The organism is Microbacterium hydrocarbonoxydans (assembly GCF_023715885.1).
In the GTDB taxonomy this organism is placed as follows: domain Bacteria; phylum Actinomycetota; class Actinomycetes; order Actinomycetales; family Microbacteriaceae; genus Microbacterium; species Microbacterium hydrocarbonoxydans_C.
On the sequence record NZ_JAMBOY010000005.1, the window covers coordinates 1 to 114,247 of the forward strand.

Sequence of the window (114,247 nt, forward strand, 5' to 3'; positions counted from 1 at the left end):
GCCCCCGCCTCCGCCGCCTCGGTCACGACTGGTGCGGCGAGACCGCCGCCGCGATCTCCTCGGCGGTGCGCCGCACGACGCGGTCGGGTGCATCGGCCCACACGTCGGCGTGGAAGATCTCGACCTCGATGTCGCGGTCGTACCCGGTGTCGACGACGGCGCGGGTGAGCGACCCGAAGTCGATGACTCCGTCGCCCGGATAGTGCCGTGACAGCAGGACGTCCGCCGGCAGCGGAGTCTTCCAGTCGCATACCTGATAGGTCGCGATGCGCCCCTCGCGGCCGGCGCGGGCGATCTGATCGAGCACCTGCGGGTCCCACCAGATGTGGAACGTGTCGACCGCCGCGCCGACCACGCGAGGGTCGAAGTCGGCGGCGAGGTCGAGCGCCTGGCCGAGGGTCGACACGACCGCGCGGTCGGACGCGTACATCGGATGCAGCGGCTCGATCGCCAACGTGACGCCCGCCGCCTCGGCATCCGGCGCCAGCGCACCCAGGGCGTCGCGCACGCGCTCGCGGGCCCCGCTGAGGTCTCGGGAATCGGCCGGGAGCCCTCCCGCGACGAGCACGAGCACGGCGGTCGACCCGTCGGCGCCCGCCGCGGCGAGCGTCGCCGTCTCCTCGATCGCGCGACGGTTGTCGTCGAGGGCCGCGATCCGCTCCGGCCCGTCGGGGAGCGTGAAGAACCCGCCGCGGCAGTGCGTCGTGAAGCGCAGCCCGGAATCGGCGAGCATGCGCGCCGCGACGTCGAGGCCGACGGCGTTCACCGGCTCGCGCCAGAGGCCGATGGCCTGGATGCCAGCATCCGCCGTCACGCGCAGCGCCGTCGTGAGATCGGCGTGCTTGATGGTCGCCTGGTTGATGCTGAGGCGCGGGTCGACGATCATGCGTCGGCCTTCCCGAGGTCGAGGCCGTTCAGGCGCAGCATCCCGTGCCAGCGCTCCCGGGCGAGCTCCGGATCCTCCAGCGCGAAGGACGCGTTGGCGAGCTCGACGATGCGGCTGAGGTGCGGGAGGCTGCGGGCGGAGTGCAGGCCGCCGACCATCTGGAACGCGGGCTGGTGCCCGTTCAGCCAGGCGAGGAACGCAACGCCCGTCTTGTAGTAGAACGTGGGAGCGGCGAACACCTGCCTGCTGAGCTCCTCGGTGGGGCCGAGGATGTCGAGATAGCGCTGCGGGTCGCCGGCGTCCAGTCCCTGGATCGCCGCCGACGCGACCGGCGTGATCGCGGCGAACGCGCCGAGCAGGGCGTCGGAGTATCCGCGGTCGTCACCCCCGATGAGGCCGACGTAGTTGAAGTCGTCGCCCGTGAACATGCGCACGCCCTCCGGGAGGCGCTCGCGCACCGAGACCTCGGATTCGGCGTTCAGCAGGCTCATCTTGACGCCCGCGACCTTGTCGGGATGCTCGCCGATGATGTCGAGCAGCACGGAGGATGCCGTCTGCCAGTCGCTCGCCCCGAAATAGCCCTCCAGCTCCGGGTCGAAGGCCTGACCGAGCCAGTGCAGCACGACCGGCACGCTCGCACTCGCCAGCACCTCGCGGTACACACGGCGGTAGTCATCGGCATCCGTCGCCGCTCTCGCCACATGCCGAGAGGCCATGAGCACCGGGCCGGCCCCCTGCTCCTCCGTGAAATGCAGCTGCTCCTTGTAGGCGTCGATCACGCGGTCGAGGGGGATTCGGTCCTCGTCGACGTGGTCGGTGTTGACGCCGACGACGACGGCGCCGCCCTCCTCGCGGGCGACCTCGGCGCTGCGGGCGATGAGCTCACGCACGGCGGCCGAATCGAGACCCATGTTGCGCTGCGCGGTGTCCATGGCGTCGGCGACGCCGAGTCCCCACGAGTACACGTTGCGGCGGAACGCGAGCGTGGCGTCCCAGTCGATGTCGGCCGGCCGACCCGGCGTGTTGTCGGCGTGCGCCTTCGGCACGACGTGCGCGGCGGCGTAGGCGACGCGGCTCCGCAGCGGAGCGGTGGGGCGGGTCCAGCCGGCGCCGTCCTGCAGCGGGGTCTCGGACAGCGACCCGTCGGGCGCGAGCAGTCGGAGCGCGCTCATCGCAGCGTCAGCGGCTCGAGCGCGATCTTGCGTCCCTCGGCCGAGGAGGTGAGGCCGGCCTCGGCGAACTGCACCCCGCGCGCGCCGGAGAGCAGGTCGAACGGGTACTCCGTGCCCTCGACGTAGGAGATCAGGTACTCCTGCCACTGCTGGCGGAATCCGTTGAGGAACACGTCGTTGGTCGGCACCTGCTGCCAGTCGGCGTCGTAGTCGTGGCCGTCTTCGAGGTCGGGGTTCCACACCGGCTTGGGCGTGGCGTTGCGCGGCTGGATCTTCGCACCGAACAGCCCGACGACGGCGGATCCGTGCGTGCCGTCGACCTGGAACTCGACGAGCTCGTCGCGGTTCACCCGCACCGTCCAGCTCGAGTTGATCTCGGCGATGATGCCGCCCTCGATCTCGAAGATGCCGTAGGCCGCGTCCTCGGCGGTCGCCGTGTAGTGCTCGCCCTTCTCGTCCCAGCGGTCGGAGATGTGCACCGCCGCCTGCGCGTACACGCTCGTGACCTCGCCGAACAGGTTCTCGAGCACGTAGTTCCAGTGCGGGAACATGTCGACGATGATGCCGCCGCCGTCTTCGGTGCGGTAGTTCCAGCTCGGACGCTGGGCGGGCTGCCAGTCACCCTCGAACACCCAGTACCCGAACTCGCCACGCACCGAGAGGATGCGACCGAAGAAGCCCGAGTCGATGAGGCGCTTGAGCTTCTGCAGACCGGGCAGGTACAGCTTGTCGTGCACGACGCCGGTCTTCACTCCGGCCTCATCGGCGAGACGAGCGAGCTCGATCGCCTCCTCGAGCGATTCGGCGGTGGGCTTCTCGGTGTAGATCGCCTTGCCGGCGGCGATCGCTTTGCGCAGCGCCGACGCCCTGGCCTTGGTCACGAGGAAGTCGGCGTAGATCTCCCACTGCGGATCGGCGAGCGCGGCATCGAGATCGGTGGTGTAGTCGTCGATGCCGTGCTTCGCCGCGAGCTCGGCAAGCTTCGCCTCGCTGCGGCCGACGAGGAGGGGCCTGACCGTGACGCGGGATCCGTCGGGCAGCTCGATACCGCCCTCGTCGCGGATCGCGAGGATCGACCGCACGAGGTGCTGCCGGTAGCCCATGCGCCCCGAGACGCCGTTCATGATGATCCCGATCTCGCGGGTCGTCGCCTGTGCCATCAGTGGTTCCGTTCCTGTCGATGCCGTCGCGACCTCGGCCGCGCTGGGTAAACGCTTTCCGAGATCATGACATGGCGTATGCGACGAACGCAAGCGCTTTCGTTCGCAGGGGGACCGAGCTCAAGGCACGGTCACCCGCACTGCCGCCGAAGTCAGCGCGCGCTCGACCGCTCGACGAGAGTCGTCGGCACGACGGATGCCCTCGCCACCGCCTCACCCTCGATGTCGCCGACGAGCAGGGCGACGGCGCGATGCGCGAGCGCCGGGAAGTCCTGCCGGATCGTCGAGAGCGGCGGGCGGTAGTTCGCGGCATCCGGCACGTCGTCGAAGCCGACCACCGCCACGTCGTCGGGAACGCGGCGTCCGGAGTCGGCCAGCGCACGCAGCAGCCCGAGCGCCATCTGGTCGTTGGCGCAGAAGACAGCGGATGCCGCGGCGAGCGCGTCGGCGGCCGCATGGCCGCTCTCGGGCGACCAGTCCCCGCGCACCACCTCGGGCAGCCCGACGCCGGCCGCCCGCAGCGTCTCCCTCCACCCGCGCTCGCGTTCGGACGCCGCGAAGGAGTCGGCGGGGCCCGCGAGGTGATGCACGGTGGTGTGTCCGAGCCCCAGCAGGTGCGCGGTCGCCGCGGCCGCTCCCCCGGCGTGATCGCTGTGCACGACGACCAGCGCGGACTCCTCGGGCGCGTCGACCGCGACGAGATGGAGTCCGCTCGGCCGCTGGGCGGGCAGGAGGGCGGAGGCTTCGTTGAGCACGATCGCGCCGTCGACTCCCTGGTCGGCGAGCCGCTCGAACGCGTCGCCCACTTCTCCCGCGGCAGCGGTCACGAGGGTCAGGGCGTAGCCGCGCTCGGCAGCGGCCTCCGCGGTGGCCTGCAGCATGCGTGAGTTGCCGACCGTGGCCAGCGTGGTGACCACGAGTCCGATGGTCTGCGAGCGACCCGTGCGCAGAGCCCGAGCCGCGCGGTGCGGGCGGTAGCCGAGCTCGGCCATGGCCCGCTCCACGCGCTCGCGCGTGGCCGGGTCGACGCGGGGGCTCTCGTTCACCACGCGCGAGACGGTCTGTCCGGAGACGCCTGCGCGCGCGGCCACGGCCGCCATCGATACGCGTCCCATCCCGTCCCTCTTCCGCCGCCCAACCGATCATGTTGACGTTACCACGGCGGTCCATCTACCATGTTCACGTGAACATGCCCTCTGTCGCCGACCTGCGAACCGAGCCCCTGACCGCCGGTGTCGTGAAGCGCTCCACGACCCTCTCCGACGGCCGGGAGCTCATCTACTTCGACGATCCCGATACCGAGCTCGGACCGGATCGCGCGGTCGACGCGCGCGCGCTCGATGCCCGCGGCGACACCGCGACGATGCGCCTCGATGTGCTCACGGGCGACTGGATCACCGTCGCCGCCAACCGACAGAACCGCGTGATGATGCCGGGTGCCGACGCCGACCCTCTGGCACCCCAGACGCCGACCAATCCCTCCGAGGTGCCTTCGCGCTACGACGTCGCGGTCTTCGAGAATCGCTCCCCGGCATTCGGCCCCGCCCTCGCCGAGGCCGTCGGCACCGCGCCCGCCGCGAGCAACCCGCCGCGCGGACTCGACGACCTCGACGCACTCGGCCTCGGCCGCACCCGCACGTCGGTCGGGCGATGCGAGGTCGTGTGCTTCAGCCCCGAGCACACCGGCTCGTTCGGAACGCAGACCGTCACCCGCGCCCGCACGGTCATCGAGGCCTGGGCCGACCGCACCGCCGCGCTGTCGGCGCTGCCCGGCGTCGAGCAGGTGTTCCCGTTCGAGAACCGGGGCGAGGCGATCGGCGTGACGCTGCCGCACCCGCACGGCCAGATCTACGCGTACCCGTACGTGACCCCGCGCACGACCCGTCTGCTCGAGACCATCGACCGCACCGCTCCCGACCTCTTCGACCGCATCCTCGCCTTCGAGCGCGAGTCCGAGCGGGTCGTACTGCGCGGCGAGCACTGGACCGCCTTCGTCCCGTTCGCGGCGCGGTGGCCGCTCGAGGTGCATCTCGTGCCGCACCAGCACGTGCCCGACTTCGCCGCCACGACGCCCGAGCAGCGCGATGAGCTCGCGCCGATGTACCTGCGGCTCCTCCGCGGCGTCGACGCGCTCTACGACTCGCCCACCCCGTACATCGCGGCCTGGCATCAGGCACCGGTGCACACCGGCCGTGAGTCCGTGCGTCTGCACCTGCAGCTCACAAGTCCGCGTCGGGCGGCCGACAAGCTCAAGTTCCTCGCCGGCTCCGAGGCGGCGATGTGGGCGTGGGCCGCCGAGGTGACGCCCGAGCAGGGTGCCGCACGGCTGCGTGCGGCGATCGAGGGCATCGAGGAGGCGTCCGCGTGAGCCCTGCAGCGAACACCTCCTCCGAGACCATCCGCCGCTCGACCGCGCTGCTGGCAGAGCTGACCGGGTCCGCACCGGAGGGGATCTGGTCGGCACCCGGCCGCGTCAACCTCATCGGCGAGCACACCGACTACAACGACGGCTTCGTGCTGCCCTTCGCGATCCCTCACCGCACGGCGGCAGCCGTCGCGCGGCGTGAAGACGACCGCATCCGCGTCGCCTCGACGTTCGCCGATGGTCCGGTCGAGGTCGCACTCGACGAACTCGGCACCCTCTTCCCCACCCCGACCGGGTCTGCTCCGCGGGTCCCGGAGTGGGCCGCCTACCCGCTCGGCGTCGCCTGGGCGCTCCGCCAAGCGGGCGCCACGGGATCCGGCGTCGACATCGCCCTCGCCTCCGACGTGCCCGTCGGCGCGGGCCTGTCGTCCTCCGCCGCGATCGAGGGCGCGACGGCCTCGGCGCTGAACGAGCTGTGGGACGCCGGACTCGACCGCACGGCCCTCGCCCGTATCGGCCGCCGCGCCGAGAACGAAGCCGTCGGCGCACCCACCGGGATCATGGACCAGATGGCCTCGATGCTCGGCGAGCCGGATGCCGCGATCTTCCTCGACTGCCGTTCGCTCGACGCGGTCCCCGTTCCCGTCGGCGTCGTCGACGCCGGGCTCGCCATTCTCGTGATGGACACGCGCGTCTCGCACTCGCACGCCACCGGCGGCTACCGCGAGCGCCGGGCGTCGTGCGAGCGGGGCGCCGAGCTGATGGGGGTCCCCAGCCTGCGTGACGTCTCGATGGCCGACCTGCCGCGAGCGGCCGAGATCATGGACGACGTCACACTCCGCCGCGTGCGACACATCGTGACCGAGAATCAGCGGGTGCTCGACACCGTCCGCATACTCCGCGAGCAGGGCGCCAGAGCGATCGGCGATCTCCTCATCGCGTCGCACACGTCGATGCGCGACGACTTCGAGATCTCCGTGCCCGAGCTCGACCTCGCGGTGGAGTCCGCCGTCGCGGCAGGGGCCATCGGCGCACGGATGACGGGCGGCGGATTCGGCGGCGCGGCGATCGCGCTGATCGAGGCCGATGCCGAACAGACGGTGTCGGACGCCGTGCGCGCCGCGTTCGCGGCATCCGGTTTCGCCGAGCCGACGGTGTTCACAGTCGTGCCGTCCGCCGGGGCGGGTCGCGACGCCTGACCGTTTCGAGTAGCGCGAATGGCAGTCCGCGACCCCTCAGAACTGCAGTTCACGCGATTCGAAAGCGCCTGAGAAGATAGGTCGGGCCGCCTCGACCGCGGCAGGAGAGGAAGACATGTCCTGGATCGTCACCGGCGGAGCCGGCTACATCGGAGCCCACGTCGTTCGCGCACTCGCGGATGCCGGACTCTCCCCCGTCGTCATCGATGACCTCTCCAGCGGCGTGGCCTCGTTCGTGCCCGAGGGAGTGCCGTTCGTACGGGGCTCGATCCTGGACCGCGATCTCGTCGAGCGCGCTCTCCGCGAGCACGACGCCGAGGGGGTCATCCACGTCGCGGGCTTCAAGTACGCCGGCGTCTCGGTGCAGCGGCCCCTGCACACCTACGCGCAGAACGTCGAGGGCACCCGGGTGATCGTCGAGGCGATGGAGGCTGCGGGCGTGCGGAACATCGTGTTCTCGTCGTCGGCCGCCGTGTTCGGCACCCCCGATGTGCCGCTCGTCGTCGAGAGCACCGAGAAGAAGCCGGCGAGCCCCTACGGCGAGTCCAAGCTCATCGGCGAGTGGCTGCTGCGCGATCAGGCGGTCGCGACCGCCGACTCCGATGCACCGCTGCGGCACACCTCGCTGCGCTACTTCAACGTCGTCGGATCGGCCGACCCGACGGTGTACGACGTGAGCCCGCACAACCTCTTCCCCATCGTGTTCGAGAAGCTGATCGCCGGTGAGACGCCGCGCATCAACGGCGACGACTACGACACCCCCGACGGCACGAACGTGCGCGACTACGTGCACGTGGGCGACATCGCCGCCGCGCACGTCGCCGCTGCGAAGCGACTCGCCGCGGGCCAGCCGGTCGAGCCCGCGTACAACCTCGGTTCGGGCGACGGACTCAGCGTGAAGCAGATCATGGATGCCGTCGCGCGCGTGACCGGCATCGACTTCACCCCGGAGATCGGCCCGCGCCGCGCGGGAGACCCCGACCGCATCGTCGCGACCGGCGAGCTCGCGGCCCGGGATCTCGACTGGACCATGCGCTACTCGGTCGACGACATGGTGCGCACGGGCTGGGAGGCGCGCCGACGCGCGATGTGACCCACTTTCGAGCCGCGCGCCTGGCAGGAGATCAAGCGGTCGCGAAGGCCGCCTTCGCCGAGGTCGTGCGGCGCAGCGCCACGGCTAGCGTCGTCGCCACCAGGGCGAGCACGCCCCACACGACGAGCGCGGCTGCGGCCGCTCCGTTCGCCGAGACCAGACCGGAGAAGGCGGATGCCGTCGGCAGCGCCGCCCCGATCGCCGCGAGCCACTCGGGCGCGGTCGACACGATCCCGGTAGCGATCGCGAGCACGCCCACGAGCGCGGCGACCCATCGGCCGACGCCGCCGAACACCGCCACGAGCGCCTGATTCACCGCGGCGAAGACGACCGCGGTGAGCACGGCCATGCCGGCGAACGCCCACCAGGTCGCGTCGTCGTACCCGGCGACGATCTGCACGATGAGAGCCACGAGCACGCCCTGACCCACCCCGATCGCCGCCGCCGGGCCGAACGCCCGCAGCGCGAGACCCGCCGAGGAACGACGCGACGTGAGGGTGCGCGCGGTATGCGGGCGCAGCACGAGGAACGACGCCAGCGCTCCGAACCACAGCACGACGGCGGTCAGCAGCGGGATCGCCGTCGGTCCGAAGATCGTCTCACCGGCACCCTCAGCGGCCACCGGGTCGGCGATCACGGAGGCGAGCGATGTCGACTCGGTGTCGCTGAACGACGGCAGGGAGTCGGATGCCGTGCGCAGCCCTCCGGCGAGGTCGCCGGTGCCGGTGGCGAGGCTGTCGAGGCCCGTCGCGAGCTCCGTGGCGCCGGTGGCGAGATCGGTCGCGCCGCTCGACAGCTGGTCCGCTCCCGTGGCGAGGGTGCGCGCACCTGTGGCCGACTGCACGAGGCCCTCGTTGGCGAGCTGGGTGAGGCCGCTCGCGAGCTGAGAGGCGCCTGCTCCGGCCTGGCCGAGCTGGGTGACGAGGGTCGATGTCCCCTGCGTGTTCACCTGGGTCAGACCGGCGGAGGTGCCTTCCGCCTGCAGGGCGAGACGGGTCAGGGTGTTGCAGTAGTCGGTGCCGGAGATCAGCGGTTGGCACTGGTTCGCGAGCTGCCGCACGCCCGTGGCCACACTCGAGGCGTTGCCGCTGAGGTCGGACGGGATCAGGCCGTTGGCCTGCAGCTGCTGCGCGCCGACGGTCAGCCCCTGCCCGATGGTCGAGGCACCGGCCGCGGCCTCGCGGGTCTTCGCCGTGAGCGTGTCGAGTCCCGACGCGAGCGTCGTCGCTCCCGAACCGAGCTGCGCGGCACCGGAGGCGAGCTGCGTCGCGCCGTCGGGGATCGCGGCCGCGCCTGTCGCGGCATCCCGAGCTCCTGTGGCGAGCTGGGCGGCGCCGTCGGCGGCCTCCCCGATCTGGTCGCCGATGGTGGCGAAGCCGACGAGGATGTTGTCGGTCGTCGCCTCCGACAGCATGGTGCCCATGCTCGACGCGGCGACGTTCGCGATCTGACTCGTGATGAGGTCGTCCGCCACGAGACCGTCGTCGGGCGTGGTGACCCGGATGGTCGCCTGCTCGGCCGAGCCGCCGCCGTCGGAGATCGCCCGGCCGGCCGAGGTTGCGGCGGACGAGAAGTCCTCGGGGATCGTGATGACCGCCTGATAGGTGCCGTCGGCCAGGCCGTCTGCGGCATCCTCCTCATTCGAGATGACCCAGGTGAGGTTCGAGTCGAGGTCGTCGGATCCGTCGACGAGTCCGGACGCGAGCTGCCGGCCGAGCGGGGTGACCTGTCCGTCGATCTCGACGGGCTCGTCGAGGTTCACGATCGCGGCGGCCATCGAGTCGAGGCGCTCTGTCGGGTTCTGCAGCGCTGCCACGAGGATGCCGCCGATCGCGGCGGGCAGCAGCAGGATGCCGAGGATCGTCAACCAGGTGAGGGAGCGGCGGCCTGTGAGCGAGCGGCGGCCTGTGAGCGAGCGGGTCATGCGTGCACCTCGGTCGTGGTGGAGGAATGGACGGCGGCGTCGAGGTCGATCAGGTCGGGGGCGGCGCGGCCCGCCGATTCGAGCACGGCGAAGGCTGTGTCAGGGGAGAGAGTCGTGAGCACCACCGCGAGCGCCGGGTCGGCGTCGCGCAGGCGCGCGGCGAGCTGATCGCGCGCGGCACGGCCGAGTCGGTCGACGCCGTCGATCACGAGCAGTGAGGGGCGACCACGCAGGGCCTCCGCGAGTTCGGATGCCGTGTCGCCGGTGTCCGCGACGATCACCGCCCCGACGTGTGCCCGTACCCACGCCGCACGGCCGGGCAGCAGGTGGCCGGCCACGCGGAGGCGACCACCGTCGGGTGTGATGCGTCCCGCGAGGGCGAGCGCGAGCACGCGCAGCGCGCCCGCTGACGATCCAATCACCACGACCGATCCGCGGGGCGGAACCCGCAGGTGCAGGCCGCCGATGCCGGCATCCGTGATCGCGAGGTCGTCGGCGGCCACCACCGAGTCGTCGCCGGGCCAGTCGGCCAGGTGTCGCTCGCGCTCGACCGCCTCGCCCTCGATGTCGACGCTCGGCAGGATGCGCTCGAGCCAGGCCGGGATCTGCCAGGCGCGCTCGCCGAGGATCGCCATGAGTGCGGGGATCAGCGTCATGCGCACGAGGAAGGCGTCGATCGCGATGCCGGCGGCGAGGCCGAGCGCGATCGGCTTGAGGGAGGAGTCCCCCTCCGGCACGAACGCCACGAAGACCGCGAACATGATGAGACCGGCGGCCGTGACGACCTTGGCCGAGCCGGTGAACCCGCTGCGCACCGCGCGGAGGGCCGCTGCGCGCCGGGTTGCGCGGTCGGGGCTCTTGGAGTCGGGGTCGTGCACGAAGTCCTCGCGCATGCGCGAAACCAGGAAGACCTGGTAGTCCATCGCGAGGCCGAACAGCACGCCCATGAGGATGATCGGCATGAAGCTGATGATCGGGCCGACCTTGGCGACGTGCAGGGCGTCGGCGAACCATCCCCACTCGAACACCGCTCCGACCACGCCGAATCCGGCGACGATCGACAGCAGGTATCCGGCGGCGGCCGTCACCGGCACCCACAGCGACCGGAACACGATGGTGAGGAGGATCAGCGAGAGGCCGATCACGAAGATCCCGAACGGCAGCAGGGCGTGGCCGAGCTGGTCGGAGATGTCGATGCCGACGGCCGTGAAGCCGGTGACCTTGAGATCGATGCCGTACTCGTCGACCCATTCGTCGTGGTGCGCGCGGAGCTCCCGCACGAGGTCGGCGGTTGCCGGGTCGTCCGGAGCCGTCTCGGGCACGATCTGCACGATGCCGGTGTCGGCGGTCTCGTTCGGGGTGGCGAGAGCGACCTCCTTCACGCCGTCGATCGTCGCCACCTCGTCGCCGAGGTCCTGCATGAGGGTGAGCGGATCGGTGCTCGTGACGATGGTGCCGGTGAGGATCAGGGGTCCGTTGAATCCGGCGCCGAACTCCTCGGCGACCAGGTCGTAGCTCTGCCGCGCCTCGGAGTCCTTTGGCAGAACCCCCGCGTTGGGGAGAGCGAGATTCAGGCTGAGGGCGGGAACGGCGACGACGCCCAGCCCGATCGCGACGGCGAGCGACACGAGGATGGGCCGCTTCGTGACACCGGAAACCCACCGGTCGCTGAATCCGCGGCGGGGAGTGGGAGTCGACTGACCCTTCTTCGCCTTCGGCGCCCGGCGCGGTCGCCCGACGACGCGTCCCTTCATGAAGCCGAGCAGCGCGGGCGTGAGCGTCACGGCGATGGCCACGGCGATCGCGACGGCGACCGATGCGGCGATCCCCATCGTGGTGAGGAACGGGATGCCGGCGAACCCGAGCCCGATCAGTGCGATGAGCACAGTGACCCCCGCGAACACCACGGCGGAGCCGGCGGTACCCACGGCGCGCGAGGCGGATTCCTCGGGGTCGGTCCCCGCTCTCACCTGGTCCTGATGCCTGGCCATGATGAACAGCGCGTAGTCGATGCCGACGGCGAGCCCGAGCATGAGCGCCAGCAGGGGCGTCGTCGACGAGACGGTGGCGAAGGCGGTGGCGGCGAAGATGCCCGCCATCGAGATGCCCACGCCGAGCACGGCGGTGAGGAGCGGCAGGCCGGCGACGACGAACGAGCGGAACGTGACGATCAGCACGAGCAGCGCGATCAGCAGCCCGACGGCCTCGGTCAGCGTCACTCCCGGGATCGATGTCGCGAAGAGGTCGCCGCCGAGCGCCGTCTGCGAACCGGAGGGGAGCTCGTCGGAGAGCTCGGCGACGACGGCGCGGAGGTCGTCCTTCGTCTCATCGCCGATGTCGCTGGACTGCCCGTCGAACTGCAGGCGGATGATGCCCGCGGTCTCGTCGCCGTTGACCATGCCGCTGACGTTCTCATCGAAGGGCGAGGTCGCCGAGAGCACGGAGTCGTCGAGGTCGGCGAGCTTCTCGACGGCATCCTCGATGTCTGTTCGGTAGGGGTCATCGACGATCGAGTCGCCCTCGGCGGCGACCACGATGATCTGCGCGCTCGTGCCGCTCACCTGCGGGAACGATCGGTTCAGCTGCTCGAGGCCCGCCTGCGACTCGGTTCCGGGAATGGAGAACGTGTTGTCGGTCCCGGCGCCGAGTACGAGGGCTCCGGCGACGGCGAGCCCCAGTGCGAGCAGCCACGACACGAGGACACGCCAGGGGTGCCGGTACGACCAGCGGCCGAGCGAGGACAGGAGTGTGGACACGGGGCTCCTCCGAGGATCCGGGCTGGATACAGATCTGTATCCAATACATAGTTGTATCGTAAGGTGATCTCGTCGCCGAAGTCTGTGGACGGGGTGTGAGAATGAGGGGTCAGGAGGATTCGATGACGACGACCGCCACTCGGAGCAGAGAGAACACCCGCGCCCGTCTGCTCGACGCCGCCGCGCAGGTGTTCGCAGAGGTCGGACTCGAAGGCGCATCGGTCGAGACCGTATGCGACCGTGCGGGCTTCACTCGCGGCGCCTTCTACTCCAACTTCGAATCGAAGGACGAGCTGTTCCTCATGCTGGCCGGCCGTGTCGCCGAGCAGCGGGTCGAGGCGGTCCGCACCCGCGTCGATGAGATCGCCGCCGACGGGGGGCTGGTCGAGGACTGCGACCCCGTCGACCTCGTGCAGCAGATCATGGATGCCGGGAGCGACGACCGCCTGAACGTCATGCTCATGAGCGAGATCCGCATCCGCGCCCTGCGCGACGCGCAGTTCGGCGCGGCCTATCTCGCTCAGGAGCGCGAGATGGTGTCGAGCATCGCGACGATCGTGTCGGACATCGTCGATGCGAGCTCGCTCGAGCTGCGGATCCCCGCCGACGCCGCCGCACGCATGCTCATGATCATCTGGGAGGGCATGACGGTGCGCGGCGCGATGGCGGGCCACGACGCCGAGCAGCTGCGTCGCTCCGGCAGCGAGGAGCTCGGTCGGCTCGTGCAGCTCCTGCTCGCGGAGTGACCGCGCGGTGATGCGGGGCGCGCCGCGCGGGTCGAGGTGACGACACGCGCCGCGTGCGCGGTCAGAGGTCGCGCGCCCGGATCGGGTAGAGCCAGAAGCACAGCCACGCGAGCGCGGTGAACACCAGCGGCACGACGGCGACCATGATGCGGATGCCGCCGTCGACCGTGTCCGGCTGCCCGTCGCCGAGCGAGGCGTCGAAGCCGGACGACGTGAGCACGGCCGCCGCGACCACCGCCTGCAGCACGACCGACCCGCGCACGACGAAGCCGTTCACCCCGAAGTACGCTCCCTCGCGGCGGTGGCCGGTGCGCACGGCATCCTCGTCGATGATCTGCGAGAGGACGACCTCGAGCAGCTGCAGCAGGCCGCCCACGCCGACACCCACGGCGACGCCGATCAGCGCGGCGGCGAGCACGCTCGTCGGCAGCAGGTAGCCGAGCACGGCGACGCCGAACACCGCGACGCTCCACAGCAGAGCGGTGCGCGGCGAGGTGCGGCGCACGACCGAGCTCCACAGCACGATCGACGGGATGGCCGTGACGAAGATCGCACCGAGCAGCAGACTGCCGTCGCCCTCGGCCGCGCCCAGCGAGTACCGGACGTAGAAGGGGATGGCGGCGAGGATGACGGCGATCGACGTCTGCACGAACAGCGAGCCGAGCACGTAGGGCACGAAGGCGCGATTGGCGAACGTGTAGCGCAGCTGCGCTCCCCAGCGCATCGCCTCCGAGGCGGCCTCGGGCACGCGCCGCTCGACCATGCCGCCGGCGAACGACCACACCAGCAGCGCCAGGCACACGGTCGACAGGACGATGGCCATGCCCGGCCACCCGATCCAGCCGTAGAGCGCGGGCGCGCCGGCGGTGCCGAGCACCATGCCGAGGATCGCGAAGATCTGCCTGGGTACGTTGCCGCGGGCGCGCTCCTCGGTGGTCCGGAAGATCTCGGGGAACAGGGCGGAGATGTTCAGCACCACGACCACGAACGCGATGTCGTAGACGGCGACGACGACGAGGAACCAGGCGATGAGTCCCGGCACGGGCAGCGCGGGCGGCATCCAGACGAGAGCGAACGCGACGATGAGCGGCACGATCCCGAGCCCGATCCACGGGATACGCCGACCCCACGGAGTGCGGATGCGGTCGGAGAGCGCCCCGACCACCGGGTTCAGCACGGCGTTGAGCACGCCGTGCGCGATCATCGCGGCGGCGACCCACTCCGGCGGCACTCCGAGCTGCGTGACGTAGAAGTAGACGACGAACGCCGAGAACGTCTGCGTCATCAGCTGGGTCGGGAAGCCTGAGGCTCCGAAGGCGATGGTCTGCGCCCTCGTCGGCGCGGCGTCGAGCCTCCGGTCGCGCAGCCGGGTCGTCAGCGTGGCCATGCGCGTCCTTTGCGCTGCAGCTCGCGCAGGGCGCGCCAGCCGATCCGCACGAGCCCCTCGTCGGCGATCACCCGATGCACGGCGGGGTCCGACAGCAGCCGCAGCTCGTGTCCGCGCTTCTCCGCGGCGAAGTCGACGGCGGACCGCAGCTCGACGTCGTCGACCATCGGGTGCAGGTAGATCTCGGTCACGCCGGCGGGGACGGCGCGCAGCAGGGCGATGAAACCGTCGCGCATCTGCTCGTACGTCTCCCCCGGCGCCTGCTCGAACGGATGCGTCCACAGCCGATCGACGATCTCGACGCCCCGCGCATCGGCGGCCGCGGCCGTCTCGGCGAGCTTCGCTCGCAGAGCCGCATCGTCGGACCCGCCCATCTCCCGCGGCAGCCGGAACGGCAGCCCGTGCCGAGCGGCGATGTCGAAGACCGGGCCGAGGAAGTCGCGGCCCGTGAGCAGGCCGTACACCGAGCCCATGTGGTTGTCGAGATGGGTCACGTCGACCCCGGCATCCAGCGCGGTCTGCACCTGTGCCGCGAGCTCGGCGGCGACGTCGGCTTCGGCAGCATGCTGCTCGACGGCGAGCACCTCGGCCGGGAAGAACCCGGCGTCGTCGACGAGCGTCGTACCGGTTCCTGTGAGCGGACGCCAGCGGTACCGCGTCCACTCGCTCGTCAGCACGAGGTGCACGCCCACGTCGAGATCACGACGGGATGCCGCGAACGCCAGCGCCTCCGGCGCCCATGCGCACGGCACCATCACGGTGGCCGAATCGATCGCTCCGTCGCCGAGCAGTCGCGTGATGGCGATGTTCGCGGCGTGGCACATGCCGAAGTCGTCGGCGTTGAGGATGACCGCCCTCGCCCCCGGCTCGAGGCCCAGGCGGTCGGCGAGGTCGGAGCTCACCTCGCGGCCCCGTCGGCCGACGGCACGAGCCGCGAGAACACGGTGGCGCGGAGCGCGGCAGCAGACTCCTGCACGGCACCGACGAGCGGCGCCTCCGGACCGAACGACGAGACGATGAAGCGCATCGGCAGCTGTGCCGCGAATTCGTCGGCGACCCGGGCGACGGCGTCGACGAACACGGGGTGCGCGGCGGTACCGCCGAGGATGAACGCCTCGGGGTCGAGGATCAGCGCGACGCTGCCGGCGGCGATCGTGAGTCGTCGACCCATCTCGGCGGCCATGGCGATCGCCGCCTCGTCTCCGTCGGCTGCGGCGTCGAGGTGCTGGTCGATCGTCTCCTCCGGGTCGCGGCCGTGCGTCAGCGCGAGATCGCGCACGACGGCGTCGCCGAGCACGGGTGCGCCGATCGGCAGCGGAGTCTGCGGCAGGTACATCACCTCGCCGGCGACCCCCGAGAAGCCCCGGTGCAGCCGTCCGTCGATGACGATACCGCCGCCGAGACCTCCGTCGAGCAGCAGCAGGGCGAAGCTCGCGAGCTCAGCGCCGCGGCCGTCGCCGAGCTCGGCGAGAGCGGCGAGGTTCACGTCGTTCTCCACCCGCACGGGGCAGCCGAGCCTGGCCGAGAGCGCCGAGCGGAACGCCCCGCCGTCGGGCCCCTGGTCGTCGCGGATCCCGCCGTCGGCCGTCACGATGCCCGGTACCCCGACGACCGCCACGTGGAGGGGGCCCGCGACCGACGCGAGGCACGCGTCGATCAGTTCGGCGATGTGCTCGACTCGATCGCCTCTGAGTGGGAAGGGGGCATGGTTCTCGACACGAACCGCGCCGGTCGCGTCGACGAGCGCGACGTGGGCGGCGACGGTGTCGACGTGCACCGCGGCCGCGAAGCCGAGGGCCGGATGCAGCGCGACACGCCCTGCCGCAGGACCGCGGGTCTCGCGGTCGACGCCGGCCGGGGCGACGGCATCCGTGCCCTCCAGCATCCGGAGCACCTGGGTCACCGCGGTGCGCGAGAGCCCCGTCTCGGTCATGAGCTCCGCCCGGGTGAGCGGCCCGCGGCGGGCGAGCGATTCGAGGATGGCGCGCCCGTTGAGGGTGCGCAGCAGAGTCTGCGGACCGGCGAGCGGTCGTGCCATGAGGATCCCCCCGGAGTCGACGTGCGACCCAGCATAGACACATCGCGTCCCACCGGTCGAGCGGTCATTCCAGTGCTGTCATCACGTGCTTCAGGCGCGTGTAGTCGTCGAAGCCGTACTGGGAGAGGTCCTTGCCGTACCCCGAGTGCTTGAAGCCGCCGTGCGGCATGTCGGACACGAACGGGATGTGGGTGTTGATCCATACGCAGCCGAAGTCGAGGTCGCGCGAGAAGCGCATCGCCCTGGTGTGGTCACGCGTCCATACCGAGGAGGCGAGCGCGTAGGGGACGTCGTTCGCCATCGAGAGCGCCTCCTCTTCGGCGTCGAAGGCCTGCACGGTGAGCACCGGCCCGAAGATCTCGCTCTGCACGGCCTCGTCGTCCTGGCGCAGGCCCGTCACGATCGTCGCCTCGTAGAAGTACCCGCGGTCTCCCTGGCGACGCCCGCCGGTCGCGATCGTGGCGTGCGCGGGAAGGCGGTCGACGACGCGCGACACCTGGGCGAGCTGCGCGGCGCTGCTGAGCGGACCGTAGAGCACGCCGTCGTCGTGCGGACCGCCCGTGCGGGCGTCCGTCTTCGCCTTCTCGACCAGCGCCGCGACGAACTCGTCATGTACGGAGGAGTGCACGAGCACGCGGGTGGCTGCCGTGCAGTCCTGCCCGGCGTTGAAGAAGGCGCCCGTGACGATGCCCGAGGCCGCCTTGTCGAGGTCGGCGTCGGGGAACACGATCGCCGGCGCCTTGCCGCCCAGTTCGAGGTGCACGCGCTTGACGTCGGCGGCGGCCGAGCGCGCCACCGCCATGCCCGCGCGCACCGAGCCCGTGATCGCGACCATCTGCGGCGTCGGGTGCTCGACGAGAGCCACCCCGGTGTCGCGGTCGCCGAGCACGACGTTCAGGGTGCCGGCGGGCGTGTGCACGGCCACGATCTCGGCGAGCAGCAGCGTGGTGAGCGGGGTGGACTCGGCGGGCTTCAGCACCACGGTGTTGCCCGCGGCGAGCGCCGGTGCGATCTTCCACACGGCCATGTTGAGCGGGTAGTTCCACGGGGTGACCTGGCCGATCACGCCGATGGGCTCGCGGCGCACGAAGGAGGTGTGGCCAGCGAGGTACTCGGCGGCGGCGCGCCCCTCGAGGCTGCGGGCCGCACCGGCGAAGAACCGCAGCTGGTCGATGGACTGCAGGATCTCGTCGGCGACGAGGCTGGCCCGCGGCTTGCCCGTGTCCTTCGATTCCAGGTCGGCGAACTCCTCGGCGCGGGCCTGCATCTCGTCGGCGATGCGGAACAGGGCCAGCTGCCGGTCGGCAGGGGTCGTGTCGCGCCAGATCGGGAACGCGGCGGCAGCCGCCGCGTAGGCCGCATCGACGTCGCTCGCGTCGGAGATCGGCAGCTCGCCGTACGTCTCCTCGGTCGCCGGGTCGATGAGCGGCATCCGCCCCGCGCCGTTCACGGGAACGCGTCGACCGCCGATGAAGTTCTGCAGGGGTTCTGTGGCCATGCTCGCCATGCTAGCGAGGGCATCACGAATACAGAAGAGTTGCCCGGCAACAACGACGGAATCAGTTGCCATTGCGTCGTTCGCCTGTCAATATCGACACATGAGCGGCCCATCCAAGCATCCGATGCTCGACGACATCTCGAAGCGCATCGTCGAACTCCTGCAGGAGGACGGGCGCCGTCCGTACGCCGAGATCGGCCGCGAGGTCGGCCTCAGCGAGGCGGCGGCCCGCCAGCGCGTGCAGCGGATGACGGAGGCGGGCATCATCCAGATCGTCGCCGTGACCGATCCGATGCAGCTCGGCTTCCACCGCATGTCGATGATCGGGATCCGCGTCACCGGCGACCCGCGCGCGGTGGCCGAGAAGCTCACCGAGATCACCGAGCTCGCGTACGTGGTCGTGACCCTCGGCACCTTCGACATCCTCGTCGAGGCCGTGTGCGAGAGCGACGCCGACCTGCTCGACCTCATCGCCACCAGGATCCGCACCATCCCCGGCGTCATCCACACCGAGAGTCTGCTCTACGCGGGCCTCTATAAAGACCTCTACAACTGGGGCACGCGCTGACCGCGCCGCCCGCACCGCCATCCGCACATCGATCCGCACCGGAGTGATCATGGGAACCACCGTCTTCGAACGCCAGCGCCCCTCGGATGCCGTCATCGACGCGTCCCTGCAGGGCACGGCGCTGAGCGTCTTCTGGCTCGACGACGTCGAGCGGCCGACGCACCCGCGGCTCACCGGAACCGTGTCCGCCGATCTCGTGATCGTCGGCGGCGGCTACGCAGGCCTGTGGACCGCGGTGCGCGCCAAGGAGCGGGACCCGCAGCGCCGCGTCGTTCTGCTCGAGGCGTCGCGCATCGCGTGGGCGGCGTCCGGTCGCAACGGCGGCTTCTGCGAGGCGAGCCTCACGCACGGCCACGAGAACGGTCTGACGCGGTGGCCGCAGGAGATCGACCGCCTCGAGGAGCTTGGCCTCGAGAATCTCGACGGGATCGCTCAGACGGTGGAGCGATACCGGATGGATGCCGAGTTCGAGCGCACCGGAGCGATCACGCTCGCCGTCGAACCGCATCAGGTCGAATGGCTGCGCGACGAGGAGGGCTTCCTCGACCGCGAGGCCGTGCAGGCCGAGGTGCACTCGCCCACCTTCCTCGCCGGCGCGTGGGATCGCGACGCCACCGCGCTCGTGCATCCCGCGAAGCTCGGCCTCGAGCTCGCCCGGGTCGCAGCGGATCTGGGCGTCGAGATCTTCGAGCACTCACTCGTTCGCAGCATCGAGGGCGACGGGTCGGGACCGATGACCGTCGTGACCCGCGACGGCGGCCGCGTGATCGCAGACGACGTCGCGCTCGCGACGAACGTCTTCCCGTCGCTGCTCAAGCGGAATCGCCTGATGACCGTCCCCGTCTACGACTACGTGCTCATGACCGAGCCGCTGAGCGCCGAGCAGCTCGCATCGATCGGCTGGTCGAACCGTCAGGGCCTCGCCGACAGCGCCAACCAGTTCCACTACTACCGGCTCACGGCCGACAACCGGATCCTGTTCGGCGGCTACGACGCGGTGTATCACTTCGGCGGCAAGGTGCGTGCCGAGTACGAGGACCGGATGGAGAGTCACCGCAAGCTCGCCTCGCACTTCTTCACGACCTTCCCGCAGCTCGAGGGACTCCGTTTCACCCACCGATGGGCCGGGGCGATCGACTCGTCGAGCCGGTTCTGCGCGTTCTTCGGCACTGCCCGCCGCGGACACGTCGCCTACGCCACCGGCTTCACGGGCCTCGGAGTCGGTGCAGCGCGGTTCGCCGCCGACGTCATGCTCGACGAGCTGTCGGGCGAGAAGACGGAACGCACGGAACTGGCCATGGTGCGCGAGAAGCCCATCCCGTTCCCGCCGGAGCCCGTCGCCTCGATCGGCGTCAACCTCGTCCGAGCGGCGATGGACCGCGCCGATCACGACGAGGGACGGCGCAACCTCTTCCTCAGGACGCTCGACGCGGTCGGCATGGGATTCGACTCGTGAGCGAGCTTCCGGCGGGGACGGCAGTGGATGCCGCGGCGCTGCCGCTCGCGCACGCGCCGCTTCCGGCATCCGATGTCGTGTCGGGAGCTCCGACCGCGGCGACCATCGCCCTCGGAGAGGTCCGCGGCGTCGAGGTCGGGGTGTGGGAGATGACGCCGGGCACGGCCTGCGACACCGAGGCCGACGAGGTGTTCGTCGTGCTGTCGGGCCGCGCCCGCATCGCCTTCCTCGACCCGGCGCTGCCGACGATCGAGGTCGGACCGGGGTCGCTCGTGCGCCTCGCCGAAGGCATGCGCACGGAGTGGACGGTCACGGAGACCCTCCGCAAGATCTACGTCGCCTGAGGGTGGAGTCAGACGCCCGACACGAGACGGACGCCGGCCCCGATCTGAGTGAGAAGGTACGCGGCGAGATGGCCCGCTGGGTAGGGATCGAGGAATTCGCGGCCGACGGGACCGACCTGACTGACGCTGGCTACCGAATCCCGATCGAGGCCCGACGCAGCGGCCGGGACGAGCACGTTTCCAGGAAAGCCCTCGAGGGTCGTGTTCGAGGTCAACGGCACGACCAGGACGGTCTCGATCCGCGTGTCGAGAAGCCAGTCCTCCTGGAGCACGACCGCGGGACGCACCTTCGCCGGCTCCGAACCGTGGGGGTTTCGAAGTCCACCCAGACGACATCTCCGCGGCGGATCACCAGTCCGGGCTCTCGCGCAGACGCTCCTCGTTCGCGCGCACGAAGAGCTCGTCATCCGAAGTTCGTTCGGCCCGAGCGAGCACGTCGTGGGCGATGCGGGTGAGTTCTGACGCACCCTCCAACTCGTCTGCGAGCCGAGCGCCGGCCATGCGGTAGAACTCGGATCGGTTCATTCCGTGTCGGCTCGCGACGCGTTCGAAACGCGCGAACTCGCCGTCGGGCACGGAGATCGCTGTTTTCATACCGGAAAGTATGACCTGTTATACCTTCAGCGGACGCACGGTCGCGTAGGCGTCCGCGACATCGCGGGTCTCGCTGTCGTAGACACGTACGCTCCCGGCATCCCCCTCGTGCCGAGGCCAGCCGGGATCGCCACCGGCGATGAACGAGACGGCCGCCGCGTGCACCTCGTCGGCGAGCTTCTGCGGCGGCGTGGGCCCCGCGAGGTTCTCGATGCGCGGGCCGTCGAGGCAGTCGAAGAAGAATGGGACGTCGAGGCAGTGCTCGGCGAAGCCGAACCGTCCGGACGGCCACGCGAACCGGTACACCCAGGTCGGCGCGTCGCCGCGATCGGCCGAGACCCGCAGCACGCCCACGCGGAACATCCGGTCCGTGAGCACGCGCCCCGCGAGCCGCGGCTTGCCAAGCCGCACGATGTCGGCGTTGGCAGCGAGGTACTCCCCCCGCACCGCGCGCGGCAGACCGAGTCGATCGAGCACGACGTTGCGGGGCACCCAGCGCAGAGCCTTCGCCACCGCTCCGCCGAACACCATCGTGAACTCGTCGTCGGTCGCGCCGAGCACGAGCGGCTTGTCGGCCCCGACACCGGCACGCAGCGATTCGCGCGTCGGCCGGGTGATGAGCTCGCCGTCGACAGCGGGTCCGAGCGGCAGCCCCTGGTCGACGAGGCTCGCGATCTCGCGGGGGTTCAGGTGGGTGGCCCGCTTCTGCAGCGTCAGCAGGCGGAGCTCGTCCACACCCGACAGCCCCGCGACCGTGGCATCGACGCCGGCCGTGGCGGCGAGCGCCCGGCCGAACGTCTCGGATCGGGATGCCGCGACATCCGTCAGCGCGGCCGACACCGCATAGACGCGCTGGAACAGGTGCTGCGCGCTCTCCATGCCGAGCAGGGTGAGCACGGCTCCGCCGCCCGCCGACTGTCCGGCGATCGTGACGCGCGCGGGGTCTCCGCCGAACGCGGCGATGTTCTGCTGCACCCACTCGAGCGCGAGCAGCCAGTCGCGCACCCCGCGGTTCGACGGCGCATCCTCGATCCACCCGAATCCCTCGAAGCCGAGGCGGTACGAGATCGTGACCGTGACGACGCCGTCGCGGTTGAAATTCCTCCCGTCGTACCAAGGACTCGCCGGCGACCCGGTCGTGAAGCCGCCGCCGTGGATCCAGACGAGCACGGGGAGCCCTGCGGCATCCGGATCCGGCGTGAACACGTTGACGTTGAGCGTCGACGGCCCCTCGACGCTCGGCTCCGGAATGAGGGTGTCCCCCTGATCGCCGCGCTGCGCGGTGGCCCCGAACTCCAGCGCATCGCGCACGCCCTCCCACGGCGCGTGCGGCACGGGGGCGGCGAAGCGCAGCGGCCCGATGGGCGGCTCGGCGAACGGGATGCCGAGGAACGCGGCCGACCGCGGCTCCCCTCGCCCTCCCGTGGTGGGGCGCCAGCGCCCGCGCACACGACCGCCTGCGGTGTCGACCTCGACGAATTCGCTCATCCCCGCAGTCTGCCGGATGCGGACGGGTTCAGCCCCGAACGACCTCGGCGTGCGGCATCCGCTCGGTCATGACCCGGATCGCCTCGGGATTGTCATCGACGAGCACGGCATCGCGCCCGAGCGCCGAAGCGACCGCTCCCGTGGTGCCGCTGCCCGCGAAGAGGTCGAGCACTCGGTCACCCGGCCGGCTCGATGCCCGCACGATGCGGCGGAGGATGCCCTCGGGCTTCTGCGTCGGATATCCCGTCTTCTCGCGCCCGGTCGTCGGCACGATCGTGTGCCACCACACGTCGGTCGGGAGCTTGCCGCGCGCCGCCTTCTCGGCCGTGACGAGACCTGGCGCCATGTACGGCTCGCGGTCGACGTCGTCGGAGTTGAAGACGTACTCCCGGGGATTCTTCACATACACCAGGATCGTGTCGTGCTTGGTCGGCCAGCGGCGACGCGACTTGGCACCGTAGTCGTACGCCCAGATGAGCTCGTTGAGGAAGCAGTCGCGCCCGAAGACGGCATCCAGCATCACCTTGGCGTAGTGCGCCTCGCGGTAGTCGAGGTGCAGGTAGAGCGTGCCGTCGTCGGCGAGCAATCGCCACGCCTCCTCGAGCCGGGGCATGAGGAACGCTCCGTAGTCGTCGAAGCGGTCGTCGTAGGTGCGCAGCATCCCGCGCACCCGCTCGTACCGGTGGCCGTGGAATCCGTGCCGCACCTCGGTCGGCGGCGCCGGCTCGGCATCCACGGGATCCCCCGCCTCCGCGTCCGGCTCAGCGCCCGGCGCTGTGCGCCGCGCGGTCACGATCTGCCGTTCCTGCGCCCGGCCGGTGTTGAAGGGCGGGTCGAGGTAGACGAGCGTGAAGGATGCCGAGGGCAGCGTCGCGGCGACGGCGAGGTTGTCGCCCTGGATGACGGTGACGGCGCCGTGCGCGGGCGGTTGCCCGTCGGTCACGGAACCCGGTGCAGCCACGCGTCGGTCGCGAACTTCGACTCGACCAGCGCCTCGGCATCGGCGTACTCGTCGGCCGTGATCGCGCCGTCCTCTGCGCCGGTGAGCGACCGGAACGTCTCGATGAAGCGGTCGATGATCTCGGCGCGCTCGAGACCGGTCTGGCTGCGAAGCGGGTCGACCCGCTTCGCGGCGGAGGTCGTGCCCTTGTCGCTGAGCTTCTCGCGGCCGATGCGCAGCACCTCGGTCATCGTCTGGCCGTCGATGTCGTACGAGAGCGTGGCGTGATGCAGCACTCCGCCGTTGGCGAGGCGCTTCTGCGCGGCCCCGCCGATCTTGCCCGAGGAGCTCGCGATGTCGTTGAGCGGCTGATAGACGGCGTCGATGCCGAGAGAGCGCAGCGCCTGCAGCACCCAGTCGTCGAGGAAGGCGTACGAGTCGGCGAACGTCATGCCCTGCACGAGCGATGCCGGCACGTAGAGCGAGTAGGTGATGATCTGTCCCGCGGCCATGAGCATGGCGCCCCCGCCCGAGATGCGGCGCACGACGTCGAAGCCGTGGCGCTCCGCGCCCTCGGGGTCGACCTCGTTGCGGTAGGACTGGAAGGAGCCGATCACGACCGCGGACTGGTCCCACTCCCAGATGCGCAGCGTGGGGCGGCGGCGACCCTCGCCGACGCGCGAGGTGAGCACCTCGTCGAGCGCCAGGTTCATGCGCGGCGACACCGCGGTCTCGTGCACGATCTCCCAGTCGAAGTCGCGCCAGCCCGGCGCGGTCACGAGGGCGCGGCGCACGGCCGTGCCCACGGCCTCCGGCGTGAAGCCGAGCAGCTGCGCACCCTCGGGAAGGGCGCCGCGCACGGCGGCGGCGATGGCCGTGGCGTCGGACTCGACCGGCAGACCCGTCACCGCCGCATCGATGTCGGCGAGAGCGGTGTCGGGCTCGAGGAAGAAATCCCCGGCGAGACGGAAACGGGCGATCCGACCGTCTTCCACATCGAGGTCGACGACGACGAGCTTGCCCCCTGGGACCTTGTATTCACCGTGCACGGTTCCAGCTTAAGGCGCTGGCCGTCGGCCGTGGCGGTGCTCAACGACCGAAGACGACGACCCGCTCCCCCGCGCGGATCGGCAGCGACCACCGGTTGCCGTCCGGCGGCTGCGGACACACGTACTGATCCGAGAACGCACAGGGAGGGAGGTACGCGCGGTTGAAGTCGATCACGGCCGAGCCGTCGGCATCCGGCTCGCCGATCGGGAGGAAGCGGAAGCGATACGTCTCGATGCCGTTGGTCCCGTCTCCGAACACCGCCGTCAGCCCGCCCTGCGCGGACCTCGTCGCCGCGAGGGTCAGCGGGATGCCGTCGAGGGCGAAGTGCAGCCGTCCGGCGAGGTCCTGCTCGTGGGTGGCGCCGTCGATCGCCGTGACCATGACGGTCTCGCCCGGTGTCTCCTCGAACCGCGCCGCGACGCGCCAGCCCTCGCGGGGCGGATACGCGTCGATGCCGCTGAAGCGCTCGCGCTCGGGACGCCGCGGGTTGAACACCCGAAGTGCGAGAGCCCCACGCCGGTCGAACACGCGCAGCTCGCGGTGCCCGAGTCGCAGGGTCTGCGTGCCGGTCAGGGTCACGCTCGATCCCGCCGTGCCGAGATCGCTGCCGCGGATGCCGCCGTCTCCGGTGAGCGCCCACAGACCGGGCACGCCCTCCACCGCGGCCGGCTCTGTGATGAGCCAGTTGGTCGACTCCAGCGCCGCCGGACCGTATTCGGCGCCGGCATAGCGCTCGCGCGCCTGTCGCCAGTCGCGCCACTCCTCCTCGAAGCCCACTGCGCCCCTCCTCGCCGCCCGCGCCCTCTCGTCCAGAATCTAGAGGGAGCGACGGATGCCGGGTGCGCCAGCCGTCACGCGGATTCACCCGCTGTCACGCGGGGTCACGTGGGGTCACGCGGGGGCATCTCCCGCGGCATCCCGCGAGGTCGTCGACGGTGAGAGCGCGGGGCCGGCGCACACGCTGTGCAGGAGATCACCGCCAGCGAAGGACCATATCGCGCGGGATCTCCTTCAGAACGCGGGATCTCCTTCAGAACGCGCGGGACGGCGCGGGCAGGGCGCGCGGGGATGCGGGCTCAGCGCGCGGGGATGCGGGCATCGAGCCACGCGAGCACGTCGGCGCGCACCTCGGCCTGGTTCACCTCGGCGAAGATCTCGTGCCGGGCGTCGGGGTAGACGAGGGTCGTGATGTCGGTGAGACCCGAGCGGGTGCGGTACTCCTCGGCGAGCCGATGCACGCTGCGGGGTCCCCCCACCGGGTCGTCGCGGCCGACGAGCAGCAGCAGCGGGATGTCGTGGCCGAGGCCCTTGCGCGGGCGGCCGTACAGCCGCGCGGCCTCGATCGGGCCGAACAGCTTCAGCAGCGGCACGTCGGTCGTGAGCGGGTCGTCGTGGAACGCCGCCCACACCTCGGGGTCGCGGCTCAGCCACTCCAGCCCCGTCGCCTCCGGTCCGGCCCAGCGCGCGTTCAGCGGGGCCGCGTTCAGCGAGCCGGGCATGCGCAGGGCCGACCCCGAGAGGATCACGGCGTCCCATGCCGCGGGATGGTCGTTCACCAGTATCTGCGCGAGGAACGATCCCCACGAGTGCCCGAGCAGCACGAGCGGCAGGTCGGGGTGGTCGTCCTTGATGATGCCGGTGAGCTGCCACACCGCCGCGACCGCGGCCCGCAGACCGCCCTTGCCGAGACGCCCGAGCTTCGCCGGTCCCTCGTGCTGACGGATGCCGGTGCGACCGTGTCCGCGGTGGTCGTCGGCGTACACGTGGAACCCGGCCTCGGTGAGCGCGGTGATCAGCGCGCCGTACCGGCCGGCGTGCTCCCCGACTCCGTGCAGCAGCTGCACGACTCCTCGTGCGTCGCCGACCGCCTCGTGCACGTCGTAGACGATGGCGATGCCGTGGGCGTCGGTGAACTCGCGGGTATCCGTCACGGGGCGAGCCTACCGGCCGAGCGCGGCGACGATCGCGCGCGCGGTCTCGAGGTCGGTGACCTCGTATCCGCCGACGCCGTCGGCCGCCGAGCCCATGCGCACGCCGCCTTCCTCGCGCACGGTGCGCTTGGCGGAGAAGTGCAGGGCGTCGACGCCGCTCGCAGCGAGAGCCACGGCGCTCGCGGCATCCACTCCGCTCCCGGCCATGACCTCGATGCCGCCCGCGGCTTCCGCCACCATCGCGCGGAGCGTCTCGACCCCGTCGATCGCCGCCGATGCGCCGCCCGAGGTGAGCACCCGACGGAGTCCGAGCGAGCGCGCGGCGGCGAGGGTCGCGACGGGGTCGGCGGTCACGTCGATCGCCCGGTGGAGGGTGACGGATGCCGCGCCTGCGGCGTCGCGCAGCCTGACCATCGCGGCGAGGTCGAGGGCGCCCGCGGCATCGAGCGCTCCGACGACGACGCCGTGGGCGCCCGCGTCGATCGCTCGCTGCACGTCGCGCTCGGTGACCGCGAGCTCGTCGGCGTCGTAGTGGAACCCGCCGGGGCGCGGACGCACGAGCACGTGCACCTCGACGCCGAGGTCGCGGGCGGTCTCGATCGCGAGCTCCAGGGTCGCGGGCGACGGCGTGAGCCCTCCGAGCGGGAGGGCCTGGGCGAGCTCGATCCGCCTCGCCCCGACGGCACCGGCGACCCGCACTCCCGCGGTGTCCTGGACGGCGATCTCGAGGGCAGGCATGCGGGTCGTCATCGGTCCATTCTGCCCGAGCGCCGACGGCGAGAAGTGAAGGATCAATGCACGGGCAGCGTGCGGATCTCGAGCATCGCGGCGAAGCGGGCGTCGGCGTCGTCGAGGTCGAGCTCTCCCACTTCTGCGACGCGGCGCAGGCGGTATCGGAACGTGTTGGCGTGCACGAAGCACGCGGCGGCGGCCGCGGTGACGTCGCCGAAGTGATCGAGCCACGCCGTGAGGGTGTCGACCAGATGCGCATCGTGTCTCGCGTCGTAGTCGATCAGCCGGGCGAGCGGCCCCGAGGCGAGGTCGCCGCGCGCGCTGCGCAGGTCGCGGAGGTCGAGCAGCAGCGAGTCGGTCTCGACGTCGGCGATACGGGCGAGGCTGCGCTGCCGAGGTGCACGCTCGACCACCACGCGCAGCGCGCGGTGGGCCTCGGCCCGCGAGCGCGCGATCTCGGCGACGGTCGCGGCGGGACGGCCGATGCCGATCACGGCGGGGATGCGGTCGCCGACCCGCTGCAGGAAGTCCTCGGCGAGCCGCACGGAGCGGTCCTCGGCAGCGGCATCCGCCACCGGCAGGATGCCGTAGACGGTGTCGCCGACGAGGGCGACGGCCGCTCCCTGCTGCACGGCGGAGAGGTGCAGTGCGAGCGCGTCGGTGAGTCGCTCCCGCTCCGCGATGGAGTCGTGCTCGGTGCCGTCCTCGCCGCGCGGTGCGAGGGCCGTCGCCATCACCCAGACGCGGCGACCGGCGAGCCCGAGGCGGCCGAGCGCGTCCTGCGCATCGGGCCCGCCGTCGACGGCACGGCTGACGAGTTCGGCGCGCAGGCTGCGCTGCGCGTCGGCTCCCGCACGGATCCGCAGCAGGTGCAGCGCCACGAGCGTGGTCGCGTCGCGGAGGGTCGCCGCGCGCTCCTCGGTGAGCGGGCCGTCCATGGCGGCCCAGATCGAGCCGAGCACCTCGTCCCCTGCACGCACGGCGATCGCGATGCGCTGCGTCGAGACGCCCTCCCCGAGCCGAACCGGGTCGACGACCACGGGAGCGTCGCCGCGGTAGAGGTCGCGGAAGACTCCCATCTCGGTGAGCACGCGCGCATACCGATCCGGCACCTGGCGCCCGATGATCGTCTCGACTCGGGAGGGGTCCGCGGCCTCCTGTCCGCCGGAGAAGGCGAGCACCCGCGACGACCGGTCCTCGATCGTCACCGGCGCGTCGAGCAGTGCGGCGATGGCGTTGGCCACGGCGAAGAGGTCGCCCGACGACACCCCGCCCAGCGACTCGGCCGGCGTCTGGCCCACGTCGTCCTCGGCGAGCAGTGAGCGCAGGAGGGCGGCCAGCTGCGTCCACGTCGCACCGCGGGCGAGACCGAGGACCGCGATGCCGGCGTCGTCAGCTGCATCTCGTACACTCCGCGGCAGCTCGGTCGATGCGCGCACGACCACCGCCACGGCGCCACGCTCCCCCGCCTCGCGCACGAGCGCCGCCAGCTCATCGGCGTCGCGCAGCGCGACCGCCAGCACCACGGCCCCGTGCGGGTAGACCGGCTCATCGAGCGGATCGTGGATGACGACGCCGCCGACCTGCCGGTCGACGTCGATGCGCCCGTAGGTCACATCGAGCAGCGTCACGCCGAGATCGTCGATCACGCGACCCCAGCTCGACCGTGACAGCGCGCTCATATCGGCGAGCATAACCTCACATCGGGAGCCACTCGGTCCAGGTCGTGAGCTCGTCGAGGATCTCCGGAATCGGGGTCACGCCGAGCCCCGGACCCTGCGGCACCGAGAGGCTGCCGTCGTGCATCACGAACGGCTCGGTGAGGTCGACCCGGTAGAAGCGGTCGCTGGCGGAGACGTCACCCGGCAGCACGAATCCGGGCAGGGCGGCGAGCGCGACGTTGGCCGCCCGTCCGATCCCGCTCTCGACCATGCCGCCGCACCAGACCGGCACGCCCTGTGCCATCGCGAGGTCGTGGATGCGACGCGCCTCGAGGTACCCGCCGACCCGGCCCGGCTTGATGTTGATGACGCTCGTGGCGCCGAGGCGGATCGCGGCGGCCGCGGTCTGCGCCGAGGTGATTGACTCGTCCAGGCAGATCGGGGTCTTCAGCATCCGCGCGAGGTCGGCGTGCCCCACGATGTCCTCCTCCTCGAGCGGCTGCTCGATGAGGAGGAGGCCGAAGTCGTCGAGGCGGGCCAGGTGCTGCGCATCGCGCAGCGTGTACGCGGTGTTCGCGTCGACCTGCAGCAGCACGTCGTCGCCGAAGCGCTCGCGCACCGCGCGGACGACGTCGACATCCCATCCCGGCTCGATCTTGAGCTTGATGCGCACGTATCCCTCGGCGAGGTACCCGTCGACAGCGTCGAGCAGCCGCGGGATCTCGTCCATGATCCCGACCGACACCCCGCACGGCACGGTGTCGCGCACGGCGCCGAGCTCTCGCGCGAACGAGCGGCCCTCGGCACGCAGCTCCGCGTCGAGCACGGCCGTCTCGACCGCGGCCTTCGCCATGCGGTGGCCCTTGAAGGGCGCCAGCAGCTCGCCGACCATGTGCGCGCCCGAGATGTCGGCCCCCGTCAGGGCGGGCACGATGTAGCGGCGGATCATGTCGACCGCACCCTCGGTGTACTCGGGCGAGTAGACCGGATCGGGCAGTGTCACGCACTCGCCCCACCCGTCGACGCCGTCGACGACGGCCCGTACGAGCAGGATGTTCTTCGCGGTCTGCGTGCCGAACGATGTGCGGAACGGGGAGACGAGCGGCATCGCCACCCGTCGCAGCTCGATCCCGTCGATCCTCATACCGTGTTCCTCTCCGGTCGGATGATGTATCCCTCCGCGCGGTCGAATCCGACGATCCGTGCGCCCGCGTCGAGGGCCCCCACGAGCTGCTCTCTCAACCGCAGCCGCCAGCGTTGCGCCTCGGCGCGGTCCTCCGATCGCAGACGCTCGATGTCGGGTGGCACCGCGACGGTGCGGTCGCCCGGCATCCGGGACTCCGGCTGCGGCGAGCTGCCGTGCGCGCGCAGCACGACGCCCGCGTCGCGGAGCTCCCACCGCATGAGCAGCCGGTCCGTCTCGTCGTCGCTGTTCACACCGTCGGTCATCGCGCCGTAGAAGTCCGAGAGGTACTCCCGCGGCCTGGCACCGAGCTTGGTGATGTTGAAGTGCGCGTTGCGGGCGACGAGCGGATCAAAGGTCCACTCGATCGCGTCGATGCCGCGGCAGAGCGCCCAGGCCCGCTGGTGCTGTTTGAGCGCGAACCCGATCGAGCGCCCCGCGCTCTCCGCCGAGATCCCGGCGATGTGGCTGTAGAGCGCGTGCCGCTCCGGATCGGCGTGGAAGGCGATGGCGACTCCGACGAGGCGGTCGTCGGCGAATGCGCCGCCGATATAGTTGCCCGCCTTGCTCAGCGCCCGCATCAGCTCGGGCGGCACGACGGGGTTCTCCGGCGAGCGCCGCCAGATGCGCGACAGCAGGGCGATGGCCTCGGCATGCTCGCCGACCGCCCCGAGCTCTCGGATCGAGACGCCGGATGCCGCGGCAGCGCGATCGGCATCGCGCTGCGCGGACGACACGACCGCGTCGTCGTGCATCAGTTCTGCCATGGTCCGTCCGTTCTCGAGATCTCTGCGGCCATGTCGGCGAGCAGTCGCGTCCGGGGCAGGATCTCCGCCACGATCGCGTGTTCGTGATCGGCGTGCGCACCGCCCCCGACGGCCCCCATGCCGTCGAGGGTCGGCACCCCCGCACCCGCGGTGAAGTTGCCGTCGCTGCCCCCGCCGACGGCCACCGCCCCCACGTCGCCCAGTCCGTGCGGCGCACCGAGCCGTCTCGCGAGGTCCACGAGCCCCTGCGACATCTCCCGTGCGAGCGGCGGGCGGTTGATCCCACCGTGCACGGTGATCGCGGCGCCCGGCACCGGCGACGCGTACGCGCGCAGCGCCGCATCCACCCGCTCGAGCTCCGCCGCCGACCACGCCCGCACGTCGATGCGCAGACGAGCCTCCGCCGGCACGGTGTTGCCCGTGGTGCCGGAATCGGCGCGCGTCGGAGTGACGGTCGTGCCGGCATCCGCGTCGGCGAGCCCACCCAGCGCCAGCACGAGGTGCGCGAGCGCGACCGTCGCGTTGACCCCCTTCTCCGGTTCCAGTCCCGCGTGCGCCGCACTGCCCCGCACCGCGATCTCGTACATGCCGACGCCCTTGCGCGCGGCCTTCCAGGCGCCGTTCTCCGAGGCCTCGGTGACGAGCACCGCTGCGGCACCGAGCGCCGTCTCCTCGATGAGCGCGCGGGATCGCTCCGATCCCGTCTCCTCGTCGCCCGTCACGAGCACGGTCACACCGTCGCGGTCGTCCAGCGCGGCGACCGCGTGCAGCACCATGGCGAGCCCCGTCTTCATGTCGAACGACCCCGGCCCTCGGAGCACGCCGTCGACGATGCCGAACGGCAACCGCTCGAGGGTGCCGTGCGGCCACACGGTGTCGTGGTGGGTCAGCAGCAGCACCCGTGTCTCGGCGCCGAAGCGCCACCGCAGGTGCGTGCAGCCGTCGATCACGAGGCGCTCGGGCTCGATTCCGAGCAGCTCGGCGCCGACCTGGGCGACGACCTCGGCCGACCGGGAGACGGCCGCGTCGTCGCCCGAGGGCGACTCGCACTCGATCAGCCGGCGGATCGTGGAGACGAGGGCCGCCTCCGTGAGGGCGCCGGTGATGAGCGGGGACGGGATGCTCATGCGCCGCTCGAAACCTTCGGGGTCGCCCGTGCGCCGAAGTGCAGGTACTCCTCGCCCGTCGGCAGCGTGTAGAACGTCGCCGTCAGCCACGTCTGCGTTCCGGGGGCGCGGAGCGCGAAGACGCCGTCGCTGTACGGGGTGAGCGCGTACTCGTCGACCGGGTCGGGCTCGAGCTCGGCGAGCGGGCCGAGCACGGTGGTGCGCAGCATCGGTCCGTCGTCGCCGACGAACACCTCGGCCCGCACCGAGGCGCGCTCGTACGTACCGACGAACGGCGTGATGTCGACCTCGACCGGCGCGGCGGGCGGCTGCACGGTGGCCTGCATGGTCACCCCGGACAGCTCGGCGAAGATCTCGCGGTAGAGGTCCTCGTAGAGGTCGCGCGTGTGGCCGCCGTTCGTGAGCAGCGTCACGGCGACACCCGACTCGGGGTGCACGCGCAGGAACGCCGCCTGCCCGATCGTGTTGCCGTCGTGCCCGTACAGGCGCTCGCCGTTCCAGTCGAAGCGGATCCAGCCGAGGCCCCACGAGTCGCCGAGGATGTGCTTGTCGGGCACCTCGGCCTGGAACGCCTGCATCTCGGCGACCGTCGACTCCTCGAGCAGACGGGTGCCGTCCGCAGCGACGCCGCCGGCGAGGTGCAGCCGCGCGAAAGCCAGCACGTCCGCAGCACGCGCGGTGATGAGCCCGGCCGGGCCGAGCGAGCGCGGCAGCGCCCACACCGGCGCGATCACCGGCTTCTCCCCCGTCTCGACGTGTCCGACGGCGGCGGAGTGCAGGATCGCCTCCTCCGGCAGAGTGACGGTGTGCGTGAGACCGAGCGGCGTGAAGAGCAGGTCGCGCATCGCGGCATCCCACACGCTGCCCGTGGCGCTCTCGATCACGCGCCCCAGCAGCGAGAAGCCCGAGTTGCAGTACGACCAGGTCGCGCCGAGCGGGTGGTTCACACCGATCTCGGGGAACAGCTCGGTGTACTTCTCCAGGCAGTCGTCGCCGCGGCCGGTGTCGGTGAACACGTCGCCGTCGATGCCGCTCGTGTGGGTCAGCAGGTGGCGCACCGTCACGCCCCTGGTGAACTCCTCGGTCGCGAGCTGCAGGTCGGGCACGATGTCCACCACGGGGGTGTCGAGCGTGAAGTCCCCCCGCTCGATCAACCGCATGACGGCGGTCGCCGTCCACACCTTCGAGATCGAGCCGATCTGGAAGACCGAGTCGGGCAGCACGGTCGCCGACGCCGGCGGCAGGTCGGCGTTGAGCGTGCCGGTGGCCGCGGTGACGACCTCGTCGCGCCCCTCGGGGTCGTAGCGGAGGATGCCGAGCTGCGCCCCCGGCACGTCGTGCAGCCGCGCGAGCTCGTCGAGTCGGTGCTGCCAGTGCGCGGCGTCGATCGCGGCCGGGCGCGCACCGCAGGTGCTCCCGGCGAAGCGCTCGACCCAGTCGACGATGCGACGCGCGTAGTCGACCCGGTGGCTCGGCGCGCCGAGCAGCGGGAAGACGTGGCTGCCGCCCGGATAGATGACGAGCTCGGTCGGGACCCCGCGCTCGCGCAGTGCGTAGTGCCACTGCTGCGCCTGGTGCACGGGGCATCGCAGGTCCTTCTCGCCGTGCAGGACGAGCGTCGGCGTGGTCACGTCCTCGACGGCCGAGTACGGCGACATCGCCGTGAGCGTGTCGCGGTCGGCCGAGGCCCACGGCATGACGCCCAGCTCGAGCACGCTGAGCATGTGGGCGTCGTCGCTCGTGCCGCCCATGCTGAACAGGTCGGCGACGATGCCTCCGGCGACCGCAGCGGCGAACCGGTCGTCGTGACCCGTGAGGTACGCCGTCATGTAGCCGCCGTAGCTGTAGCCGGCCACGGCGAGACGCGCGGCATCCGCCGTCCCTTCCGCCACGAGCTCATCGACCGGCTCGAGGAAGTCCTTGGCGTCGGAGACGCCCCAGGCGCCGTTCACCCCGCGCCAGAAGTCCTCGCCGTACCCGTCGCTGCCGCGCGGGTTGATCATGAGGACCGTCCATCCGTCGGCCGCGAGCTGCTGGTGGTAGAGGTGCATCTCGTCGACCGCGCCGTTCCACGCGTTGTGCGGCCCGCCGTGGATGTCGACGAGCAGCGGGGTCGCGCCGGTGGCGGCCGGGTCGCGCACGATCCAGCCCTGCACGACCGTGCCGTCGCTGATCGTGAACTCGCGGCTCTCGCGCACGAACAGCTCGGCGCCGTCGGGTGCGTCGCCGTGCGCCGTGAGCACCTCGCTCGTACCGCCCGCGAGGTCGAGGCGCAGGATCTCGCCGAACGACGTCGGCGTCGTCAGTGCGATCGCGGCGGTGTCGCCCGCGACCGACAGGCCGCTGACGACCTCGTCGGCGCCGCCGTGCACGAGTCGGGGCGCGCCGCCCGTGACGGGCACGGCGTAGAGGTGGGTCGCGCCGCAGTCGCGGATCGCGAAGAGGATGTCGCCGGATGCCGTGACCTGCGGCAGCGCGCCGGGATAGGCGGGAGCGCCGGGCATGACGTTGCGGTCGAGGTCGCCCGCCGCATCGACGACGTCACCGGAGACGAGGTCGACGACGAAGAGGCCGGCGTGCCCCTCGGGCTCTCCCGTCCAGCCGATGACGACGAGGCTGCCGCCGTCGGGCGTGAACGACGCCGTGCCCGCGTAGCCCTCGGCGAACGCGAGGGTACGGGCGCGGGCGGCCGGGTCGGCGGGGTCGAGCGCCTGCACGGACGAACGGAACGCGAGGTCGTCCGCGCCCTCGGGTCGCGCGACGTAGGCGAGAGTGCCGCCGTCGGGCGACCACGCCGGGCTGCCGACGCCGGAGACGCCGTCGGTGAGGCGGCGTACGCGGCCGCCTGCCAGGTCGAGCACGTGCAGCTGGTCGGTCACGCCGCGCGTGAACCAGGCGCCGTCGACGAGGTAGTCGATCCCGCTGGTGACGATCGGGGCCTTCTCGCGCTCCGCGCGCTGCTCGTCGGTCTCACCGGCGTCGGGCGCGGAGAGCGGCACGACCGGAGCGGTGAACGCGATGCGCGTGCTGTCGGGACTCCACACGGGCACACCGGCGCCGAGCGGGAGGGACGTGCGCTGCTCGGGCTCGCCGCCGGCGAGCGGCAGCGTCCACAGCTGGCCCTCGCGGAGGAAGGCGACGTGCGCACCGTCGGGAGAGAACACCGGGCTGGAGTCGGACGGACCCCGGGTGAGCGGTCGGGTCGCGCCGCCCTCTGCGATCCACAGCGAGCTCGTGCTGCGGTCCTCGTCGACGTCGGTCGCGCCGAGCACGTACACGACGCGGTCGCCGGAGGGCGAAAGCGCCGGCTGACTCGGCACGGTCAGAGCGAGAGCGTCGTCGATACTCATTCTGCGGGTCACGGGGACTCCTTCGGTCGCGGCGCTCGTGGCACCGGCTGGCGTGTGTCGGTCAGGGGGTGTACTGGATCGGTCGGGGGATCGCGGCGAGCAGCTCCCGCGTGTACGGGTCCCGCGGGTCGTCGAGCAGGTCGGCGGTGGGGCCGTGCTCGACGACCCTGCCGTCGCGCATGACGACCATCCGCGACGCGACGTACCGCACGACGGCGAGGTTGTGCGAGATGAAGAGCATCGAGAAGCCCAGCTCGTCCTGCAGCTCGAGCAGCAGGTTGAGGATCGCACCCTGGATGAGTACGTCGAGGGCCGACGTGATCTCGTCGGCGATGAGCACCCGCGGCCTGCCGGCGAGCGCGCGGGCGATCGCGATGCGCTGACGCTGGCCGCCCGAGAAGCGCGATGGGCGCGCGTCGGCCTTGTCGGGGTCGAGCTGGACGAGCTCGAGCAGCCGGGCGGCCTCGGCGGCGCGCTCCCGCCTGGTCATGCGGGACGGCATCATCTCGGCGATGCTCGCGCCCACCGGCATCCGCGGGTCGAGCGACGAGTACGGGTCCTGGAAGACCATCTGCAGGGGCCGCGGGCCCCGACGCGGGATGGGCTCGCCGTCGAGCAGGATCCGCCCGCCGTGCAGGGGAACGAGTCCGACAGCTGCCCTGGCCAGCGTCGACTTGCCGGATCCCGACTCGCCGACCACGCCGGTGACGCCGCCGTCGGGCACCGTGAGCGAAGCACGATCCACGGCGGTCATGGCGCCGCGCCCCACCCCGTAGCGCACCGAGACCTGATCGAACACGAGCTCGCTCATCGGGTGCCCACCTCCTCGTGATCGCCGCCGACGGCATCCACCGGGTTCGGCTCGGCCTCGGCATCCGTCTCGGCATGCGTCTCGGCATGCGTCTCGGCATCCGTCGTGCTGTCGGCATCCATCGCCCGGCCCTCCTCGGCCGCCAGCGTCGCCAGCGTGGCGAGCGGGCGGTCGAGCGGGGTGGCCATGTGCGGCACGGCGGCGAGCAGCGCCCGCGTGTAAGGGTGCTGAGCCGACGACAGGTCGCTCGCGGGCAGCGACTCGACGATCTCCCCGGAGCGCATCACGAGCACCCGGTCGCACAGCTCGGCGACCACGGAGATGTCATGGCTGATGAAGAGGATCGATGCGCCGTCCTCGTCGCGGATCGCCCGCAGCAGATCGAGCACCTGGCTCTGCACCGTCACGTCGAGCGCCGTGGTCGGCTCGTCGGCGATGATGAGGCGCGGCGACACCATGAGGCCCATGCCGATCATCGCGCGCTGGCGCATGCCGCCGGAGAACTCGTACGGATACTGGCGCACGCGACGCTTCGGCGCGGTGATGCGCACCGCGGCGAGCCGGTCGGCCGCGCGGTCGAGCGCCTCGCGTCGACTGAGACCGGCGTGCTCGGTGGCGACTTCCGCGAGCTGGGCACCCATCCGCATGGTCGGGTTGAACGACGACATCGGGTCCTGGAACACCATCGCCATCGAGGTGCCGAGTAGTCGCCGCAGAGCCGGCCCCTCGGCCGCCTGCAGATCGACCCCGAGGAAGCGCAGAGCGGATGCCGTGACCCGGCCCGGCGGGTTCACGAGGCGGGCGACGGCGAGCGCGGTCATCGACTTGCCCGATCCGGATTCACCCACGATCCCGACGATCTCCCCCGTGCGGACCCGGAAGTCGATCCCCCGCACGGCGTGCACGACGGTGCCGTCGGCGGCCTCGAAGTCGACGCGCAGGTCCTCGACCTCCAGCACCGCCCCGTTCTCCGCAGCGGTGATCGCGGTCTGCGCCGCGGCGCGGCCGAAAGGCGTCCGGCGGCGGATGCGGGTCACGGTGCGCAGCAGCGCATCGTCGGCGAGGCCGAGGCTGCGCGCGGCGGACTCACCGGTGAGGTTGAACGCGAGTCCGGCGATCACGACAGCTAGTCCGGGGGCGAGCGCGGCGCGCGGATTCGCATAGATGCCGCGCAGACCGTCCATCATCAGTCGACCCCAGTCGTACTCGGGCGGCTGCACGCCGAGGCCGAGGAACGACAGTCCGGCGAAAGCGAGCAGGGTGCCGCCGGCGCCGATGGTCGAGTTGACGATCAGCGGTTCGCCGATGTTCGGGAGGATGTGCCGGAACAGCACGCGCACGCGGCCGATGCCGCCGACGCGGGCGGCCGCCACGAAGTCGCGCGCCTCGATGCCGGCGATGAGGTTCTGGCAGAGGCGGGCGAACGACGGGGCGCCGGCGAGTCCGAGCGCGAAGACGGCCGCCGTGGCGGTGCTGCCGAAGATCGCCGCGAAGAAGAGGGCGAGGAGGAGCCCGGGAAAGGCCACCGCGATGCCGGTGAACCACGTCATCGCGCGGCCGAGCACCGGTCCGAGCAGCAGTGGGGCCACCCCGAGGATGAGTCCGGCGACCACCGCGACGAGGGTCGCGAGCAGTGCGAGCACGATCGACAGGCGCGTCGCGACGATCGTGCGGAGCAGCAGATCCCTCCCGAGATTGTCGGTGCCGATCAGGTGCTCGGCCGACGGTCCGGCCAGCAGATCTCCGGTGTCGGTGACGTCGGCCTGCTCGCCCCAGATAAGCGGGGCGACGATCGCCGTGAGCACGACGAGCGCGAGCAGCGCCAGGGCGACCGCCCCGAGCGGGGTGCGCACCATGTTCGCGAGTGCGCGCCTCATGCGTCGGCCGCCGTCGACTGCGGGTCGAGCACCGCGAGCGCGGCGTCGACGAGGGTGTTCACGAGCAGCACGCCCACGCCGTAGACGAGCACGGTGCCCTGCACGAGCGGGTAGTCCTTGGTCTGGATCGAGCTGACGATCGTGCTGCCGAGTCCCGGCCACGCGAACACGGTCTCGACGAGCACGGTGCCGGCGACGAGACCGCTCAGCAGCAGGCCGCCGAGCGTGAGCGTCGCGGTCACGGCGTTCGGCAGCACGTGTCGCAGGGTGATGCGCGGGCCCCGCAGTCGCTTGGCGTGCGCGGTGCGCACGAAGTCGGCCTCGAGCACCGAGAGCGCCTCGATGCGAAGGATGCGAGCGAGGATCGCGGCCGGCCCCAGTGCGAGCGCGAGCACCGGGAGGATGTACGACAGCGGCCCTTCGCGGCTGGCGACGGGCAGCCATCCGAGCTGGACGCCGAACACAGCCACGAGGGCCACGGCGAGGAGGAAGTCCGGGATCGAACCGATCACGACGCTCGTCGAGCTGAACCCCACCTCGAGGCCCCGCGCCCTGCCCCGCTGCGTCGCGACGGCGACCGCCATGCCCAGCGGGATGGCGATGAGCACCGCGAGGACGAAGGCGAGCAGAGCGAGGGTCAGCGTGGCGGGGAGCCGCTGCGCGATCGTGTCGGCGACGGGCAGCTGCGACCCGATCGACACCCCGAGGTCTCCCGTGAACACGCCACGGATGTAGTCGAGGTACTGCTGCCAGATCGGATCGTTCAGCCCCAGCGACTCCCGCCGTGCCTCGACGACCGCGGCCGGAGCCGTCGGCCCCAGCGCTGCGCGGATCGGATCACCGGGCACCAGATGGATCATCAGGAAGGATGCCGTGATCAGGATCCACAGCGAGACGAGCAGCCGACCGGTGCGGCGGAGGGCGAACCTCAGCCAGCGGTGGTCGCCGACGCGCGTGTCGTCTTCGGCGATGCGAGTGGTCACTGTCGTCATGTCGTCGATTCGATCCGAGGGTCGAGGGCGGCTCGGGCTCTCAGCCGACCAGGCGGATGCTGGTCGGCTCGATCACGCCCGTCCAGTCGAATTCGGCGCCGTTGCCGAACATGTACACGGTCGCGTTCGCGAAGGGCACGAGGTCGGCGGCGGCGAACAGCGCGCTCTCGGCCTCCTGCCACACGTCGCAGCCCTCGCGGCCGTTGAGCTCCGAGGCCCTGGCGACGGCATCCGTGTACTCCGCGTTCTCGATGGCCGAGAAGTTCGAACCCTCGGGCGGCACGGTGCCGCTCACGAAGCCGATGGCCTGGTCGGGGCTGTTGACGCTGAGCGTGAGCCAGCCGATGTCCCAGGCTCCCGTGCTGAACGTCGCCTCCAGCAGCGCGGTCTCGTCCTGCTGCTTGCCGTCGACCTCGGCGCCGATCTCCTCCCACGCCGACATCGCGAGCTCCGCGGCGGCCGCAGCGGCGGCGCCGAGGCTGTTCTCGTAGAGGAACGTCAGGCTGAGGCGCTGTCCGTCCTTCGCACGGACGCCGTCGGAGCCGCGCACCCACCCTGCCTCGTCGAGCGTCGCGTTCGCTGCGTCGACGTCGAACGCCGGACGCGACTCGGCGATCGCGTCGTACGTGCAGACCGTAGGTTCGACGACCGCGAGAGCCGTAGCTGGTCCGCCCTTCCCCGCGGTCATGACGTTCGCGAGCTCGTCGTAGTCGACGGCCTGAGTCAGCGCCATGCGCACCGCCGGGTCGCTCGTGGGGTGTCCCTCGGCGTGGTTGTACCACTGCTCGCCCGCGATGGCGGTGCCCTCGCGGGAGAAGAGATCGGCGCTGATCGCGCGGTCCGCGTCGGGGCCGGTGAGCTGGGCGGCGTTCGCCTCACCCGAGAGCAGCAGATTCGCCGCGGTGGTGCCATCGGACACCACGCGCACGTTGACCTTCGCCGGGATGCCCTCCTCGTCGACCGTGGCTCCGCCGGGACCCCAGGCGTAGTCCTCGCGCAGCTCGTACGTGTAGTGGTCGTTCGGCACGGCCTCGGTGAGCACGTACGGCCCAGTGCCGTCGGTGCCCGCCGCGAGCCCGTCGCGGTCGTTCAGGGAGCTGTCGCACACCATCGGGAGGCCTGAGAGGCCGAGCAGCAGGAACGGCGCCGGGCTCGACAGCGTCATCGTCACCGTGTCGCCCTCGGCGGTGCTCGTCACGCCGACGGGGAGGAACGCACCGAGGAAGCCGCTCTGGTTCTCGGGGTCGGAGATCCAGTTGAGGTTGTCCGCGGCGCTCTGGGCGGTGAACGGCGTGCCGTCGCCGCACGTGATGCCGTCCTGGATCTTCAGGGTCGCGGTGGTGCCGTCGACCTCCCATTCGGTGGCGAGCTGGCTCCGGACCTCGCCGTCGGCGTCGACGCTCACCAGCGTGTCGTAGGCGAGCTTGCTGATGTCGAACAGCGCACTGCCGGCCGACAGCTGCGGGTCGAGGCTTCCCGGGTCGGAGCCGAGGATCTCGGTGAAGGTGCCTCCCGTGACCGGTTCACCCCCGCCTCCTCCGTCCGAGCCGCACGCGGTGAGCACGGTGGCGAGAGCGGTCACGGCGACGACGGCGGTGACGGCGGTGCGATTCGGTGTCATGACGTTCCTCCAGGCAGTGGGTTCGTGCGTATCGGGGTGCACGCCGCGTGGCGACGAGGGTTCGGGGGTCAGCGCGACCGCGGGACAGCGCGGCCGAAGTGGATGTACGAGGCGCGGCCGTCGTCGGCCGGTTCGAGGAAGGCGAGCACGAGATGCATCCCGTCCTTCCGTTCGCGCGCGATCAGCGATGCGTCGCCGTAGGGCACGAACTCGTCGGTCGACGGCTCGGCGCCGAGCGCACGCAGCTCGGGCGTCGGGCGTTGCTCGAGCCACAGTCGTCCCTCCGCGTCTCGCGACACCTCCATCTCGACGGTGGAGTTGCCGTACACGCCCAGGTAGCCGCTCACGTCGGGAGTGGTCGGGTCGGATGCTGTCAGGGCGGATGCCGCGGCGGGCTCCGCGTCCGCGGGCGGCACGGGGGCCTCGGGCAGCCCCGCCCCGGTGAGCTCGCGCAGCAGCGGATCGACGAGATCGTGGAAGAGACCGGCACCGTCACCCCCGTTCGTGAGCAGGACGACGGCGACCCCTGCATCCGGGGCGACCCGCAGGAACGACGACTGGCCGACCGTGTTTCCGTCGTGCCCGAACAGCACGGTGCCCTCGTCGCGGTCGATCTCCCAGCCGAGACCCCAGGCCGCTCCCATGCCCGCGACGCGCGGAAGACGGACCTCCGTCGTGCGCATCGCGGCCGCCGAATCCTGCGAGACGACGGCCTGCTCCTCCTGTGATGCAGGCGGCGAGCCCGCCGCGGCACGGAGGTGGGCGCGGGCGAACACGGCCAGGTCCTCGGCGGTCATCGCGAGCATCGACCCCGCCGGCTCGTTCGAGCGCGCCATCGCCCAGAACGGCGCGGGCTGCGGTCCGCCGCCGTCTCCGGCATCCATGTGCCCGACCGCGACGCGGTGCAGGATCGCCTCGTACGGGCTGGGCGAGACGCTGCGCAGGCCGAGCGGTGTCGCGAGGTGTGTGAGCAGCGCCTGTTCCCAGCTGGTTCCTCGGAGCCGCTCGATGAGCCGGCCCAGGACGACGTAGCCCGCGTTGCTGTACGAGAACAGCGCGCCGGGCTCGAAGATCTGCGCCGCCTCGGCGAGCAGCGCGACGTACTTCTCGACGGCGTCGTCACCGCGCCCGGTGTCGGTGAAGATGTCGCCCTCGATGCCCGATCGGTGGCTGAGCAGGTGCCGCACCCTGATCGCCGCGGCGGCCGCCTCGTCGGCGAGCGCGAACTCGGGCAGGTACGTGCGAATCGGGGCGTCGAGATCGACGAGCCCCTCCTCCACGAGCTGCATCACGAGCGTGGCGGTCCACACCTTCGTGATCGAGCCGATCTGGAACACGGCATCGGTCGTCGCCTCGATCCGCGTCGCGGTGCTGAGCAGCCCTGCGGCGTGGGTGACGATCTCGCCGTCGATGAGCACCGCCACAGATGCCGCGGGCACCCCGTGCGTCTCGATGAGCGATCCGAGAGTGGACCGCAGGTGTTCACCGACCGCGTGGGGGCTCTGCATGGCCTCACTCTAGGCACCGGCCGGCTTGACATCGTTGGTGTGATCGAACGGAACCAGGTGGCGGGTTTCGTTCTCTTGCACGAACGGCTCGCCGGACGTAGCCTTGTTCAGAGCGCAAAATTAGATAGACTATCTAAGTAATGTCTGCGTTCGATGAGTCTCTCCACCTCACGGCGACAGATCTGCGCCTCGCCACCTTCCGGCTCGCCCGCCGCCTCCGGCACGTCCGAGCCGTCGACGCGATGAGCGACGCGCAGCTCGCTGTGCTCGCGACCCTGCGTCTGCACGGGCGGCGCACGATCACCGCCCTCGCGGATGCCGAGCGCGTCACCGCACCGTCGATGACGAGCATGATCAACGGCCTCGCCGAGCAGGGCTACGTCGTCCGTATCCCCGACGAGGAGGACCGCCGCCGCGTGCAGGTCGACATCACCGAGACCGGGTCGGCCATCGTCGCCGAGACCATCCAGCGGCGCGACGATCTGCTCGCCGGGATGCTCGCCGAGCTCGATCTCACGGAGGCGGAGCTCTCGACGCTGCGCGAGGCCAGCGCGCTGATGCGGCGGGTGGTCGACCGATGAGCGCCATGTTCCGCTCGTTCGCGAACGTCAACTACCGCATCTGGTTCGCCGGCGCTCTCGTGTCGAACGTCGGAGGGTGGATGCAGGCGACCGCGCAGGACTGGGTCGTGCTCACCGAGCTCACCGACAACGACGCCGCTGCGATGGGCGTCACGATGGCGCTGCAGTTCGGACCGCCGCTCGTGCTCGTGAGCCTCACCGGGTGGGTGGCCGACCGATTCGAGCGCCGCCGCATCCTGCTCGCCACGCAGAGCGCGTTGCTGCTGCTCGCGATCGCCGTGGGCGTGCTGCTGCTCAACGGACTGATGACGCTGCCGATGATGTTCGGTTTCGCGGCGGCCTTCGGCGTCGTGAACGCGTTCGACGCCCCGGCACGTCAGGCGTTCGTCTCCGACATGGTGTCGGTGGGCGACACCTCGAATGCGGTCGCGCTGAACTCGGCATCCTTCAACCTCGCCCGCATGATCGGCCCCGCCGTGGGAGGACTGCTGATCGTCGCGATCGGCTCGGGCTGGGTGTTCATCGCGAACGCCGCGACCTTCCTCGCGATGCTCGTCGCGCTGCTTCTGCTGCGCACCGGCCAGCTCGCGCCGCGCCTCAAGGGCCGCAGCCGCGGAGGCCTCGCCGCCGGATTCCGCTACGTCTGGGGGCGCAGCGACCTGCGGGTCGTGTTCGTGACGGTGTTCCTGATCGGCGCGTTCGGCATGAACTTCCCGATCTTCGCCTCGACCATGGCCCTGGAGTTCGGTGCGGGCGCCGACGGATACGGGGTGCTCAGCTCGATCCTCGCGATCGGCTCGCTCGCCGGGGCCCTCCTCGCTGCTCGCCGCGACCGCGCCCGCGTGCGGGTCGTCATCCTCGCGGCCGGCGGCTTCGGCATCGCCGCATTCGTCTCGTCGGCGATGCCGACCTACGCCGCCTATGCGGTGACGCTCACCTTCACCGGGTTCATGATCGTGACCCTGCTCACCACGGCGAACGGCTACGTGCAGATGACGACCGATCCCGCACTGCGCGGTCGGGTGCTCGCGCTCTACATGGCGGTGATCATGGGATCGACCCCGGTCGGTGCGCCCATCGCGGGATGGGTGGCCGACACGTTCGGCCCGCGCAGCGCGATCATGCTCGGCGGTACGGCCGGTCTCGTCGCGTGCGCGATCGGCACGATCTGGGTCATCATGTCCGGACGCCTCCGTCGCTCCGAGGATCGCCGCTTCCTGCTGACTCTCGACGAGACCCGCCCGCTGAGAGTCGTCGACGAGCCCGAACTGGCCGAACCGGCGGCATCCGCAGAGCACGTCGACTACACCGAGAAGGCCACCGCGACCACGCCGATCCGCATCGCGAAGCAGGACTGAGGCGGATCGCCCGGCGCGCGTTTGTCAACCCCTCGCCGCCCCACCGGCACCGGCGTAACGTCGCGCACATGGACGACAACACAGGACGCACCCCGCACCCCGAGCAGCCCGCCGAGGGCTCCCCCGAGATCAACCCGGAGCACAACACCGCTCCCGACGGTCAGGGCGCCGGCGATGGCGCAGACGACCTCGACGGCGGCGCGCAGGGCGCAGCCCAGGGCGGCGCGATCCAGGGTGACAACGCGCACGGCGAATCGCCGCGTGGCGCGATCCAGGGCGAGGCAGCCGACGGCGACCCGCAGGGGGCGTCGCAGGGCGGAGCCATCCAGGGCGACAGCTCGCACGGCGAATCGCCGCACGGAGCCATCCAGGGTGACGCGAACCCCGACCGCGACGTGCCGCTGGGCGGCGACGACACGACCGCCGGGCAGCTCGACGCCGACAACGACGTGGAACGCGACACCCTGCGCACCCTCGACCCCGAGGACCCGCCGGCCTGAGTCACGGACTCACGCCGGTCGCTCCCGCCGGCTCCCGTGCTCCCGGCGGCCCCCGCCCCGGGTCGCTGACTTGGCACCTCCTGTCGCAATTCCCGCGGAATTCCCGCAGGAGGGCCAACCGGAGCAGGGGTGACTACGCCCCCAGCACGTGCTTCAGCTGCTCCACCGCCCAGTCGAGCTCCGTCGCCCGGATGACGATGGGCGGCGCGATGCGGATCGTCTGGCCGTGCGTGTCCTTGACCAGCACGCCGCGGTCGAGCAGGCGCTCGGCGATCTCCCGCCCGGTGCCCTTGGCCGGGTCGATGTCGACGCCGGCCCAGAGCCCGGCGATGCGCACCGCCGTGACGCCGTGCGCCTTCAACGGCTCCAGCGCCTGCGCGAGGTGCTCGCCCAGGGCGCGGGCGCGCTCCTGGAACTCGCCGTTCTCGAGCATCTCCACCACGCGGAGCCCCACCGCGGCCGCGAGCGGGTTGCCGCCGAACGTCGAGCCGTGCTCCCCGGGCTGGATGACCCCGAGTACGTCGCTGTCGCCGACCACCGCGGAGACGGGAAGGATGCCGCCGCCGAGCGCCTTGCCGAGCAGGTACAGGTCGGGCACGACACCCTCGCGGTCGCAGGCGAACGTCTCGCCGACGCGTCCGAGGCCCGACTGGATCTCGTCGGCGATGAAGAGCACGTTCTTCTCGTCGCAGATCTCGCGGATGCGACGAAGGTACCCCTCCGGCGGGATGATGACACCACCCTCGCCCTGGATGGGCTCGATGAGCACCGCGGCGGTGTCGGCGGTGATGGCCGCGGCGACGGCATCCGCGTCCCCGTAGGGCACGACGTCGAAGCCGGGCGTGTACGGTCCGAAGCCCTCGCGCGCCTGCTCGTCGTCGCTGAAGCTGACGATGGTCGTCGTGCGCCCGTGGAAATTGCCCGCGGCGACGATGATGCGCGCGGCACCGTCGGCGATGCCCTTGACCCGGTATCCCCAGGCACGAGCGACCTTGATGCCGGTCTCGACCGCCTCGGCTCCCGTGTTCATCGGCAGCACCATGTCCTTGCCGGCGAGCTCGGCGAGCGCGGCCGCGAACGGCTCCAGGCGGTCGCTGCGGAACGCGCGGCTCGTCAGCGTCACGCGACCGAGCTGCTCGGTGAGCGCGGCGACGAGGGCCGGATGCCGGTGGCCGAAGTTCACCGCGGAGTAGGCCGCGAGCAGATCGAGGTAGCGCTTGCCCTCGACGTCGGTGACCCAGGCGCCCTCGCCGCGCGCGATCGTCACGGGGAGCGGGTGGTAGTTGTGCGCGACGTGCGGCTCGGCGTCCTGCGCCGTGACCGAACCCGTGACCTCGTCGACCGCGGTCACTTCGCACCCCGCAGCTCGAGCGTGCAGCACTTGATGCCGCCGCCGCCGAGCAGCAACTCCGACAGGTCGATCATGATCGGGTTGTAGCCGCGCTCGCGCAGCTGCTTCTCGAAGCCCACGGCGCGCGGGGAGATGACGACGTTGAAGCCGTCGCTCGCGGAGTTCAGGCCGAACACCGCGCCGTCTTCGTCCGACACGAGGATCGCGTCGGGGAAGCGCTTCTCGAGCTCGGCGCGGCTCGCGTCGTCGAAGGCGCCGGGCAGGTAGGCGATGTTGGCGTGCTCGGGTCCGCCGTTCTCGACCCCCTGCACGGGGTCGAGCACCGCGATCGCCGTGTCGAGGTGGTAGAAGCGCGGGTCGACGAGGTTGAGCGACACGACCTCGCGGCCGAACACCTCGCCGACCTCGCGGTGGCTGTCGCCGGTGGAGCGGAATCCGGTGCCGGCGAGGATGACGTCGCCGACGAGCAGGAAGTCGCCCTCGCCCTCGTTGACCTCCTGCGGCATGACAGTGTCGAACCCGGCCGCGCGGAACCAGTCCGCGAACGCGGGCGCCTCGCCCTGGCGCTCGACGAAGCGGAACTCCGGCACGTACGCGCGGCCGTCGATCACGAAGCCGCCGTTCGCGGTGTAGACCATGTCGGGGTAGCCGACGAGCGGCTCGATGAGCTCGACCTCGTGGCCCAGCTCGAGGTAGAGATCGTGCAGCTTCTGCCACTGCTCGACGGCCTTCTCGGTGTCGGTGGGCTTCGCGGGCTCCATCCACGGGTTGATGGAGTAGTTCACCGTGAAGTGCGACGGCTTGCACATCAGGTAGCGGCGGTGGTGCGCCGTGCGCGCGGTGGCTTCGGTGGCGGTGGACTCGGACGCGGTGGTCTCGACAGACATGGAGCTCCTCGAACGGATGCGGCGGACGCTGTCCAGGGGCCCGGCGGTCCTTCGACCCTGTCCGCTCACCGGGAGCGGGCGACGGGGAAGATGCGACTCGAGCACGCCGGCATCCATTGTGTCACCCGCCGCCTGGGCGGGGCCAGAGCGCTGGTCAGTCAGGGCCACTTTCGAATCGCTCAACTTGCAGCTTTCGACCCCTGAGATCTGCGATTCGGGCGATTCGAATCCACCGATCACCCCCGCGCGGTCTGCGAGTCCGACGACCCGCAGACCGCGCCGGTCCCACCGGGTGGGTCAGTCGGAGACGCGCGTCAGGAACGTCAGCTCCAGGGGTTCAGCGAGGAGATCATCGGCGAACGACGCGAACTCTCGGTAGTGCGGCGTCTCCTGGTGGGCCCTCAGGGCGGCCTCCGACGTGAAGGCCTCCCGCATGATGAAGGTGCCCGGCGTCTCGGCGACCTCGAACAGGACGTAGTCGAGCGTTCCGGGTTCGGACCGCGTCGGCTCGATGAGCGCCAGCAGGGCCGCGCGCAGGGCGTCGCGTCGACCCGGAGCCGCGACCAGTCTCGCCAGCGAGATGAGGACGGCGCCCTCGCTCACGACGCGGCCGCCGCGCCCGCGGTGGCGATCGCGTGGTCCTGCTCTGCCGATCCGCCGCCGACGCCGATCGCGCCGATCACGGCGCCCTGCGCATCGCGGATCGCGACGGCGCCGCCCAGGAACGCGAGCGGTGCCGCGACCGCGTGCTCGATGCCGAAGAGGGGTCCGCCGGGGGCGGTCGCGCCGGCGAGATCGGCCGTCGCGGTGCCGCCGAAGTAGAGCGTGGTCCGTGCCTTGCTGAGGCTCGCGTCGATAGCCGCGAACGGCGCGCCGTCCTGGCGCAGCGCGATGACCGGCTGGATGCCGGCGTCGACGACCGTGATCACGACGGGGACTCCCTGCTGGGCGGCGGCGGTCTCCGCCGATCCGGCGATACGGCGGGCGAGGTCGAGGGTCAGAGTTGACATGGTGTTTCTCCGTTTCATCGCGATGCCGAGCGGCATCTGCTGAAGGGAACCGCGGTGGCGACGATTCGTTACCCTGCATTCGATGCAAGGTAGACGTACTTTCCATACACTGATTACATGGATTTCAGCGAGCGGCAGCTGAGAGCATTCATCGCTGTCTGCGACGAAGGGTCGATCACCCGCGCCGCCTCCCGACTGTTCGTTTCCCAGCCGACGCTGTCCCGGCAGCTGACGGCGCTCGAGGAGACGACAGGCGTGTCCCTCCTCGAGCGGTTGCCGCGGGCCACCCGTCCCACCGCGGCGGGGCGCGCCCTGCTCGACGTCGCCCGTGCGGTGGTCGCCGCCCACGACGATCTCGACCGCTCCGTGCGCGGCGTGACCGGCGGATCCATCGGTGAGCTTCGGGTGGGAACGCTGTACTCGCTCAGTCTGGGTGTGCTGCCGGCGCTCCTTTCCCGATGGCGGGGGTCCCACCGCGACGTGGAGATCGCCCTCCACGAGTACCGCCATCAGAGCGATCTCGTGACGGCTCTCAGCGCGGGCGCGTTCGACGTGGCGATCGGCCCGCTGCCGCCCGGCTGGAGCGGCGGATCCGCTCCGCTGACCACCGAGGAGTTCGTCGTCGTGCTCTCACACGGTCGCGCCCGACGGGGAGCCGTCGACCTCGCGCGTCTTCGCGACGACGAGTGGGTGCACTTCGCGCCGGGCAACGGACTGGGCGACGTGCTCGACGCGGCCTGCGCACGCGCGGGATTTATGCCGCGGGTCGCGCTGCGCACGGAGCAGGCACGGGCTGCGGTCGAGTACGCGTTGCACGGGCTCGGGCACGCTCTCGCGCCGAGCAACGTCGTGCCCGCGGACGTCACGACGCACACGCTCACGGATCCGATCCGCCGCGAGCTGCACCTGATGTGGCGTGGGGCGGGCGATCCCGTCATCCGCTCGCTCGTCGCCGCCGCCGCTCGCTGAGTGCCTCGTTCGCGACCCGCGGCTTCCAGCCCCCGCAACCCGCACTTCGAGCGATTCGAAGGCGGCTACGCAGCCCCGCGCACGACGACCTTGCCGACCGTATGCCCCGCCTCGACGTGCGACAGCGCCGACGAGGCCCGCGCGAAGCCGTACTCGCGCTCGATCACCGGAGTGATGCGCCCGTCGGCGGTGAGGTCGAGGAGTGCGGTCAGCACCTCCGGCCGCGGCGTCGCCATGAGCGAGCGGATACGGCGACGCGACCCGATCGAGCGCAGCGCGGCCGCGAGGATGCGGGGCACCGGCCCCAGCACGTGCCCGCCGTTCCCGGCGGTGAGCACGACCCGCCCGCCGTCGCGGACGAGGCGCTGCAGGTCGCGCAGCGGGATGCCGCCGGCGATGTCGACGACCGCGTCGAAGTGTCCCGCGGGTAGCGTCGACAGGGGCGTGCGGCGATGATCGATCGTGCGTACGGCGCCGAGGTGCTCGACGAGCCGCGCATTGCGCTCCCCGCATGTCGCCCACACCTCGGCCCCGCGCAGGGCGGCGAGTTGCACCGCGAACGTCCCGACGCCGCCCGAGGCGCCGATCACGAGCACGCGCCCCGGAGCGGCATCCGGATTGCCGCCGACGGAGCGGATGCCGACGCCGGCGAGGTCGAGCGCCTGCCAAGCCGTGCCGCCGGCCACCGGCAGCGTCGCGGCGATCTCAGAGGTCACGTCGTCGGGGACGGGCACGAGGCGGGATGCCGGGACGGCGACGTGCGAGGCGAGACCTCCCCCGCCGACCAGCTCGCCGACGACCCGGGTGCCCAGGTCGATGCCGATCACGTCGGGACCGAGCTCGACGACACTGCCGGCGACCTCCATCCCGCGCACGGGGTGCTTCGGCTTCGTGAGGCCGAACACCGGGCGCACGAGCAGCGGGTCTCCGAGCAGGAGGCGCACATCGCCGGCGTTGAGCGAGGTCGCCTCGACGCGCACGACGACCTCGCCGCGGCGCGGTGCGGGCATCGGGATCTCGGTGAGGCGGACGCCGTCCGCAGGCCCGTAGGTCTCGCGGCTCCACGCGGGGATCATGGCGCGGGAGGTCGTCGAGGCGTCGCGGTGAGCGGGGTTCGCAGCGGACATGTCAGCCCTCCTTCGGGGCGGCAGCGGGGTACTGGAAGAGATCGTCGAGTCCGACGCCGAATGCGCGGGCGATCTGGAACGCGAGCTCGAGCGTCGGCGAATACCTCTCCTGCTCTATCGCGATGAGGGTCTGCCGCGTCACGCCGATCGAGCGGGCGAGTTCGGCCTGGGTGAGACCCGCCGTCTCGCGGTGGGCGCGGATGCTGTTGGAGACGAGAGTCGGCTTGACCATCACACGAGGCCCCGGCGATAAGCGACGACTCGCGCGACGCTGCCGATCACGGCCGATACCGCGAAGCCGGCGAACATGGTGTTCGCGACCCAGAACAGGTCGGCGCCGACCGCGCACAGGGCGATCACGGCGAGTCCGGCGATCACGAGGAACGCCTGCTCCACACGTCCGCCCATACGGCTGATGTCTCGGTCGCGGATGTCGGATGCCGTCGCCGCTTCGCGGTCGCGCACTCCGATGGCGATGCCCCACACGATCGTGACGAGGATCGTCACGACGATCCCGCCTCCGATCGTCCAGAGCATCGGCGGCAGCCAATCGATGTCGCCCACCGGACGGGTCGCCGCCTGCTGCAGCATGATGACGACGTACGTCGTGATGGCGATCACGCTGACGACGAGACCCGTCCAGGCGTTGCGCTCCTCGAAGACCATGACCGCTCCTCGTGTAAAAGATTCTTGACACGACGACCGTACGTCGGCGCGACCGTCATGTCAAGAATCTTTTACACACTGACGGCTGATCTCCGCCGCCTCAGATGACCTCCGCGCTCCAGCCGTCCGGGTTGCCGTAGCGATGCGCGGTGATGGCGATCGCCTGCTCGTGCACGAAGGGCAGCAGCTCGATCCGCCCGGCAGACGTGACCTCGCCGTCGTACACCGCCAGATCGGGGTCGCCGCCGACCGCGCCGGCGAGCGACCGGTGCAGCGCGCCGACCGACGTGCGCGTGCCGACGAGCCGCACGCGCGACGGGTGGCCGTCGGCCTGCATCCGCTCGATCCACTCCTCGTCGCTCTCGAGGTACACGGTCGCCCCCACGTCGCCGAGCGCATGACGCACGGCCGCGGGCAGGCCGACCGGGGTCGACAGCGTGAAGGGGGCGCCCGCCCGCACCGCCGCGATCACGACGCGCAGCAGCTCCTGCCAGCCCGCGTCCGACGTCGCGCGGATCCCCACGGGTACCGGCCGGTACCGGAAGAGGTTCCGCTCGACGCCGAGCCGCGACACGTCGCGCACCCTGCCGAACTCGCGATCCCAGGCGAGCGCGTCGGAGAGCGCCGACCGGCGCAGCCACTCGAAAGCCTCGTAGTCGAGCGACGGCTGCGCCGATTCGATCAGGGCCGTGATCCGGGCGTCGAGGCCGCGCAGGTGCAGCGTGCTCGACACAGGGCCGGAGGCACGCGACCGCCACGATCCGAGACCGATGAGGTAGTTCGGGCCGCCGGCCTTCGCGCCGGGTCCGACCGACGACCGCTTCCAGCCGCCGAACGGCTGACGCTGCACGATCGCGCCGGTGATGCCACGGTTCACATAGAGGTTGCCGGCCTGCACACGGTCGAGCCACAGCCCGAGCTCGGCCGGATCCTGCGTGTAGAGCCCCGCCGTGAGTCCGTAGGCGACGGCGTTCTGCAGCTCGATCGCTCGCTCGAGAGTGGGCGCGTGCATGACGCCGAGCACGGGGCCGAAGAACTCCTCGGTGTGGAAGCGCGAGCCCGGCTGCACGCCGACGCGGATGCCGGGGCGCCAGAGCCGTCCGGTCGGATCGTCGGCGGAGACGGCGGGTTCGATGAGCCACCGCTCCTCACCCTCGAGCTCGGTGAGAGCCCACCCGAGCTTCCCCTGCGGTCGCTCGATCAGGGGGCCGACCTCGGCCAGGGGATCGGTCGGCCACCCGACGTGCAGCGACCGCGTCGCGTCGGCGAGCTGTCGGGCGAACCGCTGCGAGCGTCCGACGGGACCGACGAGGATCGCCAGAGAAGCCGCGGAGCACTTCTGCCCCGCGTGGCCGAACGCGCTGCGGACGAGGTCCGACACCGCGAGGTCGAGGTCGGCCGACGGGGTGACGATCATGGCGTTCTTGCCACTGGTCTCTGCCAGCAGCGGCAGGTCCGGCCGCCACGAGCGGAAGAGCGCCGCGGTCTCCCAGGACCCGGTGAGGATGACGCGGTCGACGCCCGGGTGCGTGATGAGATCACGCCCCAGGTCGCCCTCCTCGATGTCGACGAGGGCGAGCACGTCGCGCGGCACACCGGCCTGCCAGAGCGTCTCGGCGATCACCGCGGCGCAGCGGCGCGACTGCGGCGCGGGCTTGAACACGACGCCCGACCCGGCGGCGAGTGCGGCGAGCACTCCCCCGGCGGGGATCGCGAGGGGGAAGTTCCACGGCGGGGCCACGACGGTGACGCCGGCCGGCACGAACGAGGCCCCGGCGACGGCATCCAGCTCGCGGGCGGTCGCGGCGTAGTACCGAGCGAAGTCGACGGCCTCGCTGACCTCGATGTCGGCCTCGGCGAACACCTTTCCCGTCTCGGACGCGGCGACCTCGATGAGGTCGGCACGGCGGCTCTCGAGTGCGGCTGCGGCGCGCAGCAGCACCTCGGCGCGCTCGGCGGCGGGTCGTGCACCCCACCGCGCACCGGCATCCCTGATGCGGGCGATCGTGCTGTCGAGCACGCCGACGTCGTCGACGCGGGCGGCCGCGATCGTGTCGCCGCCGAGCGCCGACGACCCGATCCGGCCCAGTACCCCGGCCGCCCACTCGCGGTTCGCGGGCAGCGAGGGGTCGCTGTCGGCGGTGTTGGAGAACCCCGGGGCGCCGTCGCCCGCTCGGTCGAGTTCGCGCGGCGAGTACACGGCCGTCTCGAGGAACGGAGCACCGGTGTCGTCGGACCCGCGCGAGATGCCGAGGACGGCCTTGGTCAGATCCTCTTCCGGGGCGGGCGCGACCGGGGCGGGGCGCACCGACTCGTGCACGGGCGCGAGGCGGTCCTGCGTGCGGCGCGGTCCGGTGCGCAGCGTGGGGGATGTCGAGCGCTCGAGCGCGTCGAGGAAGCGGTCCTGCTCGCGCACGAACAGCGCCTCGTCGTCGCCGAGCCGGAAGGCCGCCGAGAGGAAGTTGTCGGGAGAGGCGTTCTCCTCCAGCCGCCGCACGAGGTAGCTGATGGCGACGTCGAACTCGTCGGGCTTCACGACGGGCACGTACAGCAGGACCTCGCCGACCTCGCGGGAGACGGCCTGGACCTGCCCCTGGGCCATGCCGAGCAGCATCTCGAACTCGATCGGGGGCTGGGCGGCGGCACCCGTGCCCGCACCCGTCGCGCCGCGCACGCCCCGCTCGCCCGCGAGCAGCCAGGCGTACGCGATGCCGAACAGGTTGTGTCCCGCGATCCCGAGTCGCACGGCTGCCACGTTCTCGGGGCGCAGCGCCCAGTCGAGGCAGCGCAGATAGTTGGCGTCGGTGTCGACCTTCGTGTCGTAGGTCGCCGTGGGCCAGCCGTGCATGGTCGCCTCGACGCGCTCCATCGCGAGGTTCGCGCCCTTCACCAGCCGCACCTTGATCGGCGCTCCGCCGTGCGCGACGCGGTCCTGCGCCCAGGCGGTGAGCTCCTGCAGCGCCGGGAGCGCGTCGGGCAGGTACGCCTGCAGCACGATCCCCGCCTCGAGCCCCTGCAGCCGCGGATCCTCGAGGATGCGTGTGAACACCGCGATCGTGAGGTCGAGGTCGCGGTACTCCTCCATGTCGAGATTGATGAAGGTCCGGTCGGACGCCGCCGTCAGGTACAGCGGAAGCAGCCGTTCCACGACCTCGTCGACGACCTGATCGAACGCCCACATCGAGATGTGGCTGATGATCGCCGAGACCTTCACCGAGACGTAGTCGACGTCGGGCCGCCGGATCAGATCATGGATGCCGTCGAGCCGCCGCTTCGCCTCGGACTCGCCGAGCACGGCCTCCCCGAGCAGATTGAGGTTCAGGCGCGCACCCGACTCGCGGATCTTCGCGATCGCCGGACCGAGCTTCGCGGGCCGCGCGTCGACCACGAGATGCCCGACCATCTCGCGCAGCACGCGGCGGGCGATCGGCACTACGGGCGCCGGGAGCACGGGCGCGACCCCGCCGCCGATCTTCACCGCGGAGCGCAGGTACCAGGGCAGGAACTCGGGCACGATCGGCGCGATCCGGTGCAGCTGGGATGCCGCGGCGCCCAGACTCTCCGGACGCATGACGCCGTCGACGAAGCCCAGCGTGAAGGGGAGGCCGTTGGCATCCTGCAGCACGCCGGCAAGGCGCTCGGCGGCGGGGTCGACGTCGGCCGCTGCCGCTTCGGTCACCCAGCGGCGGGCGAGTGCCACCGCGCGGTCCGCGAGGGTGTCGGACGGGTCTGCAGACGGCATCGGATCGGCCATACGCTCAGGCTATTACCGCTGCTCCCCACCCCGCGTCCCCGCGCCGACCCCCTCTTTCCCCGCGAGCCACCCCTTTCTGCGCGAGCCACCCTTTTCGTATCGGGCAGCACAGGGGTGGCTGGCACAGAAGGGGGTGGTTCGGCGGGGGCCGCGAGGGGGCGTGAGGGGGCGGTGAGGGCTAGCTCCCCACGGCGAGCATCTCGTCGTAGCCCTCGCGGAACGTCGGGTACGACAGCTCGCCCAGCAGCGCATGAGCGCGGCTGCCGTCGAGCACGGTGCCGCCCCCGGCATCCCCCTCGCTCTGCGGAGGAGCCGCGACGCCCAGCCGCGAGGCGATGTGCGCGACCACCTCCCCGAGCCGCACGGGCTCGCGGTCGATCGCGTGCACGAGGGCGGGCGGGGCGTCCATACGCAGCAGCACGTCGAGGAGCCGCACGAGGTCGTGCTCGTGGATGCGGTTGGTGCGGCGCTCATGATCCACGGCGGCCCCGTCGCGCACGCGGCGGATCAGCGAGTCGCGCCCTGGTCCGTAGATGCCCGCGGGGCGTACGACGATCGCTCCGAGCAGCTCGACCGCGAGCTCCTCCCCCTCGACGAGGGCGTCGCCGCGCTCGCCGGTCGTGAGCGTCGGATCGGACTCTGTGAGCGGCTCGCGCCCAGTCGGGCCCCCGAACTCCTGCGACCCGTACCCCTCGAACACCCTGGTCGACGAGACGAAGAGCACGCGCTCCGGGCGAGCGGGCAGAGCGGCGGCGAGATGCGTGAGGGCTGCAGGATAGATCGATCCCTCGGGGCCTGACCCCGGCGGAAGCGTGATGACGACCGCATCGAACGTCGGCAGCGGCGAGGAGAGCGGATGCCGCAGATCTGCCTCGACCGTCGAGAACGCGGCGGGCAGCTCCGAGACGTCGCGGCGGATGGCCGTGACCGCGCACCCGTCGGCGACGAGCCGCTCACCGAGGGCCGTGCCGAGTGCGCCGCACCCGACGAGGAGTGTGCGTGCGGGGCGGCGCGTGCCGGCATCCGCCATGATCAGCTCCACTCGCTCGGAGCGGGCATGCGCACGGGAGGAAGAGCGGATGCCGCGGCCCAGTCGTGCACCCAGGCGTCGATCTCGCGCACGCCCTCCGGCTTGCCGACGGCGGCGAACAGCTCTTCGTTGCTGACGGTGCCGCCGGTGCGGCGCAGCATCCTGGCGCGAACGATCGCCCGCGCGTACACCTGCCCCTTGACGACGGCACGGTGCTCCAGGAAGAGCGCCTTCTCGTCGTGGCCGATGAATCGGGACTGCACCTCGAACCGCTGCCAGAGCTGCAGGGACTTGCGGAAGGTGATCGTCTCGCTCGACACGACCGCGTACCAGCCTCGATCCTTCATGGCGTCGAAGAGTCCGGTGCGGATGAGCAGGTCCCATCGCCCGAGGTCGAACAGCGAGAGGTAACGCCCGTTGTTCATGTGACGGAGGATGTCGATGTCGCTCGGGAGCGTCGTCAACCGGATGGTGCCGACGGCGGTGGGGTCGAGGGTCTTACCGCGCCGGGCGCGACGACGGGCTGCGAGGATCACCAGAAGGGTGCGCCAGATCACGTTCACGAGGATCGATCGTAGCCATCGGCGCACGATCGGCGAACATCGTTGTCAGATTCCTCCAGGTGGTGTTACAGCGGCATTTCGGCATCCTGCTCGATTTCTCGATCGTGTGTGCCGCGCGTAGAGTCACCGCATGAGCGCCGAAGCCCACCCTGAAGTCATCGTCCGTCCGGTCCGTGATGTGGACGCGGAAGCCCTTGGTCGCGTGCACGCGCAGTGCTGGCACGAGACCTACGACCACCTGATCAGCAAGGCCGCGCTCGAGAAGGTCTCGCCCCGGCGCATGGCCGAGCTGTGGACGCACTGGGCCGCTCAGGGCCCCGAGTTCACGATGAACGCGGCGCTCGTCGACGGCGAGATCGTGGGCTTCGCCGGCTCCGGTCCCGCCCGCGACAAGGACGCCCCCGCGTTCCGCGAGCTCTACTTCATCTACCTGCTCGACGCCTGGCACGGCACCGGCATCGGCCAGAAGCTGTTCGACGCCGCGGTCGAGAAGGACGAGCCCCTGTACCTCTGGGTCGCCGAGGACAACCCCCGCGCGCACCGCTTCTACACGCGCAACGGCTTCACCCTCGACGGCGCGACGCACACCGAGCCGTTCCTCGGCGAGACCCTCACCGAGGTGCGCTTCACCCGCTCCTGAGTCGCCGGCTCGCGACGCCGCGCCGCGCGTGGGCGCCGCGCCGGCCCCGCCGAGCCACCCCTCTTTCACCGAACCACCCCCCTGCGTGCTGAACGCAGGGGGGTGGTTCGCACGCTAGGGGGTGGCTCGGCGCCGCTAGGCGCGCGAGGCTGAGTTGCCGCGGCGCCGCGCGCCCCAGCCCTGCCGAACCACCCGTTTTTCGCCGAACCACCCCCGTGCGTGCTGAACGCAGGAGGGTGGTTCGGCAAGAAGGGGGTGGTTCGGCAAGAAGGGGAAGGGAGGAGAGTCAGCGCCCCGAGACGTTGCCGAACAGACGGGCGATCGGCGCGATCACGAGCGGGCGCGCCGCGACCCAGCCGATCGCGATCACGACCATGGACGCCACAAACACCCAGAATCCGGTCCAGGTGACGGCATCCTGCGCAGCGTACATGTGGTTGAGGTTGCGCAGGAAACCGGTGAGGAACACCAGCGCGACGTGCACGATGATGAACGCCACGAAGTACAGCATCACCGGGAAGTGCACGGCGCGAGCCCATTCGATCGGGTATGCCTTCGACAGCCGCTCGGCCTTCTTCGGCCACATCCCCGACATGCGGAATCCCGTCACGGCGGCGAGCGGCGCGGCGAGGAACACCGTTGCGAAGTACGCGATCTGCTGCAGGCTGTTGTAGTTGTTCCAGCCGTTCTCGTGCGGCCAGTCGAACGACAGGTACTGCAGCGCAGCCGACAGCGCGTTCGGGAAGACCTCCCAGCTCGTCGGCACGATCCGCGCCCAATGGCCGGTGGTGAACAGCAGCACGACGAAGATCACGCCGTTCACGAGCCACAGGATGTCGAGCGCCTGGTGGAACCAGATCGTCAGGCTGGTCTTGCCCTTGGGGTTGTTGCGCGGCGTCCAGAACGCGGTCGGCCGCTTCTCGGTGCGGATGCGCAGTCCCGATCGGATGATCAGCACCATGAGGAACACGTTGAAGAAGTGCTGCCAGCCGATCCAGGGAGCGAAACCGGGTTCGACATGCACGGCCGGTTCGTACTCGCCGGGGAAGGCCGCGAGGAAGTCCTGCATGAACGGGAGGCTCAACAGCGCCCGCACGAACGCGACGGCAGCGCCGGCAAGGATGCCGAGGGCTGCGGCGCCGAAGAGTCCGGCGATCGCCTGCGGCCACGTCGGGCGACGGGAGGCGGATGCCGGTGCCGCGGCGACATGGCGGGGAGCCCGACCATCCCATACCGTCTTCGTCCACGGAAGCGGGCTGGAGACGTCGGCCGTCGCGACGGCGGAGCCGGGCGCGGGTGCGGTCTCGCTTCCGGTCGCAATCCGTGTCGCGACCGGGGTCGTCGTCTCGGTTCCGGTCGCACTTCGTGCCGCGGAGCAGGGGTCTTCGGCGGCATGAACTGCGACTGAAGCGTCGAGACTGCGGTGAACCGTGCGTGGCACTGTGTCCGCCGGAGGCCACGGCTCTCCGCCGGATGTGCGCGGAAGACCCCGGCGTACGGCGGTCGGCGTCTGGTTCCGCTCTGCGCGCTCGACGACCGGGTGCGCGTCGACGACGCGGGGGGAGGAAAGCGTCTCGTCTCGCTCCGCTCGCTCGAAGGCCGGTGGGTGGGTCGCGCGCTCGACGACCCGCGCTTCGACAGCGTCATCGATCGGTCCGAAGGGGGGCCATGGCTCTCCCCCGGGGACCCGCGGCAGCCCCCGCCGCAGACTCCGGACTCCCCGGCTCGAAGGGCTCGGCCCAGGGGCTGACGGCGCGCCCCCGGGTTCGACGACCGAGGCGACATCCGGACTCGCTGCCTGCGTTTCTTCCCGCTCGGCTCGCCCAGCGACCGGGGCTTCGGCCAGGTGCGGGGCAGCCACATCGGGGGCCGACACGCCGGATCCCGGACGTACGCCCACGACGGGTCCGACATGTGGCGTGTCGACCCCCGGAGTGTCGGAACCCTCCGGAGCCTCGACGCCGGCGACCTCGACGACCCCGGCGGGCGGCCAGGGCTCGCCGCCGGGTGTGCGCGGGAGGCCGCGGCGCAGCATCCGCTCTGCCATGTCTACTTCTTCCGGGCCTCGAGGGCGGCGATCACCTGGGGCACGACCGTGAACAGGTCGCCGACGATGCCGAAGTCGGCGACGTCGAAGATGGGCGCCTCGGCGTCCTTGTTGATCGCGACGATCGTCTTGGCGGTCTGCATGCCGGCGCGGTGCTGGATGGCGCCGGAGATGCCGAGAGCGACGTACAGCTGCGGCGACACCGACACCCCGGTCTGGCCGACCTGGTGCGACTGCGGGATGTATCCGGCGTCGACCGCCGCACGCGAGGCTCCGACGGCGGCGCCGAGCGCGTCGGCGAGCTCCTCGACGAGCACGAACTTCTCCTTCGAGGCAAGGCCTCGTCCGCCCGAGACCACGCGCTGGGCACCGCGCAGTTCGGGGCGGGTCGACGTCGTCTCGACCGCCTCGACGGCGCCGACCGTGGCAGCGGCGGCTCCGGATGCCGTGACGGCGAGCTCCTCGACGATGGGCGCGTCGACGGCGCCGGCGCGGGCCTCGACCGCGCCCTGTCGCACGGTGATGACCGGAGTCCCGTAGGTGGGTGCCGCGTCGACGAGATAGGCCCCGCCGTACACGGAGTGATGCGCCACGACGCCCTCGTCGTCGCGAGACACACCGACGGCGTCGACGCACAGGGCGCTGCGGGTGCGCGCGGCGAAGCGCCCCGCGACGTCGCGCCCGGCGATCGAGTTCGAGATGAGCACGGCATCCGGCTGCACCTTCTCGAACGCCGCCTGGAGGGCATCGACCACCGGCACGGTGAGCAGGCTGTCGTCTCCGGAAGCGGTCAGCACGACGGCGGCACCCGCCGTGCCGGCCCTGGCGGCGGCATCCGCCGCGCCGCCGACGATGAGCGCGACAGGCGAGCCGATGGTCGATGCGGCGCCCAGCAGGGCGGCGGCGCTGCTGGCCGGCGCGCCGGAGGGGTCGACGTCGATCAGCACGAGCACGGGGTTCTCGGGGTAGCTCATGTCACACCAGCCTGTTCTCTGCGAGGTAGTCGACGAGCTTCTGGGCGGCGTCGCCCTCGTCGACGATCTTCACGCCCGCGGCGCGCGGCGGCTTCTCCGACACCGCGGTCATGATCGTGCGCGGAGCGTCGGCGGGGTCGGCCGAGACACCGAGGTCGTCGAGGGTCAGCACCTCGAGCGGCTTCTTCTTAGCCGCCATGATGCCTTTGAAGTTCGGGAAGCGCGCGTCGGGCAGCGCCTCGGTGATCGAGATGACGGCGGGGAGGGATGCCGAGATCGGCTGCGCTCCGGCATCCGCTGCCCTCGTGCCGGTGATGCCGTCGGCGGCGATCTCGACCATGGTGAGCGCGGTCGCGTGCGGCCAGCCGAGGTGCTCCGCGAGCATGGCGGCCATGACACCGCCGGACCCGTCGGTGGAGAGATTGCCGGCGATGACGAGGTCGGGCGCACCGCGGCGGATCGCGGCGGCGAGGACCTCGGCCGTGAGCCCGAGGTCGGCGCCCACAAGGCGCTCGTCGGCGATGTGCACGGCCGATCCGGCGCCGATCGCGAGTGCTCGGCGCACCGACGCGGTCGAACCCTCGGGGGCCATCGCGACGGCCACGACCTCGGTGCCCTCGTTCTTGTCGGCGTGGCTCAGCGCGACCTCGAGCGCGCGCTCGGTGATCTCGTCGAGTACGACGTCTCCGGCCGCGCGATCGGCCAGGCCGGTCTCGAGGTCCAGCTTGCGGTCGCCGTAGGTGTCGGGCACCTCTTTGACCAGGACGAAGATCTTCATCGAATGCTCCTCACGACTGCCTCGATTCTAGCGTGGTGAAACTGAGTCCCATCCGGAAAGCGACCGAGAACCAACGGTCTGCGGATCGCCGCATGCCCTACCGTAGAGACGTGGTTCGATCCCGTCCTCTGCCCGTCGATCCGCTCGCCGAAGCGAAGCGGCAGTGGCTCGCGCACGGATGGACGGATGCCGCAGACGGCATGACCGTCGTGACCTCGGTCATGCGGGCCCAGCAGCTGCTGCTCGCGCGGGTCGACGCGACCCTGAAGCCGTTCGCCCTGACCTTCGCGCGCTACGAGATGCTGCGCCTGCTCGCGTTCAGCCGCGCGGGTCGCCTGCCCCTGTCGAGCGTCGTCGCCCGCCTGCAGGTGCACGCGACGACCGTCACCAGCACCGCCGAGCGCCTCGTCCGTGACGGGCTCATCGTGCGCGAGCCACACCCGCACGACGGACGCGCCGCGCTGCTCGCCCTGACGCCGACCGGTCGCGACCTCGTCGAGAAGGCCACGGCCGCGCTCAACGCCGAGGTCTTCTCCGACCCCGGCATCAGCCGCGACGACGCCACCGAGCTCGTCGCGATCGTCGCCCGCATGCGCAAAGCCGCCGGCGACTTCGCCGACCCGCGCCCTCAACCCGACGCGCTCTGACATGGCTCGGTTCGTGCTCGAGCGGGTGATCGCGGCTCCCCCGGCCGAGGTCTTCGCCGCCTCGCTGGATCCCGAGCTGCACGTGCGCTCGATGGCACGGCATGGCGAGACCATGGTCGAGGCTCCGGCCGGGGGTGTCTTCGCCGAGGGGTCGACGGTCACCTGGCGGGCGCGGCACCTCGGCATCCCGTTCCGACTGCGGTCGATGGTGTTCGACATCGACCCGCCGCGCGGGTTCCGGGACCGCCAGATCGCCGGTCCCTTCGGAGCGTTCCTGCACGAGCACGAGTTCCATCCGCACGAGCGCGGGACGCTCATGCGCGACACGATCACATTCCGCTCCCCGTTCGGCCCCATCGGACGCGTCGTCGACCGGCTGTTCATGACGGAGTACCTGCGGCGGCTCATCGCGGAACGCAACGACACCATCTCCGCCGAGATCGAGGGCCGCGGGCGTACCCTGTCGCCATGAGCGAACTGCGTGTCCACACCACCCTCACCGGACGCGGCCCCGCCGCCGCCATCCTCCTCACCGACGAGCAGGTGTCGTCGCTCGGCGCGGGCAAGGCGTTCCCGGTCGCCGTCACGATCGACGGACGCACCGCCCGACTGCGACTCGCCCGTATGGGCGGCGAGAACATGATCGGCTTCAGCAAGGCGGTGCGTGCCGACCTGGGCGTCGAGATCGGCCAGGAGGTGGATGCCGTGATCCGAGTGGATGCCGCGGAGCGCACCGTCGAGGTGCCGCCGCTCGCCGCCGCGCTCGACGCCGACCCGGCACTGCGCGCCGCCTTCGACGCCCTGTCGCCCTCGGCGCGCAAGGAGCACGCCCGCGCGGTCGCCGAGGCGAAGCAGGATGCGACCCGCGACCGGCGCATCGAGAAGATCGTCGAGTCGCTGCGCGCCTGAGTCGGCCATCGGTCCCACGACTCAGCGGTTCTGGAAGTCGGGAGCGCGCTTCTCGCGGAAGGCGGCCATGCCCTCCTTCTGGTCGGCGGTGTCGAACAGCGCGGCGAACGCCCGCTTCTCAAGCGCGAGGCCGTCGGCGAGCGACGTCTCCATCGCGGCATCCAGGGCGGCCTTCGCCGCGTACAGGGACGGCAGCGACTTCGAGGCGATGGTCTCGGCGAGCGCCGCGGCCTCATCGAGCAGATCGGATGCCGGGACCACGCGCGACACGAGACCGGACCGCTCCGCCTCCTCGGCGCCCATGAAGCGACCGGAGAGGACGAGTTCGGCGGCCTTGTAGTAGCCCACCGCGCGGATGAGCCGCTGCGTGCCCCCCATCCCCGGGATGACGCCGAGGTTGATCTCCGGCTGACCGAACTTCGCGGTGTCGGCGGCGAGGATGATGTCGCACATCATCGCGAGCTCGCATCCGCCGCCGAGGGCGAAGCCCGACACGGCCGCGATCACGGGCGTCTTCACCGCGGCGAACTCGTGCCAGATGCCGAAGTGGTCCGTCTCGAGCATCTCGTCGCCGGACATGCCCTCCATCTCCTTGATGTCGGCTCCGGCGGCGAACGCCTTCTCCGAGCCGGTGACGACGATCGCCCCCACGCCGTCGTCGAGGTCGAACGCCTGAGCCGCGGCCGTGATGTCCTCCGCGAGCTGGGAGTTCAGGGCGTTCAGCGCCTGCGGCCTGTTCAGGGTGATCCACCCGACCCGCCCGCGCTGCTCGACCAGGATCGTCTCGTACTCGGTCATGAGGGCCCTCTCCGTCGTAGTCGTTCCAGTATCTCGGTGTCGGCGCACCCGATGGTCGTTGAGCGAGGGAGCGCAGCGACCGAGACGAAACGTCGTAAGCCGCTCTCGCCGCGTTTCGTCTCGCTTCGCTCGCTCAACGACCGGGGCTCCCGTCGCGAATGTCGGTGATGATGCCGGAGAAGTCCCGGCCGGCGCCTTCACCGGCGGCGAACGCGGCGTACAGCTCCTGCGCGAGGCGTCCCATACGAGCATCCGTCGAGGTCTGCTCGATCGCCTGCAGCGCGAGGCCGAGGTCCTTCGCCATGAGCGCCCCCGCGAACCCGGGCCGGTAGTCGCGGTTCGCGGGGCTCGTCGGCACGGGTCCCGGCACCGGGCAGTTCGTGGTGATCGACCAGCACTGCCCGGAGGCCTGCGACACGACGTCGAACAGCGCCTGGTGCTCGAGTCCGAGCCGCTCTCCGAGCACGAACGCCTCCGCCACCGCGATCTGCGACACCGCGAGCACCATGTTGTTGCAGACCTTCGCCGCCTGCCCGAGGCCCGGGCCGCCGCAGTGCACGATGCGCTTTCCCATGACCTCGAGCAGCGGCAGCGCGGCGGCATAGTCGTCGTCGGACCCGCCGACCATGAAGGCGAGCGTCCCGTTCTCGGCCCCGACGACACCACCCGAGACGGGGGCGTCGATGTTGCGGTGCCCCGCGGCGAGCGCGAGCGCATGGGCGGCCCGTGCCTCGTCGACGGCGATGGTCGACGACTCGATGAACAGCGTCCCGGGTCGTGCGGCGGCGAGCAGCTCGGTGCGATACGCGTCGAGCACGTGCTTCCCCGCGGGGAACATCGTGATGACGACGTCGGCGGAGGCGACGGCATCCGCTCCGCTGACGGCGACGGGGATGCCGGCGGCTTCCGCGGCCGCGATCGCCGCCGGCACGACGTCGAAGCCGTGCACCCGGTGCCCGGCTGCGACGAGGTTGCGGGCCATCGGCAGGCCCATGTGCCCGAGCCCGAGGAACGCGATGCGCGTGCTCACGAGGCGCTCCGCGTCGCGTTCACGCCGCCGCGCTGCAGGGTCGCCGACCCCGAGGCCCGCAGCATCTCGCGTCCGACGATCAGCCGCATGATCTCGTTCGTGCCCTCGAGGATCTGGTGCACGCGCAGATCTCGCACGACCCGCTCGATGCCGTAGTCCTGCAGGTAGCCGTAGCCGCCGTGCAGCTGCAGTGCGCGGTTGGCGACGTCGAAACCGGCATCCGTCGCGAAGCGCTTGGCCATCGCGCAGCGCATGGTCGCATCGGGCGCGTGCTCGTCGACCGCGCGGGCGCCGTCGCGCACCATGAGGCGAGCGGCCTGCAGGTCGGTGCGCATGTCGGCGACCTGGAAGAGGATCGACTGCTTCTCGGCCAGCGGCTCACCGAACGCGACCCGCTCGTGCACGTACTGCACGGCTCGATCGAGCGCCCACTGCGCGCCACCCAGCGAGCACGCCGCGATGTTGAGGCGTCCGCCGTTGAGCGCCGACATCGCGATCGCGAAACCGCGTCCTTCCTCACCGAGGAGAGCGGATGCCGACACCCGCACCCCGTCGAGGATCACGGGCCTCGTGGGCTGGGCATGCCAGCCCATCTTCTTCTCGGGCGGTCCGAAGCTCAGCCCTGGCGCGTCGCCCGGCACGAGGAACGCGCTGATCCCGCGGGCTCCCGGCTCACCGGTGCGCGCCATGACGACGTACACCGCCGCCTCGCCCGCGCCGGAGATGAACTGCTTGACCCCCGTGAGCACGTAGTCGTCGCCGTCGCGCACAGCGCTCGTCGCGATGTTCGCGGCATCCGATCCCGCCCCCGGCTCGGTGAGGCAGTAGCCGCCGAACTCCTGCATGGCGGTGAGCTGCGGCAGCCAGGCCGCACGCTGCGTTCCATCGCCGTAGGTGTCGATCATCCACGCGACCATGTTGTGGATCGAGATGTAGGCCGCCACCGCGGGGTCGCCCTTCGCGAGCTCCTCGAAGATCGCGACGGTGTCGGCGCGGCTGAGCGCGGTGCCGCCGAACTCCTCGCGCACGTAGATGCCGCCGAGGCCGAGCTCACCCGCCTTCTGCAGCGACTCCCGCGGGAAGAGGTGCTTCTCGTCGCGTTCGGCGGCGAACGGCGCGAGCTCGGTGTCGGCGAACTCGCGGACGGCGCCGATGATCGCCTCGCGCTCCTCGGCGGTGGTGACGGTGATGGTGTCGGTCATGATCGTGTCCTCGTGCCGGTTGTCAGTGCATGGTGGGGATGACGAAGCTGGCCCCGTCGCGGATGCCCGCCGCGGGCCACCGGCTCGTGACCGTCTTCGTCTTCGTGTAGAAGCGGAAGGCGTCGGCTCCGTGCTGGTTGAGATCGCCGAACCCGCTGCGCTTCCAGCCGCCGAACGTGTAATACGCGATCGGCACCGGGATGGGGACGTTGACGCCGACCATTCCGACCTCGACGCGGGCGGCGAAGTCGCGTGCGGCATCCCCATCGCGGGTGAAGATCGCGACGCCGTTGCCGTACTCGTGCTCCGAGGCCATCCGCAGCGCCTCTTCGTAGTCGGCCGCACGGGCGATCACGAGCACCGGGCCGAAGATCTCCTCGCGGTAGATCGCCATGTCGGTGGTGACGTGGTCGAAGAGGGTCGGGCCGAGGTAGAAGCCGCCCTCGTGACCGGGAACGGTGAAGCCGCGTCCGTCGGCGAGCAGCGTCGCGCCCTCGTCCACGCCCTGCTGGATGTATCCCTCGACGCGCTCCACAGCCGCGCGGGTGACGAGCGGTCCGTAGTCGACGTCGCTCGCGAGCGCCGGGCCGACCCGCAGCCGGGCGACGCGCTCCCGGAGCTTCGCGGCGAGTGCATCCGCCGTCTCCTCCCCGACCGGAACCGCCACCGAGATCGCCATGCAGCGCTCGCCCGCCGAGCCGTACCCGGACCCGATCAGAGCGTCGACCGCCTGATCGAGGTCGGCGTCCGGCATCACGATCATGTGGTTCTTCGCGCCGCCGAAGCACTGCGCGCGCTTGCCGTGCGCGGCTGCGGTCGCGTAGATGTACTCAGCGATCGGGGTGGAGCCGACGAAGCCCACGGCGCGGATGCGGTCGTCGGTGAGGAGCGTGTCGACGGCCTCCTTGTCGCCGTGCACGACGTTGAGGACGCCGGCCGGCAGCCCCGCCTCGAGGAACAGCTCGGCGAGGCGCACCGGCACCGAGGGGTCGCGCTCGCTGGGCTTGAGCACGACCGCGTTGCCGGCCGCAAGGGCGGGGCCCGCCTTCCAGAGCGGGATCATCGCGGGGAAGTTGAACGGGGTGATCGCGGCGACGACCCCGAGCGGCTGGCGCATCGAGTACACGTCGATGCCGGCTCCCGCTCCGGTCGAGTACTCGCCCTTCAGCAGGTGCGGCGCCCCGGCGGAGAACTCGATGACCTCGAGCCCGCGCTGGACGTCGCCCTTCGCGTCGTCGACGGTCTTGCCGTGCTCGCTGGCGAGCAGCTCGGCGAGCGACTGCATCTCGCTCTGCACGAGGTCGAGGAATCGCAGCAGCACCCGCGCGCGCTTCTGCGGGTTGGTCGCGGCCCACTCGACCTGCGCGGACTCGGCGTTCGCGATGACTGCGCGCACCTCGTCGGCCGAGGCGAGCGGCACCCGTGCCTGGACGGAGCCCGAGCTCGGGTCGAAGACGTCGGCGAAGCGGCCGCTTTCAGGAGTGAGATGCGATCCGCCTACGAAATGGGGGATGGTGCGAGTCATTGTGCGATGTCCCTTCGGGCCGTCATTGGCACAATGCGAGTGTACTTCGGCATCCGACCAATTACTAGGGCATCCATCTATCGCAGAGTCGGCTCTGGCGGGATTCCACGCTCGTTCACCGGCCGGACACCTCGGTCGAGTACAACTGCAGATGCGCGGACACATCGACTCAGACCGGATCGGGTAGTCAGGTCATCCGCGCTCACGGTGAGCATCCGCTCCCGTCGCGGTGTCATCACCGCGAAGACCCCCGCCGAATCGGGTCGGCGGGGGTCTTCTTCATCCGGCGCTGGGACCGAGCTTTCGAATCGCCTGAATTGCAGTTTCCTGGCCTTGGATTCACTATTTGAGCGATGTGAAAAGACCGTGGCCTGTGGATAACCCCGCCACCACGAGAACGCCGTGCCAGCGTGCCGTTATGAGTACTGACGACGAACCTCTCGGCCCCCATGACGACGCCTTCTCCGTGCACATCGCACGGCTCGAGGGCGCCAGCCGCAGCGAGCTGCGACGTCGCGCACTGGCCGCGCCCTTCCACGGCGTGCGGATCGCGCGCGACGCACCGAACGCCTTCCACGACATCGAGGACCCGTACGAGCGGCAGCGCCTCTGCCGTGTGGAATGCGCGCGCATCTACGCGGTCCGCCTGCACTCCGGCCACTTCTTCAGCCATACGACCGCAGCATCGATCTGGGGCGCTCCGCTGCCGCTGGAGTTCGCGGACACCGGCGGCATCGCGGAGTACGCCGAGCTTCCCCTCCACGTCAGCGCGTCAGGACACGTGCCCTTCCCTCGCGCGGTCGGCGTCACCGGCCACCGGACGCTGTCGAGCATGACCGCCGTGCAGGAGCATCGGGGGCTCAGGGTGACGTCGCCGTCGGCGACCTGGGCATCGCTCGGCGCACTGTCCGTGCCGAACCTCGTCGCGCTCGGCGACTACTTCTGCAGAGTCTGGCGGGCGGGTCACGGTCGCAGAGACGTGGGTCGACCACCGCTCGCGGACGTCGAGCAACTGCAACGCGCGATGGAGGCGGGTCGTCGTCGCGGCGCCGCGCGGCTTCGGGCCGCCCTCGACCTCATTCGCACCGACGCGTGGTCGCCCCGCGAGAGCCTCGTCCGCTGCATCCTCATCGACGCCGGACTTCCCGAGCCTCAGCTGAACGTCGACGTCTGCGTGGGCGGACGATTCCTCGCCTGCGTGGATATGGCATACCCCGCGCAGCGCGTCGCGATCGAGTACCTCGGCATGCTCCATGACGAGAGATGGGCGGCCGATGTCGAGCGCCTCGCCGCCCTGCGAGCCGCGGGGTGGACCGTGATCGAGGTCACCGCTCCCCTCCTGCGTTCCCCGGAGACTCTCGTGCGCCGGGTCGCCGCCGCACTCCGACGCTGAGCCTTGACCGTTCGAATCGCGTGAATTGCAGTTCTGTCGGGTCGAAAGCTGCAAGTCAAGCGATTCGAAAGCGAAAGGCCGAGGCTAGAGACGTTCCACGATCATCGCGTTCGCCATGCCGCCGCCCTCGCACATGGTCTGCAGCCCGTAACGGCCACCGGTCGCGTCGAGATGATCCACAAGCGTGCCGAGCAGGCGCGTACCCGATGACCCCAGCGCGTGTCCCAGCGCGATCGCCCCGCCGCGAGGGTTGAGCTTCGCGGCATCCGCCCCGGTCTCGGCGGCCCATGCGAGCGGCACCGACGCGAACGCCTCGTTCACCTCGTATGCGTCGAGGTCGTCGATCGACAGCCCGGCGCGATCGAGGATCCGCCGCGTCGCGGGAATCGGCCCGGTCAGCATCATCAGCGGGTCGTCGCCCACCACGGCGAAGGCGTGGAACCGCGCCCGCGCCGTGAGTCCCAGCTGGTCGGCGCGCTCCGCGCTCATGAGCAGCGCCGCCGAGGCTCCGTCGGTGAGCGGCGAGGAGTTACCCGGCGTGATGCGCCAGTCGAGTTCAGGAAAGCGCTCGGCGAGGGCATCGGTGCGGAACGCCGGCGGAAGGCCGGCGAGAGCGGATGCCGTCGTCCCCGCTCGCACGGTCTCGTCGCCGCGCGCCTCGGGCGCCTCGTCGACGGAGATCACGGTGCGGTCGAAGAACCCATCCTCCCAGGCGGCGGCCGCCCGGCGGTGCGACTCGGCCGCGTACGCGTCCAGTTCCTCACGGCGGAGCCCCCACCGTGCCGCGATGAGCTCGGCCGAGACGCCCTGATTGACGAGCCCGTCGGGATACCGGGCGCGCAGGCGCTGCGACATCGGGCTCCCGGCGACCGACGCCGACGATCCGAGCGGCACCCGGCTCATCGACTCCACGCCGCCGACGATCACCGCGTCGTAAGCTCCGGCCATGATGCCCTGCGCCGCGGCATGGACGGCCTGCTGACTCGACCCGCACTGCCGGTCGATCGTCGCCGCAGGGACCGTCTCGTCGAATCCGGCGGCGAGCACGGCCTGGCGCGCGATGTTCGACGACTGCTCTCCCACCTGGCTCACGCAGCCGAGCAGCACGTCGTCGATCTGACGCGACTCGAGGCCGCTGCGGTCGAGGATCGCGGCGAGTGCTCCGGCGGCGAGGTCGACGGGGTGCACGCCCGACAGCATCCCGCCGGGCTTGCCGCGGCCGACGGGCGTGCGGACGACATCGATCAGGACGGCTTCGCTGCGCGTGCTCATGCCCTCATTCTCTCCCCGCCGGAGGGGCGCGGCGCCTCAGTCGGCGGGCAGCGGTGGGCGGGAGAAGATGTGGCGGGGCTTGACCGAGCGGGACCGCGAGGCCCTCGCCGGTTCGTCGGCCGACACGGACTCTTCCGTGCGGGAAAGGGTCGGGCGTCTGTCTGCGTCCTGGTCGGACGAGGGATGACTGCTCATGCCCCGACCGTACGGGTCGAACATGTACGCGCGTTCAGGTTCGCACATCCGAGGGTTCGGGCGGGGCGCCGCGGCATCCGAATTAGAATCGACGGGCGCCCGCACCCCGGCGCTCCCCCGTTCCGATGTGCCCGCGATCCGGGCCGCACCCTGCGAGGCTCCGTCATGTCCAGTGAAGCGATCACCGTCTCCATCCGCCGCGAGGTCGACCCCGCGCGCATCAGCGAGACCACGGAGTGGGTGCAGCGCGGCGTCAACATGGCGAACACGTACCCGGGGTTCCTCGGATCCGGATGGGTGCGCGCCGGCGCCGATTCGCACGTGTGGCACATGCTGTACCGCTTCGCCGACGAGGAGACGCTGGTCGCATGGGAGGACTCCGCCGAGCGCGCCGCCTGGCTGGCCACGGGCGAGGGCCTCGTGCTCAGCGAGCGCTCGCGCCGCCGCAGCGGCATCGAGGGATGGTTCGACGAGCCGGCTACCGGATCGGTGACCGTGCAGACCGCCGAGGGCACGGCATCCGGAGCCATCGTGAAGGCTCCCCCGCGGTGGAAGCAGGCGGTGTCGATCTGGCTCGGCTTCTTCCCCGTGAACCTTCTCTTCACGTACGCCATGAGCCCGATCCCCGGCTGGAACGAGCTGCCGATCTGGCTGCGCGTGCTCGCGACGACCCTCGTGCTCACGCCGATCATGACCTACTGGGTTCTGCCCTGGGTCACGCGCTCGCTGCGGCACTGGCTCGCACGCTGACGCTCTCGCGTCACCGCTCTCAGAGGGCGCGGATGCGCCAGGATGCCGCGTGCGCAGCGCCCGGCTCGAGCACGACGAGGTCGGTGCCGGAGGTGAATGCGCCCGGCGGGCAGGTCATCGGCTCGACCGCGAGTCCGAGCCGGTGCGTCGACGGCACCTCGGGGGTGTCCGCCGTGTGCACCTGCACCCAGCGGCAGCGCTCGTCGAAGCTGATCGCGACTCCCGAGCCGTCGTCGGTCGTGACCTGTACCTCGGCGATGCCGTCCGTGCGGGCGAGGCCGGTGAAGGCGTGGTCGATGAAGACGTCGTCGATGCGGTGTGCGATGCGGAAGTCCCACTCGGGATGCCGGGTCAGCTGTTCGACAGCCACGGGGCTCAGCCGGTCGGGCGTCACCGTGAGGACCTCGGATGCCGGAAGGCTGAGTGTCCAGTCGTCCACCCGCTCGGCGGGGCCGGCCACGAGGTACGGATGCGGTCCTGTGCCCCAGGGCGCGGCGTCCGCCCCGAGGTTCCGCGCCGTCACCGTCTGCTCCAGCCCGTCGGCATCGAGGCGGTACTCCACCTCGACCTCGACGCGGAACGGGTACCCCGCCTGCGGTTCGATCACGGCCGCGAGCACGACTCGGTCGTCGATCACGAGCCGGTCTTCGAACTCCGTCCAGGCGAGGAGCCCGTGCAGCGCCTGCCCGCGCGCGGGCTCGGTGAGCGGCAGCTGGTGCTCGACGTCGCCGAAGCGGTAGCGGCCGTCGACGATGCGGTTGGGCCACGGGGCGAGCGTCGCACCGCGGTAGGCGGGCCGCACCTCGTCGGCCTCGAACGGCATGACGAGGTCGCGGCCGTCGAACGTCAGCGTGCGCAGCGTCGCTCCGACGCTCGCGACGTCGGCTTCGTAGCCGTGGGCGGCGAGGCGCAGCTGACGTCCCGACCTCGGTACGGTCGCCATCACAGCCCCTGCGCCAGTCGGTAGTACGCCTGGTTCCAACGAACCTGCTTCTGGAACTCGGGCAGCGTGGTGCTCTCGTCGATCACGAGCAGCTCGACCTCGGCCATCTCGGCGAAGTCGCGGAACGCCTCGATCCCCACGGCGGTGGACATGACGGTGTGGTGCGCCGCACCGGCGGTGAGCCAGGCGGCGGCGGACGTCGTGAAGTCGGGGGCGGGCTTCCAGACCGCGCGGCCCACGGGCAGCTTCGGCAGCGCGGCGCGCGGCGCGACGTTCTCGACGACGTTCGCGGTCAGGCGGAATCGATCGCGCATGTCGCTCAGCGCGACCACGACCGCGGGGCCGGGGTCGGCGGTGAACACGAGGCGCACCGGGTCGTCCTTGCCGCCGATGCCGAGGGGGTGGATCTCGAGCGTCGGCGTCGCCGTGGTCAGCGACGGCGACACCTCGAGCATGTGCGCTCCGAGGATCAGCTCGTCGCCGGGGGTCATGTCGTAGGTGTAGTCCTCCATGAGGCTGGCGCCGCCCGGGAGAGCCGCGCCCATGACGTTCGCGATGCGCACGAGCACGGCGGTCTTCCAGTCGCCTTCGGCGCCGAATCCGTAGCCCTCCGCCATGAGCCGCTGCACCGCGAGACCGGGCAGCTGCGTCAGCGCGCCCAGGTCTTCGAAGGAGGTCGTGAACGCGCCGAAGCCGCCCTCTTCCAGGAAGGACCGCAGACCGATCTCGATCGCCGCGCCGTCCCGCAGCGACGGATGCCGCTCCCCGCCGACGCGCAGCTCGGGCGCGACCTCGTAGAGCTCCTCGTACTCGGCGACGAGGGCGTCGATCGCGGATTCGGATGCCGCGGCGACGGCATCCGCCAGATCGTTCACGCCCCAGGTGTTGACCTGCACGCCGAACCGCAGCTCGGCCTCGGTCTTGTCGCCCTCGGTCACCGCGACGTAGCGCATGTTGTCGCCGAAACGCGCGAGCTTCAGGTTGCGCGACGCGGCGAGTCCGGCGGCCGCGCGCTGCCAGGTGCCGAGCTCGCGCTGCACGCGCGGGTCGGACGCGTGGCCCACGATCGTCTTGCGCGGCACGCCGAGGCGGGTCTGGATGTAGCCGAACTCACGGTCGCCGTGCGCGGCCTGGTTCAGGTTCATGAAGTCGAAGTCGATGTCGGCCCACGGCAGCTCGACGTTCGCCTGGGTGTGCAGGTGGGCGAGCGGCTTCTGCAGCGCGTCGAGCCCGGCGATCCACATCTTCGCCGGACTGAAGGTGTGCATCCAGGCGATGAGGCCGATCACGCGGTCGTCCGCATTCGCCTCGAGCGCGATGCGCTTGATGGCGGCGGCATCCGTCAGCACCGGCTTCCAGACGATCCGCACGGGCACGTCGGCGGCGTCGTCGAGCAGTCGAGCGATCTCCTGCGACTGGTCGGCGACCTGGGCGAGCGTCTCGGGACCGTACAGGTGCTGGCTGCCGGTGAGGAACCAGACCTCGTAACCGTCGAGCGAGGTGGTGAGGGTCATGCGGTGCTGCCTTTCAGAGGGACGCGACGGCGGCGGCCTCGACGGCCAGCCCCGCCCGATAGCGGTCGAGATAGGTCGCGAAACCGGCGACGTCGGCCGGGTCGGGTTCGACGAGCGAGACGGATGCCGAGGCGAACACCGACTCGTCGAGGTACTCCCCCAGCGACCGGTGGTCGGCGTACGCGAGGTACGAGGCGAGCACCGCGATGCCCCAGGCACCGCCCTCCGAGGCGAGGTCGCCGACCGCGACGGGTGCCCCCAGCGCCCCGGCGAGGAAGCGCTGGGCCACGCCCGCGGTGCGGAACATACCCCCGTGCGCGAACATCCGATCCAGTTCGACGCCCTCGTCGCTCAGCACCTGCATGCCCAGCGCGAGCGTGCCGAACACACCGTAGAGCTGCGCGCGCATGACGTTGGCGAGGGTCAGGGCGCTGTCGGGCGTGCGTACGAAGAGCGGGCGTCCGGCGTCGAGCCCCGCGATGGGCTCGCCGGCGAGGTGGTTGTAGGCGAGCAGTCCGCCGGCGTCCGCCGCACCGTCCAGGGCCTCGCGGAAGAGCAGGTCGAACACGGCGTCGTCGTCGAGGGGCTGTCCGGCGGCCGCGGTGAACCGCGTGAACAGTCCCGCCCAGGCGGCGAGCTCGCTGGCGCCGTTGTTGCAGTGCACCATCGCCACGGCGTCGCCGGCCGGGGTGGTCACGAGGTCGAGCTCGTGATGCACCTCGGCGAGGGGTCGCTCCAGCACGACCATCGCGAAGATGCTCGTCCCCGCCGAGACGTTGCCGGTGCGCGGGGCGACCGCGTTGGTCGCCACCATCCCGGTTCCCGCGTCGCCCTCCGGCGGGCAGAGCGGGATGCCGGGGCGCAGCGCACCGGTCGGGTCGAGCAGCGCCGCCCCGTCGTCGGTCAGCACGCCTGCCGACGCTCCGGCTGGGCGGACCTCGGGCAGGATCTCGTCGAGCGGACGGGGGAGCCGGTGGCCGGCGCGGGCGGCGTACGCGCGCAGCATCCGCTCGTCGTAGTCGCCGGTCGCGGAGTCGATGGGGAACATGCCCGAGGCGTCGCCCACCCCCAGCACCCGTTCGCCGGTGAGCCTCTCGTGCACGTATCCGGCGAGCGTGTTCACGCTCGCGATGCGCGGCACGTGCGACTCGTCGTCGAGCACGGCCTGATGCAGGTGGGCGATCGACCACCGCAACGGGATGTTGACGCCGAACAGCTCGCCGAGCTCGGCGGAGGCCGCGCCGGTGTTCGTGTTGCGCCAGGTGCGGAACGGCACGAGCAGCTCGCCCGCCTCGTCGAACGCGAGATAGCCGTGCATCATCGCGGAGATCCCGATCGCCCCGAACGCCGTGGGGCGGATGCCGTGCCGCTGCTCGGCATCGGCGATGACCTCTGTGTACGCGGCGCGCAGGCCCGCCCACACCTCGTCGAGCGGGTAGGTCCACAGCCCGTCCTCGAGGCTGTTCTCCCACGAGAACGAGCCGGTCGCGAGCACGGCGGTGGGATCGGCACCGATCAGGCACGCCTTGATGCGAGTCGATCCGAGCTCGATACCCAGGCTCGTCCGGCCATCGCGGAGGTCGTCGACGGCGCTCATCGGCGCGCGTCCTCGCTCTGGCCGTACACGTTCTGGTAGCGGTCGAACAGGCTGTCGATCGCGGCCTGCGGGATCGGGATCAGGGGCCCGGCCTCGCGGGCGAGGTGCACGGTGCGGGCGACGTCCTCGACCATCACTGCGGCCTTCACCGCATCCTTCGGATCAGCCCCGATCGTGAACGGCCCGTGGTTCTGCATGAGCAATGCGCGGGAGCGGTGGCCGCGCAGCGTCTCGACGATGCCGCGGCCGATCGAGTCGTCGCCGATGATCGCGAACGGGCCGACCGGGATCGGTCCCCCGAACTCATCGGCCATCGCGGTGATGACGCAGGGGATCTCCTCGCCCCGCGCCGCCCAGGCCACCGCGTACGTCGAATGCGTGTGCACGACACCGCCGACCTCGGGCATGTGCCGGTAGACGTAGGCGTGCGCGGCGGTGTCGCTCGACGGCGAGCGGTCGCTGCCGGGCGTGCCGGGCACGACCACGCCGTCGAGGTCGCAGAGGATCATGTTCTCGGGTGCGAGGTCGTCGTAGCTCACGCCGCTGGGCTTGATCACGAACAGATCGGCACCGGGGACGCGGCCCGAGACGTTGCCGCCGGTCCAGACGACGAGTCCGTAGCGGACCAGCTCGCCGTGCAGTCGGGCGACCTCTGCACGCACCACCGCGATGGCGGCGTCGACCTCGGCGGGAAAGGTGGGGGCTTCGTTGCTCACGGGACCTCGTGGTGTTCGGGACGGCGACTGTGACCGGTCACAGAAGTGTGTCACGGGGGCGTTACGACGTCAAGACACGCGAGGCGGGTCAGCGCGGCGGGGCGACGGAGTCGCGCCGCACCAGCACGGGGGCGACCGGCGACAGGTCGGGTGCCATCGCCTCTGCCCCGCCGATCACCGCGGCGACCGCGCGGCGGGCGAGCTCGTCGAAGTCCTGCCGCACCGTCGTCAGCTTCGGCCAGTAGAAGGCGGCGTCGGGGATGTCGTCGAACCCGACGACGCTGATGTCGCCGGGCACGGACAGACCGGCCTCGTGCAGGCCGCCCAGGAGGCCGAGCGCCATCTGGTCGTTCGCGGCGAACACCGCGGTGACGGCCGCGGCGCGAACGGGGTCGACGGCCGCGTACCCCGAACCCGCTGACCAGTCCCCCGCGATCACGGGCCCCGCGGGGAGTCCGCGCGCCGCGAGCTCCGCCGCGAATCCCTCGGCTCGCGATTCGGCCTCGAGCCAGTCGGCGGGGCCCGCCAGGTGCGCGATGCGCGTGTGCCCGGCATCGGCGAGCGCAGCCACGGCGAGACGGGCACCGGCGGCCTGATCGACGGAGAGACCCCGTGCTCCCCGGTCGGCCGAGTGCAGGGTGACGACCGGCACGCCGATGCGCAGCTCGTCGAGCACCTCGAGGGTGCGCGCGTGCGGCGCGACGACGACGACGCCCTCCACACCCTGCGCGACGAGGTGGTCGACGGCGGCCGCGACCGCCTCGGCATCCCCCGCGTCGGCGAACGCCGCGCTCACCCAGTAGCCCGCACGTCGCGCCGACGCCTCGAGCGCCGCGATGCTGCGCGAGGGTCCGTACTGCAGGGCGTCGGATGCCAGGACGCCGAGCGTGCGCGACCGCCGGGTGCCGAGGGCGCGGGCGGCGTTGTTCATGCGGTAGCCGAGCTCGTCCATCGCGGCGACGACGCGCTCGCGGGTCGACTCGGCCACCTCGGGGTGATCGTTCAGGACGCGCGAGACGGTCTGCCGGGAGACTCCGGCGAGTGTCGCCACGTCGCGGACGCCCACGGTGCGTCGCCGCTCGCCGCTCGTGTCGCTCACGCCGACGAGTGTATGCCGCGCGGCCCTCGCCACCCGACGGCGTGCCACTCTGGAGACATGCGCATCGCACTCACCGGATCATCGGGCAAGCTCGGCAGCGTCGTCGCGCGGGAGCTCCGCGCCCACGGCTACGAGGTCATCGGCATGGACGTCACGGGGGTCCGCGGTCCGGGCTTCGTGCAGGTGGACCTCACGGACTACGGCCAGGTCGTCGACGCGCTCACCGCGGTCGGCGACCAGCACGACGGCATCGACGCCGTCGTGCACCTCGGCGCCATCCCCGCCCCCGGCATCCGCAGCGACGTGGCGACCTTCCACAACAACATGCCCGCGACGTTCAACGTGTTCTGGGCGGCCGTGCGCCTCGGCATCCGGCGGATCGTCTACGCGTCGAGCGAGACGGTGCTCGGACTGCCGTTCGACGTGCCGCCGCCGTATGTGCCCGTCGACGAGGACTACCCGGCCCGGCCGGAATCCGTGTACTCGCTCGTGAAGACCCTCGAGGAGCAGCTCGCGACCGAGCTCGTGCGCTGGAACCCGGAGGTGTCGATCACGGCACTCCGGTTCTCGAACGTGATGGTGCCGGAGGACTACGCCGAGTTCCCCTCGTTCGACGCCGATGCGCGTCTGCGCAAATGGAACCTCTGGGGCTACATCGACGCGCGCGACGGCGCCCAGGCCGTGCAGCGCGCGCTCGAGGTCGCGGCGCCCGGCTTCGACCGCTTCATCATCGCCGCGGCCGACACCGTGATGTCGCGGCCGAACGACGAGCTGCTCGCCGAGGTGTTCCCCGACGTGCCGCGCAAGGGCCAGTTCGGGCCGAATGAGACCCTGCTCTCGATCGACAGGGCGCGCCGGGTGCTGGGCTTCGACCCGCAGCACTCCTGGCGCGACCACGTCTGACCCGTCTTCGAATCGCGCAAATGGTCACTTTTCGACCGGTGGCGTTACCAGTTGCGCTCTTCGAAGGGATCAGAGGCCGAGCCGCTCCAGGTAGGGGTTCACGAGCCGCCGCTCGGGGTCGAAGCGGGCGGTGAGATCGGCGAAGTCGCTCCAGCGCGGGTAGCGCGAGCGCACTTCCGCGCCGTCGAGCGTGAACACCTTGCCCCAGTGCGGGCGCGCGGTCGCGGGCAGCGCCGCCTCGAGCGTCGGCAGGAACGCGCGCACCGCCGCCTCGTCGGGCTTCCACGTGAAGTGGATGCCCACGGCATCCGTCCCGTGCGACGAGCTGAGCCACAGCTCGTCGGCGGCGACCGTGCGGATCTCGTTCACGAGGAGCAGGGGCGTGATCTGCCCGGCCAGGGTGCGCACCGCCTGGATCGCCGCGACCGCGTCGGAGCGCGGCACGAGGTACTCGCTCTGGATCTCGGCTCCCGCCGACGGCGTGAACTCCAAGCGGAAGTGCGGAAGGCGCTCGGACCACGGCCCCGGGACACCCAGCTGCTCCGTGCACGCGACGGGGTCGACCCCGAGGATCGGATGCCGCTTCGCGGTCGCCGCCTCGCCGCCGAGGCGATCGAAGACGTCGGCTCTGGTGAGCTCACGGGCCTCCGGCAGCCGCTGCTTGACCCAGATCTGGTCGGCCTGATCGGTGCGCTGCCACGTCGAGAAGATGCTCACGCTCGTGCCGACGCCGGTCACGTCGTCGAAGTCGGCGAGGATCGCGTCCCACGACGGATGCTCGAACACGTGCTGCGCGACCTCGTAGGTCGGCTCGACGTCGAGCGTGAGGTCGACCACCGCGCCCAGCGCGCCGAGGCTCACGACCGCGCCGTCGAAGTTCGCATCGCCGCGCCGCAGTTCCCGGATCTCGCCCGAGGGAGTGACGATCGTGAGCGCCCGCACGGCGCTCGCGAGCGAACCGATCGCGTCGCCCGATCCGTGCGTGCCGGTGGCCACGGCTCCCGCGATCGAGATGTGCGGGAGCGAGGCCATGTTGGCGAGCGCGAGCCCCTCCGCGAGGAGTCGAGGCGCGAGATCTCCGTAGCGCAGGACGCCAGAGACGCGGACGGCGTCGCGCTCCTCGTTCACCTCGATCACCGACGGCATCCGGTCGAGCGCGATGAGCACGCCGTCGGTGTCGGCGATGTCGTTGAAGCAGTGGCGCGAGCCCAGCATCCGAGAGGAACCGTCCTGGGCGAGCACGGTCTGCAGCTCGTCGACCGACGACGGGTGCTCGATGCGCGATGCCCGGTATGTGACGTTGCCTGCCCAGTTGCGTTCGATCGTCATGGCGCCATGATAGTCAGAGCGCTCGGAAGTACATCGTTGTAACCCCTCGTCCGCGGCGTGCACGGATAGGCTGACCGGATGACCGCGATGCCGCCTCCCCGCGCCACGATGAAGGACGTCGCGGCGCTCGCCGGGGTCTCGCCGAAGACCGTCTCGAACGTCGTGACCGGCACGACGACCGTGAGCGACGAGACCCGCCGCAAGGTCGAGGCAGCGATGGGGCAGCTGGACTTCGTTCCCAACCTCAGTGCGCGCGGGTTGCGCAAGGGCCGGTCGGGCATCATCGCGGTGGCGCTCCCGGATCTCGCGACCGCGTTCTCGGCGGAGCTCATGCATCGCATCGTCGATGCCGCCCATGAACGCGGACTCGCCGTGCAGATCGAGGAGACGGCGGTCGACCCGGAGCGCGAACGCGAGCTCGTCTCGCGTGCTCGCGCGCATCTCGTCGACGGCCTGATCCTGAACCCGATCCGCCTCGAGGACAGCGTGCTGAGGTACGCCGACCGCCTGCCGCCGCTGGTCGTGCTCGGCGAGGTGGAGCAGAATCGGGCGGATCATGTGCGCATCGACAGCCGCAGGGCAGCGGCCGAAGTCGCCCGTCACGTCCTCGCGCGTGGCGCTCGACGCATCGCCGTGATCGGAGCCGATGACGACCCCGCCTTCGCCACCGCGACGAGCAGGCTGCGCCTCGAGGGCGTGCACGACGCCCTCCGCGAGGCCGGCATCCCCCGCGACACCGCCCTCGAGGTCAACCCGATGCCCTGGTCGATGACCGGCGGCGCGCGCGGCGTCGAGACGCTGTTCCGCCGCGGTGTCGCCTTCGACGCGATCATCGCATTCACCGACAGCCTCGCCCTCGGCGCCCTGCATGCGCTGCACGACCATGGGGTGCGGGTGCCGCACGACGTCGTCGTGACCGGTTTCGACGACGTGGAGTTCTCGCGGTACACCTCGCCCGCGCTCACGACCGTCGCGTTCGACCGCCGCGCGTTCGCCGATGCGGCGCTCGCCCTGCTGGAGTCGCGCATGGACGACCGCACGGCGCCACCGCGGGGGCTCACCCTCTCGCATCAGCTCCTCGAACGCGCGAGCACCGAGGGCAGTCCTGCCGGCTACCGCCCCTGATCCGGACGCCCTCGAGCTTCCGACATCACCTCTTGCCCTCCGATTACATCGATGTAATGATGTAGCGACCTTGACCGCAGTCACGAAGGAGTGACGATGACGCCCCCGCTCGATCTGTCCAGACGGCAGTTCCTCACCGCCGCCTCCGTCATGGCCGGTGCCGCCCTGCTCGCAGGGTGCGCACCGGGCACCGTCCCCGGTTCCACCGCGAAGACGCTGCAGTTCTGGCATCTGCTGTCCGGCGGCGACGGCGTCACGATGTCGCAGCTGCTCGACACGGCGAACGCCGCGCAGAGAGCGTACCGCGTGCGCCCCACAGTGCTGGCCTGGGGCACCCCGTACTACACGAAGCTCGCCATGGCCGGTGCGGGCGGTCGCGCCCCCGACGTGGCGATCATGCACGCCACCCGCACGGTCGGCTGGGCACCCGGAGGCCTGCTCGACCCGTGGGATCTCGACGAGCTCGCCGCACTCGGCGTCGACTCCTCCGCCTTCCCGAAACCCATCTGGGAGAAGGGCTTCGTCGGCGACGACATGTACAGCGTCGCGCTCGACGCCCACCCATTCGTGGCGATGTTCAACACCGACATCTGCGATGCGGCAGGCGTGCTCGACAGCGACGGACGGCTGCTGCCGACCGCGTCGCCGGAGGAGTTCGTCGACCAGCTGCGCACGATCGGCGGCTCCGCCGAGGGGCACGCGCTCTCGTTCGGCTACCTGGGCGACGGCGCCCAGATGTGGCGCCTCTTCTACACCTTCTACTCGCAGCACGGCGCCCCGATGGAGCTGCCGGCCGGCGGCACGGCGGTGATCGACAAGGACGCCGCGGTCGAGTCGCTCACACTCATGACCACCCTGCTCGACGGCGAGATCGCCCTCGCCCAGGCCGACTACGGCAGCGCGATCGCCGAGTTCGCGACGGGTAAGAGCGGGATGCTGTTCACCGGCGTCTGGGAGCTGCGCACCATGCAGAGCGCCGACCTGCCGTTCGACGCCACGATGATCCCCACGCTCTACGGCACGCCCGCTGTCTATGCCGACTCGCACTCCTTCGTCCTGCCGCACCAGAACAATGCCGATCCCGACAAACGCGCGCTGACGTACCGGTTCGTCGCCGACATGCTGAAGGGCTCGTTCGGCTGGGCCGAGGCCGGTCACATCCCCGCGTTCCTCCCCGTGACCGAGTCGCCGAAGTACGACGACCTCATCCCCCAGGCGCACTACGCGGAGGCGGCGCAGCACGTGGTCTACGATCCCACCGCCTGGTTCACCGGTTCCGGATCGAACTTCCAGAGCGAGTTCGGCGCGGCCGTGCAGGGCGTGCTGCTGTCGGGCGACGACCCGGCCGCGGCGGTCGACCGCTTCGAGGCGAGAGTGAACGCGCTGCTGCGACAGCCCAACCCTGCCGACCCGGAAGGGGCGTTCGCGTCATGACCGCCGTCACCGATTCCACACGCACGATCGTCACCGGCTCGCGAACCACTCCCCGCGGCCGTCGGGCCGGCTCCCGTCAGCGCGAGCAGCTCATCAGCTGGGCGTTCCTGGCCCCGTTCCTCGTCGCCTTCCTGCTCTTCCTCGTGTGGCCGATCATCCACGGCATCATCCTCAGCTTCACCGACCAGTCCCTCACGGGCGCCGGCGGCGGGTTCGTCGGCTTCGCGAACTACGCCGAGGCGCTGGGCGACCCGAAGATGTGGCAGTCGATGGGCAACACCGTGTGGTTCACACTGCTCTCCACGGTGCCCCTGGTGGTCATCGCCCTCGTCATGGCGGCGCTCGTCGACCGCGGCATCCCCGGCCAGTGGCTGTGGCGCCTGTCGTTCTTCATGCCGTTCCTGCTCGCCTCGACGGTGATCTCGCAGATCTGGGTCTGGATCTTCAACCCTCAGGTCGGCGCGGCCAACAACATCCTCGAGTTCTTCGGTCTCGCGCCGATTGCCTGGCTGCAGAATCCCGACACGAACATGCTGTCCATCGTGATCGCCACGGTCTGGTGGACCGTCGGGTTCAACTTCCTGCTGTACCTCGCCGCGATGCAGAACATCCCGCCGCAGCAGTACGAGGCGGCATCCCTCGACGGGGCCGGCGCCTGGCGTCAGTTCTGGTCGATCACGCTCCCCCAGCTCGGGCCGGCGACGGTGCTCATCCTGATCCTGCAGATCCTCGCCTCGCTCAAGCTGTTCGACCAGGCGTACCAGATGCTCGGCGGCGTCGCGAGCGACACCACACGCTCGATCGTCCAGTACATCTACGAGGCCGGCTTCGTGAGCTATCGGTTCGGCTACTCCGCGGCGATCTCCTACGTCTTCTTCGCCCTCATCGTCATCATCGGCGTCGCCCAGGCACTCATCACGCGCCGCCGGAAGGAACAGCTCTGATGTCCACCGCCACGACCACCGCTCCCACCGCCACCGAGACGATCACGACCGCGGCCACCGGAGCGCCGCGCCGTACCCGCCTGCCCGGCCAGAAGCCGTTCGGACCACTGCGCATCACGGCGTTCGTCGTGCTGCTCCTGCTCGCCGTCGGCTGGCTGCTGCCGTTCCTCTGGGCGGTCGCGACGGCCTTCAAGACCGAGACGGATGCCGCGTCCGGCGACCCGGGATGGATCGGCGCCTCCGGTCCGACCGTCGACGCGTTCGTCGCCATCCTGTCGCAGGGCAACGTGTACACCTGGGCGTTCAACAGCCTGTGGACATCGGCCGCGATCACCCTGATCACGCTCGCCATCTCCGCGCTGGCCGCGTACGCGCTCTCGCGTCTCGACTTCACCGGCCGCAGATGGCTGTTCGTCGTGATCATCGCCTCGATCGTCGTGCCCCCGCAGGTGCTGATCATCCCCCTGTTCTACGAGATGCTCGCGTTCAACCTGATCGACACGTACTGGGGACTCATCCTCCCGCAGGTCGTCGCCCCGGCGATGGTGTTCATCCTGAAGCGGTTCTTCGACGCGGTCCCGATCGAGCTCGAGGACGCCGCACGCGTCGACGGAGCCGGACGCTTCCGCATCTTCTGGTCGATCGTGCTGCCGCTGTCGCGGCCGATCCTCGCCTCCGTCGCGATCTTCGTCTTCATCACGGCATGGAACAACTTCCTGTGGCCGTTCCTCGTCATCAACGACACCACGCTCATGACGTTGCCGGTGGGCCTGCAGACCGTGATCAGCGCCTACGGCGTGCAGTACGCGCAGGTCATGGCGCAGGCCGTGCTCGCCGCCGTGCCGCTCATCGTCGTGTTCCTCATCTTCCAGAAGCAGATCGTCAAGGGAGTCGCGACGAGCGGCTTCGGCGGTCAGTAATCCCGCATCCCCACCGTCGGTCGTTGAGCGCGGAGCGCAGCGACGAGACGAAACGCCCCTTCCCCAGCCCAGACCCTAGGAGAGCAATGTCTCAGGCCCGCATCACCATCGACCGCGACTTCACGATCGCCGACGTCCCCCGGAGGCTCTTCGGATCGTTCGTCGAGCACATGGGGCGCTGCGTCTACACCGGCATCTACGAACCGGGTCACCCACAGGCCGACGAGCGCGGATTCCGTCAGGACGTCCTCGCGCTGGTGAAGGAGATGGGACCGACCGTCGTGCGCTACCCCGGCGGCAACTTCGTCTCGGGGTACCGCTGGGAGGACGGCGTCGGCCCGGCCGATGACCGCCCGGTGCGCATCGACGGCGCGTGGCACACCATCGAGACGAACGCCTTCGGCCTGCACGAGTTCATGGACTGGGCGAAGGATGCCGAGGTCGAGGTCATGGAGGCGATCAACCTCGGCACCCGCGGCGTCGAGGAGGCCAGGGCGCTCGTCGAGTACGCGAACCACCCCTCCGGCACCTACTGGTCGGACCTGCGGCGGAAGAACGGAGCGGAGCAGCCGTTCGACATCAAGCTGTGGTGCCTCGGCAACGAGCTCGACGGGCCGTGGCAGATCGGCGGCAAGACCGCCGGCGAGTACGGACGTCTGGCGCAGGAGGCCGCGAAGGCGATGCGTCTCGTGGACCCGTCGATCGAGCTGGTGGCCGTCGGGTCGTCCGGGCGCTCGATGCCGACCTTCGGCACCTGGGAGCACACGGTGCTCTCGCACGCCTACGACGAGGTCGACTTCGTCTCGATGCACGCCTACTACCAGGAGCACGACGGCGACGCCGAGTCGTTCCTCGCCGAGTCGGTCGACATGGACGCCTTCATCGAGGGAGTCATCGCGACCGTCGACGCGGTCAAGGCCGCCGGCAAGCACACCAAGCAGATCGACATCTCGTTCGACGAGTGGAACGTGTGGGACCAGGTGAAGTACAACGACGTGGAGGCGAAGGAGATCGCGAAGGCCGGCTGGCGACAGCATCCGCGTCTCATCGAGGACACGTACAACGTGACGGATGCCGTCGTCGTCGGCACCCTGCTCAACAGCCTCCTGCGCCACGGCGACCGCGTGAAGATCGCCAACCAGGCCCAGCTCGTGAACGTGATCGCGCCGATCCGCTCGGAGGAGGGCGGTGCGGCGTGGCGCCAGACGAGCTTCTGGCCCTTCGAGCGCATGGCGCGGCTGGCCAAGGGGCGCATTCTTCGCCTCGCCGTCTCGGCTCCCCAGATCGAGACGAAGCGCTACGGCGGAGTGGATTCGGTCGACGCCGCCGCCACCTGGGACGAGGCGACCGGACGGGTCGTCGTCTTCGTGGCGAACCGCTCGCTCACCGAGGAGAGCGACCTCACGATCGACCTGCACGGACTCGGGGATCTGCGCGTCGAGAACGCCGAGACCCTGACGATCCCGGAGGGCGGCGACCGCCACACGTCGAACCTCGAGACGACCCCGGATGCCGTGCACATGGTGCCTCTCGGTGCCGCGGAGGTCGTCGACGGCGCTGTGCGCGCGACGCTGCCGCCGCTGTCGTGGTCGGTCATCGAGCTCGGCTGAGTCGCGCGATCCTCACCGCGTTTCGTCTCGGTGCTTCGCTCCTCGCTCAACCACCGGGATCCCACCGGTCGTTGAGCGAGCGGAGCGAGACGAAACGCGGCACCCTCGCTCAACGACCTCCGTCGTGGGTCACCGGCTTGTCTCCTGATTCGACGAGGGACAGCGGGTCGGCGATGTCCTCCAGGGACTTGCCCGCCGCGCTCACGCCGAAGAGACCGCAGACGACCCCGCCGAAGATCATGATCCCCGAGCCGAGCACGTACCCCCAGAACAGCGGACCGCGGTCTCCGGTCTCGGCGCTCTGACCGATCAGCGAGCCGTAGAGCACCGGAGCGATCGCGCCGACGAGCTGACCGATCGAGAAGACGTAAGAGATGACCTGGCTGCGCAGCTCCAGCGGGAAGATCTCACTGACCGTGAGGTATGCCGCCGAGGCGCCGGCGGAGGCGAAGAAGAAGGACGCGCACCAGAACGCCGTGTGGGTGCCCGCGTTCAGGACTCCCGCGTTGAACAGGAACGCGCTGACGAGCAGGATCGACCCCGCGAGCACGTAGGTGAGGAACAGCATCCGCCGCCGTCCCCACGTGTCGAAGAAGTGTCCGAGCACGAGTGCGCCGGCGAGGTTGCCGACCGCGAAGATGATGAAGTACTGCGAGGCCGACGCCGGCGGGGTGTCGTAGAAGTTCTCGAGCACGAGCGCGTAGGTGAAGAAGATCGCGTTGTAGAGGAACGACTGCGTCACCATCATCGTGATCCCGACGAGGGTCCGCCGCGGATACTTCTTGAAGAGCACCTTCGCGATCACGAGGAACGGCACCTGACCGTACTCCTTCACCGTGATCGCCTTCGACTCGTCGACGGGCGGGATCTCCCTGCCCTCCTCGCGAATGCGCTGCTCGATGCCGTCGACGTTCCGCTCGGCCTCGTCCTCACGGCCGTGCGTCATCTGCCAGCGCGGGCTCTCGGGGATGTGACGGCGCAGCCAGATGATCAGGATGCCGAGCACCGGCCCCAGGAAGAAGCTGAGGCGCCAGCCGAGGTCCTGCGGGAGGATGTCGGTGTTCAGGAAGAACAGGTTCGCGACGGCACCCAGGGCGGCACCGCCCCAGTAGGTGCCGTTGATCGCGATGTCGACGCGTCCCCGGTACTTCGCGGGGATGATCTCGTCGATCGCCGAGTTGATCGCGGCGTACTCGCCGCCGATGCCGGCGCCGGCGACGAAGCGCCAGATGTAGAAGAACCAGGGCGCGAATGCGAGACCGGCGACGGCGGAGCCGACGAGATAGACAACCAGCGACAGGATGAAGAGCTTCTTGCGGCCGAGACGGTCGGTGAGGCGCCCGAACACGAGCGCGCCGAAGACCTGGCCGAGCAGGTAGCAGGTGCCGGCCAGACCGACCTCGGCCGGGCCCATGCCGAGGGTCGCCGCGTAGCCGTTCGCGGCGACGATCTGCACCTCGAGGCCGTCGAGGATCCAGGAGAACCCCAGTCCGACGACGATCATCCAGTGGAAACGCGCCCACGGGAGCCGGTCCATCCGGGCGGGAACGAGGGACCGGACCTTTTTCACCGGCACATCGGATGCGGACATGGAGCCTCCTTCACACAGGACCACCGAGGTCCCGGATCAGTGATACTCCTCCGACGCGATTCGGCGCGACCGCTTGATTCCGGCATCCGATCGCGCTACGGCGTCCGTCGCGTCAGCCCTGGACGTGCCTCTCGTCGACGCCGTCGTAGTGCGAGAGCGGACGGATCAGCGCGTTCGCCCCCGCCTGCTCGATGACGTGCGCGGTCCAGCCGGTGACCCGCGCGGCGACGAACAGCGGCGTGAACGTGAGCGTGTCGAAGCCGATGAGGTTGTACGCCGGTCCCGACGGGTAATCGAGGTTCGGGTAGATGCCCTTCCGCGCGACGAACTCCGATTCCAGGGCGTCGTACAGCGCGGCGACCTCGGGCCTGTCGTAGTGCTCGACCAGGGTGTCGAGCGCGGCCTTCATGGTCGGCACGCGCGAGTCGCCCTTCTTGTACACGCGGTGTCCGAAGCCCATGATCTTGCGCTTCTCGGCGAGCGCCTTGTCGAGCCATGCCTCGACGTTCCCGGCATCCCCGATCTCGTCGAAGATGTGCAGCACGGCTTCGTTCGCGCCGCCGTGCAGCGGACCCTTGAGGGCGCCGATCGCGCCGACGACCGCAGAGTACAGGTCGCTGAGGGTCGAGGTGATCACGCGGGCGGTGAAGGTCGACGCGTTGAACGAGTGCTCCGCGTACAGGATCATCGAGCGGTTGAAGGCGTCGACGACCACGGGGTCCGGCTCCTCGCCGAACGTCATCCAGAGGAAGTTCGAGGAGTAGTCGAGGTCGTCGCGCGGCTCGACGATCGCGTGACCGCGACGGCGACGCTGACCGTAGGCGACGATCGCCGGAAGAGCGGCGAAGAGGCGGATGCTGCGCTCGAGGTTCTCCTCCGGGCTCCCGCCCGCGTTCAGCACCGATCCTCCGGCGCCGGGGTCGGAGGCGCCGATGACGCTGACGGCCGTGCGCACCTCGTCCATGGGGTGCGCCTCGAGCGGGACGAGGTCGATCGCCTGCTTCACGTTCTCGGCGAGCGCGCGGTGCGTTCGCTCCTCGTGGCGGAATGCGGCGAGCTCGTCGGGCGTCGGCAGCTCACCGTGCCACAGCAGGTAGGCGACGGCCTCGAACGGCTGGGTGTCGGCCAACTCCTGCACCGGGTACCCGCGATAGAGCAGGCTGTTCGTCTCGGGGTTGACCTTCGAGATCGCCGTGGTGTCGACGACGACCCCCGCGAGGCCCTTCCTGATGTCCGGTTCGCTCATGCTCACTCCTTCGTGTACTTCGACTCGTCGCTTCGCTCCTCGCTCAGCAACCGGGTCGGATGTCCGCTTCGCTGCGCTCAGCGATCGGTGTTGTCGAGTGTGAAGTTGAAGACCCCGGAGTCGAAGTGGTTGTACGACTCGTAGTCGATCAGGTCGTAGAGATCGGCGCGGTGCTGCATCTCGCCGAGCTTCGAGGTCAGGTGCCCCTCGTCGTTCAGCGTATCGAGAGCGCGGCCCGCCGCGCCCATCGCGATGCGCAGCAGCGAGACCGGCCAGATCACCATGCTCACCCCCGCCGCCTGCAGCTGCGTCGTCGAGAACAGGTCGCTCTTGCCGAACTCGGTCATGTTGGCCAGGATCGGCACGTCGAGCGCGTTCGCCATGACCTCGAACTCGGAGAGGTCGCGCATCGCCTCGGGGAAGATCGCATCGGCACCCGCATCCACCAGCGCCTTGGCGCGATCGATCGCGGCGTCCAGTCCGTCGATGGCGCGGATGTCGGTGCGGGCCATGATGAGGAAGTTCTCGTCGCGACGTGCGTCGGCGGCGGCGCGGACGCGCTTGATCGCCGTGCCCTCGTCGACCACGCTCTTGCCGTCGAGGTGGCCGCAGCGCTTGGGGTTGATCTGGTCCTCGATGTGGGTACCGGCGAGTCCGGCGTCTTCGAGCTCCTGAATCGTGCGGGCGACGTTCATCGGCTCGCCGAAGCCGGTGTCGGCGTCGACGATCGCGGGGATGTCGGTCATGCGGGCGATCTGATTCGCGCGCCCGGCGACCTCGGTCAGCGTCGTGAGGCCGATGTCGGGCAGGCCCAGGTCGGCAGACAGCACGGCGCCCGAGATGTAGACGCCGTCGAAACCCTTCTGCTCGATGAGCCTGGCGCTCAGCGGGTTGAACGCGCCGGGGAAGCGCAGCAGCTCCCCCGAGGCGATGCGCTCACGGAACAGCCGCCGCTTTTCGGCGGGCGTCGTCGTGGAGTACAGCATCAGAACAGCCCCTCCGGCGCCTCTGCTGCGTCGAGCAGCCCGGGCTTCGCGACGATCGACAACTCGCCGACCTCCGCAGGGGTGAGTTCGGGCAGGCGCTGCACGAGCTCGAGGAAGCGCTCGATCTCGGCGGCCTCGAGCACCGGCCCCGCGAGCAGGCGGAACTTCGCGATGTAGTTCTCGCGCGCGAACGGGCGGGCGCCGAGCGGATGCGCGTCGGCGACGGCGATCTCGTCGACGACGGTGGTGCCGTCGCTGAGGCGGAACTCCACGCGGCCTCCGAACGCCTTCACGTCGGGGTCCTCGGAGTGGTAGCGACGCGTCCACTCGGCATCCTCGGCCGTCGTGATCTTGTGCCACAGTGCAACCGTGTCGGCGCGGCCGGCCCGCTCCGGCGTGTAGGAGTCCACGTGGTGCCAGCCGCCGTCCTGCAGGGCGACCGCGAAGATGTACGGGATCGAGTGGTCCAACGTCTCGCGGGAGGCCGTCGGGTCGTACTTCTGCGGATCGCCGGCCCCCGAACCGATCACGTTGTGCGTGTGGTGGCTGGTGTGCAGCACGATGCTCTCGATGTTCGCGGGGTCGCGCAGAGCCGGATTCGCGGTGCCCAGACGGCGGGCGAGGTCGATCCACGCCTGGGCCTGGTACTCGGCGGAGTGCTCCTTCGTGTACGAGTCGAGGATCGCGCGCTTCGGCTCGCCGGATGCCGGGAGCGGCACCTCGTACGCGGCGTCCTTGCCGTCGAGCATCCAGGCGATCACGCCGTCCTCACCCTCGTAGATCGGGGCGGGGCTGGTCTGGCCGCGCATCGCGCGGTCGACGGCCTCGACCGCCATCTTGCCCGCGAACGCCGGGGCATGCGCCTTCCAGGTCGAGATCTCGCCCTTGCGGCTCTGCCGGGTCGCCGTGGTCGTGTGCAGCGCCTGGCCGACGGCCTGGTAGATGGTCTCGACATCGAGTCCGAGCAGGGCGCCGATGCCGGCGGCCGCCGACGGTCCGAGGTGCGCCACGTGGTCGATCTTGTGCCTGTGCAGGCAGATCGCTCGCACGAGGTCCATCTGGATCTCGTAACCGGTCGCGATGCCGCGCACGAGCGCCCGGCCGTCCTTGCCTGTGTGCTGGGCCACCGCGAGGATCGGCGGAATGTTGTCGCCGGGGTGGGAGTACTCGGCCGCGAGGAACGTGTCGTGATAGTCCAGCTCACGCACGGCGACCCCGTTCGCCCACGCCGCCCATTCGGGACTCGTGCGGTCGTCGAGCGAGGCGCCGAAGAGGTTCGCCCCGGCCCCGCCGGTCGAGACGGGGTGACTGAACGCCTGCGCACGAGCGGCGACGATCGGCGCACGTGTGAGGGATGCCGCGGCGACCGAGGCGTTGTCGATGATGCGGTTGATGATCATGTCGACGACCGTCCGCTCGATCTCCGCCGGGTCGGCGGCGACCTCGGCGATCTTCCAGGCGAGCTGGTCCTCGCGCGCGAGGTTCTCGGAGCTCGGGTGGACGCGGACGTGATGCGTGACGGTCATTTCTCTCCTTCGTTCAGTGTCTCGAGGATGCCGGTGAGCGCGTTGTGCAGGTGCACGTGCGTCGCGTGAGCGGCGAGGTCGCCGTCGCGCGCCGCCAGCGCTTCGGCGATCGTGCGGTGCTCGGCGGCCGAGGCGGCGAGCCGCGCAGGCTTGTCCTTCGCCATGCGCCGGACCCGCACCAGGTGGGTGCGCACGGTGCGCAGAGCTGACGCGATGTAGTCGTTGGCGACGGCCGCGTCGAGGGCCGCGTCGAAGCGGGCGATGAGCGCGTAGTAGTCCTCGCGTCCCGCGGGAGCGTCGAGCTCGACCTGCGCGAACTCCTGCACGAGGGCGGCGAACAGCTCGGCATCCCCGCGCTGCGCGGCGAGCCGCGCCGAGGTCTCCTCCAGGGCCCGACGGATCTCGAAGAGCGCGCGGATGTCGTCGGCGTCCAGGTCCGCCACGACGGTGACGCGAGGTGACTGCTGCACGACGAGCCCGTCGGACGCGAGTCGGCGGAGCGCCTCCCGCATCGGGGTGCGGCTGACGCCGAGCCGGGCGGCCTGCTCGACCTCGCCGAGCACGGATCCCGACGGAAGGTCCCCGGACTGGATCTCGTCGAGCAGCGTCGCGTAGGCGCGACGACTCGCGCTCAGACGTTCGGTCGAGACCGCGGACATGCCCTCAGTGTATACACAAAGCGCACCCGTCGTCTCAGACTGTCCTCCCGAGGCACCTCACGTATACACACGCTTCGGTGGGCACCAGTTGCGGCTACTCGTCGCGGATTCCGGCAGCAGGCGCCAACCGAACGGCGGGGAGAGCCGCATCCGTCGGCGCCGGCTCTCCCAGCTTCACCACCACGACGCCGACCAGCACGAGCGCCCCGCCGAGCGCCTGCAGCAGATCGGGGAGCTGGCCGAGCAGCAGCCAGCCGAACAGCAGCGCCGCCACGACCTCCGACAGGGCGATGAACGAGGCGAGGCGCGACCCCAGCATCCTGGTCGACGCGATGCCGAGCAGGTAGGCGAGCGCCGTTGCGATGAGGCCGATCGCGAGCACCGGGACGAACCACGGCACGGTGCCGAAGCGGTAGGCGATGTCGTCGGTAGTCCAGGCGAGGGGAAGGATGCCGACGGCGCCGGCGACCGTGAGCCCCACCGCTCCGAGCAGCAGGCCCCCACCGGCGAGCGCGATGGGCGGCAGCCCGGTGTCGGCTTTCGCCGAGAGCAGGAAGTAGGTCGCGGCCCCGACCATCGCGGCGAGCGCCCAGAGGATGCCGGGCACGTTGACCTCGGCGCCCGTGACGATGTCGAGCATGAGGACGAGTCCGGCGAAGGCGATCACCGCTCCGATCACGCTGCGCCGGCTCGGCTTCTCGCCCCGGCGCAGCCACAACCAGAGGATGACGGCGATCGGCGCCGTGTACTCGATGAGCAGGGCGATGCCGACGTCCATCACGGCAACGGCCTGGAAGTAGCAGAGCTGTGTCGCTGCGACGGCGAGGAGTCCGTACGCGGCCACCATCCCGGCGTTCTTGCGCAGCGCACCCCATCGGCCACGGAGCGACAGGACCGCGGGGATCAGCAGCACCAGCGCCGCAACCCACACACGCACGGTGACGGCCGCGCCGGGCGACCACCCGGCGTCGATGAGTCCGCGCGCCCAGGCACCCGACATGCCGAACGAGAAGGCCGCCGCGACCGCCAGCGGCAAGCCGAGGCGCACGCCCGCGACCTTCCGGTCATCGGTGACAGTGCTCATGAGAAGTGACACTACTCATGCACGGAGTAAGGTGTCAATATGATCTTCACCGATGACACCGAAGAGGCGCTCCGCGCGGCCGTCTGGCTCGTCAACTCGGCCGAAGACCCCGAGACCCTGCAGACCCCCGACGACGAGCACCGCTTCCTCGCCGAGTTCCCCTATTCCGGCAGGCTCGACCGCGACGACGCCGAGCTCGCCGCACTGCGCGGCATCCGCCCTCAGCTGCGCGCCATGCTGCTCGCGCCCCGCGATGACATGGCCGAGCATGTGAACGCCGCCCTCGCCGAGGCGCGGCTCACCCCGCGCCTCGTGCGCCACGACGAGGCCGACTGGCACCTGCACGCCGTCGCCGACGACCGCCCGCTGGCCGAGCGCGTGCTCATCGAGACCGCGATGGCGCTGATCGACGTGATCCGCGCAGACGAGGGATCGCGCATCTCGGTCTGCGACGACGAGACATGCGAGGCGCTCGCGCTCGACCTCTCGCGCAACCGCTCGAAGCGCTTCTGCTCGCCGACCTGCACGAACCGCAATGCGGTCGCCGCGTACCGGGCCCGGCGGGCCCACGCCTGAGCCGTCTCCGCCCCTCCCCTCTCTCCCGCTCCCTCCTGAGATCAGGAACCTCGCCCGACATCAGGAACATCCGCGCCACGCCGTCCTGATCTCGGGCGAACATCCTGATCTCGGCGCGCCCGGCCTCGGGTAACGTCGACCAGGCCATGCCCTTCCCCGCGCCCTACGATTCCTGGTTCCCGGATGCCGCGTTCGACGGCACCTACGGCTTCGACGAGCACGCACTGCGGCAGGTTGCCCCCGTCGCGCCGCCGACCGACCTCGCCGAGATGTGGCGCCGCTGGCGAGCGGAGGCGAGGACGGTGGATGCCGCGCCGCAAACCCTCTCGACCGCGGCCGTCGACGGGCGGAGCGTCTCGATCGTCGAGCACGCCGGCGCCGACGGCATCCGCCTCCGCTCCTGGCTGGTCGGTCCGGCGACCGAACCGGCCCGCGTGGGCATCGTGCACTCGCACGGCTACGGCGGCCGTGACGCGATCGACCTTTCGCGGGTGCCGGATGACGCGGCGGCGATCTTCCCCGTCGCCAGGGGCCTGCCGACGCTGAACCCCGGCGTCGGCGCTCCGGAGCCGGTGGAGCAGCACGTGCTCGCCGGGCTCGACGACCGCGACCGGTACGTCCTCGGGCTGTGCGCGCGGGACCTGTGGCTCGCCGCCGACACGCTCCTCGCCCTCGCCGGAGACCTGCCGCTGTACTACGTCGGTGAGAGCTTCGGCGGCGGCATCGGCGCGCTCGGCGTCCCGTGGGACGATCGCTACGTGGGTGCGACGCTCATCGTGCCGAGCTTCGGGCAGTACGACGAACGCCTGGCAGTGCCGTGCCTCGGCAGCGGCGAGGTGATCCGCGCCCACGTCGCGGAGCATCCGGAGGCGAGGGAGCAGCTGCGCCCGTTCGACGCATCCAGCACCCTGGGCTTCGCGGAGATCCCGGTGCGGGTCGAGGCCGCGCTGTGGGACCAGTATGTGCCGCCGCCCGGGCAGTTCGGCGTCGCGAACGCGGCGGGCGACCTCGAGCTCGCGGTGCTGCCCGCCGGGCACGCCGAATACCCCGGCTGGGATGCCGTGCTCGCCGATGCCGTCCGTCACGGACGCGCGCATCTCGCGCGGGCGCTGCGCGCGGCATCCTGACGCGATCCCGCACATCTGTGCTCGCCCCACCGCGCAGATGAGCGTTGGACAGCACTTGTCATTACAGGTACACTCGACCTGTCATTACAGGCTGCGATGCACTGCAGCATCCGCGACGAGGAGCACCGATGCCCGAGTTCCACACCCCGCCGATCGAGCCGATGGCGATCGCCTTCGACGCCGAGAAGCTCACGCTCTCGCCGGAGGGCCCGACGCTCACGCGTCGCATGTCCGACCTCGAAGGGCTCTTCCTGGATCACGGCGCCTGGCAGGCGGCAGCCGACGGTGAGAACCCCGTCGTCTACACCGTCACGAGCTCGCCCGTGCCCGAGATCGGCCGCGAGCTTCCGCAGTCGATCACGACGATCATGTCCGGGGACACCTCGGGCGAGCTCTGGATGACGAAGGGGCACCAGCACCCCGACCACCAGGGCGAGATCTACCTCGCTCTGAAGGGCCGCGGCGGGCTCCTCATGTTCGACGGCGAGCGCACCGAATGGCTCGACATGCTCCCGGGCACGATCGGCTACATCCCGCCCGGATGGGCGCACCGCTCGGTGAACACCGGTGACGAGCCCTACGCGTTCCTCGCGGTCTACCCGGGCGGCGCCGGCCACGACTACGGATGGGTGCTCGAGCACGGCATGGGCTCCCGGGCCTACCGCGCGGCCGACGGCGTCGAGCTGCGACCGTACGACACGACCGCGACCGCCCCCGAGACCGCCGAATAGGCTCCGGGCATGATCATCGCGCACGATCTGGGCACCACGGGCGACAAGGCCTCGCTGCACCATGACGACGGGCGCCTCGTCACCGCGGTCACCGTCCCGTACCCCGCCCACTTTGCCGCGGGCGGCATCGCCGAGCAGGACCCGGCGGACTGGTGGGGCGCGGTCGTCGAAGCCACCCGGCAGCTGATCGCGAAAGCCGATGCATCCCCCGAGACGGTCGTCGGCCTCGTCGTGAGCGGGCAGATGATGGGCACGGTGCTGTTGGATGGGCGCGGCGACCCGGTGCGACCGGCGATCATCTGGGCCGACACCCGCTCGGGCGCGCAGACCCGTGCCCTCGAGCAGCGCCTCGGCGCCGAGCCCGCCTACCGGGCGCTCGGGCACCGCCTCAACCCGACGTACTCGGTCGAAAAGATCATGTGGGTGCGCGACAACGAGCCCGACGTCTGGGCGCAGGTGCGTCACTTCTGCGTCGCGAAGGACTACATCGTCTACCGGCTCACCGGCCGCTTGGCGACCGAGCGCTCCGACGCGTCGGGCACGAACGCCTACGACCAGGTCGCGGGCACCTGGTCGGCCGACGTGCTCGGTGCCGCCGGCCTCGACCCGGCTCTGTTCCCCGCGATCCTCGAGTCGACGACGGTCGCCGGCACGCTCACGGCCGAGGCGGCCGGCGCCCTCGGCCTCCCCCGCACCGTCCGCGTCGTGATGGGCGGCGGTGACGGACCGCTCGCCGCGGTGGGCTCCGGTGTCGTCGCGCCCGAGGACGGCGCGTACGTCTGCCTCGGCACCTCGTCGTGGATATCGTTCGCGAGCCCCACCCCGTTGCACGATCCGCTGATGCGAACCATGACCTTCGACAACGTCGTGCCGGGGTCCTTCGTACCGACCGCGACCATGCAGGCCGGCGGAGCATCGGTGCAGTGGATCGCCGAGGCCCTCTCCCCCGACCCCGCGCGCCCCGAGACCGCCCGGCTCACGGCAGACGCCGGCGGCGACCTCGACACCGAGGACCTCTACTTCCTCCCCTACCTGCTCGGCGAGCGGTCGCCGCTCTGGAACCCGTCCGCCCGCGGCGCCTTCGTCGGGATCGGTCGCCACCATACGAGGGCGCACCTCACCCGCGCCGTGCTCGAGGGCGTCGCGTTCAACCTGCTCACCTGCATCCACGCGTTCCGCGAGTCGGGTGCCGCGATCGACCGCATCGACGCCGTCGGCGGCGGCGCGCAGAGCGACGTGTGGCTCGGCATCCTCGCCGACATCTGGGGCGTGCCCGTCCGCCGCCGCACGATCGTCGAGGAGGCGAACAGCCTCGGTGCGGCCGTGACCGGCGCCGTCGGACTCGGTCTCGCCGACTTCTCGGCCGCCCGCGCGCTCAGCGAGGTCACCGCCGAGTTCACTCCGGATGCCGGGCGCCACGCCGTCTACGCGCAGCGCCACGGCCGCTTCACCGCCGCCTACGACGCGCTCGCGCCGTGGTTCGCCGCCGCCCCGTCGGCAGGGAGCGTCTGATGGGCGTGATCCTCGCCACCAGCAGATCTTTCTCCGACGGCGACCTCGACCTCGTCGCGCGCGCCAGGGAGGCCGGGCACGAGATCGTGCGCGGCCCAGCGCACCATGGACTCACCGAGCTCGGCCCGCTGCTCGCGGCGGCAGACGGCTGGATCGCCGGAACCGGACCCGTCACCGACGCGCACCTCGACGCCGCTCCGAACCTGAAGGTCATCGCACGCTACGGCGTGGGGACCGAGGCGGTCGACGTCGCGGCGGCCGAGCGACGCGGCATCCCGATCACGAACACCCCCGGCGCGAACGCCGACGCCGTCGCCGACCACACGGTGGGGCTCATGCTCGCCGCGCTGCGGTGCATCGCCGACGGCGATCGTCGCGTGCGCCGGGGCGACTGGAGCGTCCGCCGCGGACGCGAACTGGGCGCGGCGACCGTCGGGATCGTCGGTTTCGGTCGCATCGGCCAGGGAGTCGCCCGCCGCCTGACCGGCTTCGGCTGCGCGGTGCTCGCCGCCGATCCGTTCCTCGCGCCGGAGCGCATCGTCGCGCTCGGCACCGTGCCGATCGCGCTCGACGACCTCTTCCGCACGTCCGACGTCATCACGCTGCACGCCCCCGGCGGGCAGATGCTCGTGGATGCGGCGCGGCTGGACGGCATCCGTCCGGGCATCGTGCTGGTGAACACCGCCCGTCCGGATCTCATTGACGAGGATGCCGTGGCCGCGGCGCTCCGCGACGGGCGCCTCGGCGCGTATGCGGCCGACACCCTGTCCGGCGACACGGCCGCGAGCGACAGCCCCCTCCTGGCCGCCGACCTGGCCGAGCGCGTCACCGTCACCCCGCACCTCGGCGCACAGACCACGCAGGCCGTCGACAACATGGGCTCGATGTCTCTCGACGACGTCCTCGCCGTCCTCGCGGGCTCGACTCCCGCCCACCTCGTCTCCCCCCGACCCTGAAGGGCCCGACCATGACCATCACCGAGAACGCCACCACGACCGGCGGCTACATGGGCTTCGTCGGCGTGAGCACCGGCTCGTCGTCGATCATGCAGGTGTTCCCCCGATGGGCTGAGGTGCTGGGGCTGCCCACCACCGAACTCGTCGGACACGACCTCCCGATGGACGCCGGGCCCGCCCAGTACCGGGCCATGGTCGAGCAGATCCGCGACGACCCCCACCACCGCGGGGCCCTCGTGACGACCCACAAGATGAACGTGTTCGCCGCGGCATCCGACCTGTTCGACGAGCTCGACCCGTTCGCGGTGTCGTGCGCCGAGATCTCGAGCATCTCGAAGCGCGGCGACCGTCTGATCGGCCGCGCGAAGGACCCGATCACGGTCGACCTGGCGTTGAACGACTTCCTGCCCGCCGACCACTTCGCTCGCACGGGGGCCGAGGTCGTCATCCTCGGCGCCGGCGGATCGGGCACCGCGCTCAGCTGGGCGCTCGCCGAGCGGGCCGACGCTCCGGCGAAGGTGACCGTGACCGCGCGCGACGACGGCAAGCTCACGCATCTGCGCGACGTGCACCGACAGCACGGCACGCGCGACGGGTTCATCGAGTACGTGCGCACCGACTCGGTCGAGCAGGCGGCTGCCCTCGTCGCCGCCGCCCCGGCCGGATCGCTCATCGTGAACGCGACGGGTCTCGGCAAGGACCGCCCCGGTTCACCCCTGCCCGACGACGTCGTCTTCCCCGAGGACGCCTGGGTCTGGGAGTTCAACTACCGCGGGTCGCTGGAGTTCCTGCATCAGGCCCGTGCTCAGGAGGCCGCGCGCGGACTGCACGTGGTCGACGGGTGGCGCTACTTCATCCACGGCTGGTCGCAGGTGGTCGCCGACGTCTTCGAGCTCGACCTCACCCCCGAGATCGTCGAGCGTCTCGCCGAGGCGGCGGAGTCGGCGCGGCGATGATCCGCACCGTCCTCGGCGACGTCTCGCCGACCGAGCTCGGCCCGACGAACTATCACGAGCACCTGTTCCAGGTCTCACCGCTGCTGCCGGGCGACGAGCTCGACGACGAGGAGCGCTCGGGCGCCGAAGCGGCGATGCTGCGCGACAGCGGCTTCGCGGCGATGGTCGATGCGACGCCGTTCGGTCTCGGCCGCGATCCCGCGGCACTCGCCCGGATCAGTGCGTCGACCGGACTGCGCATCGTCGCCACGACCGGACGCCATCGCGAGGCCCACTACGCCGCCGACCACCCGACACGATCGACGGATGCCGAGACGCTCGCCGCGCGGTTCATCCGCGAGATCGGCGACGGGATGCCGCTGGCCGACGGCGACCCCGACGGGGAGCGCGCCTGCGGCCCCGACGGCTCCCCCGTGCGCGCCGGTCTGCTCAAGGGCGGCATCGACTACTGGCGCATCAGCGGGTTCGAACACACGACGCTGCTCGCCCTCGCCGCGGCGCATCGCGCCACGGGCGCTGCGATCATGGTGCACCTGGAGTTCTGCACCGCCGCGCACGAGGTGCTCGACCTGCTCGGCGCCGAGGGGGTCTCGGCCGACCGAGTCGTGCTGGCGCATGCCGATCGCGATCCGGACGCCGGCCTGCATGCCTCCCTCGCGGAGCGCGGCGCCTACCTCGGGTACGACGGGTTCGCGCGGCCGCGCACCCGATCGGATGCCGAGCTGCTCGCCCTGACCGAGGCGGTCATCGCGGCAGGCGCCGTCGATCGCGTGGTTCTCGGCGGCGACGTCGCCCGCCGCACCCGTTACATCGCGTACGGCGGCATGCCGGGCCTCGCCTACCTGGGCGAGCGATATCTGCCCCGCCTGCGTGCGGCGGTCGGCGAGGACGCCGTCGATCGGATGCTGCGCGCGAACCCCGCCCGACTCCTCGCCCTCCCGTCCCCCACGGGTCGTTGAGCGCCCGCCCCTCCCGCGGGTCGTCGAGCGAACGAAGTGAGACGAAACGCGCCAGACCCCGCACGACCCCGCCCCGCATAACCCCCTGAAGGAGCCCCGCATGACCGAGCCGACCATCCTGCACGCGACCTTCACCGCGCGTCCCGGCGAGGGCGATCGCGTCGCCGCGCTCCTCGCCGACTTCGCGGAGCACGTGCGGGAAGAGGAGGGCAACGTCGTGTTCGACGCGACCCGCCTCGTCGACGACCCCGACCGGTTCTTCGTGTACGAGGTGTACCGCGACGAGGCCGCGTTCCAGGCGCACCTCTCCTCCCCCGCCGGCGGCCCGTTCAACGCGGCGCTGCAAGACCTCATCGTCGAGCCGTCGTCGCAGCTCACGTTCCTGCGCCGCATCTGACGGCATCCCTCTCCTCCGCGAACCACCCCTCTCCGCCCGAGCCACCCCTCTGCATGCACGACGCAGAGGGGTGGCTCGCGCGAAAGGGGGTGGCTCGCGCGAGGCGCAGCGGCACGGACACACGAAAGGGCCCCTCACCCGCGGGTGAGGGGCCCTCGCGTCAGATGATCACTCGTACAGGACCGCGGCGATCTTCTCGTCCTCCAGGTTCGTCTTGTCGTACCAGTACGAACCCGTGTCGTAGAACTCGTCGACCGAGTCGCCGTTGGCCGCGTCGTACGCCGCCTGCACGACCTGAGCGCCGATGCCGATCGGATCCTGCGTGATCGCGCCGGCCATCGTGCCGTCCTTGATGGCGTTGATCTGCGCGGCGCCGGAGTCGAAGCCGACGATCGTGATCTTGCCCTTCTCGAGGCCGAGCTCGTTCACGGCGTTGACGACACCGATCGCGGAGCCCTCGTTCGTGCCGTAGATGCCCTTGAGGTCGGGATGCGCCGCGATGAGGGTCTTCGCGATGTCGGCCGACTTCAGGTGGTCGCCGTCGCCGTACTGGATGTCGACGATCTCGATGTCGGGGTAGTCCGCCTCGATCTTCTCGACGAATCCGTCACGACGCTCGACACCGGTCGAGTTGATCTGCGAGTGACCGACGATCGCGACCTCTCCCGATCCGCCGATCAGCTCGGCCATGTGCTCGGCGGCCAGCGCGCCGGCGACCTTGCTGTCGGTGGCGGCGAGGCTCAGGCCCACGTCGCCGTTGCAGGGTGCGTCGAAGTAGACGACCGGGATGTCCTTCGACTTCGCCTGCTCGAGCGGGGCGACGCACGCCTCGGGGTCGAGCGCCGCGTACGCGATGGCGTTCGGGTTCTTGTCGATGGCGCTGGTCAGCATCTCGAGCTGCTGCGCGATCTCGGTCTCGGCCGCGGGGCCTTCGAACGTGATCCGAACGCCGAGCTCCTCGGCCTTCTGCTCGGCGCCCTTTTTGACGGCCTGCCAGAACTGGTGCTGGAAGCCCTTGGACACCAGCGCGATGTACATCTCGCCGTCGCCGCTGCCCGCGTCGCCGCCGCCTTCTTCGATGACGTCACCGCCGCCGGCGCAGCCGGCGAACACGAGGGCGGATGCGGCCACGAGTGCCGCGAATGCGGTCTTCTTGCCGAATTTCATGGAAACTCCATTGTTCTCTGTGGTGGGTGGTACTCGGGATGGGTCATGCAGTGGTGCGTGGTGCTGCGAGGGATCGTCAGGTGTGCTGGCGATTGCGCAGCGAGTCGAGGAACACCGCGAGCAGCACGACGATGCCGACGACGATGTTCTGCCACTCGGTCTGGATCGACATGATGCGCAGTCCGTTGACGAGCACGCTCATGATGAGAGCGCCGATCACGGTGCCGAGGATCGACCCGCGGCCGCCGAGCAGCGAGGTGCCGCCGATGATGACGGCGGCGATGGCCTGCAGCTCGTAGCCCATGCCGATCTGCGGCTGGGCGGAGTCGAGCCGGGAGGCGATGACGATGCCCGCGATACCCGTGAAGGCGCCGGCGAACATGTAGATGAAGATCGTCCAGCGACGCGTGTTCACTCCCGAGAGGCGGGTGGCCTCTTCGTTCGAGCCGATCGCGAAGGTGTACCGGCCGAGCAGCGTCTTCGAGAGCACGAGCCACGCCACGATCGCGAGAGCGGCCGTGATGAGCACGGCGTTCGGGATGCCGGGGATGATCACGCCGAGTGCGATCTTCTTGAAGTCCGGGGCGGAGGTCGAGAAGTAGATCGGCGCGACGTTGGAGATCACGAGCGCCAGACCGCCGGCGATCATCATCATCGCGAGGGTCGCGATGAACGGCGGGAGGCGCAGGAACGTGATGTTGATGCCGTTCACGAGCCCCATGAGCACACCGGTCAGCACGCCGCCGATGACGCCGACCCAGACGGGGAGCCCCATGTTGGTCACGATCACACCGGTCATGACGGCGCACAGCGCCATACCGGTTCCGATCGAGAGGTCGATGCCGCCGGTGATGATGACGAACGTGGTGCCGAGGGCGAGGATGCCGATCACGGCAGTCGAGAGCAGCACCGTCGCGATGTTGCTGAAGGTGAAGAAGTTCGGGCTGGCGATCGAGAAGAAGATCACGAGCACGATCAGCGTGCCGAACGCGAGCGACTGCTGGACCTGGCGCTTGAGGAACCCGACGACGTCTCGCTTGTCGGTGTTCTCGTCGATGGCCGTCTGGATGATCGTCGTCGTGGACGATCCGTTCTGCGGAGCGCTCATCAGTCTTCCTCTCCGTGTGCTGCGAGTTGCATGATCTTCTCCTGGCTGGCGTCCTCGTTGCGGAGGGTTCCGGTGATGCGGCCGTTCGCGAAGACCGCGATGCGGTTCGCGACGCGGAGGATCTCCGGCAGCTCCGACGAGATGACGATGATGGACTTGCCCGCGTCAGCGAGCTGCTGCATGAGGCGGTAGATCTCTTCCTTCGCGCCGACGTCGATGCCTCGGGTCGGCTCGTCGAAGATGAGGATGTCGCAGTCGCGCATCAGCCACCGGGCGATGACGACCTTCTGCTGGTTGCCTCCGGAGAGGAGCTTGACGACCTGGTTGACCGATGGGGTCTTCACGCGCAGCTGCTGGACGTAGTCCTTGGTGCGGTTCTTCGCCTTGCCGTCGCCCATCCACCCGATCGCGTTCGCGTACGAGCCGAGCGAGGCGAGCACGGTGTTGAACGTCACGTCCTGCTCGAGCATGAGGCCGAGCAGCTTGCGGTCCTCGGAGAGGTACCCGACGCCGTGCCGCACGGCATCCGACGGCTGGGAGATGCGCGCTGTACGCCCGGCGATCGTGATGGCGCCGCCGTCGCGGCGGTCGGCCCCGATGACCGCTCGGGCGGTCTCGGTGCGTCCCGCACCCATGAGCCCGGCAAAGCCGAGGATCTCGCCCCGGTGCAGCTGGAATGAGACGTCCTTGAGCAGGCTCTTGGTCGACAGCCCCTGCACGTCGAGGACCACCGGGTCGTTCGCGTGTTCGCGCGCCTGCGGGCGGGTCCCCTCGTCGATCGCGCGGCCGACCATCATCTCGATGATCTTCGGGATGCTCACCTCGGATTTCTCCAGTGATCCGATGTATGCGCCGTCGCGGAGCACGGTGACCCGGTCTGCGAGGCGGCGCAGCTCGTCCATGCGGTGCGAGATGTAGACGATTCCGGTGCCGGATGCCTTGAGCTGCTCGATGAGCACGAACAGCGTCTCGACCTCCGAGTCGGTCAGGGCCGAGGTGGGCTCGTCCATGATGAGCACCTTGGCGTTGAACGACAGCGCCTTGGCGATCTCGACCATCTGCTGCTCGGCGACCGTGAGCTCGCCGACCTTCTGGCGGGGGTCGAGGCGGATGTCGAGACGCTTCAGCAGTTCGGCGGTTTGCGAGTTGAGCCGTCGCTCCGACAGGAATGGTCCGGTCTTCGGCTCCCTGCCCACGAAGATGTTCTGCGCCACGGTGAGGTCGGGCATCAGGTTGAGTTCCTGATGGATGATCGTGACGCCGAGCTGCTGCGCCTGCAACGGACTGGTCAGCTCGACCTCTCGGCCCTCGAACGTGATCGTGCCCTCGTCCTTGGTGTAGATCCCGGAGAGGATCTTCATGAGCGTCGACTTGCCCGCGCCGTTCTCTCCGACGAGGACGAGGACCTCACCGGGACGCACCTCGAGGTGTACGTCCTTGAGCGCCTGCACGCCGGGGAATCCCTTGCTGATCCCCTCGACTCTGAGGATGGGCTCACCCATGTGCTCACCTGCTTCCTTGAAGGTCGTCTCTCCGATGACTCCGGTCGGGTCCGGAAACATCGGATCAATTCTGCGTCCTGCGATGTCTCCACCGCAAGATGTATCTAAATGTATCTAGTCCACGTCCGAAACGGAACAGCCTGTAATAACAAGTCGGACACGTCCTGCGCTTGATGCCGCCAGTCTATGTGAAATCGATTTCAGGTCGGAACGCGGCGATTACGGTGCGTCAGTGCAGCCGGATCGAGTCCACGGCCGTCAGCTTGTCGCGGATGAACGCGTTCGCGTGCGCCCCGAGCTCGTCGTTGTCGCTCCACAGATTGCGCCAGATCCCCAACATCCGGCTGAGATCCGGTGCCACGACCGCCGACGAGAAGGACTCGAAGACGATCGGCCCGTCGTAGCCGATCCGTCCGAGCGCCTTGAAGAAGGTGTCGAAGTCGACCGTGCCGGTGCCGAGGTAGCCGCGATGGCTCTCGCCGATGTGCACGTACCGCAGAGCGGGGGCGGCGTCCAGCACCGGCGCGAACATATCCGACTCCTCGATGTTCATGTGGTACGTGTCGAGGTGGATGCCGAGGTTCGGCCGGTCGACCTCGGCGAGGTAGCCGAGCGCCTGCCGCGCCGTGTTCAGCACGTTGGTCTCATAGCGGTTCACGACCTCGAGCGACACGGTGATGCCGCGCTCCGCGGCGTGGTCCGCGACGCGGGCGATCGTGCGTCGGCTGCTCTCGAGCCCCTCGACGGTGACGGGTTCCATGTACTTCTTCATGGCGCTGTAGACGACACCGCAGAAGTTCTCACCGCCGAGGTCGGCGACCACGTCCACCGCACGGAGCAGCAGCTCCTCCCCCGCCTTCACGACGGCAGGATCGGCGCCGGTGATGTCGGTCGCCTCCGACAGCCCCAGCGAGGCGCTGACCGCGAGCTCGTGCTCGGCGAGGGCGCTCTTCGCCGCATCGACGTCGAAGGCGAACGGGTCCATGAGGGGGAACTCGATGAGGTCGAAACCGGCCTGCTTCGTCCTCTCGACCGACAGGCGGATGCCCTCGGCGTCGAAGCGCCCCGTCCAGACCAGCCCATGGCATCCGATGTTCATGCGACCCCTCGGAGGCGGGTGTGCGGCACCGTCGCCTCGAACGATTTGGCACGTGCCAATTCGATCCGGAGGCCAACGCTACGTTCGGTCGACGAGCGTGTCAAGAACTTTCTTGGCACGTGCCAATCGCCACAGTAGGCTGGTCCGGCCGCCGTCGGATGCCGTGCGCCGGCGCATCCGAGGAGGACCCCCATGCCCGCCAGCGTCAAAGACGTCGCCGCCCTCGCCGGCGTGTCCTCGTCGACGGTCTCGAACTACCTCAACCACCCGCACGTGCTCGGCGCGCAGAGCTCGGAGAGGGTGCGCGCCGCGATCGAGCAGCTCGGGTACGTGCCCAACGAGTCGGCTCGCCAACTGCGCGCCGGCGCGAGTCGCACCCTCGCGCTGATCCTGCTCGACGCGTGGATCCCCTACTTCCAGGAGCTCTCCCGCGGTGTCGAGGATGTCGCGAGGGAGGGCGGCTGGTCGCTGTTCTTCAGCAACAGCAGTCGCGACGGCGAGCTCGAGCGCCGCAACATCGACATGTTCGAGGCCCACCGGGTGCAGGGGATCGTGATCTACCCGCTCGGCGACGTCGTGCCCCGCCTGGAGCAGCTCGCGGAGCGCGGCATCCGCTCGGTCGTCGTCGGACCGATCCGCGAGTCGGAGACCGTGGGATCCGTGCTCTTCGACGACCGGGGCGGCGGCCGCCTCGCGGGTGAGCACCTGCTGAGCATCGGACGACGACGTCTGCTGTTCGTCGGCGCGCCGACCGTGAGCCAGTCGAACGATCGCCTGCAGGGGCTCCGCGACGCGGTCGAGGGCAGCGACGCCTCGGTCGAGGTCGTCGACGTGGTGCACCTCGCCACCGAGGACGGCCTAGAGGTCGGCGCGCGCCTCGCCGCCCTGCCTGCGACCGAACGACCGGATGCCGTGTTCGCCGCCAACGACATGGTCGCGATCGGCGTGATGACGCAGTTGCTGCGCCACGGCATCCGTGTGCCGGACGACATCGCGCTCGTCGGGTTCGACGACGTCACCCAGGCACACCAGACCGTCGTACCGCTGACCAGCGTGCGGCAGCCGGGGTACGAGATCGGCCGCGCCGCGGGGGCTGCGCTACTGCAGCAGCTCGCCGATCCCACGGCCGACCTGCCAGAGCCGACACCGTTCGCCGCGGAGCTCGTGGTGCGGGAGTCGACCGCCTGACGCCGTCAGCGACGGCGCGCGGTCGTCGTCCCGACCCGAAGGCTGACGGGCGGCGCCGTAGCGGGTGCAGCCACGGGTTCGGGAGCGGCGATGAAGCGCGCAGCGAGCGTCCCGAGTTCCACCAGGGGCAGGGTCATGGTCGTGAGATCGAAGACCTCACCACCGGCCGTGCCGCCGATCCCGGCGACGGAGACGTCGTCCGGCGCCCGCAACCCCGCCCGCCAGAGCCCCGCGAGCGCGCCGATCGCGACTTCGTCGTTGCTGCAGATGACCGCATCCGGCATCCGGTCTGACCCGATCAGCGCCTCGATCGACTGACTGCCCGCTGCCTGGCTCATGCCGGTGGGGTCGGCGACCCGTGGCGCGAGGCCTGCGTCGAACATCGTCTTCCGGTAGCCGATGAGTCTCTGTTCCGAGGCCGTGAGCCCCGGGATGCCGCCGATGAAGGCGATGTCGCGGTGCCCCAGCCCGAGCAGGTACGAGGTGAGCTCCGCCGCGGCCGCCGCGTTGTCGACGACGATGCTGGTGGCGGCGAATCCGCGGGGCGCGAGTGCCACGACGCTGGTGCCCTGCTGCACGGCGGCATTCACCTCCTTCGCGAGCTGTCCGGTACCCGGCGAGCCCTCGATGTCGCTTCCGCAGAACACGATGCCCGACGCCTGATGCTCGCGCAGCGCGCGGAACCGCGCCAGCTCCTGCAGCGGGTCGCGGTTGGCGTTGGCGAGCACGGTCACGTACCCCCGGCTGGTCGCCTCGACCTCGATGCCGCGGGTCATCTCCGCGAAGTACGGGTCGAGGATGTCGCTCGCGATCACGCCGATGATGCGGCTGCGCTTCTGCTGAAGGGCGCGAGCCGTGGCGCTCGCGGTGTACCCCAGCGTCGCGGCGGCGGCGCGGACGGCCTGTTGCACGGACTCGGAAACGGGATGATTGCTCGCGGACCCGTTCAGCACCCTGGAGGCCGTGGCCACCGAGACGGATGCGAGCTCCGCGACATCGCGCAGCGTCGCCATCGCCACCCCTCTCATCGATCACCCCACATTACCGTCGAGGCCGCCGCGTGCTGTTTGACAACGGCACAGTGACCGTCCTAGCATGTGGCAAACGTTATCCATAAGCATATCAGTGTGCTCGATCGCAACGGCAAACGTTTACCTGCATGACCGCCTCGAAGGAGAAGCACGTGTCAGTTCAAGAGAAGCCTTTCGACCTCATCGTGATCGGAGCCGGCGCCTCCGGTCTCGCGACCGCCAACCGCGCCGCCGACCTCGGTGCGCGAGTACTGCTCCTCGAGAAGGGCTCGGCCGTCGGGGGCTCCGCCGCACTGTCGGCGGGCATCCTGTGGACGGCGCCGAGCATCGAGGTGCTCGACCGCATCCAGCCCGATGCCGACCCCGTGCTCGGGCCGCTCGTGGTGCAGGGGTACGAGCAGGCGGTCGCCGATGTGCGCGCCGCAGGGGTCGCTGTCAGCGACGAATGGCTCGACCACCTCGAGTGGGGCAGAGCGTGCAAGATCGACATCCCTGGCCTGTTCGCCGCGTGGTCGGCGAAGGTCGTCGACAGCGGAGGCGAAGTGGTGACGCATGTCCGCGACGTCGAACTGGAACGCGACGACCGCCGGGTCACGGGAGTGACGTACTCCCACGGAGGAGCGAGGCAGCGGGCGACCGCGCGGGCCGTCGTGCTCGCGACCGGCGGCTTCCAGGGCGACCCTCAGCTCACTCAGCAGTTCATCGGCAACGGCGCCGACGACATCGCGGTGCGCAGCAACCCCAACTCGGTCGGCGACGGCTTCCGTCTCGCTGCCTCCGCGGGTGCGGGGGCGAGCCGGCACCTCTCCGGGTTCTACGGGCACACACTGCCGAGCCCTCTCGCCGTATCTCCCCAAGTGTTCCTGCGTCTCACCCTCTACTTCTCGGCGTACGGCGTGATCGTCAACCGGCTGGGCCGTCGGTTCACCGACGAGTCCCTCGGCGACGAGGTCTCCAACCAGTTCCTCGTCCGACAGCCGGGGCGGCGCGGCGTGCTCATCTGGGACGACGAGGTGCAGCAGAACCGCGCCTTGGCGGTGCCCTATCCGAGCGGCATGGCGCTCGACCGGCACGCCGAGGCGACGGCGGCGGGCGCCCGCACGGCCGAGACCGAGACCCTCGAGGAGCTCGTCGAGGTCGTCGCCGGATGGGGTGTCGACCGCGCCGGGCTCGCCGACACGCTCGACGGCTACCGCCGCGCCGCCTCGGGCGAGGGCGTGGCCCTCGACGCCCCGCTCCCCGAGCGGCCCAGCCCTCTCCGCACCGGCCCCTTCCGCGCGGTCGAGATCCAACCCTGCATCACGATCCCGTTCGGCGGGATCCGGGTCGACGGCGACAGCCGCGCGCTCGACAGAGACGGCCAGCCGATCGACGGGCTCTTCGCCGTCGGAGCGGATGCCGGGGGCGCCCAGGATCTGCGTTACATCGGCGGCATCGTGTTCGGATTCGTCTTCGGCCGACGCGCCGCGGACGCGGCGCTGGCCGGCGTCACGGCGGGAGCACGCGCGTGAGCGCCACCCTCCGCATCGGCATCGTCGGCTGCGGCAACATCTCCGACAACCACTTCCAGGCGTACGCGGCACTCCCGAACGTCGAGGTCGTGGCGGTCTGCGACATCGACCCCGAGCGCGCGCGCGTCTTCGCCGATGCGCGGGGGATCCCGCACGCCGTCTCGTCGGTCGCCGAGCTGGCCGCACTCGGCGTCGATGCCCTGAGCGTCTGCACACCGCATCCGACCCACGAGGCCGTCGTGCGCGAGGCGGCCGCCTGCGGCATCCACATCCTCTGCGAGAAACCGATCGCCGCGGACTCCGCTGCCGCCGCCCGCATGGTCGAGGCCGCGCATGCGAACGACGTCACGCTGGGCATCGTCTTCCAGAAGCGGTTCTGGGAAGGGGCGAGGAAAATTCGCGCGGCGATCGACGAGGGCCGCCTCGGCACGCCGATGCTCGGGCACTGCCGCGTGCTGCTGCACCGAGGTCGTGACTACTATGACGCCGCGGCCTGGCGGGGCACGTGGGCCGCGGACGGCGGCGGCGTGCTGATGACCCAGGCGATCCACTACATCGACCTGCTGCAGTGGTTCATGGGCGAGCCGGTCGAGGTGAGCGCCAAAGCGGGCACCTTCGTCTATGGCGACGCGATCGAGGTGGAGGACACCGCTGCGGCCCTCATCACGTTCGCCTCCGGTGCGATCGCCACCCTGTCGGCGACCGTGGCGGCCAGCCCGAACCTCGGCACGGCCATCACCGTCACGGGAACCACGGGCGCGACCGTCTCGCTCACCGAGTACCCGGAGGGGACGGATGCCGTGAACGACCTGTGGGCGGTGCAGGGCGAGGAGCGCGCCGGCTCGCTCTTCGAGCACGGCCTCTCGGGCGACATCCCCGTCGAGGAGGTCAACGCACGCCTGATGCCCATGCACCGCCAGCAGGTGGCCGACTTCGTGACCGCCGTGCGCACGGGCGGCTCCCCCGCCGTGACCGGGGAAGAGGCGCTCGCCTCGCTCCGGATCGTCGAGGCCGTGTACGAGTCCGCGCGCACCGGGCGGCCGGTTCGCCTCGCGGAGCACTCGACGTCACGCGCGCTCGCCCACCTGCCCGCCACCGTCATCGTCTGAGCGATCAGAGCAGATCAGAGAAGAGGAGCCATCCGATGGAACTCAGCCTCAACCAGGCGACGACCCGCCCCTACGGTCTCGCCGAGACCGCCGCCGCCGCCGAGCGCGCCGGCATCCGTCACCTGGGTCTCTGGGTCGAGCCGGTCGAGCAGACCGGCCTCGCCGAGACCCGCCGCATCCTGTCGGATCACGGTCTCGGCGTCAGCTCCGTGTGCCGCGTCGGCTTCGTCGCCGACAAGGACGGCGCCGAGCTGCGTGGCGCGCTCGACGGCGTGAAGCGCGGACTCGAGCTCTCGCACGAGGTCGGCGCGCCGATGCTGACGTTCATCGCGGGCGGCCTGCCGTCCGGCGATCGCGACATCGTACGCGCCGGGCAGCGGGTGCGCGACGCGCTGGAGACCCTGGTCCCGTTCGCGGAGGACGCCGGCGTCCGCCTCGCGCTCGAGCCGCTGCACCCGCTGTTCGTGACCAGTCGCAGCGTCGTCACGTCGATCGCCCAGGCACTCGACATGATCCGCGATCTCCCGGTCACGGCAATCGGAATCCTCATCGACGCGTACGCGACCTTCTGGGATCCCCGCTTCGCCGAGAGCGCCGCCGCGGCGGGCGAGCGGATCGCCGGCTATCAGATCAGCGACTTCGCTCTCCCCCTCCCCGAGCCCGAGAACATGAACGGCCGCCTGTTCCCCGGCGACGGCGAGATCGACTTCGCTCCGCTCAACGGGGCCGTGCGGGCTGCCGGGTTCTCCGGTCCCACCGAGGTCGAGATCTTCAACGACGATATCTGGGCGCTCGATCTGGACACGATCGTCGATCGCACCGTCCGCGGCTTCGCGCAGGCGACCCGCTCGGCCGAGGCGGTGACCCGATGAGCTCGACCGTCTTCCGGCTGCCCTCCGCCGACGGACTTCGAGTCGTCGAGCTCAATCCTCCCGCGCCGCTGCGCACCTCGAGCACTCCGTCGACCTCGCGGATCGCGTACGCGGCGGGTCACGTCGTCGCCGATCCGATGCGCGCTGCAGCCGGAGGCCCGACCGTCGTGGACTGGGAGGCGACGATGGCCCTGCGGCACTCCCTCTGGGATCTGGGGCTCGGCATCGCGGAGAGCATGGACACCGCGCAGCGCGGGATGGGTCTCGACGCTGCGACCGCACTCGACCTGGCACGACGCACGCTGCGCGAGGCCGCCGGACGACGCGGGTCGGTCGTCGTCGGCATCGCGACGGACCAGCTCGACGACGGCCCTCACACGCTGCCCGAGATCGCGGACGCGTACATCGCGCAGCTCGAGGACATCGAGGCCGCCGGCGGGTCGGTCGTGATGATGGCGAGCAGGCACCTCGCCCGCGCCGCGCGCAGCGCCGACGACTACCTCGCGGTGTACGACCGCGTGCTGACCGCGGCCGGTCGCCCCATCGTCCTGCATTGGCTCGGCGAGATGTTCGACCCGGCACTCTCCGGGTACTGGGGCACGAACGACGTCGCCACGGCATCCGACACCGTGCTCGCCCTCATCGGCGCGCACGCGACGAAGGTCGCGGGGATCAAGCTGTCGCTGCTCGACCGCGACCACGAGATCTCGTTCCGACGCCGTCTGCCGTCAGGCGTGCGGCTGTTCACGGGAGATGACTTCAACTACTCGGAACTCGTCGCCGGCGACGACCACGGCCACAGCGATGCCCTTCTCGGCGCCTTCGCCGCCGTGCCGCGGTTCGCGTCCGCGGCGCTCGCCCGACTCGACGACGGCGACAAGCAGGGATTCCGCTCGATCCTGGATCCGACGGTGCCGCTGAGCCGCCTCGTCTTCGAGGCGCCCACCCGCTACTACAAGGTCGGTGTCGTGTGGCTGAGCTACCTCGACGGCGCGCAGAGCCACTTCCGTATGGTCGCTGGTCTCGAATCCGGCCGGAGTATCCTGCACCTCGCGGAGCTGTTCGCCGCAGCGAACGGGATCGGCCTCTTCGCCGATCCCGACGCGGCGGCCGCGCGGGCGTCCGCGTACTTCCGCGCGCAGGGGATCTGATCCGACCGGCGAACACGACCGCGCTAGCAAGCGCTTTCGGGCAACGATGCAGAAAGCAAGGAGAGAGATGTCACACGAGAACACCTACGACTACGTCATCGCCGGAGGAGGCACGGCAGGCTGCGTGCTGGCCGGGCGCCTGAGCGAGGACCCGAGCGTGCGAGTCCTGCTGCTGGAAGCCGGTCGGAGCGACCGGCATCCGTTCATCCACGTTCCCGCCGGATTCGCCAAGCTCACCGCCGGGCCGTTCCAGTGGGGGTTCGTGAGCGAACCGCAGCGGCACGGCAACGACCGCCGGATCCCGCTACCCCAGGGCCGTGTGCTGGGCGGAGGCGGGTCCATCAACGCCCAGGTCTTCACCCGCGGTGTTGCGCAGGACTACGACGACTGGGCGACCGTGCACGGCTGCGAGGGATGGTCGGCGGAAGAGGTGCAGCCGTACTTCATCCGATCCGAGCGCAACGCGCGCCTCTCGGCACCGCTGCACGGCACCGCCGGGCCACTCGGGGTGTCCGACCTCGCGGATCCGCATCCGCTGTCGCGCGCGTTCGTGCATGCCGGCCAGGAGTACGGACTCCCCTACAACTCCGACTTCAACGGCGCCGACCAGTGGGGCGTCGGCTTCTACCAGACCACGACACTGAACGGTCGCCGCTGCAGCGCCGCCGTGGCCTACGTGAAGCCGGCCAGGCGCCGTCCCAACCTCGACGTGCGCGTGCACGCCACCGTGTCGCGCGTCGTGATCGAGGGCGGCCGAGCCACCGGCGTCGAGACCATCGAGCGAGGCACCGCCCACAGCTACCGCGCCACCCGCGAGGTCATCGTCGCCGCCGGCGCGTACGGGTCTCCCCAGATCCTGCAGCTGTCTGGAATCGGCGACCCCGCCGACCTCAAGGCCGCCGGCGTCGACGTCGTGCATGCCCTTCCCGGCGTCGGGAAGAACCTGCAGGACCACTGCGACCTCGACATCATCTACGAGCTCAACGCGTATCAGAGCCTCGACCGGCTCGGCAGCCCGAAGCCGGCGACCGTTCTCGCGGGCGTCGAGTACATGGCTTTCCGCTCGGGTCCGCTGGCGTCGACCGTAGTCGAGGCCGGAGCTTTCACGTACGGCAACAAGGACGAGAAGACGCCCGACCTGCAGTTCCACTTCCTGCCGGCCGCCGGTGTCGAGGCGGGCATCGCGGCCGTGCGGCCGGGTTACGGGGCGACGCTCAACTCGTACTTCCTACGTCCGCGCAGTCGAGGCACGGTGACGATCGCGGATGCCGATCCGCAGCGCGCCCCGCGCATCGATCCGAACTACCTGGCCGACGACTACGACCTCGAGCTGGGCGTCGAGGGGCTGCGGCAGAGCCGCGAGATCATGGCTCAGCCGTCGATGGCCGCGCTCGTGAAGAAGGAGCACCTGGCCGGCGGGGAGAAGATCTCCACGCAGGACGACTACGTGCGCTACGTGCGTCAGTACGGTCGCACGTCGTATCACCCGGTGGGCACGTGCGCGATGGGCGTCTCCGACGAGTCGGTCGTGTCGCCGCGGCTCGACGTGCACGGGCTCTCCGGGCTGCGCGTCGTCGACTCGTCGATCATGCCCCGCATCGTGAGCTCGAACACGCAGGCGCCGACGGTCATGATCGCCGAGAAGGCCGTCGACATGATCCGGGAGGACGCCCGCTGACCCGAGGGCGCGAACGACGAAGGCCCGCTCCTCGGAGCGGGCCTTCGTCGTTCGCGGGTTCGGGCTCGGGTGCGCCCGTTCAGACGGACGTGCGGATCTGGATGGTCTTCACCTCGGTGAACTCCTCGAAGCCGACCTTGCCCATCTCACGGCCGTAGCCGCTCTGCTTCACCCCGCCGCCGGGGAGCTGCGGTGCTCCGTCGATCGTAGTGTTGACCCACACCGTGCCGCTCTGCAGTCGTCGGCTGACGGTGAGGGCCGTGTCGATGTCGGTCGACCACACGGAGTTCGCGAGACCGTACTGCACGGCGTTCGCGAGCTCGATCGCCTCGTCGATCGACGAGAACCGGGTCACCGCGAGCACCGGCCCGAAGACCTCATCGCAGAACAGCGCCGACCCCGGGGCGACCCGATCGACGATCGTCGGCGGCACGAAGTAACCGTCGGCGAGGGCCCCGCCCGTGAGCCGCTCACCGCCCGTGACGACCTCGGCGCCCGCCGCTCGCGCGTCGTCGACGAAGCCGAGGACCTGGTTCAGATGGTCTTCGTGGATCATGGCGCCGAGGTCGGCGGACTCGTCGGTCGACGGTCCCACCGTCAACGACGCCGCCTTCTCGGCGACCCTCCGCACGAACTCGTCGGCGATGTCCTCGTGCACGAGCAGGCGCGCGCCGGAGACGCAGCATTCGCCCTGATTGAAGGTCACGCCGAACAGCACGCCGTCGGCCGCCTTGTCGAGGTCGGCGTCCGGGAAGACGATGCTCGCGGCCTTGCCGCCGAGCTCCATCGAGAGACGCTTCAGCGTGCCGGCCGACGCCTCGACGATCGAGCGACCGACGGCCGTGCTCCCGGTGAACGAGAGGAAGTCGACGTCCGCGGACCGCGCGAGGTGGTCTCCCACCACGCTGCCGGCGCCGGTGACGACGTTGAAGGCGCCGTCGGGCAGCCCGGCCTCGGTGAGGAGCCGGGCGATCTCGAGCGTGGTGCCGGCCGTCAGCTCCGAGGGCTTGCAGACCGCGGTGCACCCGGCGGCGAGCGCGAAGGGCAGCTTCTGCATGAGCAGCAGCAGCGGGAAGTTCCAGGGTGTGACCATGGCGACGACTCCGCACGGCTCGCGGGTGACGAGGCCGAGGAAACCGTCGCCGAGGTTGGTGTGCACCTCTCCGCTCGTCGTGAGTGCGAGTGCGGCGGCGTACTCGGTGAGCCCAATGCTGCCCTGCACGTCGCCGCGGGCCAGCCGGATCGGCTTTCCCGTCTCATCCGCCTCGATGCGGGCGAGCTTCTCGCTGTCGCGCCGCATGAGCTGGGCCAGTCGAAGCAGGATGCGGGCGCGATGCTGGCCGCTCGTCGTCGACCAGGACCCCTCGTCGAAGAGGCGTCGGGCGCTGGCGGTCGCAGCTGCCGCTGTCGCCTCGTCTCCGCGGTCGAACTCGGCGACGAGATCGCCGGTTCCGGGATTCTCGCGTCGGAACACGTTCTCGCCCGGTCGGGTCATCGTGCCGTCGATGTAGGCGCCGTAGCGGCGCACGTCCGCCGTGGTCGCGCGGGTCACTGTCATAGGAACTCCTTCGAGAAAGCGCTTACTCGAAAGGTAGCATCGCAATCGCTCGCCGGCAAGGGTGGACAAAGAAGACCAGAAACCGCTTACTCTGGTCCTCAGCATGCAGCACGCTCCCCGGTGCGCGTCCGGTCCCCTGCTGACGGGGGTGGGGGCGGGGTGACAGGACGGAGTCCCTTTCGTGAAGAACTCGACAGGTCGCGTGACGATCCAGCACGTCGCCGATGCCGCCGGCGTGTCCATCGCCACCGTGTCGCGGGTGCTCAACGGCGACCAGCGGGTGTCGCCGGAGCTGGCGGACAAGGTGAAGGACGTCGCGACCCGCCTCGGGTACCGCCCCTTCGGCGCCGCCAGGGATCTCGCGAGCGGCAACCACCGCAGCATCGGCGTGATCGTCCCCGACCTCGGCAACCCGTACTTCCATGACGTCATCAAGGCCGCGAACGTGGGTGCCAGCCGCGACGGATACCGGATGGTGATCTCCGACTCCGGCGACGACGCCGAGGTCGAGCTGAGCATCGCCCAGGAGCGCCTCTCGCAGGTCGACGGACTGCTGATCCTTTCGTCGCGCATCGATACGGCCGGCCTCCGTGCGCTGTCTCGGCAGCCGACGCCGATCGTGCTCGTCAACCGGGTGGAGCCCGGAATCGACC

The 114,247-nt window shown here is 70.6% G+C and carries 102 protein-coding genes (1 of these 102 cut by a window edge); 38 read left to right on the forward strand and 64 right to left on the reverse strand.

The window, feature by feature from the left end; translation table 11 throughout:
• Window positions 1-22: 22 nt before the first annotated feature.
• The 4 genes from M3195_RS13345 to M3195_RS13360 form a co-directional block, all read right to left on the reverse strand.
• On the reverse strand, window positions 23-886 hold the full coding sequence (locus tag M3195_RS13345; RefSeq protein ID WP_251588279.1) for a sugar phosphate isomerase/epimerase family protein: 864 nt from the start codon (window positions 884-886) through the stop codon (window positions 23-25).
• Window positions 883-2,058, reverse strand: a complete 1,176-nt coding sequence (locus tag M3195_RS13350) for a dihydrodipicolinate synthase family protein (protein WP_251588280.1) — start codon at window positions 2,056-2,058, stop codon at window positions 883-885. Before M3195_RS13350 ends, M3195_RS13345 begins: the two co-directional genes overlap by 4 nt.
• Window positions 2,055-3,218 (reverse strand): Gfo/Idh/MocA family protein, encoded by a 1,164-nt coding sequence (locus tag M3195_RS13355; protein WP_251588281.1) that lies wholly within the window; start codon window positions 3,216-3,218, stop codon window positions 2,055-2,057. Before M3195_RS13355 ends, M3195_RS13350 begins: the two co-directional genes overlap by 4 nt.
• 152 nt (window positions 3,219-3,370) lie before the next feature.
• Window positions 3,371-4,333 (reverse strand): LacI family DNA-binding transcriptional regulator, encoded by a 963-nt coding sequence (locus tag M3195_RS13360; RefSeq protein WP_251588282.1) that lies wholly within the window; start codon window positions 4,331-4,333, stop codon window positions 3,371-3,373.
• Window positions 4,334-4,407: 74 nt separating this feature from the next.
• Here M3195_RS13360 and galT point away from each other — a divergent pair, with 74 nt between their 5' ends.
• The 3 genes from galT (at window position 4,408) to galE (ending at window position 7,875) form a co-directional block, all read left to right on the forward strand.
• A complete protein-coding gene (gene galT / locus M3195_RS13365; RefSeq protein ID WP_251588656.1) occupies window positions 4,408-5,586 on the forward strand; it encodes a galactose-1-phosphate uridylyltransferase in 1,179 nt (392 codons plus the stop codon).
• A complete protein-coding gene (gene galK, locus M3195_RS13370; RefSeq protein ID WP_374209327.1) occupies window positions 5,583-6,782 on the forward strand; it encodes a galactokinase in 1,200 nt (399 codons plus the stop codon). Before galT ends, galK begins: the two co-directional genes overlap by 4 nt.
• A 115-nt stretch (window positions 6,783-6,897) precedes the next feature.
• Window positions 6,898-7,875 (forward strand): UDP-glucose 4-epimerase GalE, encoded by a 978-nt coding sequence (galE, locus tag M3195_RS13375; RefSeq protein ID WP_251588283.1) that lies wholly within the window; start codon window positions 6,898-6,900, stop codon window positions 7,873-7,875.
• A gap of 31 nt (window positions 7,876-7,906) precedes the next feature.
• Here the strand turns inward: galE and M3195_RS13380 are convergent, their stop codons facing one another.
• On the reverse strand, window positions 7,907-9,799 hold the full coding sequence (locus M3195_RS13380; RefSeq protein ID WP_251588284.1) for a YhgE/Pip domain-containing protein: 1,893 nt from the start codon (window positions 9,797-9,799) through the stop codon (window positions 7,907-7,909).
• On the reverse strand, window positions 9,796-12,555 hold the full coding sequence (locus M3195_RS13385; RefSeq protein ID WP_251588285.1) for an MMPL family transporter: 2,760 nt from the start codon (window positions 12,553-12,555) through the stop codon (window positions 9,796-9,798). Before M3195_RS13385 ends, M3195_RS13380 begins: the two co-directional genes overlap by 4 nt.
• A 122-nt stretch (window positions 12,556-12,677) precedes the next feature.
• On the opposite strand from M3195_RS13385, the gene M3195_RS13390 reads away from it, so the two are divergent.
• Window positions 12,678-13,301 carry a TetR/AcrR family transcriptional regulator gene (locus tag M3195_RS13390; RefSeq protein WP_251588286.1) on the forward strand — a complete coding sequence of 208 codons (624 nt, stop codon included), beginning with the start codon at window positions 12,678-12,680 and terminating at the stop codon, window positions 13,299-13,301.
• Window positions 13,302-13,362: 61 nt separating this feature from the next.
• Here the strand turns inward: M3195_RS13390 and M3195_RS13395 are convergent, their stop codons facing one another.
• From M3195_RS13395 to M3195_RS13410, 4 genes are all read right to left on the reverse strand, one after another.
• Entirely contained in the window at window positions 13,363-14,688 is a 1,326-nt protein-coding gene (locus M3195_RS13395; protein WP_251588288.1) for an MFS transporter, read from the reverse strand.
• A complete protein-coding gene (locus tag M3195_RS13400) occupies window positions 14,676-15,590 on the reverse strand; it encodes a polysaccharide deacetylase family protein (protein WP_251588290.1) in 915 nt (304 codons plus the stop codon). The genes M3195_RS13395 and M3195_RS13400 overlap by 13 nt, the downstream gene beginning before the upstream one ends.
• On the reverse strand, window positions 15,587-16,726 hold the full coding sequence (locus M3195_RS13405) for an ROK family transcriptional regulator (protein WP_251588292.1): 1,140 nt from the start codon (window positions 16,724-16,726) through the stop codon (window positions 15,587-15,589). The genes M3195_RS13400 and M3195_RS13405 overlap by 4 nt, the downstream gene beginning before the upstream one ends.
• A gap of 64 nt (window positions 16,727-16,790) precedes the next feature.
• Window positions 16,791-18,224, reverse strand: coding sequence for a gamma-aminobutyraldehyde dehydrogenase (locus M3195_RS13410; RefSeq protein ID WP_251588293.1), 1,434 nt, complete (start codon window positions 18,222-18,224; stop codon window positions 16,791-16,793).
• Between the two features lie 100 nt (window positions 18,225-18,324).
• Between M3195_RS13410 and M3195_RS13415 the strand changes: the two genes are divergently transcribed.
• Genes M3195_RS13415 through M3195_RS13425 form a run of 3 tightly spaced genes read left to right on the forward strand, consistent with a single transcriptional unit; the run spans window position 18,325 to window position 20,592 of the window.
• Window positions 18,325-18,792 carry an Lrp/AsnC family transcriptional regulator gene (locus tag M3195_RS13415; RefSeq protein ID WP_251588294.1) on the forward strand — a complete coding sequence of 156 codons (468 nt, stop codon included), beginning with the start codon at window positions 18,325-18,327 and terminating at the stop codon, window positions 18,790-18,792.
• 49 nt (window positions 18,793-18,841) lie between these two features.
• Window positions 18,842-20,248, forward strand: coding sequence for an NAD(P)/FAD-dependent oxidoreductase (locus M3195_RS13420; protein WP_251588295.1), 1,407 nt, complete (start codon window positions 18,842-18,844; stop codon window positions 20,246-20,248).
• A complete protein-coding gene (locus M3195_RS13425) occupies window positions 20,245-20,592 on the forward strand; it encodes a cupin domain-containing protein (protein WP_251588300.1) in 348 nt (115 codons plus the stop codon). The genes M3195_RS13420 and M3195_RS13425 overlap by 4 nt, the downstream gene beginning before the upstream one ends.
• An 8-nt stretch (window positions 20,593-20,600) precedes the next feature.
• On the opposite strand, the gene M3195_RS13430 is transcribed toward M3195_RS13425, so the two are convergent.
• From M3195_RS13430 to M3195_RS13515, 18 genes are all read right to left on the reverse strand, one after another.
• A complete protein-coding gene (locus M3195_RS13430; RefSeq protein ID WP_251588302.1) occupies window positions 20,601-20,879 on the reverse strand; it encodes a type II toxin-antitoxin system PemK/MazF family toxin in 279 nt (92 codons plus the stop codon).
• Between the two features lie 61 nt (window positions 20,880-20,940).
• Window positions 20,941-21,186 (reverse strand): CopG family transcriptional regulator, encoded by a 246-nt coding sequence (locus tag M3195_RS13435; protein ID WP_251588304.1) that lies wholly within the window; start codon window positions 21,184-21,186, stop codon window positions 20,941-20,943.
• Window positions 21,187-21,204: 18 nt separating this feature from the next.
• Window positions 21,205-22,674, reverse strand: a complete 1,470-nt coding sequence (locus M3195_RS13440) for a carboxylesterase/lipase family protein (protein ID WP_251588306.1) — start codon at window positions 22,672-22,674, stop codon at window positions 21,205-21,207.
• 28 nt (window positions 22,675-22,702) lie between these two features.
• On the reverse strand, window positions 22,703-23,617 hold the full coding sequence (locus tag M3195_RS13445) for a DNA-methyltransferase (protein WP_251588308.1): 915 nt from the start codon (window positions 23,615-23,617) through the stop codon (window positions 22,703-22,705).
• On the reverse strand, window positions 23,614-24,663 hold the full coding sequence (locus M3195_RS13450; protein WP_251588312.1) for a lipoyl protein ligase domain-containing protein: 1,050 nt from the start codon (window positions 24,661-24,663) through the stop codon (window positions 23,614-23,616). The genes M3195_RS13445 and M3195_RS13450 overlap by 4 nt, the downstream gene beginning before the upstream one ends.
• 40 nt (window positions 24,664-24,703) lie before the next feature.
• Complete coding sequence (locus tag M3195_RS13455; RefSeq protein WP_251588313.1) at window positions 24,704-25,441, reverse strand: DUF1684 domain-containing protein; 738 nt, start codon at window positions 25,439-25,441, stop codon at window positions 24,704-24,706.
• A gap of 299 nt (window positions 25,442-25,740) precedes the next feature.
• Complete coding sequence (locus M3195_RS13460) at window positions 25,741-26,595, reverse strand: alpha/beta fold hydrolase (RefSeq protein WP_251588314.1); 855 nt, start codon at window positions 26,593-26,595, stop codon at window positions 25,741-25,743.
• 9 nt (window positions 26,596-26,604) lie between these two features.
• Entirely contained in the window at window positions 26,605-27,345 is a 741-nt protein-coding gene (locus tag M3195_RS13465) for a copper homeostasis protein CutC (RefSeq protein WP_251588315.1), read from the reverse strand.
• 41 nt (window positions 27,346-27,386) lie between these two features.
• Window positions 27,387-29,009 carry a helix-turn-helix domain-containing protein gene (locus tag M3195_RS13470; RefSeq protein ID WP_251588316.1) on the reverse strand — a complete coding sequence of 541 codons (1,623 nt, stop codon included), beginning with the start codon at window positions 29,007-29,009 and terminating at the stop codon, window positions 27,387-27,389.
• A 16-nt stretch (window positions 29,010-29,025) separates the two neighbouring features.
• A complete protein-coding gene (gene menC / locus M3195_RS13475; RefSeq protein WP_251588317.1) occupies window positions 29,026-30,132 on the reverse strand; it encodes an o-succinylbenzoate synthase in 1,107 nt (368 codons plus the stop codon).
• Window positions 30,129-30,938 carry a GNAT family N-acetyltransferase gene (locus tag M3195_RS13480; RefSeq protein WP_251588318.1) on the reverse strand — a complete coding sequence of 270 codons (810 nt, stop codon included), beginning with the start codon at window positions 30,936-30,938 and terminating at the stop codon, window positions 30,129-30,131. The genes menC and M3195_RS13480 overlap by 4 nt, the downstream gene beginning before the upstream one ends.
• Window positions 30,926-32,065, reverse strand: a complete 1,140-nt coding sequence (locus M3195_RS13485; protein WP_251588319.1) for a M20 family metallopeptidase — start codon at window positions 32,063-32,065, stop codon at window positions 30,926-30,928. The genes M3195_RS13480 and M3195_RS13485 overlap by 13 nt, the downstream gene beginning before the upstream one ends.
• Window positions 32,062-35,427, reverse strand: a complete 3,366-nt coding sequence (locus M3195_RS17140) for a serine hydrolase (protein WP_251588321.1) — start codon at window positions 35,425-35,427, stop codon at window positions 32,062-32,064. Before M3195_RS17140 ends, M3195_RS13485 begins: the two co-directional genes overlap by 4 nt.
• A 49-nt stretch (window positions 35,428-35,476) precedes the next feature.
• On the reverse strand, window positions 35,477-36,226 hold the full coding sequence (locus M3195_RS13495) for an ABC transporter ATP-binding protein (RefSeq protein ID WP_251588324.1): 750 nt from the start codon (window positions 36,224-36,226) through the stop codon (window positions 35,477-35,479).
• Entirely contained in the window at window positions 36,223-38,103 is a 1,881-nt protein-coding gene (locus M3195_RS13500; protein ID WP_251588326.1) for a dipeptide/oligopeptide/nickel ABC transporter permease/ATP-binding protein, read from the reverse strand. The genes M3195_RS13495 and M3195_RS13500 overlap by 4 nt, the downstream gene beginning before the upstream one ends.
• Window positions 38,100-39,095 carry an ABC transporter permease gene (locus tag M3195_RS13505; RefSeq protein ID WP_251588328.1) on the reverse strand — a complete coding sequence of 332 codons (996 nt, stop codon included), beginning with the start codon at window positions 39,093-39,095 and terminating at the stop codon, window positions 38,100-38,102. Before M3195_RS13505 ends, M3195_RS13500 begins: the two co-directional genes overlap by 4 nt.
• Before the next feature lie 40 nt (window positions 39,096-39,135).
• Complete coding sequence (locus M3195_RS13510) at window positions 39,136-40,716, reverse strand: ABC transporter substrate-binding protein (protein WP_251588330.1); 1,581 nt, start codon at window positions 40,714-40,716, stop codon at window positions 39,136-39,138.
• Between the two features lie 68 nt (window positions 40,717-40,784).
• Complete coding sequence (locus tag M3195_RS13515) at window positions 40,785-42,224, reverse strand: serine hydrolase domain-containing protein (RefSeq protein WP_251588332.1); 1,440 nt, start codon at window positions 42,222-42,224, stop codon at window positions 40,785-40,787.
• Window positions 42,225-42,364: 140 nt separating this feature from the next.
• On the opposite strand from M3195_RS13515, the gene M3195_RS13520 reads away from it, so the two are divergent.
• The 3 genes from M3195_RS13520 to M3195_RS13530 all read left to right on the forward strand — a co-directional run bounded on the left by M3195_RS13520 (window position 42,365) and on the right by M3195_RS13530 (window position 44,663).
• Entirely contained in the window at window positions 42,365-42,805 is a 441-nt protein-coding gene (locus tag M3195_RS13520) for a MarR family winged helix-turn-helix transcriptional regulator (protein ID WP_251588334.1), read from the forward strand.
• A gap of 5 nt (window positions 42,806-42,810) precedes the next feature.
• Complete coding sequence (locus tag M3195_RS13525; protein WP_251588658.1) at window positions 42,811-44,163, forward strand: MFS transporter; 1,353 nt, start codon at window positions 42,811-42,813, stop codon at window positions 44,161-44,163.
• A gap of 68 nt (window positions 44,164-44,231) precedes the next feature.
• Window positions 44,232-44,663, forward strand: coding sequence for a hypothetical protein (locus M3195_RS13530; RefSeq protein ID WP_251588336.1), 432 nt, complete (start codon window positions 44,232-44,234; stop codon window positions 44,661-44,663).
• 133 nt (window positions 44,664-44,796) lie between these two features.
• On the opposite strand, the gene rocD is transcribed toward M3195_RS13530, so the two are convergent.
• The 4 genes from rocD to M3195_RS13550 all read right to left on the reverse strand — a co-directional run bounded on the left by rocD (window position 44,797) and on the right by M3195_RS13550 (window position 47,911).
• Entirely contained in the window at window positions 44,797-46,014 is a 1,218-nt protein-coding gene (gene rocD / locus M3195_RS13535) for an ornithine--oxo-acid transaminase (RefSeq protein WP_251588338.1), read from the reverse strand.
• Window positions 46,011-46,901, reverse strand: a complete 891-nt coding sequence (ddaH, locus tag M3195_RS13540; RefSeq protein WP_251588339.1) for a dimethylargininase — start codon at window positions 46,899-46,901, stop codon at window positions 46,011-46,013. Before ddaH ends, rocD begins: the two co-directional genes overlap by 4 nt.
• Before the next feature lie 297 nt (window positions 46,902-47,198).
• Entirely contained in the window at window positions 47,199-47,504 is a 306-nt protein-coding gene (locus M3195_RS13545) for a putative quinol monooxygenase (protein WP_251588340.1), read from the reverse strand.
• Window positions 47,501-47,911, reverse strand: coding sequence for a GlcG/HbpS family heme-binding protein (locus M3195_RS13550; protein WP_251588341.1), 411 nt, complete (start codon window positions 47,909-47,911; stop codon window positions 47,501-47,503). Before M3195_RS13550 ends, M3195_RS13545 begins: the two co-directional genes overlap by 4 nt.
• Window positions 47,912-48,028: 117 nt before the next feature.
• Here M3195_RS13550 and M3195_RS13555 point away from each other — a divergent pair, with 117 nt between their 5' ends.
• The gene (locus tag M3195_RS13555) at window positions 48,029-48,880 is read left to right on the forward strand and encodes a LysR family transcriptional regulator (RefSeq protein WP_251588342.1); all 852 of its coding nucleotides are present in this window, start codon (window positions 48,029-48,031) and stop codon (window positions 48,878-48,880) included.
• Window positions 48,881-48,945: 65 nt separating this feature from the next.
• Here M3195_RS13555 and M3195_RS13560 read toward each other — a convergent pair whose 3' ends face one another.
• From M3195_RS13560 to M3195_RS13585, 6 genes are all read right to left on the reverse strand, one after another.
• Window positions 48,946-50,007 (reverse strand): NAD(P)-dependent alcohol dehydrogenase, encoded by a 1,062-nt coding sequence (locus tag M3195_RS13560; RefSeq protein ID WP_251588343.1) that lies wholly within the window; start codon window positions 50,005-50,007, stop codon window positions 48,946-48,948.
• A 1-nt stretch (window position 50,008) separates the two neighbouring features.
• Window positions 50,009-50,239: a helix-turn-helix transcriptional regulator gene (locus M3195_RS13565; RefSeq protein ID WP_251588344.1), complete on the reverse strand. Its 231-nt coding sequence runs from the start codon at window positions 50,237-50,239 to the stop codon at window positions 50,009-50,011.
• Window positions 50,239-50,673, reverse strand: a complete 435-nt coding sequence (locus tag M3195_RS13570; protein ID WP_251588346.1) for a hypothetical protein — start codon at window positions 50,671-50,673, stop codon at window positions 50,239-50,241. Before M3195_RS13570 ends, M3195_RS13565 begins: the two co-directional genes overlap by 1 nt.
• Window positions 50,674-50,773: 100 nt before the next feature.
• Window positions 50,774-54,427 carry a proline dehydrogenase family protein gene (locus tag M3195_RS13575; RefSeq protein WP_251588347.1) on the reverse strand — a complete coding sequence of 1,218 codons (3,654 nt, stop codon included), beginning with the start codon at window positions 54,425-54,427 and terminating at the stop codon, window positions 50,774-50,776.
• A 178-nt stretch (window positions 54,428-54,605) separates the two neighbouring features.
• Window positions 54,606-55,457 carry an SDR family NAD(P)-dependent oxidoreductase gene (locus M3195_RS13580; RefSeq protein ID WP_251588349.1) on the reverse strand — a complete coding sequence of 284 codons (852 nt, stop codon included), beginning with the start codon at window positions 55,455-55,457 and terminating at the stop codon, window positions 54,606-54,608.
• A 2-nt stretch (window positions 55,458-55,459) separates the two neighbouring features.
• Window positions 55,460-56,020: an acyl-CoA thioesterase gene (locus M3195_RS13585; RefSeq protein ID WP_251588351.1), complete on the reverse strand. Its 561-nt coding sequence runs from the start codon at window positions 56,018-56,020 to the stop codon at window positions 55,460-55,462.
• 130 nt (window positions 56,021-56,150) lie between these two features.
• On the opposite strand from M3195_RS13585, the gene M3195_RS13590 reads away from it, so the two are divergent.
• Window positions 56,151-56,660, forward strand: coding sequence for a GNAT family N-acetyltransferase (locus M3195_RS13590; RefSeq protein WP_251588353.1), 510 nt, complete (start codon window positions 56,151-56,153; stop codon window positions 56,658-56,660).
• A 286-nt stretch (window positions 56,661-56,946) separates the two neighbouring features.
• On the opposite strand, the gene M3195_RS13595 is transcribed toward M3195_RS13590, so the two are convergent.
• The 3 genes from M3195_RS13595 to M3195_RS13605 form a co-directional block, all read right to left on the reverse strand.
• Window positions 56,947-58,101 (reverse strand): cytochrome b/b6 domain-containing protein, encoded by a 1,155-nt coding sequence (locus M3195_RS13595; RefSeq protein ID WP_308211595.1) that lies wholly within the window; start codon window positions 58,099-58,101, stop codon window positions 56,947-56,949.
• 608 nt (window positions 58,102-58,709) lie between these two features.
• Window positions 58,710-59,681 (reverse strand): electron transfer flavoprotein subunit alpha/FixB family protein, encoded by a 972-nt coding sequence (locus tag M3195_RS13600; protein ID WP_251588356.1) that lies wholly within the window; start codon window positions 59,679-59,681, stop codon window positions 58,710-58,712.
• A gap of 1 nt (window position 59,682) precedes the next feature.
• A complete protein-coding gene (locus M3195_RS13605) occupies window positions 59,683-60,459 on the reverse strand; it encodes an electron transfer flavoprotein subunit beta/FixA family protein (RefSeq protein ID WP_251588358.1) in 777 nt (258 codons plus the stop codon).
• 110 nt (window positions 60,460-60,569) lie between these two features.
• Here M3195_RS13605 and M3195_RS13610 point away from each other — a divergent pair, with 110 nt between their 5' ends.
• The 3 genes from M3195_RS13610 to M3195_RS13620 are packed head-to-tail and all read left to right on the forward strand — an operon-like array spanning window position 60,570 to window position 62,015.
• On the forward strand, window positions 60,570-61,106 hold the full coding sequence (locus M3195_RS13610) for a MarR family winged helix-turn-helix transcriptional regulator (protein ID WP_251588360.1): 537 nt from the start codon (window positions 60,570-60,572) through the stop codon (window positions 61,104-61,106).
• 1 nt (window position 61,107) lies between these two features.
• Window positions 61,108-61,578 (forward strand): SRPBCC family protein, encoded by a 471-nt coding sequence (locus M3195_RS13615; RefSeq protein WP_251588361.1) that lies wholly within the window; start codon window positions 61,108-61,110, stop codon window positions 61,576-61,578.
• Window positions 61,575-62,015 (forward strand): YdeI/OmpD-associated family protein, encoded by a 441-nt coding sequence (locus M3195_RS13620; RefSeq protein WP_251588362.1) that lies wholly within the window; start codon window positions 61,575-61,577, stop codon window positions 62,013-62,015. Before M3195_RS13615 ends, M3195_RS13620 begins: the two co-directional genes overlap by 4 nt.
• A gap of 21 nt (window positions 62,016-62,036) precedes the next feature.
• Here the strand turns inward: M3195_RS13620 and M3195_RS13625 are convergent, their stop codons facing one another.
• From M3195_RS13625 to M3195_RS13640, 4 genes are all read right to left on the reverse strand, one after another.
• Window positions 62,037-62,813: an enoyl-CoA hydratase-related protein gene (locus M3195_RS13625; protein WP_251588363.1), complete on the reverse strand. Its 777-nt coding sequence runs from the start codon at window positions 62,811-62,813 to the stop codon at window positions 62,037-62,039.
• Window positions 62,814-62,946: 133 nt separating this feature from the next.
• Window positions 62,947-63,843, reverse strand: a complete 897-nt coding sequence (gene mmsB, locus M3195_RS13630) for a 3-hydroxyisobutyrate dehydrogenase (RefSeq protein WP_251588365.1) — start codon at window positions 63,841-63,843, stop codon at window positions 62,947-62,949.
• On the reverse strand, window positions 63,840-65,045 hold the full coding sequence (locus tag M3195_RS13635; protein ID WP_251588367.1) for an acyl-CoA dehydrogenase family protein: 1,206 nt from the start codon (window positions 65,043-65,045) through the stop codon (window positions 63,840-63,842). The genes mmsB and M3195_RS13635 overlap by 4 nt, the downstream gene beginning before the upstream one ends.
• A gap of 22 nt (window positions 65,046-65,067) precedes the next feature.
• A complete protein-coding gene (locus M3195_RS13640) occupies window positions 65,068-66,570 on the reverse strand; it encodes a CoA-acylating methylmalonate-semialdehyde dehydrogenase (RefSeq protein WP_251588369.1) in 1,503 nt (500 codons plus the stop codon).
• 418 nt (window positions 66,571-66,988) lie between these two features.
• Here M3195_RS13640 and M3195_RS13645 point away from each other — a divergent pair, with 418 nt between their 5' ends.
• A complete protein-coding gene (locus tag M3195_RS13645; RefSeq protein ID WP_251588371.1) occupies window positions 66,989-67,963 on the forward strand; it encodes a hypothetical protein in 975 nt (324 codons plus the stop codon).
• Between the two features lie 84 nt (window positions 67,964-68,047).
• Here M3195_RS13645 and M3195_RS13650 read toward each other — a convergent pair whose 3' ends face one another.
• Window positions 68,048-69,235, reverse strand: coding sequence for a thiolase family protein (locus M3195_RS13650; protein ID WP_251588376.1), 1,188 nt, complete (start codon window positions 69,233-69,235; stop codon window positions 68,048-68,050).
• A 360-nt stretch (window positions 69,236-69,595) separates the two neighbouring features.
• On the opposite strand from M3195_RS13650, the gene M3195_RS13655 reads away from it, so the two are divergent.
• A complete protein-coding gene (locus tag M3195_RS13655) occupies window positions 69,596-70,180 on the forward strand; it encodes an antibiotic biosynthesis monooxygenase (RefSeq protein ID WP_251588377.1) in 585 nt (194 codons plus the stop codon).
• 19 nt (window positions 70,181-70,199) lie between these two features.
• Here M3195_RS13655 and M3195_RS13660 read toward each other — a convergent pair whose 3' ends face one another.
• The 5 genes from M3195_RS13660 to M3195_RS13680 all read right to left on the reverse strand — a co-directional run bounded on the left by M3195_RS13660 (window position 70,200) and on the right by M3195_RS13680 (window position 76,049).
• Window positions 70,200-71,123, reverse strand: coding sequence for an aldose 1-epimerase family protein (locus M3195_RS13660; protein ID WP_251588379.1), 924 nt, complete (start codon window positions 71,121-71,123; stop codon window positions 70,200-70,202).
• Complete coding sequence (gene araA, locus M3195_RS13665) at window positions 71,123-72,637, reverse strand: L-arabinose isomerase (protein ID WP_251588380.1); 1,515 nt, start codon at window positions 72,635-72,637, stop codon at window positions 71,123-71,125. Before araA ends, M3195_RS13660 begins: the two co-directional genes overlap by 1 nt.
• 13 nt (window positions 72,638-72,650) lie before the next feature.
• On the reverse strand, window positions 72,651-74,234 hold the full coding sequence (locus M3195_RS13670) for a xylulokinase (protein ID WP_251588382.1): 1,584 nt from the start codon (window positions 74,232-74,234) through the stop codon (window positions 72,651-72,653).
• Window positions 74,231-74,950 carry an L-ribulose-5-phosphate 4-epimerase gene (locus M3195_RS13675; RefSeq protein WP_251588383.1) on the reverse strand — a complete coding sequence of 240 codons (720 nt, stop codon included), beginning with the start codon at window positions 74,948-74,950 and terminating at the stop codon, window positions 74,231-74,233. Before M3195_RS13675 ends, M3195_RS13670 begins: the two co-directional genes overlap by 4 nt.
• An 88-nt stretch (window positions 74,951-75,038) precedes the next feature.
• Entirely contained in the window at window positions 75,039-76,049 is a 1,011-nt protein-coding gene (locus M3195_RS13680) for a LacI family DNA-binding transcriptional regulator (protein WP_251588385.1), read from the reverse strand.
• Between the two features lie 57 nt (window positions 76,050-76,106).
• Between M3195_RS13680 and M3195_RS13685 the strand changes: the two genes are divergently transcribed.
• The gene (locus tag M3195_RS13685) at window positions 76,107-76,952 is read left to right on the forward strand and encodes an NAD-dependent epimerase/dehydratase family protein (protein WP_251588387.1); all 846 of its coding nucleotides are present in this window, start codon (window positions 76,107-76,109) and stop codon (window positions 76,950-76,952) included.
• A 69-nt stretch (window positions 76,953-77,021) separates the two neighbouring features.
• Here the strand turns inward: M3195_RS13685 and M3195_RS13690 are convergent, their stop codons facing one another.
• Entirely contained in the window at window positions 77,022-78,281 is a 1,260-nt protein-coding gene (locus M3195_RS13690; RefSeq protein ID WP_251588389.1) for a D-arabinono-1,4-lactone oxidase, read from the reverse strand.
• Window positions 78,282-78,359: 78 nt separating this feature from the next.
• Here M3195_RS13690 and M3195_RS13695 point away from each other — a divergent pair, with 78 nt between their 5' ends.
• The 5 genes from M3195_RS13695 to arfA all read left to right on the forward strand — a co-directional run bounded on the left by M3195_RS13695 (window position 78,360) and on the right by arfA (window position 84,314).
• On the forward strand, window positions 78,360-79,406 hold the full coding sequence (locus M3195_RS13695; protein ID WP_251588391.1) for a LacI family DNA-binding transcriptional regulator: 1,047 nt from the start codon (window positions 78,360-78,362) through the stop codon (window positions 79,404-79,406).
• A 96-nt stretch (window positions 79,407-79,502) separates the two neighbouring features.
• Window positions 79,503-80,840 carry an extracellular solute-binding protein gene (locus M3195_RS13700; protein WP_251588393.1) on the forward strand — a complete coding sequence of 446 codons (1,338 nt, stop codon included), beginning with the start codon at window positions 79,503-79,505 and terminating at the stop codon, window positions 80,838-80,840.
• Window positions 80,837-81,784 carry a carbohydrate ABC transporter permease gene (locus tag M3195_RS13705; RefSeq protein WP_251588395.1) on the forward strand — a complete coding sequence of 316 codons (948 nt, stop codon included), beginning with the start codon at window positions 80,837-80,839 and terminating at the stop codon, window positions 81,782-81,784. The genes M3195_RS13700 and M3195_RS13705 overlap by 4 nt, the downstream gene beginning before the upstream one ends.
• Window positions 81,784-82,704, forward strand: a complete 921-nt coding sequence (locus tag M3195_RS13710; RefSeq protein WP_251588397.1) for a carbohydrate ABC transporter permease — start codon at window positions 81,784-81,786, stop codon at window positions 82,702-82,704. The genes M3195_RS13705 and M3195_RS13710 overlap by 1 nt, the downstream gene beginning before the upstream one ends.
• Before the next feature lie 86 nt (window positions 82,705-82,790).
• Window positions 82,791-84,314: an arabinosylfuranosidase ArfA gene (gene arfA / locus M3195_RS13715; RefSeq protein WP_251588400.1), complete on the forward strand. Its 1,524-nt coding sequence runs from the start codon at window positions 82,791-82,793 to the stop codon at window positions 84,312-84,314.
• 109 nt (window positions 84,315-84,423) lie between these two features.
• On the opposite strand, the gene M3195_RS13720 is transcribed toward arfA, so the two are convergent.
• The 6 genes from M3195_RS13720 to M3195_RS13745 all read right to left on the reverse strand — a co-directional run bounded on the left by M3195_RS13720 (window position 84,424) and on the right by M3195_RS13745 (window position 91,406).
• The gene (locus tag M3195_RS13720) at window positions 84,424-85,905 is read right to left on the reverse strand and encodes an MFS transporter (RefSeq protein ID WP_251588402.1); all 1,482 of its coding nucleotides are present in this window, start codon (window positions 85,903-85,905) and stop codon (window positions 84,424-84,426) included.
• A gap of 112 nt (window positions 85,906-86,017) precedes the next feature.
• Entirely contained in the window at window positions 86,018-87,151 is a 1,134-nt protein-coding gene (locus tag M3195_RS13725) for a bifunctional 2-methylcitrate synthase/citrate synthase (RefSeq protein WP_251588403.1), read from the reverse strand.
• Between the two features lie 77 nt (window positions 87,152-87,228).
• Complete coding sequence (gene prpB, locus M3195_RS13730; RefSeq protein WP_251588404.1) at window positions 87,229-88,137, reverse strand: methylisocitrate lyase; 909 nt, start codon at window positions 88,135-88,137, stop codon at window positions 87,229-87,231.
• Window positions 88,137-89,663 carry an MmgE/PrpD family protein gene (locus tag M3195_RS13735; protein ID WP_251588406.1) on the reverse strand — a complete coding sequence of 509 codons (1,527 nt, stop codon included), beginning with the start codon at window positions 89,661-89,663 and terminating at the stop codon, window positions 88,137-88,139. Before M3195_RS13735 ends, prpB begins: the two co-directional genes overlap by 1 nt.
• A complete protein-coding gene (locus M3195_RS13740) occupies window positions 89,660-90,322 on the reverse strand; it encodes a GntR family transcriptional regulator (protein WP_251588407.1) in 663 nt (220 codons plus the stop codon). Before M3195_RS13740 ends, M3195_RS13735 begins: the two co-directional genes overlap by 4 nt.
• 94 nt (window positions 90,323-90,416) lie before the next feature.
• Complete coding sequence (locus M3195_RS13745; RefSeq protein ID WP_251588408.1) at window positions 90,417-91,406, reverse strand: EamA family transporter; 990 nt, start codon at window positions 91,404-91,406, stop codon at window positions 90,417-90,419.
• A gap of 39 nt (window positions 91,407-91,445) precedes the next feature.
• On the opposite strand from M3195_RS13745, the gene M3195_RS13750 reads away from it, so the two are divergent.
• The 8 genes from M3195_RS13750 (at window position 91,446) to M3195_RS13785 (ending at window position 98,620) form a co-directional block, all read left to right on the forward strand.
• Entirely contained in the window at window positions 91,446-91,982 is a 537-nt protein-coding gene (locus M3195_RS13750; protein WP_251588409.1) for a CGNR zinc finger domain-containing protein, read from the forward strand.
• A 146-nt stretch (window positions 91,983-92,128) separates the two neighbouring features.
• The gene (locus M3195_RS13755; RefSeq protein WP_251588410.1) at window positions 92,129-93,109 is read left to right on the forward strand and encodes an acetylxylan esterase; all 981 of its coding nucleotides are present in this window, start codon (window positions 92,129-92,131) and stop codon (window positions 93,107-93,109) included.
• Window positions 93,110-93,237: 128 nt separating this feature from the next.
• The gene (locus M3195_RS13760; RefSeq protein ID WP_251588415.1) at window positions 93,238-93,840 is read left to right on the forward strand and encodes a glucose-6-phosphate isomerase family protein; all 603 of its coding nucleotides are present in this window, start codon (window positions 93,238-93,240) and stop codon (window positions 93,838-93,840) included.
• A 9-nt stretch (window positions 93,841-93,849) separates the two neighbouring features.
• The gene (xylB, locus tag M3195_RS13765; RefSeq protein ID WP_251588417.1) at window positions 93,850-95,352 is read left to right on the forward strand and encodes a xylulokinase; all 1,503 of its coding nucleotides are present in this window, start codon (window positions 93,850-93,852) and stop codon (window positions 95,350-95,352) included.
• Window positions 95,352-96,308 carry an NAD(P)-dependent oxidoreductase gene (locus M3195_RS13770; RefSeq protein ID WP_251588419.1) on the forward strand — a complete coding sequence of 319 codons (957 nt, stop codon included), beginning with the start codon at window positions 95,352-95,354 and terminating at the stop codon, window positions 96,306-96,308. The genes xylB and M3195_RS13770 overlap by 1 nt, the downstream gene beginning before the upstream one ends.
• A gap of 11 nt (window positions 96,309-96,319) precedes the next feature.
• Window positions 96,320-97,264 carry a shikimate dehydrogenase family protein gene (locus M3195_RS13775; RefSeq protein WP_251588421.1) on the forward strand — a complete coding sequence of 315 codons (945 nt, stop codon included), beginning with the start codon at window positions 96,320-96,322 and terminating at the stop codon, window positions 97,262-97,264.
• The gene (locus M3195_RS13780; RefSeq protein ID WP_251588423.1) at window positions 97,261-98,223 is read left to right on the forward strand and encodes a phosphotriesterase family protein; all 963 of its coding nucleotides are present in this window, start codon (window positions 97,261-97,263) and stop codon (window positions 98,221-98,223) included. Before M3195_RS13775 ends, M3195_RS13780 begins: the two co-directional genes overlap by 4 nt.
• Window positions 98,224-98,323: 100 nt before the next feature.
• Window positions 98,324-98,620 (forward strand): putative quinol monooxygenase, encoded by a 297-nt coding sequence (locus M3195_RS13785; protein ID WP_251588425.1) that lies wholly within the window; start codon window positions 98,324-98,326, stop codon window positions 98,618-98,620.
• A gap of 168 nt (window positions 98,621-98,788) precedes the next feature.
• Here M3195_RS13785 and M3195_RS13790 read toward each other — a convergent pair whose 3' ends face one another.
• From M3195_RS13790 to M3195_RS13805, 4 genes are all read right to left on the reverse strand, one after another.
• Window positions 98,789-99,787: an ABC transporter substrate-binding protein gene (locus M3195_RS13790; protein ID WP_251588428.1), complete on the reverse strand. Its 999-nt coding sequence runs from the start codon at window positions 99,785-99,787 to the stop codon at window positions 98,789-98,791.
• 76 nt (window positions 99,788-99,863) lie between these two features.
• A complete protein-coding gene (locus M3195_RS13795; protein ID WP_251588430.1) occupies window positions 99,864-100,895 on the reverse strand; it encodes an ABC transporter permease in 1,032 nt (343 codons plus the stop codon).
• A complete protein-coding gene (locus M3195_RS13800; RefSeq protein ID WP_251588432.1) occupies window positions 100,895-102,457 on the reverse strand; it encodes a sugar ABC transporter ATP-binding protein in 1,563 nt (520 codons plus the stop codon). Before M3195_RS13800 ends, M3195_RS13795 begins: the two co-directional genes overlap by 1 nt.
• A gap of 169 nt (window positions 102,458-102,626) precedes the next feature.
• Window positions 102,627-103,496 (reverse strand): sugar phosphate isomerase/epimerase family protein, encoded by an 870-nt coding sequence (locus M3195_RS13805; protein WP_251588434.1) that lies wholly within the window; start codon window positions 103,494-103,496, stop codon window positions 102,627-102,629.
• Between the two features lie 192 nt (window positions 103,497-103,688).
• Between M3195_RS13805 and M3195_RS13810 the strand changes: the two genes are divergently transcribed.
• A complete protein-coding gene (locus M3195_RS13810; protein ID WP_251588436.1) occupies window positions 103,689-104,684 on the forward strand; it encodes a LacI family DNA-binding transcriptional regulator in 996 nt (331 codons plus the stop codon).
• A gap of 5 nt (window positions 104,685-104,689) precedes the next feature.
• Here the strand turns inward: M3195_RS13810 and M3195_RS13815 are convergent, their stop codons facing one another.
• Complete coding sequence (locus tag M3195_RS13815; RefSeq protein WP_251588437.1) at window positions 104,690-105,697, reverse strand: LacI family DNA-binding transcriptional regulator; 1,008 nt, start codon at window positions 105,695-105,697, stop codon at window positions 104,690-104,692.
• A 170-nt stretch (window positions 105,698-105,867) separates the two neighbouring features.
• Between M3195_RS13815 and M3195_RS13820 the strand changes: the two genes are divergently transcribed.
• The 5 genes from M3195_RS13820 to M3195_RS13840 all read left to right on the forward strand — a co-directional run bounded on the left by M3195_RS13820 (window position 105,868) and on the right by M3195_RS13840 (window position 112,036).
• Window positions 105,868-107,226: an FAD-dependent oxidoreductase gene (locus M3195_RS13820; protein WP_251588438.1), complete on the forward strand. Its 1,359-nt coding sequence runs from the start codon at window positions 105,868-105,870 to the stop codon at window positions 107,224-107,226.
• Entirely contained in the window at window positions 107,223-108,335 is a 1,113-nt protein-coding gene (locus M3195_RS13825) for a Gfo/Idh/MocA family protein (protein WP_251588440.1), read from the forward strand. Before M3195_RS13820 ends, M3195_RS13825 begins: the two co-directional genes overlap by 4 nt.
• A 35-nt stretch (window positions 108,336-108,370) precedes the next feature.
• Window positions 108,371-109,207, forward strand: coding sequence for a sugar phosphate isomerase/epimerase family protein (locus M3195_RS13830; RefSeq protein ID WP_251588442.1), 837 nt, complete (start codon window positions 108,371-108,373; stop codon window positions 109,205-109,207).
• Window positions 109,204-110,358 (forward strand): dihydrodipicolinate synthase family protein, encoded by a 1,155-nt coding sequence (locus M3195_RS13835; RefSeq protein WP_251588444.1) that lies wholly within the window; start codon window positions 109,204-109,206, stop codon window positions 110,356-110,358. The genes M3195_RS13830 and M3195_RS13835 overlap by 4 nt, the downstream gene beginning before the upstream one ends.
• A gap of 67 nt (window positions 110,359-110,425) precedes the next feature.
• On the forward strand, window positions 110,426-112,036 hold the full coding sequence (locus tag M3195_RS13840) for a GMC family oxidoreductase (protein WP_251588446.1): 1,611 nt from the start codon (window positions 110,426-110,428) through the stop codon (window positions 112,034-112,036).
• Window positions 112,037-112,115: 79 nt separating this feature from the next.
• On the opposite strand, the gene M3195_RS13845 is transcribed toward M3195_RS13840, so the two are convergent.
• Window positions 112,116-113,594 carry an aldehyde dehydrogenase family protein gene (locus tag M3195_RS13845; protein ID WP_251588447.1) on the reverse strand — a complete coding sequence of 493 codons (1,479 nt, stop codon included), beginning with the start codon at window positions 113,592-113,594 and terminating at the stop codon, window positions 112,116-112,118.
• A gap of 202 nt (window positions 113,595-113,796) precedes the next feature.
• Between M3195_RS13845 and M3195_RS13850 the strand changes: the two genes are divergently transcribed.
• On the forward strand, window positions 113,797-114,247 hold the 5' end (the start) of the coding sequence (locus M3195_RS13850; protein WP_251588448.1) for a LacI family DNA-binding transcriptional regulator. 533 nt of this gene lie beyond the right edge of the window; the window shows 451 of its 984 coding nt (coding positions 1-451); it begins with the start codon at window positions 113,797-113,799; the stop codon falls past the right edge of the window.

Bases quoted from the DNA above. Each gene is read 5' to 3' on its own strand.
- M3195_RS13345 (WP_251588279.1), bottom strand. From the start codon at position 886: ATGATCGTCGACCCGCGCCTCAGCATCAACCAGGCGACCATCAAGCAC.
- M3195_RS13350 (WP_251588280.1), bottom strand. From the start codon at position 2,058: ATGAGCGCGCTCCGACTGCTCGCGCCCGACGGGTCGCTGTCCGAGACC.
- M3195_RS13355 (WP_251588281.1), bottom strand. From the start codon at position 3,218: ATGGCACAGGCGACGACCCGCGAGATCGGGATCATCATGAACGGCGTC.
- M3195_RS13360 (WP_251588282.1), bottom strand. From the start codon at position 4,333: ATGGGACGCGTATCGATGGCGGCCGTGGCCGCGCGCGCAGGCGTCTCC.
- galT (WP_251588656.1), top strand. From the start codon at position 4,408: ATGCCCTCTGTCGCCGACCTGCGAACCGAGCCCCTGACCGCCGGTGTC.
- galE (WP_251588283.1), top strand. From the start codon at position 6,898: ATGTCCTGGATCGTCACCGGCGGAGCCGGCTACATCGGAGCCCACGTC.
- M3195_RS13380 (WP_251588284.1), bottom strand. From the start codon at position 9,799: ATGACCCGCTCGCTCACAGGCCGCCGCTCGCTCACAGGCCGCCGCTCC.
- M3195_RS13390 (WP_251588286.1), top strand. From the start codon at position 12,678: ATGACGACGACCGCCACTCGGAGCAGAGAGAACACCCGCGCCCGTCTG.
- M3195_RS13395 (WP_251588288.1), bottom strand. From the start codon at position 14,688: ATGGCCACGCTGACGACCCGGCTGCGCGACCGGAGGCTCGACGCCGCG.
- M3195_RS13405 (WP_251588292.1), bottom strand. From the start codon at position 16,726: ATGGCACGACCGCTCGCCGGTCCGCAGACTCTGCTGCGCACCCTCAAC.
- M3195_RS13410 (WP_251588293.1), bottom strand. From the start codon at position 18,224: ATGGCCACAGAACCCCTGCAGAACTTCATCGGCGGTCGACGCGTTCCC.
- M3195_RS13415 (WP_251588294.1), top strand. From the start codon at position 18,325: ATGAGCGGCCCATCCAAGCATCCGATGCTCGACGACATCTCGAAGCGC.
- M3195_RS13420 (WP_251588295.1), top strand. From the start codon at position 18,842: ATGGGAACCACCGTCTTCGAACGCCAGCGCCCCTCGGATGCCGTCATC.
- M3195_RS13435 (WP_251588304.1), bottom strand. From the start codon at position 21,186: ATGAAAACAGCGATCTCCGTGCCCGACGGCGAGTTCGCGCGTTTCGAA.
- M3195_RS13440 (WP_251588306.1), bottom strand. From the start codon at position 22,674: ATGAGCGAATTCGTCGAGGTCGACACCGCAGGCGGTCGTGTGCGCGGG.
- M3195_RS13465 (WP_251588315.1), bottom strand. From the start codon at position 27,345: ATGACGACCCGCATGCCTGCCCTCGAGATCGCCGTCCAGGACACCGCG.
- M3195_RS13470 (WP_251588316.1), bottom strand. From the start codon at position 29,009: ATGAGCGCGCTGTCACGGTCGAGCTGGGGTCGCGTGATCGACGATCTC.
- menC (WP_251588317.1), bottom strand. From the start codon at position 30,132: ATGAGGATCGACGGGATCGAGCTGCGACGGGTGGCGATGCCGCTCGTC.
- M3195_RS13480 (WP_251588318.1), bottom strand. From the start codon at position 30,938: ATGGCAGAACTGATGCACGACGACGCGGTCGTGTCGTCCGCGCAGCGC.
- M3195_RS13485 (WP_251588319.1), bottom strand. From the start codon at position 32,065: ATGAGCATCCCGTCCCCGCTCATCACCGGCGCCCTCACGGAGGCGGCC.
- M3195_RS13495 (WP_251588324.1), bottom strand. From the start codon at position 36,226: ATGAGCGAGCTCGTGTTCGATCAGGTCTCGGTGCGCTACGGGGTGGGG.
- M3195_RS13500 (WP_251588326.1), bottom strand. From the start codon at position 38,103: ATGAGGCGCGCACTCGCGAACATGGTGCGCACCCCGCTCGGGGCGGTC.
- M3195_RS13505 (WP_251588328.1), bottom strand. From the start codon at position 39,095: ATGACGACAGTGACCACTCGCATCGCCGAAGACGACACGCGCGTCGGC.
- M3195_RS13510 (WP_251588330.1), bottom strand. From the start codon at position 40,716: ATGACACCGAATCGCACCGCCGTCACCGCCGTCGTCGCCGTGACCGCT.
- M3195_RS13515 (WP_251588332.1), bottom strand. From the start codon at position 42,224: ATGCAGAGCCCCCACGCGGTCGGTGAACACCTGCGGTCCACTCTCGGA.
- M3195_RS13520 (WP_251588334.1), top strand. From the start codon at position 42,365: ATGTCTGCGTTCGATGAGTCTCTCCACCTCACGGCGACAGATCTGCGC.
- M3195_RS13525 (WP_251588658.1), top strand. From the start codon at position 42,811: ATGTTCCGCTCGTTCGCGAACGTCAACTACCGCATCTGGTTCGCCGGC.
- M3195_RS13530 (WP_251588336.1), top strand. From the start codon at position 44,232: ATGGACGACAACACAGGACGCACCCCGCACCCCGAGCAGCCCGCCGAG.
- ddaH (WP_251588339.1), bottom strand. From the start codon at position 46,901: ATGTCTGTCGAGACCACCGCGTCCGAGTCCACCGCCACCGAAGCCACC.
- M3195_RS13550 (WP_251588341.1), bottom strand. From the start codon at position 47,911: ATGTCAACTCTGACCCTCGACCTCGCCCGCCGTATCGCCGGATCGGCG.
- M3195_RS13555 (WP_251588342.1), top strand. From the start codon at position 48,029: ATGGATTTCAGCGAGCGGCAGCTGAGAGCATTCATCGCTGTCTGCGAC.
- M3195_RS13560 (WP_251588343.1), bottom strand. From the start codon at position 50,007: ATGTCCGCTGCGAACCCCGCTCACCGCGACGCCTCGACGACCTCCCGC.
- M3195_RS13565 (WP_251588344.1), bottom strand. From the start codon at position 50,239: ATGGTCAAGCCGACTCTCGTCTCCAACAGCATCCGCGCCCACCGCGAG.
- M3195_RS13570 (WP_251588346.1), bottom strand. From the start codon at position 50,673: ATGGTCTTCGAGGAGCGCAACGCCTGGACGGGTCTCGTCGTCAGCGTG.
- M3195_RS13575 (WP_251588347.1), bottom strand. From the start codon at position 54,427: ATGGCCGATCCGATGCCGTCTGCAGACCCGTCCGACACCCTCGCGGAC.
- M3195_RS13580 (WP_251588349.1), bottom strand. From the start codon at position 55,457: ATGGCGGATGCCGGCACGCGCCGCCCCGCACGCACACTCCTCGTCGGG.
- M3195_RS13590 (WP_251588353.1), top strand. From the start codon at position 56,151: ATGAGCGCCGAAGCCCACCCTGAAGTCATCGTCCGTCCGGTCCGTGAT.
- M3195_RS13600 (WP_251588356.1), bottom strand. From the start codon at position 59,681: ATGAGCTACCCCGAGAACCCCGTGCTCGTGCTGATCGACGTCGACCCC.
- M3195_RS13605 (WP_251588358.1), bottom strand. From the start codon at position 60,459: ATGAAGATCTTCGTCCTGGTCAAAGAGGTGCCCGACACCTACGGCGAC.
- M3195_RS13615 (WP_251588361.1), top strand. From the start codon at position 61,108: ATGGCTCGGTTCGTGCTCGAGCGGGTGATCGCGGCTCCCCCGGCCGAG.
- M3195_RS13620 (WP_251588362.1), top strand. From the start codon at position 61,575: ATGAGCGAACTGCGTGTCCACACCACCCTCACCGGACGCGGCCCCGCC.
- M3195_RS13625 (WP_251588363.1), bottom strand. From the start codon at position 62,813: ATGACCGAGTACGAGACGATCCTGGTCGAGCAGCGCGGGCGGGTCGGG.
- M3195_RS13635 (WP_251588367.1), bottom strand. From the start codon at position 65,045: ATGACCGACACCATCACCGTCACCACCGCCGAGGAGCGCGAGGCGATC.
- M3195_RS13640 (WP_251588369.1), bottom strand. From the start codon at position 66,570: ATGACTCGCACCATCCCCCATTTCGTAGGCGGATCGCATCTCACTCCT.
- M3195_RS13645 (WP_251588371.1), top strand. From the start codon at position 66,989: ATGAGTACTGACGACGAACCTCTCGGCCCCCATGACGACGCCTTCTCC.
- M3195_RS13650 (WP_251588376.1), bottom strand. From the start codon at position 69,235: ATGAGCACGCGCAGCGAAGCCGTCCTGATCGATGTCGTCCGCACGCCC.
- M3195_RS13655 (WP_251588377.1), top strand. From the start codon at position 69,596: ATGTCCAGTGAAGCGATCACCGTCTCCATCCGCCGCGAGGTCGACCCC.
- M3195_RS13660 (WP_251588379.1), bottom strand. From the start codon at position 71,123: ATGGCGACCGTACCGAGGTCGGGACGTCAGCTGCGCCTCGCCGCCCAC.
- araA (WP_251588380.1), bottom strand. From the start codon at position 72,637: ATGACCCTCACCACCTCGCTCGACGGTTACGAGGTCTGGTTCCTCACC.
- M3195_RS13670 (WP_251588382.1), bottom strand. From the start codon at position 74,234: ATGAGCGCCGTCGACGACCTCCGCGATGGCCGGACGAGCCTGGGTATC.
- M3195_RS13685 (WP_251588387.1), top strand. From the start codon at position 76,107: ATGCGCATCGCACTCACCGGATCATCGGGCAAGCTCGGCAGCGTCGTC.
- M3195_RS13690 (WP_251588389.1), bottom strand. From the start codon at position 78,281: ATGACGATCGAACGCAACTGGGCAGGCAACGTCACATACCGGGCATCG.
- M3195_RS13695 (WP_251588391.1), top strand. From the start codon at position 78,360: ATGACCGCGATGCCGCCTCCCCGCGCCACGATGAAGGACGTCGCGGCG.
- M3195_RS13700 (WP_251588393.1), top strand. From the start codon at position 79,503: ATGACGCCCCCGCTCGATCTGTCCAGACGGCAGTTCCTCACCGCCGCC.
- M3195_RS13705 (WP_251588395.1), top strand. From the start codon at position 80,837: ATGACCGCCGTCACCGATTCCACACGCACGATCGTCACCGGCTCGCGA.
- M3195_RS13710 (WP_251588397.1), top strand. From the start codon at position 81,784: ATGTCCACCGCCACGACCACCGCTCCCACCGCCACCGAGACGATCACG.
- arfA (WP_251588400.1), top strand. From the start codon at position 82,791: ATGTCTCAGGCCCGCATCACCATCGACCGCGACTTCACGATCGCCGAC.
- M3195_RS13720 (WP_251588402.1), bottom strand. From the start codon at position 85,905: ATGTCCGCATCCGATGTGCCGGTGAAAAAGGTCCGGTCCCTCGTTCCC.
- M3195_RS13725 (WP_251588403.1), bottom strand. From the start codon at position 87,151: ATGAGCGAACCGGACATCAGGAAGGGCCTCGCGGGGGTCGTCGTCGAC.
- prpB (WP_251588404.1), bottom strand. From the start codon at position 88,137: ATGCTGTACTCCACGACGACGCCCGCCGAAAAGCGGCGGCTGTTCCGT.
- M3195_RS13735 (WP_251588406.1), bottom strand. From the start codon at position 89,663: ATGACCGTCACGCATCACGTCCGCGTCCACCCGAGCTCCGAGAACCTC.
- M3195_RS13740 (WP_251588407.1), bottom strand. From the start codon at position 90,322: ATGTCCGCGGTCTCGACCGAACGTCTGAGCGCGAGTCGTCGCGCCTAC.
- M3195_RS13745 (WP_251588408.1), bottom strand. From the start codon at position 91,406: ATGAGCACTGTCACCGATGACCGGAAGGTCGCGGGCGTGCGCCTCGGC.
- M3195_RS13750 (WP_251588409.1), top strand. From the start codon at position 91,446: ATGATCTTCACCGATGACACCGAAGAGGCGCTCCGCGCGGCCGTCTGG.
- M3195_RS13755 (WP_251588410.1), top strand. From the start codon at position 92,129: ATGCCCTTCCCCGCGCCCTACGATTCCTGGTTCCCGGATGCCGCGTTC.
- M3195_RS13760 (WP_251588415.1), top strand. From the start codon at position 93,238: ATGCCCGAGTTCCACACCCCGCCGATCGAGCCGATGGCGATCGCCTTC.
- xylB (WP_251588417.1), top strand. From the start codon at position 93,850: ATGATCATCGCGCACGATCTGGGCACCACGGGCGACAAGGCCTCGCTG.
- M3195_RS13770 (WP_251588419.1), top strand. From the start codon at position 95,352: ATGGGCGTGATCCTCGCCACCAGCAGATCTTTCTCCGACGGCGACCTC.
- M3195_RS13775 (WP_251588421.1), top strand. From the start codon at position 96,320: ATGACCATCACCGAGAACGCCACCACGACCGGCGGCTACATGGGCTTC.
- M3195_RS13780 (WP_251588423.1), top strand. From the start codon at position 97,261: ATGATCCGCACCGTCCTCGGCGACGTCTCGCCGACCGAGCTCGGCCCG.
- M3195_RS13785 (WP_251588425.1), top strand. From the start codon at position 98,324: ATGACCGAGCCGACCATCCTGCACGCGACCTTCACCGCGCGTCCCGGC.
- M3195_RS13790 (WP_251588428.1), bottom strand. From the start codon at position 99,787: ATGAAATTCGGCAAGAAGACCGCATTCGCGGCACTCGTGGCCGCATCC.
- M3195_RS13795 (WP_251588430.1), bottom strand. From the start codon at position 100,895: ATGAGCGCTCCGCAGAACGGATCGTCCACGACGACGATCATCCAGACG.
- M3195_RS13800 (WP_251588432.1), bottom strand. From the start codon at position 102,457: ATGTTTCCGGACCCGACCGGAGTCATCGGAGAGACGACCTTCAAGGAA.
- M3195_RS13805 (WP_251588434.1), bottom strand. From the start codon at position 103,496: ATGAACATCGGATGCCATGGGCTGGTCTGGACGGGGCGCTTCGACGCC.
- M3195_RS13810 (WP_251588436.1), top strand. From the start codon at position 103,689: ATGCCCGCCAGCGTCAAAGACGTCGCCGCCCTCGCCGGCGTGTCCTCG.
- M3195_RS13815 (WP_251588437.1), bottom strand. From the start codon at position 105,697: ATGGCGACGCTGCGCGATGTCGCGGAGCTCGCATCCGTCTCGGTGGCC.
- M3195_RS13830 (WP_251588442.1), top strand. From the start codon at position 108,371: ATGGAACTCAGCCTCAACCAGGCGACGACCCGCCCCTACGGTCTCGCC.
- M3195_RS13835 (WP_251588444.1), top strand. From the start codon at position 109,204: ATGAGCTCGACCGTCTTCCGGCTGCCCTCCGCCGACGGACTTCGAGTC.
- M3195_RS13840 (WP_251588446.1), top strand. From the start codon at position 110,426: ATGTCACACGAGAACACCTACGACTACGTCATCGCCGGAGGAGGCACG.
- M3195_RS13845 (WP_251588447.1), bottom strand. From the start codon at position 113,594: ATGACAGTGACCCGCGCGACCACGGCGGACGTGCGCCGCTACGGCGCC.